Consider the following 115,343-nt stretch of genomic DNA (forward strand, 5'->3'; position numbering starts at 1 on the left):
AAAACGCTCGGCTGGAAAACCCCAGCCGAGCGCCTGCGTGATCTACTGACGACCACGTAAGCCATCAGGTGTTGCGAGGACCCCAAGAATCCGCCCTTCGCTCACAGGGGTCTCCTTCGTGGCCGGGAGTCCGCGCCCGGGCGGACGCGCGTCCGGTGTGACCGTGCGTGTCCGGACGGCCGCGTGACCGGACGGCCGCCCGATCACGCCGCCTGACCGCGTGCCCGTCTGACCGCGTGCCCGTCTTCCGGGCTCCCGCACCCGGACTCCCGGCGCGGAGCGGGTCCTGCGGCGGAGACGGCGGTGCGGCTCCGTCAGCCGGTGACCACCGACACCTCGCCGATGCCCAGGGCCCGTACCGGTTCCTCGATCCGGGACGCGTCGCCGACCAGGATCGTCACCAGCCGGTCCTCCGGGAAGGCGTTGACCACCGCGGCGGTCGCCTCGACCGTGCCGGTCTCGGCGAGCCGGGCGTACAGATGCGCCTGGAAATCGTCCGGGAGGTGCTGCTCGACCTGGTCGGCGAGGGTGCCGGCGACGGAGGCCGCCGTCTCGAACTTCAGCGGTGCGACGCCGACGAGGTTCTGCACCGCCGTCTCGCGCTCCTCGTCGGTCAGCCCTTCGGCCGCCAGGGTGCGGAGAACCGTCCACAGGTCCTCCAGCGCCGGTCCGGTCGACTCGGTGTCCACCGAACCGCTGATGGCGAGCATCGCGGCGCCGGTCGCGCCCGTGACCGAATCCGGCGCCGACGACCGCAGCACCTGGGCGAAGGCCCGCACACCGTAGGTGTAGCCCTTCTCCTCCCGCAGCACCCGGTCCAGTCGGGACGTGAGCGTGCCGCCCAGGCAGTACGTGCCGAGCACCTGGGCCGGCCACACACTGTCGTGCCGGTCGGCTCCGATCCGGCCGATCAGAAGCTGCGTCTGCACCGCGCCCGGACGGTCGACGACGACCACGCGCCCGGTGTCGTCGGCCGTGATCGGCGGTACCGGACGCGGCTCGGCGGTGTTCCCGGACCAGTCGCCGAGGGTGTCGGCGAGCAGGGTCTCCAGGTCGATGCCGGTCAGGTCGCCGACGATCACCGCGGTCGCCGCGGACGGCCGGACGTGGGCGTCGAAGAAGGCCCGCACCGCCGCCGCGTCGATCCGCTCCACCGTCTCCTCGGTGCCCTGGCGCGGTCGCGACATCCGCGACGTGACCGGGAAGAGCTCCTTGGAGAGCTGCTTGGCCGCACGCCGGGCCGGGTTGGCCTGCTCGTGCGGGATCTCGTCGAGCCGGTTGCGCACCAGCCGCTCGATCTCGCTGTCGGCGAAGGCGGGCGCGCGCAGCGCCTCGGCCACCAGCCCGAGGGCCTTGCCCAGCCGGGACGCCGGAACCTCCAGGGAGACCCGGACGCCGGGGTGGTCGGCGTGCGCGTCGAGCGTGGCACCGCAGCGCTCCAGCTCGGCGGCGAACTCCTCGGCGGTGTGCTTGTCGGTGCCCTCGGACAGGGCCCTCGACATGATCGTGGCCACGCCGTCGAGGCCCTCGGGCTCGGCGTCCAACGGTGCGTCGAGGAAGATCTCGACCGCCACCACCTGCTGGCCGGGACGGTGGCAGCGCAGCACCGTGAGGCCGTTGGGCAGCGAACCCCGGTCCGGCGCGGGGAAGGCCCAGGGACGGGCGACGCCGGGGGTCGGCTGCGGGTGGTACTGCATCGAAACTCCGGTCGCGGCAGCCTCGGTCACTTGTCCGCTCCTTCGTGCGCGTCGGTGTCGGCGGCGTCGGCCGCATCGGTGTCCGCCGCGTCCGCGGACTCGGCAGGTTCGACCGGTTCGTAGACCAGCACCGCCCGGTTGTCGGGCCGGAGCTGGGCCCGGGCGACCGACTGGACCTCCTCCGCCGTGACATCGAGAACCCGCTGCACGGCGGTCAGGGCGAGCTGGGGGTCGCCGAACAGCACGGCGTACCGGCAGAGTTCGTCGGCACGGCCCGCGACCGTACCGAGCCGGTCCAGCCACTCGCGTTCCAACTGGGCCTGGGCGCGTTCCATTTCCTCGGGCGTGGGCCCCTCGGCGGCGAACCGGGCAAGCTCCTCGTCGACCGCGGCCTCGATCTGCGGGACCTCCACCCCGCCGGACGTCTTGACGTCCAGCCAGCCGAGCGACGGGGCGCCGGCCAGCCTCAGCAGACCGAACCCCGCCGCCACGGCCGTGCGGTCGCGGCGCACCAGCCGGTTGTGCAGCCGCGACGACTCGCCGCCACCGAGCACGGTCAGCGCGAGGTCCGCCGCGTCGCACTCACGGGTGCCGTCGTGCGGCAGCCGGTAGGCGGCCATCAGCGCCCGCGCCGGGACCTCCTCGCGCACCTCCTCCCGCAGCTGCTCGCCGATGGTCTCGGGCAGCGCGCCGTCGCGCGGCGGCTGCTTCCCGTCGTGGGAGGGGATGGAGCCGAAGTACTTCTCGATCCAGGCGAGCGTCTGCTCGGGGTCGATGTCGCCGACCACGGAGAGCACCGCGTTGTTGGGCGCGTAGTACGTGCGGAAGAACGTGCGCGCGTCATCGAGGGTGGCGGCGTCCAGATCCGCCATCGAGCCGATCGGCGTGTGGTGGTAGGGGTGCCCCTCGGGGTAGGCGAGCGCCGTCAGCTTCTCGAACGCCGTGCCGTAGGGGACGTTGTCGTAGCGCTGACGCCGCTCGTTCTTGACGACATCGCGCTGGTTCTCCATGGACTCCTCGTCGAGCGCGGCGAGCAGCGAACCCATCCGGTCCGCCTCCAGCCAGAGCGCCAGCTCCAACTGGTGCGCGGGCATCGTCTCGAAGTAGTTGGTGCGCTCGAAGCTGGTGGTCCCGTTGAGCGAACCGCCGGCCCCCTGCACCAGCTCGAAGTGTCCGTTCCCCTTCACCTGACCGGAGCCCTGGAACATCAGGTGCTCGAAGAGGTGAGCCAGCCCGGTGCGTCCCTTGACCTCGTGGCGCGATCCGACGTCGTACCAGAGGCAGACCGCGGCGACCGGGGTCAGATGGTCCTCGGAGAGCACCACGCGCAGGCCGTTGGCCAGACGGTGCTCGGTCGCTGTCAAGCCGCCGGAGCCGGCCTGGGCTGTGGCCGTGTGACCCATGGGCATGTACGTCCCTTCGATCGCGTTTCTGGTTTTCGTGCGAGACCTGCCACTGTAAGCAAGCGCACGTACACCTGGCGAAGTTCCCATACCGCGGAAGTTTCGCGTGAAAGAGGGGCGCGCACCCGGCGCGTCCTCTTCGGAGCACGTCTGCAACCCTGGCACGTCCCCCTCGGAACGCCGCCTCGGAGCTTCCCGGAACGGCGCCGCCGGCCTCCTCCGCACGGGCGGGAACGACGCTTGGGACGGGTCGAGGTCGGCGTTGTCAGTACGGCGGTCCACAATGGTCCGCGTCAGAACCTGAGGTTGCCCGAACAGAATCCGTGAAGGAGTCGCAGCAGCGATGGCCCGCCGCAGCACGAAGACCCCGCCGCCGGACGACTTCGAGGAGAAGATCCTCGACATCGACGTCGTCGACGAAATGCAGGGCTCCTTCCTTGAGTACGCGTACTCGGTGATCTACTCACGGGCCCTGCCGGACGCCCGTGACGGCATGAAGCCGGTGCACCGCCGCATCGTGTACCAGATGAACGAGATGGGCCTGCGCCCCGACCGCGGCTTCGTGAAGTGCGCGCGTGTCGTCGGCGAGGTCATGGGCAAGCTGCACCCGCACGGCGACGCCTCGATCTACGACGCGCTGGTCCGTCTGGCTCAGCCGTTCTCCATGCGGCTCCCCCTGGTCGACGGCCACGGGAACTTCGGCTCGCTCGGGAACGACGACCCGCCGGCCGCCATGCGGTACACCGAGTGCCGGATGGCCGACGCGACGTCCCTGATGACGGAGTCGATCGAAGAGGACACCGTCGCCTTCCAGTCGAACTACGACGGCCAGGAGAAGGAACCCACCGTTCTCCCGGCCGCTTACCCGAACCTCCTGGTCAACGGCTCGTCCGGGATCGCCGTCGGCATGGCGACGAACATGCCGCCGCACAACCTGGGCGAGGTCATCGCCGCCGCCCGCCACCTGATCAGGCATCCGGGCGCGGACCTGGAGACCCTGATGCGGTTCGTGCCCGGTCCCGACCTGCCGACCGGCGGCCGGATCGTGGGCCTGGGCGGCATCAAGGACGCGTACGCCAAGGGACGCGGAACGTTCAAGATCCGCGCGACCGTCGCCGTGGAGGACGTGACGGCGCGCCGCAAGGGCCTGGTCGTCACCGAACTGCCCTTCGCGGTCGGCCCGGAGAAGGTGATCGCCAAGATCAAGGACCTGGTCGGGTCGAAGAAGCTCCAGGGCATCGCGGACGTGAAGGACCTGACCGACCGCGAACACGGCCTGCGCCTGGTCATCGAGGTGAAGAACGGCTTCGTTCCGGAAGCCGTTCTGGAGCAGCTCTACAAGCTGACCCCGATGGAGGACTCCTTCGGGATCAACAACGTGGCACTGGTCGACGGGCAGCCGCTCACGCTCGGCCTCAAGGAGCTGCTGGAGGTCTATCTCGACCACCGCTTCGACGTGGTGCGCCGGCGCAGCGAGTTCCGCCGGGGCAAGCGCCGGGACCGGCTGCACCTGGTCGAGGGGCTGCTCGTCGCGCTGCTCGACATCGACGAGGTCATCCGGCTCATCCGGTCCAGCGACAACTCGGCGCAGGCGAAGGAGCGGCTCATCGGCCGCTTCTCCCTGAGCGAGATCCAGACGCAGTACATTCTGGACACCCCGCTGCGCCGGCTTACCAAGTTCGACCGGATCGAGCTGGAGAGCGAGCGGGACCGGCTCAACAGCGAGATCGACGAGCTGACCACGATCCTCGAATCGGACACCGCGCTGCGCAAGCTCGTCTCGTCCGAACTGGCCTCGGTCGCCAAGAAGTTCGGCACCGAGCGGCGTACGGTGTTGCTGGAATCGGCCGGTACGCAGGTCGCGTCGGTACCGCTGGAGGTCGCTGACGACCCGTGCCGGGTCCTGCTCTCGTCCACCGGTCTGCTGGCCCGTACCGCCAACGACGACCCGATCGTCTTCGCCGAGGACGCCAAGCGCGCCAAGCACGATGTGATCGTGTCCGCCGTGCCCGCGACGGCCCGCGGCGACATCGGTGCGGTGACGTCGGCGGGACGGCTGCTGCGGCTCGCGGTCATCGATCTGCCCCAGTTGCCGGACACCCACGCGGCTCCCAATCTCTCGGGCGGGGCGATGGTCTCGGAATTCCTCACGCTGGAGAGCGACGAGGAGGTCATCTGCCTGACCACCCTGGACGAGGCATCCCCCGGTCTGGCGATCGGCACCCTTCAGGGGATCGTCAAGAGAGTGGTGCCGGACTACCCGGCCAACAAGGACGAGCTGGAAGTCATCACGCTCAAGGAGGGCGACCGCATCGTCGGTGCGGCGGAGTTGCGCACGGGCGAGGAGGATCTGGTCTTCATCACGTCCGACGCGCAGCTGCTGCGCTACCCGGCGGCGCAGGTGAGACCGCAGGGCAGGCCCGCCGGCGGCATGGCGGGGGTCAAGCTGACGGGGGACGCCTCGGTGATCTCGTTCACCGCGGTGGATCCCGCGGTGGACGCGGTGGTGTTCACGGTGGCGGGTTCGCACGGCACGCTGGACGACTCGGTGCTGACATCCAAACTCACCCCGTTCGACCAGTACCCGCGCAAGGGCCGGGCCACGGGCGGGGTGCGCTGTCAGCGTTTCCTCAAGGGTGAGGACGTCCTGGTGTTCGGCTGGGCGGGCGCCACGCCCGCGAGGGCCGCGCAGAAGAACGGCACCCCCTCCGAGCTGCCCGCGCCGGACCCGCGGCGCGACGGCTCGGGGGCGCCGCTGGCCAAGCCGGTCGCGGTGGTCGCGGGCCCGGTGTAGGCGTCGTGCCCGGCGGCGGACGGACCGGCGGCCCGGCCGCTACCCGTCGTCGCCGGGCCCGCGCACGTACCTCAGGACGCCCCACATGCTCCGTTCATGTGCGGCGTCCTGTGCCGTCCGCGCCACCGAAGGGGTGGTCGCGCGGCAGGCGGTCAGCTCCTTGTTCAGGGCTTCCGGGTCGATGCCCGAGCCGATCAGCACCAACTGGGTGAGCCGCGGTTCGTCGCGGGCCCACGGCCGCGGCTCGAACCGCAGGAACCGGCCGACCGCGTGCAGAACGTACGTGTTGGCGCGGTCGCCCGGCCCGAAGTCGACGAACCCCTTGATCCGGTACAGCCCCTGGGGCCGGGAGTCGAGAAACTCCATCAGCCGCCGGGGGTCCATGGGCACGTCCGCGGTGAAGGACAGGCTCTCGTACGCGGCGTGCGGGTGGTGCTCGTGGCCCGTACCGTCCTCTCCCCCGGCCCGTTCCGCCAGCAGCAGGTCCTCGAACGTGAGCTGGAGCGCCTTCTGCTCGCCGTCCGGGCGCAGCGACGGGTCGAAGAGCAACTCGGGGTCGATGCGCCCGTAGGTGGTGTCGATGACGGCGGCCGTACCGCGGGCCGCCGTACCGTCGGTGCCCGGTGCGCCGGGCACGGCGACGGCGTCGCGGAGGCGTGCCAGTTCCTCCTGCCCGACCCGGTCGGACTTGTTCAGGACGACGAGATCGGCGACGGCGAGGTGGCGGTCGATCTCCGGATGGCGCTGTCGCGTGGCCTCGAACTCCGCCGCGTCGACGACTTCCACCAGCCCGCCGTACACGATGTGCGGATTGTCGCTGGCCAGCAGCATCCGGACGAGTTCCTGCGGCTCCGCCAGCCCACTGGCCTCGATGACGATCACGTCGAGGCGGGCGGACGGGCGGGTGAGCGTCTCCAGGAACGTGTCGAGATCGCTCGCGTCGACCGCGCAGCACAGGCACCCGTTGCCCAGAGAGACCGCTGAGCCGACCTGTCCCGAGACCGTCATGGCGTCGATCTCGATGGCGCCGAAGTCGTTGACGATCACGCCGATCCGGTTCCCCGCGCGGTTGGCCAGGAGGTGATTGAGCAACGTCGTCTTGCCCGATCCCAGGAACCCCGCGAGGACGACGACCGGGATCTGCTTCTTGCGGGGCGGGGGCGACGGGTTCAACGGGAACCTTCCTCGGGGGGCGTCAGGGTGCCGGGACCGGCTGCGGCGGGGGTGTGCCGACGTATCGGGCCGCCGGACGGATGATCTTCGAGTCCTCCGCCTGCTCCAGGATATTGGCGCTCCAGCCGACCACTCGCGCCGCGCAGAACGTCGGCGTGAACATCTCCCGCGGAAGCCCGCACAGCTCCATGACGACGCCCGCGTAGAACTCCACGTTGGTGTGGAGTTCGCGGCCGGGCTTGAGCTCGGCGAGGATCGTCTCGACCTGCCGCTCCACCTCGACGGCGAAGTCGACGAGCGGGCCGCCGAAGCTCCGGGCGATGTCCCGGAGCATGTGTGACCGGGGGTCCTCGGTGCGGTAGACGGGGTGGCCGAAGCCCATGATCCGTTCCCCCGCGAGCACGTGTTCGCGGATCCAGCCGTCGATGCGGTCGGGGGTGCCGATGGCGTCCAGGGTGTCGAGGGCCCGGCTGGGTGCCCCGCCGTGCAGCGGCCCGGAGAGGGCTCCGACGGCCGCCACCAGGCAGGCCGCGACATCGGCACCGGTGGAGGCGACGACCCGGCCGGTGAACGTCGAGGCGTTGAAGCCGTGGTCGATCGTGGAGATCAGGTATTGCTCCACGGCCCTGGCGCGTGCCTCGTCCGGCACGGACCCGGTGAGCATGTAGAGGTAGTTGGCCGCGTAGGGCAGATCGTCGCGCGGCTCGACCGGTTCGAGCCCCCGGCCGAGCCGGTGCAGCGCGGTGAGCACGGTGGGAACGGCGGCGCAGGCGATGAGGGCGTCATCCCGCCGCCGGTCGGCGTCGATGTCGTACACCGGCCGGAAGCCCGCCGAGGCGCCGAGGAGCGAGAGGGCGGTGCGCAGACCGGCCAGCGGGCCTGAGGCGGCCCCCGCACGGGCTATGGCGGGCAGGGCGTCACGCACCTCCGCGGGCAGCCGTCGCAGCGAGGCGGTCCGGGCGGCGAACTTCGCACGGGCGTCGGCGTCGGGCAGTACGCCCTCGGACATCAGGTGCCAGACATCCTCGAAACCGCGGGTCCGCGCGAGTTCGATCGCCGAGTACTGCCGGTAGTGGTAGAAGCCCTCGCGGCCGCGAACGTCACCGAGGGCGGTCTCCGTGACGACGACACCGGCGAGGCCCCGGGGTACGTCGAGCGCGTTCGGACCGGTCGTGGTCGGCATGTCTTCCTCCATGAGCAGGTGTACCGGGCATCGAAGTTGATTCGACCATCCATGCTTGACTTACTTGTTGTCAATATTGATTGAATCAACATAGGTACGGTTGACGACATGAAGGATCAAGCACCTCCCGGCGATATCCCCGAGGCGACGGCCCCCCGCCGGCTCAGCACCCAGGAGACGGCCGAGCGTCTCGGGGTGAAACCCGAGACGGTGTACGCCTATGTCAGCCGGGGCCAGTTGGACAGCCGGCGTGCTCCCGGCGGGCGCGGCAGTACGTTCGATGCCGCGGAGGTCGACGCGTTGGCCCGGCGCACGGGCCGCCGGGCCCCCTCCCCCGCCTCCGGTGAACTGGTCTTCCGTACCGGCATCACCTTGATCGAGGACGACCGCTGCTACTACCGCGGGGTCGATGCCACCGAACTGGCCGGGCGGTACACCTACGAGGAGGTCGCCGAATGGCTCTGGACCGGTGAACTGCGGCCAGGAATGCGGTTCGCGGCACCTGCGGAGGCTCTGGCCGCGGCGCGTCGGGCGGTCGACGCGCTGCCCTCGCACAGCGGTTCCACGGATCGGCTGAGGGGGGCCGTGGTCGCCGCGGCGACAGCCGACCCGCTCCGGTTCGACCTCTCGCGCGAGGCGGTGCTCGCGAGTACCCGGAGCCTGATCCCGACCCTGGTCGGCGCGCTTCCCCGGGTCGGAGGTGCTGCGGCGGCGGACGGCCCGTCGGACGACGCGGACGACGCGGACGAGGGGCGGGACGCTGACGGCGGGGCCGCACTGGCCCGACGCCTCTGGCCGAAGCTCACCGCCCGCCCGGCCGACGGGCCGTCGATCGCCGTGCTGAACACCGCGCTCGTCCTGCTGATCGACCACGACCTCGCGGCCTCGACCCTGGCCGCCAGGGTCGCCGCGTCCGCGCATGCCCACCCGTACGCGGTGGTCTCGGCGGGCCTCGGTGTTCTGGAGGGCCCCCTGCACGGGGCCGCCAGCGGCCTGGCGCACCGGATGCTGGCCGAGGTCCTGGACCGGGGAAGCGCCGTCCCGGTGGTCGCGGACCACCTCCGCGCCGGACGGCGGGTGCCCGGACTCGGTCACCGGCTCTACGTCTCCGAGGACCCGCGGGCGCGTGCCCTCTTCGCCCTGCTGGCCGACGTGCCTCAGGCGGCTCCCGCGCTCGCCGCCGCACGGGACGTGGTCACCACGACCGCCCGCCACGCCCCCCTGCACGCCAATGTCGACCTGGCGCTCGCGGTCCTCTCGGTCTCCTCCGGCATGGCGGCGGAGGCGGGCGAGACGGTGTTCGCGGTGTCACGCACGGCGGGCTGGATCGCGCACGCACTGGAGGAGTACGGCGAGCGTCCGCTGCGCATGCGCCCCAGCGGCCGGTACGAGGGACCCCGCCCCCCGCGTCCGCTCCCCACGGTCATGGACGAACCGCCTCGATGACGCCCCGGCTCTCGGAGGACCCCCTTGTCACACCGCCCCGGCACCGGTGAGCGCACGGACCTCGGTCTCCGCGTGCTTGGCGGCGTCGGGCGGCTCCGCCGAGGTGACCGTTCCGACCCAGCCGGCCAGAAAGCCCAGCGGAATCGAGATCAGGCCGGGGTTCTCCAGGGGTACGAGCTGGAAATCGACGCCCGGGAACAGCGAGTCGGGACTGCCCGACACGACCGGCGAGAACACCACGAGCAGCACGGCGGGGATCAGGCCGCCGTAGACCGACCAGACCGCTCCCCGGGTAGTGAAACGTCGCCAGAACAGGGAGTAGAGCAGCACCGGAAGGTTGGCCGAAGCGGCGACGGCGAAGGCGAGCCCCACCAGGAACGCCACGTTCAGGTCCTGGGCGATCAGGCTGAGTCCGATGGCGATCGCCCCGATCCCCGCCGCGGCCACCCGGGCCACGGTGACCTCGCTGTACCGCCTGGAGCCCGAGCGCCGGAGCGAGGCGTAGAGGTCGTGGGCCACCGAGGCCGACGAGGCGAGAGTGACCCCAGCGACAACGGCGAGAATGGTCGCGAAGGCGACCGCGGCGACCACCGCGAACAGAATCGTCCCTGCGGTGGACCCCTCGCCTCCCCCGATGACCAGGGCCAGCAGCGGAACCGCCGTGTTGCCCGCCGGATTCGACTCCCTCACCTCGGCCGAGCCGACGAGTGCCGCCGCCCCGAACCCCAGCACGATCGTCATCAGGTAGAAACTGCCGATGAGTCCGATCGACCAGACGACCGACTGACGGGCCGCACGGGCGGTGGGCACGGTGTAGAAGCGCGACAGGATGTGCGGCAGCCCCGCCGTACCGAGTACCAGGGCCAGCCCCAGGCTGATGAAGTCGATGCGGGCCGTCCAGGTTCCCCCGTAACGGAGCCCCGGCGAGAGGAACCTGCTCCCGTGTCCGCTCCGTTCGGCCGCGGAATCGAGCAGGGCGTTGAAGTTGCCGTGGAAATGGACAAGGACGAGCACGGTGAGCACGACCGCGCCGACCGTCAGGAGCACGGCCTTGACGATCTGGATCCAGGTGGTGGCGCGCATGCCCCCGAGCGACACGTAGATCACCATGAGTGCCCCTACCCCGATGACGGTCCAGGAGCGGGCGGCACCGCTCGTACCGCCGAGCAGCAGGGCGACCAGGCTGCCCGCGCCCACCATCTGCGCCACCAGATAGAGCACGGAGACGGTGACGGACGACGCACCCGCGGCGATCCTGACCGGGCGCTCCGCCATCCGCGCCGCCACCACGTCGGCCAGTGTGAATCTGCCGCAGTTCCGGACGAGTTCGGCGACCAGCAGGAGAACCACGAGCCAGGCGACGAGGAATCCGACCGAGTACAGCATGCCGTCGTAGCCGAAGAGGGCGATCAGTCCGGAGATGCCGAGGAAGGAGGCGGCCGACATGTAGTCGCCCGCGATGGCGAAACCGTTCTCCATCGGAGAGAAGAGCCTGCCGCCCGCGTAGAACTCCTCGGCCGATCCATGCCGACTCCGGCTCACCCAGGTGGTGATGGCGAGTGTCACCGCGACGAAGACGCTGAACAGCACGAGGGCCAGCGTCTGGTGGTTCCCGTTCAACGTCCCACTCCCCGCGTCATCTCCTGGGTCTCCCAGCGCAGTTCGAGTGCGGCCCGGTCTCGGCGCAGGCGCGCGTGCCGCGCGTAGGCCCAGGTGAGGAGGAACGTCGTGAGGAACTGCGCGAGCCCGGCGATCATCGCCACATTGACCGATCCGGCCACCGGCCGGGCCATCAGCCCGGGTTCGGTGATCGCCACGACGACGTAGGCGAGATACCAGGCGAGAAAGGCGAAGGTTGCCGGAATGACGAATCGCCGGTACCGGCGGCGCACCTCCTGGAAGGCCCCGCTGCGCTGCACCTCCAGATAGATTTCGGCCGCGCTGTGACCGTACCGCGGCTCCGCGGGACCCGACGGTCCGGCAGGAGCCGGAATCCACGCACCGTCCGGCTCGCCCCGGCCGGAGGCGAGTGTGTCGTACCACGGGTCGTCGCGCCGCACCGTTGCGGCATCGCGCCCTGCTTCCTTCTCCACCGAACAACTCCCCTTGTCCACGGACCACTTCGGCCGCGTACCCAAGAATGGGCAGATCGGGAAGTTCTCGGGCAGTTCATTCGTCGGTGTTCACCTCATCAGGTGACAGCCCGTCCGGGCGGCTGTGCGATGCCCCGAACGTACGCGTAGCGAACTGCCTGTGCCCGGTCACGCACTCCGGCCTTCGCGAAGAGGTTGTTGATGTGGCTCTTCACCGTGGCCTGCGAGATGTGCAGCCTGCGCGCGATCTCCGGGTTGGACAGCCCTTCAGCGATCAGCTCCAGCACCTCCAGCTCACGTGGCGTCAGGCCGTCGGGCAGCTCCGGATCGAAGGGTGGGGCGGACGGCGTTGACGACGTCGTGACGCGTTCCAGGAGCCGACGCTGCACGGAAGGCGCGAAACCGGCCTCGCCCGACAGCACCGCCTGAATGGCCCGCACGATTTCCTCCCCTCCCGCGTCCTTGGTGAGATAGCCCCGCGCACCGGCCTGCAGCGCGGTGAAGAGCGAATCGTCGTCGGCGAACGTCGTGAGCACGACCACCTGGGTCCCCGGATGATCGCGACGAATCCGCCGTGTCGCCTCCGCCCCGTCGCAACGGGGCATCCGCAGGTCCATCAGGACCACATCGGGCGCCAGTTCGGCCACGAGCGCCACTGCCTCCTCGCCGTCCTTCGCCGATCCGATCACCTCGACTCCGGGCAACAGCCCCAGCAGCATCACGATCCCTTCGCGCACCACCGACTGGTCATCGGCGACCACCACCCGCGCGTTCACGTGGGCACCCGCAGACTCACCACGAAACCCTCCTCTCCGGAACCGGCCTCCAGCGTCCCGCCCAGAAGTTCGGCCCGCTCCCTCATCCCCAGCAGACCGTATCCGGAGCCACTGCGCGCGAGCTCTCCCTCCGGCCTGTGCCCGCCCGAGTCCCGTACCTCCAGGGCGACTTCATCCGGCAGATATTCCAGCCGCACGATGACCTCGGCCCCCGGTGCGTGCTTGCGCACGTTGGTCAGTGCCTCCTGCGCCACCCTACGGACCGTCTGCGACACCTCGGCGGTCAAGGGCCTCCGTTCACCCATCATGCTGATCTTCGCGGGCTCGGACGCCACCAGTTGTCGCAGGAAGTCCTCCATCGGGGACATCTCCCCCCTGAGCGCCGAGAGTGCCTGGCGGGTCTCCGCAAGCCCGTCGCGCGCCATGGAACGTGCAGCCACCACCCGCTCCAGCACCCGGTCGCGGAACTCCCCCGCGGGCTCGCGCTCGATCAGTATCCGCGCCGCCTCCAGATGGACCAGTTGCGCGGAGAGGCTGTGGGCGAGCACATCGTGGATCTCCCTGGCGATTCTGGCCCGTTCGTCAAGGGCGGCTGTCCGGGCCTCCGCGGCGTGCGCCGCTCGTTCCTGGGCGAGGAGCCGCTGCGCGTTGCCACGGGCCTCGGCGTCCAGTCGGATCACATAGCCGGTCAGACAGAGGCCTGTCGTGGTCATGGCCGTGGCCAGCCAGCCGTCGGTGTTGACAGCCGCGTAGGCGCCGAGCGCGACGGCCGTGGCGGGGACACCCGCCATGAGCGGCAGTCGCTCCAGAGCGGCGACCGCGCACCCGCACCACAGAATCATCGCGGGTAGACCGGCACCCGCGTGCTGCGCGCCGAACGCCGCAGCCATCAACAGAGCCAACAGTCCCAGTGAAGGCCATAGCAGGTGCTCCAGACTGGTTCGGAAGAACGCTCTCACGGCGACCACACAGGCCGGCACGCCCATCAGCCCGACCACGATCTGCCAGGGGCCGAACCGTCCGTCGGCGAAGGTGCCCCAGAGCATGGCGAGAAGCAGCGCCAACCGCACGGACCAGGTGAGCACCTTGCGCGGGCGGGTGCGGACCTCCGCCGAGAGCGCTTCCCGGGAAGGCCAGCTCGTCCACGTCGTGCGCGTCATGCCCGGCCCTTCCCCGCCCCCTGCGACGACAACGCCCCGGTGGGTCCGCCGCCGTACGCCGGACGCAACTGCCCGGCCCTCCACATCAGCACGCCACTGTGCACCGCCAGTGTCACCGCGAGCGTCGCCATCAGCACCGTGGTGCCCTGATGTATGCCGAGCGCCGCGGCGGCCCCGTACAAGGACGCCCGCAGCGCCAGTCCTCCGGTCCAGACGAAGAGGCTCGCCCTGGTTCCCCGGCTCCAGAGCGAGCCGTCCGCCTCGTGCCAGAGCCGGGAGGTCCACGCCCAGGCCGCGCCGGTCACCAGGCCCACGGCCAGCTCCGCCCCCAGGAACAGCACGGAAAGCATCCCGTGATGTGGATCGACCGGCCCGGGCCCGCGGAGCGAGACGACGAGAAGAACACCCGGCAGGACCCACCGCCGTCGGTCGTCGGAGATCCGCCGTGCCGTGCACTGGCGGACCAGGACGACGGCGACGACAGCGACGATCACCAGGATGCTGACGAACCCCGACATGGCTGCCTCCGTGATGCGGGAAGGTGGGACGCCTTCGACGCTACGGAACCGACCGGGACGGTGGATCGGCCCAGGGGTTGATCACGGGTGGAGACGCCGCCTCCACCCACGGGTGGAGACGGGCCGACGGCGAGGGTGGGGCGGCATCGCTCAGGCGTCGATGCGCGAGCGGTCGAGCGTGGCGGCCGAGCTGGTGATGAACTCCTTGCGCGGGGCCACTTCGTTGCCCATCAACAGGTCGAAGACCTGCTCGGCCGCTTCCAGATCGCCGATGTTGATCCGCCGCAGGGTGCGGTGACGGGGGTCCATCGTGGTCTCCGCCAGCTGATCGGCGTCCATCTCGCCCAGGCCCTTGTAGCGCTGGATCGAGTCCTTGTACCGGATGTTCTTGCGCTGCAGCTCCAGCAGCCGCTGGCGCAGTTCGTTGTCGGAGTACGTGTAGATGTACTTGTCCTGGCCCTTCTTGGGCTGGACGAGCTCGATCCTGTGCAACGGGGGCACGGCCGCGAAGACCCGGCCCGCCTCGACCATGGGCCGCATGTAGCGCTGGAACAGCGTCAGCAGCAGAATGCGGATGTGCGCGCCGTCGACATCGGCATCCACCAGCAGAACGATCTTCCCGTAGCGAGCGGCGTCGATGTCGAAGGTCCGCCCGGAACCGGCTCCTATGACCTGGATGATCGCACCGCACTCGGCGTTCTTCAGCATGTCCGACACGGACGCCTTCTGCACATTGAGGATCTTGCCCCGAATCGGCAGCAGGGCCTGGAACTCACTGTTCCGTGCGAGCTTGGCCGTACCGAGCGCGGAGTCGCCCTCGACGATGAAGAGCTCGCTGCGATCGACGTCGTCGCTGCGGCAGTCCGCCAGCTTCGCCGGCAGCGAGGAGGACTCCAGCGCCGTCTTCCGGCGCTGTGCGTCCTTGTGCTGGCGAGCCGCGATGCGGGTGCGCGCGGCCGCCACGGCCTTGTCCAGGATCGCTCGCGCCTGCGCCTTGGCATCACGCTTCGTCGAGGTCAGGAACGCCTTGAGCTCCTTGGCCACGACGTTGGCGACGATCCGGTTCGCCGCCGAGGTGCCGAGCACCTCCTTCGTCTGCCCCTCGAACTGCGGCTCGGCAAGCCGGACGGTGACGACCGCAGTGAGGCCCTCCAGTGCGTCGTCCTTGACGATGTCGTCCTCGGCCACGCGGAGAAGCTTCGCGGAACGCAGCGCTTCATTGATGGTCTTGGTCACGGAACGTTCAAATCCGGTCACATGCGTGCCGCCCTTGGGCGTGGCGATGATGTTGACGAAGGACTTGATGTTGCTGTCGTACCCGGTACCCCAGCGCAGCGCGATGTCGACCCCGAGCTCTCGGGTGACCTCGGTCGCCGTCATGTGCCCGCGCTCGTCCAGGACCGGCACGGTTTCCTTGAACGTGCCCTGCCCCGACAGGCGCAGCACGTCGCAGACCGCCTTGTCCTGGGCGAGGTACTCGCAGAATTCGCTGATCCCGCCGTCGAAGTGGAAGGTCTCCTCGGTCCTGTCCTCGCCGTCGAGACCGCGCTCGTCACGGACGACGATCGTGAGGCCGGGGACGAGGAAGGCCGTCTGCCGCGCCCGCTGGTAAAGCGTCTCCAGGCTGAGCTTGGCGTCCTTGAGGAAGATCTGCCGGTCCGCCCAGTAACGCACCCTGGTGCCGGTACGGGCCTTCGGCACCCGCTTGCCCTTGACCAGGCCGTTGCCCGGATCGAACGGGCTCTCCGAACCCTGCTCGGTGAAGATTCCCGGCACTCCGCGCCGGAAGCTGATCGAGTGTGTCGCGCCGTTGCGGTCGACCTCGACGTCGAGCCGGGCCGAGAGCGCGTTGACCACGGAAGCGCCCACACCGTGCAGTCCGCCCGACGCGGCGTAGGAACCACCGCCGAACTTTCCGCCGGCGTGCAGCTTCGTCATCACGACCTCGACGCCGGACAGGCCCGTCTTCGGCTCGACATCGACCGGGATGCCGCGCCCGTTGTCGCGGACCTCCACGGAGTTGTCGTCGTGGAGAACGACCTCGATGCGGTCGCAGTAGCCTCCGAGCGCCTCGTCGACGGAGTTGTCGATGATCTCCCAGAGGCAGTGCATGAGGCCGCGGCTGTCGGTGGACCCGATGTACATCCCGGGGCGCTTGCGGACCGCTTCGAGCCCTTCGAGTACGAGGAGGTGCCGCGCAGTGTAGTTGGAACCGTCTCGGTCTGCTCCGGTCAGCAGCGCAGTGGACGGCACGGACGTATCGGCGGTCACGCGGTTCGCTCCTCGCTGAATTTCATTTGGGGCCCGGATGGGTAACGGGCTTGGCTACGGTCGCCGCTGAGAGGGTACCGAGGCCAGGTAGAGCGGTTGTAACGCCACCCTCGGAGAACCCTCACAGTAGTCCAGCTTCGCATACACGTTCGATCCGTTGCGGCAGTGACGTGCACATCACGTTCCCTTCCGCGCATGAACCATTTAGGCTCCGGGCACGTCCTCATGAACAAACCGGCAAGCCGGCCGGGAGGATCGATCCACCAAAGACAAGCAACGCGAACCCGTAGCGCTACGCAATACGGCACATTCGCCGCCAACCGGCAACAGACAGCCATCTTGAGAAGAAGTTTCGAAGAAAAGCCACGAGCGGGAACGTTTTCGGCCTGGTTGGATGTTGACCCTGGTACGACAGCTCGTCGAGCTAGAGAAGAGGCGACGTGACTACTGTTCTGACCCCCGCGAGCCCGCTGACCGCAGCAGACCGCTGTGACCGTTGCGGCGCCCAGGCATATCTGCGCGTCGTCCTGATCAGCGGCGGTGAACTGCTCTTCTGCGCCCACCATGGGCGCAAGTTCGAGCCGGAACTCAAGAAGATCGCCGCGGAAATACAGGATGAGACGGACCGGCTGACGGCTGCGCAGGCCCACGCCGCCGAAGAGGAACAACGCTGACGCCTCACATCCACGACGAGCCAGGGCCAGGTCCCGGACCTGCCGACGGGCGGCTTCCCGAGAGGAGCCGCCCGTTCTCGCGTTCGTGTCCGGGCCGCTCAGACAGCCCCCGGAATCCAGCCGATGGCGGCCGAGACGCGGGTGTACACACCGGGGCTTCCCGGTCGGCCGCAGCCATTCCCCCAGGACACCAGCCCGATGAGCCGCCCACGGGCCACCAGCGGCCCGCCGCTGTCGCCCTGGCATGCGTCGTACCCGCCCTGCGGTTCACCCGCGCAGAGCATCGCCGAGGCGGCGTAGGCGCCGTTCCTGCCGCCCGGGTAGGCCAGCTCGCACATGCGGTCCGACAACACGCTCACCTTCGCGGAGCGGAGTGACGACGCGTAATCGCTGTAGCCGGTCGTGTCACCCCATCCGTAGACCACTGCCGCCGTACCGGGCTCGTACACGGCGTCCCCGGATGCGGCCATCGGAATCACGCTCTTCGCGGGAAGCGGTTCGGCCAGGGTGAGCACCGCCACGTCTCCCGCGTTCGTCGCGGGGTCGAATCCGGGATTGCTCCACGCGGCCTGCACCGGGATCTCCTTGCCGCCGCTTCCACGCAGGCTGTCCCGCCCCACGATGACCTTCAGGTCCCGCACTTTGCCGACATCGACTCCGAGTGCCGCACGACTGAGGCAGTGCGCGGCGGTGAGCACCTTCTTCGGAGCCACCACGGCACCCCCGCAGAACTGACCGGCGCGCGTCTCCCCGAAGCGTTCCCGGCTGGACAGCGCCACAACCCAGGGGCTGTCCTCGACATGCGCCGGCTGGCCGCCGATGACGATGCTGTCCGCGGTGGCGGATTCGAACGGTATGGCGGTCGCTGCGGCGGTCAGGGCGAGCGCCCCGATCATGGCGCGGAAGACGGTACGGGACATGCGCACTCCTGACTCTGTGGTGAACCTCTCCCACCCAGAGTCATCCGAGCCGCCACCGACCGCACCCTCAGATAGGCCGAGGGCCCGGCCCCCACGGGGTCCGGGCCCTCGGCCGGAAATTCCTGCGACTCAGTCGAGGTAGTCGCGCAGCACCTGCGAACGCGACGGGTGGCGCAGCTTCGACATGGTCTTCGACTCGATCTGACGGATGCGCTCACGCGTCACGCCGTAGACCTTGCCGATCTCGTCCAGTGTCTTCGGCTGACCGTCGGTGAGCCCGAAGCGCATCGAGACCACGCCCGCCTCACGCTCGGAGAGCGTGTCGAGGACCGAGTGCAACTGCTCCTGGAGGAGTGTGAAGCTGACCGCGTCGGCCGGGACGACCGCCTCGGAGTCCTCGATCAGGTCACCGAACTCACTGTCCCCGTCCTCACCCAGCGGGGTGTGGAGGGAGATCGGTTCACGACCGTACTTCTGGACCTCGATGACCTTCTCGGGGGTCATGTCGAGTTCCTTGGCCAGCTCCTCCGGCGTGGGCTCACGGCCCAGGTCCTGGAGCATCTGGCGCTGCACACGGGCGAGCTTGTTGATGACCTCGACCATGTGCACCGGGATACGGATGGTGCGGGCCTGGTCGGCCATGGCGCGCGTGATCGCCTGACGAATCCACCAGGTGGCGTACGTGGAGAACTTGTAGCCCTTGGTGTAGTCGAACTTCTCGACCGCGCGGATCAGGCCGAGGTTGCCCTCCTGGATCAGGTCGAGGAAGAGCATGCCGCGGCCGGTGTAGCGCTTGGCCAGCGACACCACGAGACGGAGGTTGGCCTCCAGCAGGTGGTTCTTGGCCCGGCGGCCGTCCTCGGCGATGATCTCCAGCTCACGCTTGAGTTTCGGCGCGAGCTTGTCGGAGTTCGCCAGCTTGTCCTCGGCGAAGAGACCTGCCTCGATGCGCTTGGCGAGCTCGACCTCCTGCTCGGCGTTGAGGAGGGGAACCTTGCCGATCTGCTTCAGGTAGTCCTTGACCGGGTCCGCGGTGGCACCGGCGACGGCGACCTGCTGCGCGGGCGCGTCGTCCTCGTCGTCGTCGGAGAGGACGAAGCCCTTGTTCTCGCCCTCGCCCTCCTCTTCCTCGCCCTTGCCGATCTTGACGTCCTCGACCACCTCGTCGCCGTCGAGGAGTTCGTCGTCCTGCTTTCCGGACTTCTTCGTCGCTGTCTTCTTCGCCGCCGTCTTCTTCGCGGCGGTCTTCTTTGCTGTCGTCTTCTTGGCCGCCGCCTTCTTCGCGGGCCCGGCCGGGGCGGCGTCGTCCGCCACCGCGTCCACGGTCCCTGTCGACGGGGCGGCAGTGGCCGCGACGGTCCTGGTCACGGTCGTCTTGGCCGCGACGGTCTTGGTGGCGGTGCGCTTGACCGGGCTCTTCGCTGCGACGCTCTTGCGGGCACGTTTGGACGGCTCCGCGGCACTGACCATCAGCGTCACACCCTCTTCCTCGAGGATCTGGTTGAGGCTGCGCAGAACATTCTTCCACTGGGTTGGCGGAATCTGGTCAGCCTCGAAGGCCCGACGCACGTCATCGCCGGCGATCTGCCCATCAGCCTTTCCCCGCTCGATGAGCGCCATCACAGACTCGGACTCGGCGATCTCCGGCGGGAGCGTACGGGATGTGCTGGCCGACACGAACAACCTCTCGGAACGATGGAAACGGCTTCCGACCCGGCCCATGGGAGGGCTCGAGCCGACGACCGTCGGGCTGGGAATGTACCGACGGCGCGGGTTTGGCCTCAGAACTGCACAGCGCACTGAACGGCTGCTGTATTCCTTCCGTGGCGGTCACCTCTTAGGTCATCGCGCTGTTTCGAGGAGTGTTACGCCCAATCCGCGTGGCCCGAGTCACACCTCATTTGCGACGAAAGGGATCAAGGGTGCCATAACGTCACAATCGCGCCGCCGGGCCGCTCAGGGCCCGGCGACATCCGGCTCGCGCACCCGACCGCGCCGCGTTCAGTGCTCGCGGGGAGCGGGCACGACCCGTTCCACCTCGGGGTGGACGACGAGCAGTTGGCGCATGGCGGCCTCGGCGCCCGCCGCGTCACCGGACGCAAGGGCGTCGACGATCCGGGCGTGGTGACCGAGGGACGCCTCGGTGGGGCGGTCACAGCCGGTGACGGGGCCGCCGGAGACCTGCAGGGCCGCCGCGACGATGCCGGACAGGTGCTCCAGCATGCGATTGCCCGCGGCCTGGATGAGCAGCGAGTGGAACTCCGCGTCGGCCCGGGAGCAGGTGATCATGTCGCTCTGGCCGAGCGCGTGCCCCATGATCTCGACCATGTCGGCGAGGCGCTGCTGGAGGTCCTCACGGCCGTGGCCCGCCGCAAGACGGGCCGCGAGCGGCTCGATGGTCCATCGGAGCTCCCCCAGCTCGCGCCGCTGGTCCTCGCGCTGCGGCCCGAAGGCACGCCATTCGATGATGTCGGGATCCAGCAGATTCCAGTCGCTGACGGGGCGGACCCGGGTACCCACATTGGGGCGGGCACTGACCAGGCCCTTCGCCTCCAGGACGCGCAGCGATTCGCGCACGACGGTGCGGGAGACCTCGAAACGCTGCCCGATCTCCTCCGGCACGAGGGGGCGGTCGGCACCCAGGTCACCCGAAACGATCATCTGGCCCAGCTGCTGAACGAGTTGGCCGTGGAGGCCGCGCCCCCGGCTGGCCGAGCCCCGTCGGCCGGCCCGGCCGAGCTCGACGTCGGACCCCTCCCAGGAACGCAGAGCGGCACGCTCGCCGGCCGGCGCCTCCGTGTACGAGTAGCGGTCGAGTTCACCCGGGCCGGCGAGGCCGGAGTCGGCGGAACGGGCGGCGGTCATCATGGTGTGCGCAAGGGTACTCACGCATCCTTTGTCGGCGCCGGTCCGCCACCCCTTGAGGTCTTTGGTGAAAAGCACACGAAAGGGTGATCGGCACCCGCCCCCCAATTGACGCCTTATCGCTGCAATTCAGGCATTTTCAAGGAAGTTGCCAGGACTTCAGCAGATCAGCACCCTCGCCCGGTCACCAACGGAGCCTGCCGCGAAGGCCGGTGAACACGTACGCGCAGACCAGAACCGACAAGGACAGCGACAGGGCGGCCCCGACGGGATGCCCCAGCACGCGCACGACCACCGCGAGCAAGCGGTCCGCCTCGTGCGGCCAGTACGGCCACAACAGCCTGCGCAGCCGGTCCGGCAGCCCGGCGACCGCACCGACCCCCTCTCCCGCCGCGACCACGCGAACCAGCGGGACGACGAGCACGGGCACGGCGAGGACGGCGGCGACACCGGCCGTCGCCACCCTGAAGACTCCGGCACCCAGCAGACCCGCCCACGCACTGCCCACGGCCAGCCCCACCCAACTGACGCCCAGGAAAATAGAATTGGGTGGAATTCTAATCAAATCACCACCATGTACCAGATGAAGGGCCGCAGCGGAGGCCAGCACCGAGGCCGTGGCGAGCACCAGCGCACCCCCCGCCGACACCGTCAGCTTGGCCATGAGCAGCCCGAGGCGGCACGGAACGGCGCCGCGGGCCGACGCGAGTGCCGGGTAGCGGAACTCGTCACCGAACGAGAGCGCACCGAGCAGGCCGGCCCCCATCGCCGCGGGCGGCAGCGGCAACAACGACGGCCAGGCCGCCAGAGTCCTGGGCAACTGGGCGTGCCCCGAGCGGGCGAGGAGAAGGGAGAGTCCGGCCGAGACGACCAGAACGGCAGCCATGACCACGGTCGCCGTTCCGACGCCGAGAAGGCGGCGCAGTTCATAGCGCACGGGCTGGAGCGGGCCTCGGGCCGGGCGGCGCCGGATCGGCGCCGGAGGTGGCGCATCGGCCGCCCGGCCGACCGGAGGTCGCTCACCTCTCTCGGATCCGGCAGCGGCTCCCTCGGGGCCGACGGAGCCCACGAGGCCGGTGTCGGCAACCTCGTCGGCAAGTCGGTGTACCGGGAGTCCGTGCCGGAAGGCCGTGTCGCCGATCTCGGCGCAGGTGGCTCCGTACACGGAGAGCCGACCGCCCCGCTCGGCGATCACCTCGACCGCCCGCCTCGTCTCCCGCGCCTCACGGCTGACGGCGACGGCGAGGCGGGCGGCATGCGGGCTCCGGACCGCGACCCGGGGGCGGAGGCGGGTCCGGGAGAAGTCGCCGACGCTCTGGTCGGCGACGAGGCGACCGCCGTCGATGGTGACCACCCGGTCGGCGATCCGTGCAGCCGCCCTGGGATCGTCCGTGGTGCAGAGAACGGTCCCACCCCGTGCGGCCCGCTCCCGGAGCAGCCCGTGCAGCCACTCCCTCTCGCGCGGTGCGAGCCCCTCCGCGGGATCGTCGAGGACGAGAGTGTGCGGGTCGCCGAGCAACGCCGAAGCGAGTGCGAGCATGCGATCCATACCGGGGGAGAGCGCACCGATGCGACGGTCCCGCAGCCCGGAGAGGCCGACGGTTTCCAGAAGCTCGTCGGCCCTGGACACCGGCACCCCCGCGGCGGCGCAGAGCATGCGGAGCTGACCGCGGGCGGTACGGGCGGGGTGGCCCGGAACGTCCCCGAGAAGTACGCCCACCTCGCGCGCGGGGTTCGGAATGCGGTGCAGCGGCCTGCCCCGGAAGTAGGTGATTCCCCGTCCGGCATCGAGTTCGAGCATCAGACGGAGAGCCGCGGTCTTGCCCGCGCCCGGCACACCCAGAAGTGCGGTGACATGGCCGGGCGGGGCCTCGAAGGTGAGATCGTCCACAGCGGCCGTGTGGCCGCGTCGAGGGGCACTGGTGAGTCCGATGGCCTGGAGCATCGCTTCTCTCGCGAAGGGCGGCGGCAGGGCGAGTACCCCAGCAAGATAACTCGACATATCCGACTTTTTGCGCAGCCTGCCCACCGGGTGTTCCGCCGGGTCAGACCTCCGGTCTCAGCATCGGCGGGTTGAGCACCGTCGCCGCGCCGGCCCGGAAGAGCTGGGCAGGACGACCGCCCTGCCGAGTGGTCGTTCCTCCGGCAGGCACCAGAAATCCTGGAGTTCCTGTGACCTTCCGATGAAAGTTCCGGGGATCGAGAACCACGCCCCACACCGCCTCGTACACCCTCCGGAGCTCACCCACCGTGAACTCGGGCGGGCAGAAAGCGGTGGCGAGGGAGGAGTACTCGATCTTGGACCGCGCGCGTTCGACACCGTCGGCGAGGATCCGCGCGTGATCGAAGGCGAGCGATGTCTGGCTCTGGTTCTCGCGCCCGACCCCGCCCTCCGGCCCGAGCAGATCCTCGACCGGCGCCCAGCGGGCGCTGTTCGCGTCGCCGCCCGCACGAGGAGCCGGCAGGTCGGGGGCCAACGCCAGGTGGGCGACGCTGACCACCCTCATGCGGGGGTCGCGTCCCGGGGCGCCATAGGTGGCGAGCTGTTCCAGATGCGCGCCGTTGCCGACCGCCGGGGCCACCGGGTCCTGTGCGCACAGACCGGTCTCCTCGACCAGTTCGCGCGCTGCGGCGGCGCCGAGGTCCTCGTCTTCCTTGACGAACCCGCCGGGCAGCGCCCACCGGCCCTGGAAGGGCTGCTCACCACGGCGTACCACGAGCGCGCAGAGCGCGTGACGACGCACCGTGAGCACAACCAGGTCGACGGTGACTGCGAAGGGCGGGAAGGTCGACGGGTCGTAGGGCGGCATGCGGTGATCATAGTCGTCTTCCTGACGATAAACACTCCGTTCGCCGCGTCCCGAGGGACTGAATGCCCTTGGCTCACTGTTCGTTGTCACCCATCGCTCCGCTCCGCGTCCGTCCCGGGCCGGACCGCCCGCGCACCGGGTCTGCCGATCCCCGTTCCCGTCCGGAGGCCGAGGAACCGGGCAGGAACCCGACCGCCGCGCGTACGGCCTCGGTCACGCCCGCCCCGAACGCTCGACGACAGCGAACTCCCGGTCACCGGCCGCCGATTCCCCGGAGGCAGCTTCCCCTGCTCATCACGCGGGCTCCCGGCGCCCATCCCGTCGACACGGCCGAGGGCTTCGTCCGTCTCCGGTCGCGTCCTCACGCCGTCGTCGGACCGGCCGGCACCGCGGCCGGCAGGCTCTGCCGCTCACGACACCTGCCGGGAAACCCGCGTCCGCTCGCGTCCCGGGGCCGGGCCGAGTGACGGACACGTGCCGGATGCGGGCCGCACCGTCGTGTCCGCTCTCCCGGCCCGGACATCTCTCTCGACCCATCGTCCGGTGCCGATCACGGCTCCGGGGCTGAACCGACGACGAACAAGGAGACGGACAAGGAGACGGAGCCGCAGCACAGGCACGTCATCGGCCGCTCCTGGCTCCGCGACGGCTGGGCGGAGTCTGCCCGGAACGACGCCGGAAGGGCTGCTTCGCTCCGGGGCGGACGGAACCCTGTGGAGCCCTCCTCCGCCGGACAGTGGCCTGACGTACATTGCGGTGGCGCGTGGCCCGTGCCGTGTGATGTCGTGGGCCGCGCTCCACGTGATCGCCCGCGGTCCGCGTCGTCGCACGGTCCGCCCCGCCCTCCCTGGCGCTGCGCTCCCCACGGAGGCAGCGGCGCAACGTCTCCGGGTCGAGCCCTTGATTGCACGCCTCGTGGAGGAGCTGGGCAAAGGTGTACTCGGGATCCGCCCTCAGCGCGAGGCCGAGCGCGACCCGCGCGCCCGGCTCGTCCCCCGTCGACCAGGAAACCCACCCGGCCAAGGTCAGAGGCGCGGCGGCGTGTTCCTCGTACGGCGCGACGCAACGACGGGACAGTGCGCGCCAGAGCCGTAGCGCGGAATGCGCTTCGGGCCCCTCCATCCACTCCGCGGCCCTGTCACGCGTCTCCCGGTCCTGAAGGCCGAGAATCACCGCGGCGGCCTCGTCATGGCCGATCAAGCGGTCGTCGTTGATGTCCGACAGGGCGGGTGTCGCCGCCGTTGCCTCCGCAAGGCGTGCCATGAGCCTCCGGACGAGATCGAGGGTCTCCCGGGCCACGTCCTCGCGTCCCGTCGCGTCAAGGATCTTCGGGACCAACTCGGCACCGGCCGAGTCGAGTGCGCGTTGCTGTTCGGCCGCCGCCGAGGTGTTGAGCGGTGCCAGCCTCGTTTCCATCTCCCTCAGCGTGCCGCGCACTTGGATTCCCGCATAGGCCGCTGCGGCCGCCATCACGGAAGTGCCGGGCATCACCATCCGGTTCCCCTCGGCCGGGCAGCATCGCGGGTCGGGGCAGCAGTACGACCAGTACCGGCCGTCGGAGATGCAGAGCGCTTCGAGCACCGGCACGTCGTGCTCGCCGCAGGCCGTACGCAGGCGCTGCGCGAGCGGACGAAGCCGCTCCATGACCTGATTGCCGCTCTCGTCCTCGGCAGGGTCCTGGCAGAGGAAGACGACGATCGCGTCGGGTCGCTCCCCACGGCGCTCGCTCCCCTTGATCAGGCACTCGGCGAGTTGCCCGGCGACGGACGGCCATTCACGGGGCGACTGTGGGATGCCGAGCCTCAGCCGCCCGCCGAAGCGACCGCGGCCACCGTGCAGGGCGACCATGACGACGCTGTCGTTCGGGTGGAAGCCCATGAGATAGGGGAGGGCGTCGGCGAGTTCGGCAGGCCCTCGAAGGGTGATCTGCTGCTCGTCGACCGGGCCGGTGGATTCGTGGTGCTGATTCATGTCACGACCGTCCCGCGAGCGGCCGGATTCCGCGACCCCTGTGGATAACTTTATCCACAGGGGCCTCGGGTCGTTGGCGCAGTGTGCGGGGCATCGGGTTGCATGGGGGCATGACCGGGACGAATCACGCAGCACCCGGGGCTCCGGCCCCTTCCGTGGGACGGCCGACGGCCCGCCGAGGCCGCAGATCGTCCACGCACGGCGAGCGGCACCGAACAGCCCGTGGGAGCCGACGGGGAGAAGGCCGGATCCGTACAGGCAGAAGCGCACGGCCGAGGGGAGCGGGCCCCCGCTCCGCTGTCGCCGCCATCCTTCTCGGATCGCGTGGCATCGACGTTCCGCCGGAGTGTGTCCGTGTCCTTCACACCGTCGGACCGGCCACATCGTGAAGGAGGCGGTCACGGTCTGGACGGCCACATGATCACCATGTAGCCGAGGTGATTCGGGCGTTCCGCGGCCTTCCGCTCCCGGCCCGCCCGGTCGTGCCGGCGTGAAGGGGCCTCACGCCCGCACCGGGCCTCCGGCCACGGCTCAGCCTGCCGCCGCGAGGACCAGCGGAAGAACCTGCCCGGCGCCCGCCTGACGAAGAAGGCGCGCAGCGACCGCAAGCGTCCAGCCGGAGTCGGTGCGGTCGTCCACGAGCAGCACGGGACCGGCGGAACGGGCCAGCTCACCGGCCAGGTCCTCGGGGACGGCAAAGGCACCGGACAGCGTCCTGAGGCGTTGGGCCGAGTTGCTGCGGCGCGCCGCGTGGGCGCCGTCCGGCCCGGTGTACGTCAGGGTGCCCAGATACGGGAGACGACCGATGGACGCGATTCCCCGGGCGAGGGACTCGACCAGTTGTGGGCGGGTCAGGGACGGTACGGCGACGACGCCCACCGGTCGGGCAGAGGCCTCCGGCACATCGGGCGCCCAGCCGCCCGGGGAACGCGCCCAGTCCGCCAGGACCGCCACGGCGGCCCGCAGGACGTCGTCGGGCACCGGCCCGTCGGGCGTGTTCTCGGCCAGCAGGGGGCGCAGCCGGTTGCCCCAGCCGATGTCCGAGAGACGTCCCAGGGCCCGTCCGGTGGAGCACTGTTCCCCGGTCGGAATACGCCCCTTCAGGTTGATGCCCAGCGCGGGCATCCCTGTCGGCCACATCCGGCGCGGCTCGACCTCCACCCCCGGGCGGTCCAGTTCCTTCTCGGCACCCGTCAGCGCGTCCACCGAGACGGAGGCGTCGACCCAGGCTCCCGCGCAGTTGTCGCAACGGCCGCACGGCATCGCGCCCTCGTCGTCCAACTGCCTGCGCAAGAAGTCCATCCGGCACACGGACGTGCTCACGTAGTCGCGCATGGCCTGCTGCTCGGCAGACCGCTGCCGTGCGACCCGTGCGTACCGCTCGGCGTCGTACACCCAGTCGGCGCCGGTGGCTGCCCAGCCGCCCTTCACGCGTTTGACCGCACCATCGACATCGAGCACCTTCAGCATGGTCTCCAGTCGGCTGCGCCGGAGATCCACCGACGCCTCCAGAGCGGGCACGGACAGCGGCCGTCCGGCCTGGGCGAGAGCCGAAAGCGTCTGGCGGACCTGTGACTCGGGCGGGAAGGCGGTATCGGCGAAGTAGCGCCAGATGGCCTCGTCCTCCTTGCCGGGCAGCATCAGTACGTCGGCGTGTTCCACGCCGCGGCCGGCGCGGCCGACCTGCTGGTAGTAGGCGATCGGCGAGGACGGCGAGCCGAGATGGACCACGAAGCCCAGGTCGGGCTTGTCGAAACCCATGCCGAGCGCGGAGGTCGCCACGAGGGCCTTGACCCGGTTCTGCTGGAGGTCGGTCTCGGCCTGCAGACGGTCGGCGTTCTCGGTGCGGCCCGTGTAGGAGGCCACCTCGAAGCCGCGCTGCCGCAGGAAGGCGGTGGCCTCCTCGGCCGCGGCGACGGTGAGCGTGTAGATGATGCCGGAGCCCGGCAGTTCGTCCAGGTGCTCGGCCAGCCAGGCGAGACGGTGCGCGGCGTCCGGCAGCCGGACGACTCCGAGTCGGAGGCTCTCCCGCTCCAGCGATCCGCGCAGCACCAGGGCCTCACCGGCACCGGTGCCCAGTTGCTCGGCCACGTCCGCCGTCACCCGCGCGTTGGCGGTCGCGGTGGTGGCGAGCACGGGCACGCCGGGCGCGAGGTCGCCGAGCATGGCTCGCAGTCGACGGTAGTCGGGGCGGAAATCATGTCCCCAGTCCGAGATGCAGTGCGCCTCGTCGACCACCAGCAGACCGGTCGTGGCGGCCAGCCTGGGAAGCACCTGCTCGCGGAAATCCACCGAGTTGAGACGTTCCGGGCTCACCAGGAGAACATCGATCCCGCCGTGCTCGACCTCCTCGTAGATGGAGTCCCACTCCTCCGGGTTGGCCGAATTGATCGTGCGTGCCCGGATGCCCGCCCGTTCCGCCGCCTCGACCTGGTTGCGCATCAGCGCCAGCAGCGGCGAAACGATCACCGTCGGGCCGGAGCCGCGCCGCCGCAGCAGGGCGGTGGCCACGAAGTAGACCGCCGACTTGCCCCAGCCGGTGCGCTGCACCACCAGCGCCCGTCGACGCTCCTCCACCAGGGCCGCCACCGCCTGCCACTGGTCCTCCCGCAGCCGCGCGGAGCCCCCCGGGTCGCCGACGAGCTCGGCGAGAATGGCGTCGGCTTCGGTGCGGAGCTCCAGGTTGTCCATGCCCCCATGCAACCCGATGGCACGGACAATCGGCCAGCTCACCCGGCGTGACACGGAGCTCACGAACGGTCCGCCGGCCGCGGGGCGATCCGGTCGGCGGCCGGGGCCGGAAGAACAGGGCCGCGACCGGGCCCGGACAGGCACCGGCCGGGTGGCACGGCCGGCCTGCCGGGTGGATGCGCGATCGGTGTTCTCGCTGGTCCTCATCTGCCGGACGGAACGGAAGGCGTCGTCCGAGCATGCCGCGACCAGGGATATCGGGGATATTCCCGCACATTCCCGCCAGCTGCACCGATTGCTCGTTGCCGCCCGCCGATACGCCAGGAAGAATCGGACTCGCATCCCGCACGATCGTTCCCCAATGGAACAGCCGTGCCCGCCCCCCTGCTCGTCCCTGCCCGCGCTGTGGGCACGTATGCGAAGGGAGGATCGTGACCTTCGGATTCGCCCCGTCCGCAGCCACTTCGATGTCGATACCGTCCGCGTCCGTCGACTCCGCCAACCGCCTGGCCCGAATGCTCGAACCGGCGGAATGGGCAGAGGCGGGCATACCGTTGCTGCGCAATCCCCGCGAGGTCGTCCGCGGTCTGCACGCCCGGCACCGTCCGACACCCGCGACCGCGGTCCTCGCCGTACTGGATCACGGGGAACGCCTCGTTGCCAGCGCCTCCTTCACCCGCGACTCCGCCACCGCGGACGGCTGGAACTTCCGCAACGCGCTGCTGGCGCATCTGCGCCGGATCATTCCGCACGACCTGCGCCGCCGTACCCCCGCCCGTACCGCCGTGCTGCTCTACTGCCGGGAGGGCGAAGCCGGGTGGACGGAGGAGGACGGGGCGTGGATGTGGGGGCTGCGGGACGCCTGCACACTGCACGGCCTGCGATGTGGCGCGTACATCACACTGACCCGCAGTGGCTGGCAGGTGCTGGGCGAGGGCCGGGGCGGCCGTCGGCCGCACGCCGCGTCCGGGCCGTCCTCCGTTGCCGAGAACGGGTTCGTCCCCGGAGCGACGCCGACGCGCGCCGGTGGTGGAACGGCCGGAGTCCGGCGCCACACCGCGGCGCGCTGATCGGTCGCCGTGGTGAACCGTCCCGTCGGACGATCCACCACGGCCTGCGTACCGCGGCTCAGACGCCGGCGCCGAGCACCGCGTTGATCCGCTCCGGGTCGCCGCACACGATCATCAGGGCACCCGCCCGCTCGCGGGCGCCGGACAGTGCGGCGGCGACACCGTCACCACCGTCGTCGTTGACCGCGACGACGACCACGGGACGGGCCTTCAGCCGATCGGTGGTCCCGGCACGGGCGAAGAAGACATCCTCACCGGCTTCGTGCTGAGCCCAGTAGGCGGCTTCGCCGAAGGACAGCTCGTGCGCGGCCCACGGATGGTCGTCACCGGTGGTGAGCACCAGGATGTCGCCCGGTGCACGCCCGGAGTCGAGCAGCAGGTCCACCGCCTCGTCCGCGGCGTCGAGCGCGCCGACCGGCGAGGCCGGAATCAGCTGGACCTGTGGTGCGGAACGATTCTCCGGATGGGCCGCCTGCACGGCGCCGGAGACGGGTTGCGGGCGCGGCGCCGGAGGCGCGGGCTTCGCGGGGCCGGGACCCGGACGACCGGGGCGCGGCATGGCCGCTGAACGCGGACCAGGTACAGGACGGAGGGTCGACGCGGTGCGGCCTGCGGCCGGAGTGGCGCGGGGACCCTGGGCGCTCTCGTGAATCTGAGGCTCCTCGGGGATGAGAGGACATGAGTGGTTGTCGGTGCGTACGCCGTCCGTGAGACATCGGCGCACGGGTATGTGTGCGTGGTCAGAAATCGAAGCCGAGTTGGCCCCCGCTTTCCAGTGCGGCCGCCTCGGCGGAGAAACGGACCTTCTTGAGGTGCTGCCACCTGGGCAGCGCGTCGAGGTAGGACCACGAGAGACGGTGGTGAGGTGTAGGACCCCACTCCGCCAGAGCGGCCCTGTGCACGGGCGACGGGTAGCCGGCATTGGCATCGAAGCCGAATGCGGTGTACTCGCCGGAATCCGCGCCCAGTTCGGCCATCAACGCATCCCGTCGGACCTTCGCGATCACCGAAGCGGCCGCGACCGCGATACAGGACTGGTCGCCCTTGATCACGGTACGGACCTGCCAGGGCTGTCCCAGGTAGTCATGCTTGCCGTCGAGTATCACCGCGTCGGGCCGCACCGGCAGACCTTCGAGGGCGCGCACCGCGGCGAGACGCAGTGCCGCTGTCATTCCCAGGTCGTCGATCTCCTGCGGAGAGGCATCCCCCACCGCGAACGCGGTGACCCAGCTCTCCAGCAACGGGGCCAGTTGCGCGCGGCGCCTGGGACTGAGGAGCTTGGAGTCGGTGAGCCCGGCGGGAGGTCGGCGAAGGCCGGTGACGGCCGCACACACGGTGACCGGTCCCGCCCATGCTCCGCGCCCGACCTCGTCGACACCGGCAACGATCTTGGCACCGGTCGTGGCGCGCAATGAGCGCTCGACGGTATGCGTGGGTGGTTCGTACGGCATGGCGCCTGTCAGCGTACGCCGATGGGAACGGCGACAACACCCCGGGGGCGTCTGATGACCGCCGCGCACCGGGACGGCGCCGGAGAGCGAACTTCCGTACGGCGTCGGGCCGCCGCGTTCCGTTCGCCGCAGTGCACGGGCCGACGGTGGGCGACGCGGGGGGTGGTGCTCGCGAACGGTTGTGACGACGTCGGTGAAAGTCGGCAAAGGGGCACCGGCGGAAGGCACCCGCGGCGTAATCGCGTCACCTCCGCGACCTCTCGGAACGCGGTACGGAGCAGCGCGTCGGCAAAACCGCCGCGAGGTCGGGACGAGGCACGGCCGCGTGCCCCGGCGTCCCGGCCCAGTGCCACGGCGCGATGCCGCACGGCCCCGTGCCGGCTCCCGGTGCCGCCGTCCGACGCAGCGGTGTGCCCGCCGTGCGTCCGCGCCGCCGGGCCCGTGGCGCACGTGTGTCGGCGCGCCGCATAGCGGGCGCGGTGACCGCTCTCCTCCCTCGGGTCCCCCGGACCGCGAGCACGCCCGCCGTGGCGCTCGCGGCGACGGCGCGGGGCATCGGGCGCGGGCCCGTCACACCGGTCCCGCGGGGCCGGTACGGCGAGAAGTGCCGGGCCTCCGGCCGCCTTGACCTCTTTACCTCTTGACCGATTGACCACGGTCCGGGGACGCGGGCGGCGTCCGGCCGTCCGACCACGGTCCGCCGTCCGAACGGCGAAGAAGGTCGTGAGTGCTTCGGTACGGGACCGTGGAAGTCCCGCAGGACGCCGCGAGGCACATTCGTGAAGGTGCCGGTGGCATCGCTCGCCCCCGACCCACCGCCCCTGGAACCGGTCCGGACTATCGCGGGAGCCAGTCCGGAAGTTGCTCCGTCCGCGCCGACCAGTCGGTCGGCGGTGTGCCCGCCGCGTGCGAGGCGACGATCCCGCCGACGATCGCGCAGGTGGTGTCGACGTCCCCGCCCGCTGCGGCGGTGTTCCAGAACGCCTGCTCGAAATCGCCCAGGTTTCGCGCCGCGGACCAGAGGGCGAAGGGGACGGTGTCGTGCGCGCTGGTGCGCCGTCCATTACCGAGGACCGCGGCTACCGTTCCCGTGTCGTCGTAGTCGAGCATGTCGCGGGCCCTGCGCAGCCCGGCACCGACCGCGCTTCGCGGCACGAGGGCGATCACGCCGTCGAGAAACGCCTCCGGGGCGGGTGGTCCGGTACTCGCCGCCGCGAGCGAGGCCGCGGCGGCGACGGCCATCGCGCCCACGACCGCCTCCCGGTGCTGGTGCGTGGTGTACGAGGAGATCTCGGCCTGGTGCGTGGCCTGCTCCGGGTCGTCCGCGTACCAGGCTCCGAGCGGCGCGATGCGCATCGCCGAGCCGTTGCCCCAGGAGCCCTGCCCTCTGAACAGCGCGGAGGCCAGTTCCCGCCAGTCGCCGCCTTCACGGACCAGCCTGAGCAGCCGGTTCACGGCGGGACCGTAGCCCCGGTCGAAATCGTGGTGCTCGGCGAAGGAACGGGCGAGTGCGTCCTGGTCGATCCGACCGTGACCCGCCAGCACGACCAGTACCGAAGAGGCCATCTCGGTGTCGTCGGTCCACTGCCAGGGGCCGGGCGGAAGCCCGCGCGACTTCAGGAGGGGATAGTTGGCGGGCACGAAGAACTGGGATCCCAGCGCGTCCCCCACTGCCAGTCCCCGCAGGCTGGCCAAGGCACGTTCGAGGCGTCGGTCGAGAGCAGCGTCGGCAGTCGTCATCGCCCTTCCACTCTATCCGGTGATGCCGTACGGCTCCGGTGTGCGCCAGCGCTCGAACGGCCGGTCCAGGGTGTAGCGCCCGTCCTCCCCGAGTATCAGTGTCCGGATCTCGCCGTTGCCCGGATTGGACAGCGACTCGAACTCGGCGACCGACCAGTGGAACCAGCGCATGCAGAACAAACGCATGGTCAGTCCGTGCGTGACCAGGAGAACGTTCGACGGGTGGTCGGGTGCTTCGAAGCTCCGGTACAGGCTCTCCAGGAAGGCTCCGACCCGGTCGTACACATCGGCCCCGGACTCCCCCTGCGCGAACCGGTAGAAGAAATGCCCATACGCGTCCCGGTACGCCTTCTGCAGCCGCACGTCGTCCCGGTCCTGCCAGTTTCCCCAGTCCTGCTCCCGCAGCCGTGGCTCCTCCCTGACCCGTACCCGCTCCAGGTCCAGCCCGAGCGAGCGGAACGTCTCGTGTGTACGGCGGTAGGGCGATACGTAGACACTGACGCGTTCCGTGCCGAACAGTTCGCGCAGTCGTACACCCGCCTCCCTGGCCTGCCGGAGCCCGGTCGACGTGAGCCTCAGTGCGTGGTCCGGCTCACGCTCGTACACCGTGTCGTCTGCGTTGCCCTCGGACTCCCCGTGCCGGACGAGGACGATGCGTTGCGGTCGTGCCATGGACCGACCCTAGAAGACTCGTGAAGATCTTGTTCAGGGCCGGTCGTCAAAGTGCTGTCCTCCGGCCGGAGGCCGGGCCGTGCGGCGTCCGGTGCGTACGGTCGCGAGGTGGAGGGACGCCCTCGTCCGTCCCGGACGAGAGCGAGCCCGACAACGCGAGCAGGGCGTCTTCCCTCTTGAGCGAAGCCGAGAGCCCAGGGCTGTCGGACGCGCACAGCGGGCGGCAGTCCGACGACAGGGCCCTGTGGCCTCGGCTCATTCGACCAGCCGCCCGGACTCCATCCGCCGGACGGCACCGGTGAAACGGTGGCGCAACGAACGGTCGTGGGAAACCACCACCAGTGCGCCCGACCAGTGGTCCAGTGCTTCCTCCAGCTCCCGCACGAGTCCGAGAGCCAGGTGGTTCGCCGGCTCGTCGAGCAACAGCAGGTCGGCGGGGTGCGCCAGCAGGCGGGCGAGAGCGAGCCGTCTGCGCTGTCCGGCGGAGAGCGATCCGACCGGCACGTGCAGGTCCCGGGGGCGGAACAGCCCGAACGAGAGCAGCAGTTCCTCCCGCTCGTCGTCGGTGGCCACGAGACCCCGCCCGAACGCAGCGAGCACCCGCTCATCCGGCGCACGCACGGGTATCTCCTGCGCGAGATAGCCGATTGCGCCGCGCCGGGCCACATGCCCCTCGTCGGGTTCGAGCACACCCGCCATGACACGGAGGAGTGTGGACTTTCCCGCGCCATTGCCGCCGTGGACGAGCAGTCTGTCACCCGACGCGACGGAGAGCCGTTCGACCGCGAGCCGGTCACCGACCCTGACGTCCGTGAGAGAGATCAGTTCTCCCCGGGTCGATCCGGGGCCGGGACGACCCGCGAAGCGGAGCGGGTCCGGCGGCCGGGGGACGGGATCCTCCCTCAGGCGCTCCAGACGTTTGCGGGCGTTGCGGACCCGCACGGACACGGATGCCTGGACCCGACCGCCTGCCCGGTCGTACGCCATCTTGTTGTTGTCCTTGATGGCACGGCCCACCGCGACCGTGTGGGCCGTGGTGGAGGCATGGATCTCCAACCGCGCCGTCTCCTCGCACCACTGCGCGTAGGACTGTTCCCAGCGCTGCCGTGCGGCACTCTGCTCGCGCAGGAATCCCGCGTACCCACCGCCGTGTCGCACGATCGTCCGGCGGTCGGAGTCGACCTCCAGCACCGCCGTGGCCACGCGCTCCAGGAAGATCCGATCGTGCGACACGGCGATCACCGTGCCGCCGTGGGACAGCAGGGCGTTCTCCAGCCAGTCGAGCGCCGATGCGTCCAGATGATTGGTGGGTTCGTCGAGCAGCATCACCTCGGGAGACGCCGCGATCAGGCAGGCGAGGGCGAGGCGGGCCTGTTCGCCGCCGGAGAGGCTGCCCAGTCTCCTGGCGGGACCGATGTGCGCCAGCCCGAGACCGTGCAGCGCCTTGTCCACGCGCGCGTCCGCCTCGTAGCCCCCGCGCAGCTCGAACGCCGTGAGCAGTTCCCCGTACGCGGTCAGCGTGTCGGCATCCGCCACGGCCAGCCCCGCCTCGCACTCCCGCAGCCTTCTCTCCATGGCACGGAGTTCCGCGAGGGCCTCGTCGATCGTGTCCTGGACCGTGCTGGAGGACGGCAGCCCCGGGGTCTGCTCCAGGAGCGCCGCGCCGCCGGGCGCGCCCGTGAACGCGTCACCCGCATCGGGCCGTTCGAGACCGGCGAACAGACGGAGCAGGGTGGTCTTGCCCGCACCGTTCTCCCCCACGACGCAGATCCGCTCGCCGGGGCGCACGGTCAGCGAGACATCGTCGAACAGCACCCTGTCACCGCGGGCCACGGTCACCTCGCGCAGCGAGATCTGTGTGGGCACAGGCACCTCCCCTCGTACAGCCGACGGACATCGCGACACGAACGTGCGGACGCCTCAACGGCACGGACACCGGTGGTGGCCGACTCGGACAGCCGGGAAGTCCCGGGCGGCCCGACAGCCACACGCAAACGCAACCCTTGTCGCATTAAAATGAGCGTGCCATAGTGGAGGCCACTAACGCAACAGGAGTAGCGGTTGATTGATCAGGAGAAGGTTCCGGGCACCGGACGGGACGGTGCCGCGTCGGTCTCCGGACCGACGAGCGCGTCGAAGGCAACCGCGTCGTCGGCCCCGGTCGCCCCGGGTACGCGTCGGCCCGGAGGCCGCACCGCTCGCACCCGCGCGGCGGTCCGCGACGCCGTACTGAGCGGTCTGGTCGAGCTGGGGTACCCGGGCTTGTCCGTGGAGTACGTCGCGGAGCGGTCCGGGATCCACCGGACGACGCTCTACCGCCGCTGGGGCAATCTCGAAGGCCTGGTCGTGGACGCCCTGGACCTGGCGGGCGAGGACGACTGGACACCACCGGACACCGGAAGCGCGGAAGGCGATCTGCGCGCCCTGGCCCGCACGACGGCCGCGGCGTTCGCCGACGCCTCCGCGGCCGCGGCACCGACCGCGTTCATCGCGGCGGCCTTCCAGTCCGAGCGCGCCGCCGAAGCGTTGCGCGCGTTCTACGAAGAACGGTTCAGCCGGTGCGAGGTCATCGTGGCCCGGGCCGTCGCCCGCCGGGAACTGCGCCGGGACACGGACGCGGGGGCACTGATCAGAGCGGTGGTCTCGCCCGTGTTCCTGGGATTGTTCATCACCCGCGAACCCGTCGACGAGGGACAGGCCGACCGGGCCGCGGACGCGGCGCTGGCCGCCGCCCGGGCCGGCGTCTTCGACGCCCCGTCACCGACCGGGCCAACCGGGCCCGACGTGCCATGACCGGTACCGCGCCGTCCCGGCCGCGTACGGTCCGGTCAGACCGTCCAGGAGGGTTCGAGCTGCACGACGTCTCCCGCCACCGCCGCCACGTCGTCCTCGATCCCGGTCCGTTCGGTCAACCGATCGATGCTGCCCGCCCGGTACTTGCCGCGCTCGGCGCTCGACTGCCACATCGACAGCACGAGAAACTCGTGTCCCGGCGCCTCACCGAACACACCCCGCAGCATGCCGGGCGATCCGGCCATCGCCGGATTCCACACCCGCTCCTGCATCAGCGCGAAGTGCTCGACCCGGTCCTCGTGCACCTTGCTGTGGGCCACCCTGACGACGTCCGCGTCCGTGAAACGCGGTTCGAAACCGGTCTTCACATCGAAGCGGTGCTCGAACAGCTTGACCTGGACACTGCCGTAGGTGCCGGACTGAGCGGCCGCCAGCCGATCGTGGCCGCGCGCCATGAACGAGTCGTAGAAGACACGGTTCTCCCAGAACGCGAAGACATGCGCCACGTCCGGGCGCCCTCGGCTCCATCCACCGCCCTGCCCCCTGAATCCCTGTTCACCCAGCAGCCCCGCCCACTCTCGCTGTCCCCGTTCAAAGCCTCGACGGTCCACCACGGTGCAACGAATCCACTTGACCAGCACCGCGCCATCGTACGGTGCCCGTCGCCGCCCAGGTCACCCTCCGGTCCTGTCGAGCTCGAACCGATCTCCTCCGGAACGGAGTTACGGCCTCGGGAGCGAGGGAGGGGCGGATCGGCGAGCGGCGTCATGCGGCCGCGTATCGGCGGCGGAGGAGGGAAGGTGGACGGGGTCTCCCCCTGTTCCGACGGAGCCGGGAACGCGGGGAACATCGCGAACGACGGCAACGTCGAAGTCGCGGGACGGCGGGAGTCCGTCCCCCCTCCTGCTCCCCGGGCCGCCGGCCCTGCCACGACGTCCATTCGCACCGACCACGGTTCACACGGCCCTTCCCAGGGAAAACGCCGGATACCCGGGGCACGGCATCGCCTTCGAGCCGGATCAAGCGGCGGAGGTGGCCCGATTCCACCGCTCCCGGCCAACCCGATTGGTTCCACGGCCGGTTGCCGACATGATCGAGTGGTATGAACGGCCGAGCGGCCCCGCGGCGAACAAGGAGGGAAGTCCGATGAGCACACCCAACAAGGACATCGAGAAGGTCGAGGTCAGGCTCAAATGGGATCCCAGCCCGCCCGGCGCCCCGGACCACGACCTCGACATCATCGCGGCGACCTACACCACGGACGCGCCGCACGGAAGTCCCGCGTACCTCGTGCACTTCGACAGCCGTTCGCCGGACGGCACCATCAATCTCAACCGCGACAGCAAGACCGGCCAGGGCTTCGGCTACGACGAGGTGATGACGCTGGAACTGGCACGGCTGTCGGACGCATACGGACGGGTCGTCGTCGGCGTGGCGATCCAACAGCGCGACGGCCGCAAGACGTTCGACGAGATAGCCGGCACCGGTGTACAGGTCCGTGAGGGCTACACCAACCTGTCGGAGGACGACTTCTCCTCGGTGGGCGGTGCCACGGCGGCGACCGTCGCGGAGTTCGTTCGGGACACGTCCGGCGTATGGGAGTTCCGCGACATGGTCAGGGGCTTCGACGGCGACCCGGAGTCGTTCGCCGCGGCGATGGGACATCGCACCCCCGGAACCTGACATCCCGCTCGTCCCGCTCCGGCACGCGCATGGAGCCGGGCCGGGCAGAGCGGAGCCGGACCGGATGGGGAGCGTCCGCGTCACCGCGAGGACCGAGGCCGCCCGTTCCCGGGCGGTCCACCGCGCAGCCGCCGCTCGTGCGGAAGCCCTCCCGCCCACCACCCGGCGCGTACGCACGGCGGGGGTACCGGCCAACGGTCGGCACCCCCGCCAAAGCCCTCGGCGCCCTCGGCGGAAGACAGTCGCAGGGGCGCGGCGAGTGCGATCCCACTCGCCGCCGGGTGTACCGCCACAGGGCGGACCTTCCTGGTGCGCGCTATTCCCCGCCGGGTTCCGGCCGGTCGGCGAACGCTCGCAGGCGACGGCCCGCAGCCGTCTCCGCGAGCCGGACGATCCCGGGCTCCTCGGCCGCGAGGGCGTCCCTCGCAACCTCGCACCAGTCGTCACGGTCGAGAAGAGCCAGGTAGTCGTCCCGGTAGGGCTGCCATCGCTGAACGGGCCCGATCGAACCCGAGTCACCGGATTCCCCCAGGCTGCTCACCAGCCATGCGGCGCCGCAGTAGCGGCCCGCGGAAGGCTCCACACGCGCGAGGTGGCGCAGATGCGCGGCCAGGACAGCTTCCGCATGGGGATAGAGCGAGAGGGTCATGCCCATGCCTACGCTGTAGGTCATCACCAGGAGCAGCCGTCCGGTGTGGTCGATGATCTCGTCATCCACGCAGGGCCCGACAATGACTTCGTGAAGGCCGGCAGCCCGGGCGGCGGCACCGACGAAGTACGCGTTGAGGAAGTCGCCATCGCATGCCCGGCGGAGGAGCCAGGTCCGAGCAACGGGATCGCCGAGCCGGCAGAGGGCTCGGAAGGGCAGAGGCGCTGGCGAAATGGGCGTCCAGGACGAGCGCGGCATCGATACCGGCCGGGCGCCGATTCTCCGGCATTCCCGACCGAGGCCGACGACGGTGCGCCGTGTCGTCGGGGTAGGGCTCCCCGTCCCGGGGCAGTGGCTCACCGGGAGCCAGCCGGTGCAGTTGCAGCGCGTGCTCGAACAGGGATCTCTGGGATCCGGGCAGTTGCGTCCCGGCCGTCTCGCTCATCGGCGGACGGAGGACTCGATTCTTGTGATCATGGTCCGGAGCATGTCACGACAACCGTCACCACTACACCCCCTCGACACGACTCGTTGCCTCAGACAGAACAGCCGGACGTCACGCACACCGGAAACCGGTGGAGCCGCGGGACGGGCTCCACCACCCCGAAACAGGTGAGTACTGAGGCTGGACTCGTGGTGTCGTGCCACTGCCACTGCCACGGGTACGCGTCGGCGAGAGGCGGGATGCGTCGTGCCGGGCCGGTCGCGGACCGGATCGTCCGCGCCTTCCCCGGACCGGGTCGTCCGGGCCTTCAGAAAGCGGGGCCGACATCGCACGGCCCGGTGGCCGTCCCGCGCGCGTCCGGCCGTCCCGGCGGATCCGAGACGCCGGAGAGGGCCCCGACCATTGGCCGGGGCCCTCTCCTCCGTGCGGATCAGCGTCCTGGGCAGCAGGTACTCACTGGTGCGTCAGACGCGATTCCGCTCGCTCTCAGCTGCAACCGCTCGTCGAACCGCAGCCCTCGCAGATGTAGCAGGACCCGGCACGCTGCATCTTCGTGCCGCAGGAGAAGCAGAGCGGCGCGTCCGCGCTGATCCCCAGCTGCATCTCGACGAGCTCCGCCGAGGTGTGCGCCGTCTTCGCCGGCTTCTCGGGCTCCTGCACGGCGGCGACCGCCTTCAGCGGCTCCGTCCGGACCGGGGCGGACTGGGCCAGGCTCTCGACGTCCAGCTCGTCATCCTCCAGGGAGGGCTCGTACGAACCGGTGTCGAGGTGGCGCTGACGCTCCTCGGCCGAGTGGATGCCCAGCGCCGAGCGCGTCTCGAAGGGCAGGAAGTCCAGCGCGAGGCGACGGAAGATGTAGTCGACGATCGACTGCGCCATCCGCACGTCCGGGTCGTCCGTCATACCGGCCGGTTCGAAGCGCATGTTGGTGAACTTCGAGACGTACGTCTCCAGCGGAACGCCGTACTGCAGACCGACCGAGACGGCGATGGAGAAGGCGTCCATCATGCCCGCGAGGGTGGAGCCCTGCTTGGACATCTTCAGGAAGACCTCGCCGAGACCGTCGTCCGGGTAGGAATTGGCGGTCATGTAGCCCTCGGCACCGCCCACCGTGAAGGAGGTGGTGATGCCCGGACGGCCCTTGGGGAGGCGCTTGCGGACCGGGCGGTACTCCACGACCTTCTCGACCGCGGTGCGGATGGTCTCCTCGGCCTTGGCCGTGACCTCCGCCTTCTCCTTCTCCTTGGTCTTCGCGGAGAGAGGCTGGCCGACCTTGCAGTTGTCGCGGTAGATGGCGAGCGCCTTGACGCCCATCTTCCACGCCTCGAAGTAGACCTCTTCGACGTCCTCGACCGTCGCCGTCTCCGGCAGGTTCACCGTCTTGGAGAGCGCGCCGGAGATCCACGGCTGGATCGCGGCCATCATGCGCACGTGGCCCATCGCGGAGATGGAACGCTCCCCCATCGCGCAGTCGAACACCTCGTAGTGCTCGGTCTTCAGGCCGGGGGCGTCGATCACGTTGCCGTGCTCGGCGATGTGGGCGACGATCGCCTCGATCTGCTCCTCCGGGTACCCCAGACGACGCAGGGCCTGCGGAACGGTGCCGTTGACGATCTGCATCGAGCCGCCGCCGACCAGCTTCTTGAACTTGACCAGGGCCAGGTCGGGCTCCAGGCCGGTGGTGTCGCAGGACATCGCGAGGCCGATGGTGCCGGTGGGGGCGATGACGGAGGCCTGCGCGTTGCGGAAACCGTTCTTCGCTCCGAGGCGGATCACGTCCTGCCAGGCCTCCGTCGCGGCGGCCCAGATCGGGTTGTCCAGGTCGTCCATGTGGACGGCTGCCGCGTTGGCGTCGGCGTGCTGCTTCATGACGCGCTGGTGCGGCTCGGCGTTACGGGAGTAGCCGTCGTACGGGCCGACGATCGCGGCGAGCTCGGCGGAGCGCTTGTAGGAGGTGCCGGTCATCAGCGAGGTGATGGCACCGGCGAGGGCGCGGCCGCCGTCGCTGTCGTAGGCGTGACCGGTCGCCATCAGCAGGGCACCGAGGTTGGCGTAGCCGATGCCCAGCTGGCGGAAGGCGCGGGTGTTCTCACCGATCTTCTGGGTGGGGAAGTCGGCGAAGCAGATGGAGATGTCCATCGCGGTGATGACCAGCTCGACGACCTTCGCGAAGCGCTCGGACTCGAAGGACTGGCTGCCCTTGCCGTCGTCCTTGAGGAACTTCATGAGGTTCAGCGAGGCAAGGTTGCACGAGGTGTTGTCCAGGTGCATGTACTCGCTGCACGGGTTCGAGCCGTTGATCCGGCCGGACTCCGGGCAGGTGTGCCAGTGGTTGATCGTGTCGTCGTACTGAATGCCCGGGTCGGCGCAGGCCCAGGCCGCCTCGGCCATCTTGCGGAAGAGGGACTTGGCCTCGACCTCTTCGATGACCTCGCCGGTCATCCGGGCGCGCAGCCCGAACTTGCCGCCGGACTCGACGGCCTTCATGAACTCGTCGTTCACGCGGACCGAGTTGTTGGCGTTCTGGTACTGGACGGACGTGATGTCATCGCCGCCCAGGTCCATGTCGAAGCCCGCGTCGCGCAGGGCGCGGATCTTCTCCTCCTCCTTCACCTTGGTCTCGATGAAGTTCTCGATGTCGGGGTGGTCGACGTCGAGAATGACCATCTTCGCCGCACGTCGGGTGGCGCCACCGGACTTGATCGTTCCGGCGGAGGCGTCGGCGCCGCGCATGAAGGAGACCGGTCCGGAGGCGTTGCCACCGGACGACAGCAGTTCCTTGGAGGAGCGGATGCGGGACAGGTTCAGGCCGGCCCCGGAGCCGCCCTTGAAGATCATGCCCTCTTCCTTGTACCAGTCGAGGATCGACTCCATGGAGTCGTCGACGGACAGGATGAAGCAGGCCGAGACCTGCTGCGGCTGCGGCGTGCCGACGTTGAACCACACCGGCGAGTTGAAGCTGAAGATCTGGTGCAGGAGGGCGTACGCCAGCTCGTGCTCGAAGATCTCGGCGTCCGCGGGAGAGGCGAAGTAGCCGTGGTCCTCGCCGGCCTTGCGGTACGTCTTCACGATCCGGTCGATCAGCTGCCGCAGACCGGTCTCGCGCTGCGGGGTGCCGACGGCCCCGCGGAAGTACTTGCTGGTGACGATGTTGACCGCGTTCACCGACCAGAAGTCGGGGAACTCGACGCCACGCTGCTCGAAGTTGATCGAGCCGTCGCGCCAGTTGGTCATGACGACGTCACGGCGCTCCCAGGCCACCTCGTCGTACGGATGCACGCCGGGGTTGGTGTGGATGCGCTCGATGCGCAGACCCTTGCTCGCCTTGGAACCCTTGGTGCGGGAACCTCGTGCCGGGCCGCTCGCCGTCTCTGTCATGCCGCCTCCCATATGTGGGCAAAAACGCCCTGAAGTGCCCAGAACTTCCCGGGGCACAGTCTGTCTCTGCTGCTCCGGACGCCACGCAGAACGCCCGGAGCGGGTTCATGAAAACCGCCTGCCGCCGTTCCGTGGCCGTGCCCCGGATCCGGCGGGCGCCGCTCAGTCGGCGACGGCGGGAACGGGGACCTCGACGGCCGCGCCGGTCCCGCACTCCTCCGCGGGAGGCCGCTGCTCGCGGAGTTCCGCGATGGCCGCCTCGAAGTCCTCAAGTGTGTCGAACGCCCGGTACACGGACGCGAAACGCAGGTACGCGACGAGGTCGAGTTCCCGCAGGGGGCCGAGGATCGCCAGGCCCACGTCATGGGTGGTCAGCTCGGCACTGCCGGTCGCACGCACCGCCTCCTCGACCCGCTGGCCGAGCTTGGCGAGGGCGTCCTCGGTGACCGGTCGCCCCTGGCACGCCTTGCGCACCCCGGAGATGACCTTGGTCCGACTGAAGGGTTCGGTCACGCCGCTGCGCTTGACCACCATCAGCGAGCAGGTCTCCACCGTCGTGAAACGGCGGGAACAGTCGGGGCACTGGCGGCGGCGGCGGATCGACGTGCCGTCATCGGTGGTGCGACTGTCGACGACCCGGCTGTCGGGGTGCCTGCAGAAGGGGCAGTGCATGGCTCCCAACCCTCCTTCACAGCACGACTGAACAGCCTCTTCGGGGCCCTCAGGGGCCCCTCGAAGCATTCACAAGCATAGGCGATGGCCGTACCCCCGATGGACCAGGGGACCACTACTTCTGGGCGGCCGGGACAATCCAACCACTAGATCTTGGGTTTGGTCGCGCATTCGGCCCTGGAGCGTGTCGCGGGCCGAGGGCGGCCGGCAGGCAGCCTACGGCCGAGCACGAGGGTACGGGAACCACCCCGCCGCCGGGATTGCGGGGCCCGCCACGGGACCCGCACGGCGAACCGGGAGATCGCCCGCATGGCGGCTCCGGACCCCCGGACGCTACCGTGATGATCCGACAGCCCGGCCGATGCGGCCGCCCCCGCACGCGCACCGGCACACCACATCGCCACCGACCCCCGAGGAGGCCGCGGGAGGGCCGCTCACCGACGCGGATCCCGGAGGACGACGAGCGGGCACCGACTGCCGCCCTCGATCGCACATACACCCAGCGATATACCCGCGACAGGCTTTTATTCGTTTTTCACTCGAACGTGTGTTTGGCGCAACCTTTCGAAAGCTACTACCGTTGTCCAGCCAGGGAGACCATTCGAGAGGGGCTGACGTGACCACCACCGCAGACAGTGCCACCATCACTGCGCAGGACCGCTCCCAGAGCCGTCTTGAGCCGGTACATGCCATGAATGACCACGTCACGAGCACGGAAGGGCCGGAGCCCATGCGCCCAGGACGCTCGTTGCCCGGTCGACCTCCAGGAATCCGGGCGGACAGCTCGGGGCTCACGGACCGGCAGCGGCGGGTGATCGAGGTGATCCGGGACTCCGTGCAGCGGCGTGGCTACCCGCCCTCGATGCGGGAGATCGGCCAGGCGGTGGGGCTGTCCAGCACGTCCTCCGTGGCCCATCAGTTGATGGCGCTGGAACGCAAGGGCTTCCTCCGTCGTGACCCGCACCGCCCGCGGGCGTACGAAGTCCGCGGTTCGGACCAGCCCAGCACGCAGCCCACGGATACGACCGGCAAGCCCGCGGCGTCCTACGTACCGCTCGTCGGCCGGATCGCCGCCGGCGGTCCGATCCTCGCCGAGGAGTCGGTCGAGGACGTCTTCCCGCTCCCCCGGCAGCTCGTCGGTGACGGCGAACTCTTCGTCCTCAAGGTCGTCGGTGACTCGATGGTCGAGGCGGCGATCTGTGACGGCGACTGGGTCACCGTGCGCCGCCAGCCCGTGGCGGAGAACGGCGACATCGTGGCAGCCATGCTGGACGGCGAGGCCACGGTCAAGCGCTTCAAGCGGGAGGACGGTCATGTGTGGCTGCTTCCCCACAACGCCGCGTACCAGCCCATCCCTGGTGACGAGGCGACGATCCTCGGCAAGGTGGTGGCGGTGCTGCGGCGCGTCTGATCACGCGTCCTTCCTGGCAGGGCCCCGGAGTCCATCGCAGCGATGCGCTGGTCCCGGGGTCCTTGGTATGTGCGCGGTCCGGCACCCGCCGGGCACCCCGCCCGGCGGACGTGCGTCTGGTGCTGTGAGCGGGAGGGTTTGCCGGGAATCCGCGCCGTCCGGTGCGGTGCATCGCAGGGCGGAGCATCGTCGGCGTACTGGATTGCTGGACGTACCCGGATGAGGTGACAACGCGGCGAGGTGTCGTACCGGACGCCGCGAGCCGGTGAACCTTCCCGGTCACCGCACCAGGGAGCCCTGCCGTGCTCCGCCGTCCGGTCGCCCGCGCGATGTCCGCGGGCCCGGCTGCCCGGCATGCGGGCGGCCGGGCAGCGCCCCTGCCGTTCGCCCGGCCCGGGCGCTACCGCCCGTCGCTCTTGGCCGCGGCATCGATCGCCGCGAGTGAGCGGCGTGCCTGGTTCCGGTCGGTCGTGTACCAGAAATCCGGCAACGAGGCGCGCAGGTAGCTGCCGTACCGGGCATTGGCCAGTCGTGGGTCCAGGACCGCGACCACGCCCTTGTCGCCCGTGGCCCGCACGAGCCGGCCGGCACCCTGGGCCATCAGCAGCGCCGCGTGCGTCGCCGCGACGGCCATGAAGCCGTTGCCGCCCCCCTCCTCCACCGCCTTCTGGCGCGCGCTCATCAGCGGGTCGTCGGGGCGCGGGAAGGGAATCCGGTCCATGACCACCAACTGACAGCTGGCCCCGGGGACGTCCACGCCCTGCCAGAGCGACAGTGTGCCGAAGAGGCAGGTCTCGGGATCGGCCGCGAAGTTCTTGATCAGCTCGCCCAGCGTCTCCTCGCCCTGGAGCAGAATCGGCTTCTCCAGTCGGCCCCGCAGTTCCTCGGCGGCCGCCTGGGCGGCCCGCATCGAGGAGAACAGCCCGAGCGTGCGCCCGCCTGCGGCCTCCACCAGCTCGGCGAGCTCGTCCAGCATGTCGGTTCGGGACGCCTCGCGCCCGGGTGTGGCCAGGTGCCGGGCGACGTACAGGATGCCCTGCTTCGGGTAGTCGAACGGCGACCCGACGTCGAGCCCCTTCCACTGCGGGAGGTCGTCGCCCTCGGTGCCCTCGGGTGCGAGCCCGAGCGACGCCCCCACCCCGTTGAAGTCGCCGCCGAGCTTGAGGGTGGCCGAGGTGAGAACGACGGACCGCTCGGCGAAGAGCTTCTCGCGCAACAGCCCGGAGACCGAGAGCGGGGCCACTCTCAGAGAGGCGCCGAAGCGGTCGTGGCGCTCGTACCAGACCACGTCGTACTCCGAGCCCTGGGTGATGCGCTCGGCGACTCCGTGGATCGTCTCCAACGACGCGAGCGCCTGCTTGCGCACGGCGTCCTCGTCCGGGACCGACTTGTCCCGCGTGGCCCCCATGGCCGAGATCACCGTACGCGCGGCGTCGCGGAGCGCCAGCAGGGCGTAGCCGAGGTCCTCGGGGATCTCTTCCAGACGGCCGGGAAGCGCCAGCTCCATCACCCGCTCGAAGCCCTCCGACGCCGTCTGCAGGGCGTCGGCCGCCTTCTCGTTCACCAGCTTCGCCGCCCGGCGCACGGCCCGGTTGACCTGGCCGGGGGTGAGCTCACCGGTGGCCACCCCGGTGACCCGGGAGACCAGCTCATGGGCCTCGTCGATGATCAGCACCTCGTGCTGCGGGAGCACCGGGGCACCCTCGATGGCGTCGATGGCGAGAAGGGCGTGATTGGTGACGACGACATCGGCGAGCTTGGCCCGCTCACGAGCCGCCTCCGCGAAGCACTCGGCCCCGTAGGCGCACTTGGTGGCGCCCAGACACTCGCGCGAGGAGACGGAGACCTGCGCCCAGGCGCGATCGGAGACGCCCGGGGTGAGGTCGTCGCGGTCACCGCTCTCCGTATCGTCCGACCAGTCCCGCAGCCGCAGCAGGTCCTGGCCAAGCTTGCTCGACGGGGCCGCCGCCTCGAACTGGTCGAACAGGCCCTCCTCCTCGTCCTGCGGCACCCCTTCGTGGAGCCGGTGCAGGCACAGGTAGTTCGAGCGGCCCTTGAGCATGGCGAACTGCGGACGTCTGCGCAGCAGTGGGTGCAGGGCGTCGACCGTGCGCGGAAGGTCTCGTTCCACGAGCTGCCGCTGCAACGCAAGGGTCGCCGTGGCCACCACGACACGTTCCCCGTGCGCCAGCGCGGGCACCAGGTAGCCGAGGGACTTGCCCGTGCCGGTCCCGGCCTGGACGAGCAGATGGGAGTTGTCGTCGACGGCCTCGGCGACGGCCTCGGCCATGGCGGCCTGGCCTGGGCGTTCCGTACCGCCGACGGCGGTCACGGCGGCGTGGAGGAGCTCGGGGAGGGATGGCTTCGTCATAGCCCGACCACCCTACGGGGCGCCACTGACAACGGCGATCACTCCCGGTCGGAATCGACGGGGTGGAGCGGGTTCGGAACGCTTCCGTGGATGGCGGCGTGCGGGCGCGCCGGGCGGTCACGGTAGCCGTCCACGTGCAGACGGTTGCGGTTGAGACAGAGGCGGTCGATGCGCGGTGTCAGCATGTCGAACATCTCGAACCGTTCCTTGAGCTCCGGGAAACGGGCGTGGTACCTCCGGATCTCGGCCCGCACGAGTGACCAGAAATCGTCCTCGGGCACCCCCAGCTGTTCCTCGCACAGTGGGGAGAGGAAGCGGAAGACTCCGATGAACAGTCCGGCGTGGATGAACTGCGTGAGGAAGGAGGGCTCCTCGCTGAGCAGGACGCGGCGTACGTCCTGCGGCATGGAGGCGTGCTCCGGCAGCGGCTCGGCACTGACGTTCACATCGTCCACGAAGTCCTTGATCGCCAACCGCACCGGTACGTCCCGGTCGTCGAAGACGACGATGGCGTTCTCGCCGTGGGGGGAGAACACCGTGCCGTAGCGGTAGAGGAAATGCAGCAGCGGCGGAAGCAGCGCGGCGAACAACCGGGTCAGCCACGCGGTGGGGGCGAGCCCGGAGCGGGCGACGAGTTCGGCCGTGAAGGCGCGCCCCCGCGGATCGGTGTGCAGCAGCGAGGCGAGGGTCCGGGCCCGTTCGCCGCCCGCGAGCCGGGGCTGCAGGGGTTCTCGCCAGATGGCGCCGAGGATCTCCTTGAACTGGTACGGCGTCTCCGGCAGGTGGTCGTAGAGCGGGTGCTCCACCGTCACGGAGGCGACCTCGCCGAGCAGGATGACCCCGCAGGTGTCGCGCAGATAGGCGTCCTGGTCGCAAAGCCCCTGGACCCAGGCGGTGACGGCGGGGGCCGCGAGGGTCCGTTCCGTCGGCAGTCCCCGCCACACCAGGGTGTTGAGGATCGACAGCGGCAGCTTCACGGTGTGCCGGTCGGGGCGGGCGACGTTGGCGAAGGTGCGGATGGACTGCTGCGGCAGCCGGAGGTCGCCGTCGGCGTGGAGGGGCACGACGTCGCCCGAGGCGATGGCCGGGGCGAAGACCGGAACGATCCATTCGTCCCACTGCCAGGGGTGCACGGGCAGCCAGAGGTAGTGCTCGGGATCGAGGCCGCGGGCGCGGAGCGCGGCGGCGAAGGAGTCGCGGACGGCCGGGTCGAGTTCCCGGGCGTACAACTGCTCCGGCGCGGTCAGGCCGTTCACCCCCCGGTAGGCGGCGATCCGGGTGGAGACCGCGATCCACGGCAGTCGTACGGGGGTGCGGGCCTCGGGTGTGTAGCGGGCGGCGTCGGCGGCCGAGAATCCGAGGCGGCCCTTGTTGGCGACGAGCCAGGGGTGACCGGTCTGGTGGCCCTCCAGCTCGGCGTAGTCGAGTTCGGCCAGCCGGGCGGCGGGGAGTGCGGTGTGGTCGAGCCGGGCGTCGGCGGCGAGGGTCGTGGTGATCTCACGGATGAGGTGGCCGAGAGTGGCCCCGTCGATCCCGAGGAGACGGCGGGCGCGGGCGAGGAACCGCAGCGGATCACGGAACGGAACGGCGCCGGCGTCCCGGTCCCGGAGCGATTCGTCGGACGCGTCCCGGTCCCGGACCGGTTCGGCGGAGGTGGTCCGCTCGTCATCGCGCGGCGATCCGGCCGGAGTGTCCCGGGTGCTGTCGCGGGCCCGGTCCGCCGCCTCGAACCGCCCGCCGTCACGGGCGGTTCCGGCCGGAGCGCCCGGGGTGCCGCCGCGGAGCTCCCGCATCGAGTCGGGGACGACGAGCCAGCCCCCGTAGACGCCGCGCCTCGCCTCGAACACCAGAGTCCCGCCGTCGTCCAGGCCGAGGGCGTACGTATCGCCGTCCGCGGCCCGGCGCACCGGCTCGACGACTTCCTCGTAGGCGAATTGTCCGAGCATCTTCGCGAGCAGTCGGGCGGCGGCTCCCTCCCAGACACTCCGGTTCAGTTCTGGTGTGCGGAGCAGCGCGGCGGACTCCGTCGAATCATTGCGCGCGGGATATGTCGGCACGGGGACTCCTCGGGGTGGAACCGATGGGGTTCGAGCGGTGTATGTATCGCAGTGGTTCGTTCACAGCTGGTCACGGTGGGTTCGGTCGCGAACCATCAGGGCGGCTCGTTTGTCGGGGAGTTCGACCTCCGCGAAGAAGCGGAAGCCTGCGCTCAGGAAGGCGGAGACGGACGGGGTGTTCCGCAGGTCGGGTTCCGCGACCACCCGCGCGCACAGGGGGCGGTGGTCGAGCACGAGGTCGGAGACGGCCCTGAGCAGGGTGGTGCCCAGACCGCGTCCGCGGTGGTCGACACCACCGATGAGCAGGTGGATCCCGGTGTCGTGGGGGCGTGCGGGGTAATGGCGGGCCAGTGGATCGAGATCCGCGCGGTAGACCTCCCAGTAGCTCATGGGGACTCCCGCCAGCACGCCCAGGCACGGGACGCTGCGTCCGTCTCCTTCGAGTTGGGGACGCAGGTGCTCGGCGGTGACCGCTTCGGGTCCGGCGAGTTCCCAGAACGCGGCGACCGCGGGGTCGTTCATCCAGCGGCTGATGAGGGCGAGGTCGCGTTCGGGTCGGACGGGGACGAGTTGGAGGACTCCGGCCGGGGTGGTGACGGGCCCCCACTCCGCGAGCCGGTCGAGCAGGCGGGAGGAGACCGGCCTGCCCCCGGTCGTCCGCGCGCCCCCCAACGGGGCCGTACCGCCCGATGCCGACGGCATGGACGGTACGGACCACGGAGATGACGCGGACACGCTCGGTGACGGGTGGTCCGTCCGGGTCCTCGCGTCGGGGCCCGTCCCCTCCGCGTCCCCGAGAAGGCCGAGGAGTTCTTCGGAGAGCGGCAGGTCCAGGGTGTCCTCGGCGCTGGTGTCGGTCTGTGGGACGGGTCCGGTGCCGGCGCCGGTGGGTGCATCGGCGGGTGTCACGGTGACGCTCTCCTCTCGGTCGTTCAGGCGGTGGTCATGGCCTTTCAGGCGTGCAGCGGGTTGGCGATGGTGACATAGACGGACTGGGTGTCGACGGGACCGACGAGTTCGTCGAGGCCGTGCAAGCGGGTCAGCAGGTTGGCCTTGCACCGCAGGTGGGTGTGGTCCAGCAGGTGCCCGGGCAGGGGGGAGCCGAGTGCGGTGGCCGAGACGAGGAACCGCCGGAACGCCGCGAGGAGCACCTGCTCGTCGACGAGGCGCTGGGCGCCGAAGGCCCCGATCAGCCCGAAGACGTTGTTGATGCCGAGGTAGTAGGCGAAGCGTTCGTCGGTGACGGCGTCGGAGACGAAGGTGTCGCTGACCGTGCCGATGCCGGGGAGTCGGCGCTCCAGCGCGGCACGGTGGGACTCGCGGAAGTAGTAGCCCTGGTTGTCGCGGTACCGGCCGCCGACGGGCCAGCCGTGGCGGTCGAGCAGGACCAGGGTGTTCTGCTGATGCGCCTCAAGCGCCACGCCCGCGTGGGCGTCGAGCCAGAGCACCGGGCGTACGACGCGGTCGAGGTAACGCAGAAACCATTCGGTGGCCACGGCTCCAACGGACCTCCTGGTGACGGCCGCCAGGGTGAGCACGGCCGCGGCGAGGCGCGAGTGCATGCCCGTCCGGCCCGCCCAGGGGCGCGGCGCGGTGAGCGCGGCGACGCAGACGGCGTCGTCCTGCGGACCGAACGGGTTGTGCCGGAGCATCACGTCGAGTCCCGTGACGGGTTCGCCGTCCTGGCCGTCGACGGCGAGCCAGGCGGGATCACGGACGATGTCGAAGCCGGGGTGGACGGCGTGCCACCGCGCGGCGAGTCCGGTCCTGAGCAGCCGGTGCACCTCCACTCCGCGGTGGAGTTCCTTGCGGAGGTTCTCGCGGCGGGAGTTGGTGATGCGCAGGCCGAGGGACAGCTTGAGCATGACTTCGGCACCGGGGCGGTGCACGGTGCGGACGGACGAGGTGGGGTACCAGGGGCCGCCGTGCGGTCCGAGGTCGTGGAGGAGGCCGGCGTCGAACAGCGCGGCGGCTTCGGGGCGGTGCACCAGGTCGCGGGCCTGCCAGGGGTGGAGCGGCAGCGGCGCGGTGTTCGCCGGGAGCCGCAGTCCGCCGGCCCTGGCGATGAGCAGTTCCTCGGCGGGTACGGGGCGGCCCCGGTCGGTCCAGGCGGAGTCGGTGGCCAGGACCGACCGGTCGACGGCCAGCCAGTGCAGGGGGAAGGAGCCGTACGACTCGGGCGAATAGCGGTGGGATTCGGAATCGGAGAGACCCTCACGGCTCTTGGGCGTGGGGTGGAGCGGATGGCCCAGGACCAGGGACTGCTCGGCCGCGAGGAAGGGGTCGGCCACGGCGGGGGCCTCGGGGGCGCGGCGCCGCTCCGTGATGAACCCGGCGGTGCGTCGTACCGAGTCGGCGACGCGGGCGACCATGTCCGCGCCCGCGTCGCGGTCGGCCTCGCGACCGAGCAGGGCGGCGACGGTGACGGCGTCGACGGAGGGTGCCCCTTCGGGTGCCCCCTCCAGGGCGGGAGCGCCGAATCGGTGCCACCCGGTGGCGGACCAGTGCACGACCGGAACGAGCAGTGCCGTCCCGCTCGCGGGAAGGGGGATGCGCAGCGTGTGCGCCTCCGGACGGGGCCGGCCGCTCTCGCGGACCCAGCAGCGGAGCAGGTTCTCGACACCCGCCAGGTCGGCGGCGCGCAGCGGGTCCGGGTGGTCGAGCGGGTCCGGGGGGCCCAGCGGGTCCAGGAGCTCCAGCGGGTCCGGGGGGTCGAGTGGATCGACAGGTGCCGCACCGGTGTTCACGGTCGGTGCGACGGTGTACCGCTCGTCGTGCGGAGCGGCCTTCTGGCGCGGCACGGTGTGCTCGGCGACGAGGTTTCCGGTGTGTCCGGCCTGTGCCGACTGCGGCATGGGGGGAGGGCCGTCGGCCTCGGGCGCGGGAGTGGGGTTCACTGCGGTCTTCCTTGTGATGGTGGCCGGGTCAGCGGATCGACCCGGTCGCGATCCGGCGGTGCGGCAGCCGCTCGGCGGCCGCCAGGGCATCGGCGAGGCGGTCCACGACCGCTGTCGCCTGTTCGTCGGTGAGGGTCAGGGGCGGGAGGAGGCGTACGACGGTGGAGTGGCGTCCGCCGAGTTCGACGATGAGTCCGCGGCTCAGGCATTCCTGCTGGACCGCGGCGGCGAGGGCGGGGGCGGGCGGTGGTTCGGGGCTGCCGTCCGGCGCGGAGCCCCCTGGATCGACGAGTTCCACTCCGATCATCAGTCCGCGACCCCGGACATCCCCGATGCAGGGGTGGTCCGTCGCCAGCCCCTGGAGGCGCGCGAGCATCCGGGCGCCGAGGGTCGCGGCCCGTTCGGCGAGCCCGTTCTCACGGACGAAGGAGAGGGTGGCGGTACCGGCCGCCATCGCGAGTTGGTTGCCCCGGAAGGTCCCGGCGTGGGCTCCGGGCTGCCAGGTGTCGAGATCGGAGCGGTAGACGATCACGGCGAGCGGGAGGGACCCGCCGATGGCCTTGGACAGCACCATCACGTCGGGCGTGATGCCACTGTGCTCGACGGCCCAGAAAGTGCCGGTGCGGCCGACGCCGGTCTGCACCTCGTCGGCGATCAGGGGGACGGAGCGGGAGCGCGTGATCTCGCGCATGCGGCGCATCCAGGCGTCGGGGGCGGGGTTCACCCCGCCCTCCCCCTGCACGGGTTCCAGGATCATTCCGGCAGGTGCCGGGACGCCGCCCTTGGGGTCGTCCAGGAGGTTCTCGGTCCACCGGGCGGCGGTCTCGGCGCCGCGCTCGCCGCCGATGCCGAAGGGGCAGCGGTAGTCGCGCGGGAAGGGCAGCCGCGTCACCCGCACGTCCTCGGCCCCGCCCGAGGCGGCCAGGGCGCCCGCGGTCATCCCGTGGTAGGCGCCGGTGAAGGCGAGGAGTCCGTCGCGGCCGGTGGCGGCGCGGACCAGCTTGAAGGCCGCCTCGACGGCGTCCGTTCCGGCGGGTCCGCAGAACTGGATCCGGGCGTTGTCGGCGAACTCCCGCGGCAGGGTGGCGAACAGCTCCGTGGTGAAGGCGTCCTTGACCGGTGTGGCGAGGTCGAGGACGTGCAGGGGCGCGCCCGAGTCGAGCACCTTCTTGATGGCTTCCAGGACCACCGGGTGGTTGTGGCCGAGCGCCAGCGTGCCCGCTCCGGAGAGGCAGTCCAGATACCGCCGCCCGTCCGCGCCCTCGATGGTCATCCCCCGGGCCCGGACCGGAACGATCGGCAGGGAGCGCGCGTAGGTGCGGGCGGCGGACTCGCGCATCGACTGGCGACGCAGGATCCCCTCGTGCCCCGCCGGTGCTGCCACCGGAGCTGGTTCGGTCACGGCCACGGCTGTCGGTCCTCCCGCTGTAACGGTTGCGTCGCGCGTCCGGCGCATGGGCGTACGGACGGACCGCGGGAACGAACACCGTCCCGCGGTACCTCGTACGTACCAACGACGCCGGGCGCCGAGGATCACGGGCATATCCGAAGATCCTTGCGGGGGTGGAACCGCGGACCTGCCGCATGCCGTCCCCATCGGCACCGGCATAGTGGGGGCCGCACGGAACACTCGGGCAGTTCTTCGAACCTCCATAGAACGTTCGGATCGAACGGCTCGGAGCCGTGCCGAAGCGCAGTACCGAAGTGTTGAGTTACGAAGTCCCAGGGGGATCACCACATGCGACTCATTCGACCGGCACGCGCCGCACGTCAGGGGGGCGCGCGCCGCGTACGCCCCTCGGCGCTCGCCGTGGCCGCGGTCACCGCCGCCCTCACGCTCACCGCCACCGCCTGCGGGCCGGAGGAGGACGACGCAGGTGCCGGGCCGGGCGGTACCGCGAGCCAGGCGTCGGACGGCAAGATCACCATTCCGGACGACCTGAAGGACAGGCTCAAGGAGCACGGGATCGACGTCGACCGCTGGCGGAACGGCGAGTGGAAGAACTGGGACAAGGACAAATGGCTGCGTGAGGCCAAGGACTTCGTCAATCCGATCATCGAGGACCTCTGGGACCCGGACCGGATGCGGGACGCCGACAAGTCGCCCGAGAAGCCTGTCGACAACGACATCTCCGGCGACACCGGGGTGACCGACCCGACGCCCGCGCCGGTTCAGGCCGCCGGTGTCGCGACTCCGTACCACGCCAACGCCGCCGAGTCCGGGAAGCTGCTCTTCGACAGCCCCGAGGGCTCCATGGTGTGCTCCGCGACCGTCGTGAAGGACCCGGCGCACCCCGGAAAGTCCAACCTGGTGTGGACGGCGGGGCATTGCGTGCACGCCGGGAAGAAGGGCGGCTGGTACCGCAACATCGCCTTCGTCCCCTCCTACAACGACAAGGGCCTGTCGTCCGCCGGGCTCAAGACGGCGACGAAGGAGCAGATCGCTCCCTACGGCGTGTGGTGGGGCCAGTGGGCCCAGACCTCCGACCAGTGGATCTCGCAGGGGTCCTCGGTCGGCGGCCAGGGCGCGCCGTACGACTTCGCGGTGCTGCACGTCGCACCGGAGAAGGGGTCGACGGGCAAGTCCCTGGAGGAGACGGTCGGTTCCGCGCTGCCCGTCGATTTCGACGCGCCGGCCGTACCGAAGATCGACACCATGACCGCCACCGGCTTCCCGGCCGCTCCGCCGTACGACGGCCAGAAGGCCTTCCAGTGCGCGGACCGGCCGGGCAGGCTCTCGCTGGCCGCCGACGACCCGACGATGTACCGCATCGGCTGCACCATGACCGGTGGCTCCTCCGGCGGCGGCTGGGTCGCGACCGGGCAGGACGGCAAGCGGGCCCTGGTGTCGAACACCTCCATCGGGCCGGTGACGGCCGGATGGCTGGCCGGGCCGCGACTCGGCAAGGAGGCCAAGGGCGTCTACGAGGCGGTCAGCAAGAAGTACGCGGGACAGTGAGGGACGACCGTCCGTCCCGGCCACGGGGACGGTGACATCGGTGCGGCACCCGTGATGACGGTGCGACAGGGCCCCCGTGCGGCACTCCCGCGCACGGGGGCCTCGCCGTCCGGCCGCGGGCACCGGGCCTCGGCCGGACGGGCACCCGGTCCGCGCCGTCACGGAGTGGGCCCGCACCTGCGGCGGCCTCGGATCCGGCCGCCGGTTCGCATGACAAGCTCACGGCAATCCTGGGCATTCGGGGCAGCGGCGGTGACCGCACAAGGCCGGAGGCCCGTTCCCCGGGTGGGAAACGGGCCTCCGGTCCGTGCGGGACAGGCCGTCGGTGCGGGATCGGCCGTCAGTGCGCCACGGGGACGAACGCGGAGAGTTCCGCGGCAAGTTCCTCGTGGACCCGGGCCTTGAGCAGGGTGCCCTCCGACGTGTGCTCCTCGGAGATCACCTCGCCCTCGGCGTGTGTCCGGGAGACGAGACCGCCCCGGGTGTAGGGCACGAGCGCCTCGATCTCGACCGACGGCCTTGGCAGTTCGGTGTCGATCAGGGCGAGCAGTTCCTCGATGCCGTCACCGCTGCGGGCCGAGACCGCGATCGCGTGCTTCTCGACGCGCAGCAGGCGCTGCAGCACCAGCGGGTCGGCGGCGTCCGCCTTGTTCACCACCACGATCTCGGGCACGTTCACCGCGCCGACGTCGCGGATCACCTCGCGCACCGCGGCGAGCTGCTCCTCCGGTGCCGGGTGGGAGCCGTCCACCACGTGCAGGATCAGGTCGGACTCGCCGACCTCCTCCATGGTGGAGCGGAACGCCTCGACGAGGTGGTGCGGCAGGTGTCGCACGAACCCGACGGTGTCGGCGAGGGTGTAGACCCGGCCGCTCGGCGTCTCGGCCCGGCGCACGGTCGGGTCCAGGGTGGCGAACAGCGCGTTCTCCACCAGGACGCCCGCGCCGGTGAGGCGGTTGAGCAGTGAGGACTTGCCCGCGTTGGTGTAGCCGGCGATGGCGACCGACGGCACCTTGTTGCGCTTGCGCTCCTGGCGCTTGATCTCGCGGCCGGTCTTCATCTCCGCGATCTCCCGGCGCATCTTGGCCATCTTCTCGCGGATCCGTCGCCGGTCGGTCTCGATCTTGGTCTCACCGGGACCACGGGTCGCCATGCCGCCGCCCCCGCTGGAACCGCCGCCGCCCATCTGGCGGGAGAGCGACTGACCCCAGCCGCGCAGTCGCGGCAGCATGTACTGCATCTGTGCCAGCGAGACCTGCGCCTTGCCCTCGCGGGACTTGGCGTGCTGGGCGAAGATGTCGAGGATCAGGGCGGTCCGGTCGACCACCTTGACCTTGACGACGTCTTCGAGGTGGATCAGCTGACCGGGGCTGAGTTCACCGTCGCAGACGACCGTGTCGGCCCCTGATTCGAGGACGATGTCGCGCAGTTCGAGCGCCTTGCCCGAGCCGATGTAGGTGGCCGGGTCGGGCTTGTCACGGCGCTGGTACACCGCGTCGAGCACCATGGCACCGGCCGTTTCGGCGAGCGCGGCGAGCTCCGCGAGGGAATTCTCCGCGTCGCGAATGGTCCCCGAGGTCCAGACGCCGACCAGCACCACACGCTCCAGGCGCAGCTGTCGGTACTCGACCTCGGTGACGTCCTCCAGCTCGGTGGAGAGTCCCGCGACGCGCCGCAGGGCGGCGCGCTCGGAGCGGTCGAACTGGGCGCCGTCCCGCTCCGTGTCGATCTCGTGGCTCCAGGCGACGTCCTCTTCCATCAGGGCGTCGGCCCGGAGGCCCTCGGTGAGGCTCTCGGTCACGTTCTCCGTGGCACTCCGCGCGTCCCGCGCGTCCTGGGGAAGGGAAGAAGAGGAGGTCATTGGATCCTTACGTCGATGGAAATCCGTTACATCAGTCACAACGTGTGACCTCTCGCGATGATTCCCCGCCCGGTGAATCGGGCGGAATCATCGGTCCGGCCGCCGTGGCGACTCGTCGATAGTGGCACGGGCCGTCGGGCCCGTCATCCGGGTTTATCGCCGACCGCCCGGTGCGGCGCTGTGCCAGTCCGGGTGCCCCGGCATCGGCGGGGTCTTCGCGGCGTACAGCCAGCCGTCGAGGAACGACGTCAGATCGCGGCCCGCCACCCGCGACGCCAGCCGGACGAAGTCCGCGGTCGCCGCGTTGGAGTCCCGGTGCTTCCTCACCCAGCTCCGCTCCAGCCGGTCGAAGGCGCTGGCGCCGATCTCCTGACGCAGCGCGTACAGGACCAGCGCACTGCCGTCGTACACCACCGGCCGGAACAGGCTGAGCTTCTGTCCGGGCGCGGGTGTGTCGGGGCGGGCCGGCGGGCCGCCGGCCGACCGCCAGCCGTCGGACCTGACGTAGGCGTCGCGCATCCGGCTCTCCAGAGACTCGCCGGCGTGCTCCTCCGCGTAGCGGGCCTCGTACCAGGTGGCGTGTCCCTCGTTGAGCCACAGATCGGACCAGCCGAGCGGGGAGACGCTGTCGCCGAACCACTGGTGGGCGAGCTCGTGCACCATGATCGATTCGACGAACCACGCGGGGTGGTCGTTCCCCGCGAACAGGGACCGCTCGAACAGCGAGAGCGTCTGGGTCTCCAGTTCGAAGCCGGTCTCGGTGTCGGCGACCAGCAGTCCGTACCTGCCGAAGGGGTAGCGGCCGACCTGCTTCTCCATCCAGGCCAGTTGGGCGGGGGTCCGGTCGAGCCAGGGTTCCAGCAGCGTGCGGTCGACGGTCGGGACCACGTCGCGCACCGGCAGTCCGTGCGGTCCGGTGCGGTGGAGGACGGTGGAACGGCCGATGCTGACCTGGGCCAGCTCGGTGGCCATGGGGTGTTCGGTCCGGTAGGTCCAGGTCGTGTCGGCACCGTGCCGGGCGGTGCCGGCGGGCAGGCCGTTGGCGACCACGGTGAGGTCCTTGGGCGCGGTGACCCGAAAGGTGAAGTACGCCTTGTCGGCGGGGTGGTCGTTGCTCGGGAAGACCCGGTGCGCGGCGTCGGCCTGATTGGCCATGGCCAGGCCGTCGGCGGTGCGCACCCAGCCCCCGCCGTCCCGGTCGCCGCGTGGATCGCTGGTGTGGTGGACGGTGATGCGCAGCGGCACTCCGGACGGCAGGCGACCGGCCGGACGGACGACCAGGTCCTCGTCCGCCGTGGCGAAGTCGGCGCGCAGACCGTTGACTTCGACGGCGCGGACGGTGCCGTGGGTGAAGTCCAGGTTGATCCGGTCCAGCGGTTCGGTGGTCCGGGCGTCGATCGTGGTGACGGCGTCCAGCGGTTCGCTGTTGCTGCCGTGGTAGGTGAGTCCGATGTCGTACGCGAGGACGTCGTATCCGGGGTTGCCGAGGTGCGGGAAGAGCGGGTCGCCGATGCCGAGCGGCACGGGTGTCGGGACGGCGGCGGCTGCGACGAGGGCGGCCGATGCGGTGGCCAGCAGGGCGGCCCGCAGACGGCGGGAGATGAACGGCATGAACTACCGCTACCAGCGACCCCGGTCCGGACGGTCGCGGCACGCGCCGCACCACTCGAACGAGTTCGCTGCGGCAGATGGCGTTCCGCTGCCGGGATCAGTGGGCGGCCGCGGGGTGGCGGGCCCGGCTCACGTCGTACACCCCGGGTACGTCGCGCATGGCGCGCATCAGTGCCGGCAGTTCGGCGGCGTCGGGGAGTTGAAGGGTGTAGGTGTGCCGGACGCGTTGTTCGCTGGGTGGTTCGACGGTGGCGGAGACAACTGCCGCGCCCGCGGTCGCGATGGCCTCGGTGAGGTCGGCGAGCAGCCGGGGGCGTCCGAACGATTCGGCGACGAGGGTGACCCGGCATCCGGCCGCCGCTCCCCAGCTCACCCCGACCGGTGCCCGGCCGGTGGACCGCATCCGGACCGCCGCCGGGCACTTCAGCCGGTGCACGGTGACGACGCCGCCGCGGACGACGAATCCGGTGACGTCGTCGGGCGGCACGGGGGTGCAGCAGCCCGCCAGGCGCACGAGGGCGTCCGGCCGGTCCACCACGGCGGTCGTGGTGCCGGTCCCGGCCCGGCGGTCCTCCGCGGTTCCGGTGTCGGCCTGGGGCTGCGGCTCGGGCCGGGCCCCGGCGGGACCGCCGCCGTGCGGCCCCTGGGGGGCCTCCGGGTGGGCGTCCAGCCAGCCGGTGATGGCGATGCGGGCGGCGGGGGTCCTGGCGTGGTCGAGCCAGGCGGGCGAGGGACCGGATCCGGCGTCCTCGGCCAGCAGCGACTGCACCGTGTCGCCGTCGTTCAGCACCGTGCCGAGGGTGGCCAGCCTGCCGTTGACCCGGGCGCCGATGCAGTCGTGCGCCCGGTCCCCGTACTGCGCGTAGGCGGCATCGACGCAACTGGCCCCGGCGGGCAGTCCGAGCGTGCCGCCGTCGGTGCGGAAGACGGTGATCTCCCGGTCCTCGGCGAGGTCGGCGCGGAGTGTGGTCCAGAAGGTGTCGGAGTCCGGGGCCGACTGCTGCCACTGGAGGAGTCTGGAGAGCCAGCCGGGCCGGGTCGGGTCGGCGCGTTCGCCGTCCGCGGGTTCGGCGGCCTGGCCGGCGGAGCCGTGGTCCGCCGCGTACGGATTGCCGAGGGCGACGACGCCCGCCTCGGCGACCCGGTGCATCCGGTGCGTGCGGATGAGAACCTCGGCAACGGCACCCTCGGGGCCGACGACCGCGGTGTGCAGCGACTGGTAGAGGTTGAACTTGGGGGCGGCGACGAAGTCCTTGAACTCGGAGATCACCGGGGTGAAACAGGTGTGGAGTTCGCCGAGGACCGCATAGCAGTCGGCGTCCTCGCCGACGAGGACCAGCAGTCGGCCGAAGTCGGTGCCGCGCAGTTCACCGCGTTTGATCCGGACCCGGTGCACCGAGAGGTGGTGGCGCGGCCTGATGAGCACGTCGGCCGGGATGCCGGCCTCGCGCAGCACCGCCGCGACGTTCTCGGCGATGGGGGCGAGCGGGTCGGGGCCGGCTGCGGCGATCAGCGCGCGGGTCCGCTCGTACTCCTCGGGGTGCAGGATCGCGAAGACGAGGTCCTCAAGTTCGGTCTTGAGGGCCTGGACCCCGAGCCGTTCGGCCAGCGGGATCAGCACGTCGCGGGTGACCTTGGCGATCCTTGCCTGCTTCTCCGGGCGCATCACGCTGAGGGTCCGCATGTTGTGCAGCCGGTCGGCGAGTTTGATCGACATCACCCGGACGTCGTCCCCGGTGGCCACCAGCATCTTGCGGAAGGTCTCGGGTTCGGCCGCCGCCCCGTAGTCGACCTTCTCCAGTTTGGTGACGCCGTCGACGAGGTAGCCGACCTCCTCGCCGAACTGTTCGCGTACCTGATTGAGCGTCACTTCGGTGTCCTCGACGGTGTCGTGGAGCAGTGAGGCGGTCAGTGTCGTGGTCTCGGCGCCGAGTTCGGCGAGGATCAGGGTGACGGCGAGCGGGTGGGTGATGTAGGGCTCGCCGCTCTTGCGCGTCTGTCCGCGGTGCGAGGTCTCCGCGAGCACGTAGGCGCGGTGCAGGAGGGACAGATCGGCGTCCGGGTGGTGCGCCCGATGTGCCTCGGCGACATGCCCGATCGCGGCGGGCAGCCGGTCGCGCGGGACGGGTCCGAGCAGGGCGACGCGGCCGAGTCTGCGGAGGTCGATCCGGGGGCGGCCCCGCCTGCGGGCGGGAACACCTGGTTGGGCGGCCTCTGCGCTCATGGGGCACCTCCGGCGACGTCGACCGGCGGGGGAAAGGTGCGGTCGCGCCTCCGGGCCGGTGCTTGATGCTACCGAGCCCACCACGTGGCGGAGTCCCCCTCTTGCCCAGCGTGAAACGGATCACCCATTCGAGCGAAGCCGTGACACCTTCCGTTTCGCCGCGCCGGGGAGCCGGCCGGGCGCTCCGCACGGACGCCCTGGGGGGACTTCCTGAGGGCCTGTCGGGTGACCTCCGACCGGGGCCGGACCGGTCCGGTCCGAGGAAGCCCGACAGGCCCTCAGGCGCGGCGGCCCGACAGGTCCGGGTCGACGACTCCCTCGGCGACGATCACCGCGGCACCCGTCATCTCGATCTCGCCGTCCGGCCGTTCGGTGATGACGAGGGTGCCGCCGGGGAGATCGACGGTGTACGTGACCGGGGTGCCGGTCAGCGCCGGGTCCACGCCGTCCCTGCGGGCCGCCGCGACGGCAACGGCGCAGGCGCCCGTGCCGCAGGAACGCGTCTCGCCCGAGCCGCGTTCGTGGACACGCATGGCCACATGGCGCGGCCCGCGGTCGACGACGAACTCGATGTTGACGCCGTCGGGGTAGACGGACACGGGGCTGTACGGCGGTACGGACAGCAGGTCCCCGGCATCCGCCAGGTCGTCGACGAAGACGACGGCGTGCGGATTGCCCATGTTGACGTTGCGGGCGGGCCTGCCGCGGCCGGCCAGCTCGACCGTGACGCCGTCCCCGGGCAGGATCGCGCGCCCCATGGAGACGGTGATGTCGCCGTCCTTGGCGAGGTGCACCCGCTTCACGCCGCCCCGGGTCGCGACGGCGAGGTCGCCCTCCTCGACGTACCCGGCACGCTGGAGGTAACGGGCGAAGACGCGCACGCCGTTGCCGCACATCTCGGCGATCGAGCCGTCGGCGTTGCGGTAGTCCATGAACCACTCGGCCTCGTCCGCCATGGTCCGTGCCTCGGGATGCGCGGCGGACCGCACGACGTGCAGCAGCCCGTCCCCACCGATGCCGGCCCGGCGGTCGCACAGGCGGGCGACGAGGGCGGGGGGCAGGTCCAGGGCGTCGTCCGGGTCGGGGACGATCACGAAATCGTTCTCGGTGCCGTGGCCCTTGAGGAAGGCGATCTGCGAGGTGCTCACAGGGCAACTGTACGAGGCGGGACCGACAACCGCCGAAACCGGTCCGGCGGACGGCCGCGGAGGTCACGAGGCGGAGGGGGCGACCGGGGCGGGGCACGGTGCCGGACGTTTCCGCGGGGGCCCGGGGAGGCCGCCGGTCCGGTCAGTGGCGCAGCCGGTCCACCCGCCAGACGGCCAGCGCGACCAGCGCCAGGCACACGGCGACGTACAGGGCGATCACGCGCCAGTCGGGCCGCTCGTCCGTGCCCCGCTGCGGCAGCCCGGGCCAGGTGTGGCCGACCCGCCGGGCGGCCATCATGCCCCAGCCCGCGGCACAGCCGCTGATGAGCAGCCCCAGCATGGCGACCACGGCGCCGCCGTCCCCGAACTCGAAGGCGAGGGGGAAGGCGAACATCAGCGAGCCGACGGCCGCCAGCGCGACGATCGGTGCCAACTGCCAGATGCGCAGACGCCGCGCGGGCCGCAGCTCGACCTCGACCTCCGGGGCCACATCGAGCTCATCGGGTCCGTCGGGGCTCAAGCGCCCCGTCTCGTGCCCCGTGTCCGGTGCGTCGTCTTCCGTGTCGCGAGGGCCGGCCTCCATCGCCACGCGCCCTCCCCACTCGGAATCCACTGATCGATCGATGCTCGATGATGGCACGCTCCGGGGCACCGAAATGACGGGCGGAGCTTCCCGATGCCATCACGTGATCAGGCTGTAACCGCTCGTTCGACCAACGTCAGCGCCTGCCCCGGGAGTTCCCCGCGGTGCTCCGCGGCGCCGCTCAGCCAGTGGACCCGCGGGTCACGGCGGAACCACGAGTCCTGACGGCGCGCGAACCGCTTGGTGGCGCGGACCGTCTCGGCGCGCGCCTCGTCCTCGGTGCACTCCCCGGCCAGCGCTGCCAGCACTTGTTGGTAGCCGAGTGCTCTGGACGCGGTGCGTCCGTCGCGCAGACCGATCCCCTCCAACGCGCGCACCTCCGCGACGAGTCCGGCCTCCCACATCCGGTCGACCCTCCGGGCGATGCGTTCGTCGAGCTCCGGACGCGCCACGTCGACGCCGATCTGCACGGTGTCGTACACCGCATCGTTACCCGGGAGGTTGGCGGTGAAGGGCTTTCCGGTGATCTCGATGACTTCGAGGGCCCGGACGATCCGGCGGCCGTTGCTCGGCAGGATGGCCCGGCCCGCTCCGGGGTCGGCGGCGGCGAGACGGGCGTGCAGGACCCCGGAACCGCGCTCGGTCAGCTCCTCCTCCAGCCGGGCCCGCACTCCGGGGTCCGTACCGGGGAATTCCAGGGCGTCGATGGCGCCCTTCACGTAGAGCCCGGACCCGCCGACCAGGACGGGGGTACGGCCCGCGGCCAGCAGCCGGTCGATCTCCGCGCGGGCCAGCCGCTGGTATCCGGCGACGCTGGCGGTCTCGGTGACGTCCCAGACGTCCAGGAGGTGGTGGGGAACGTCGCCGCGCTCGCCGAGCGTCAGTTTGGCGGTGCCGATGTCCATCCCGCGGTAGAGCTGCATGGAGTCGGCGTTGATCACCTCGCCGTCGAGCTGCTGCGCCAGGAATACTCCCAGATCGGACTTTCCGGCGGCAGTGGGACCGACGACGGTGATGACCCGCGGTGCGGGAGCTGAGCTTCTCACCGCCCCAGTCTCGCAAACCTCCCGCCTGTTCCCGAACGAGCGAGGCAGCCCGGCCCGCGGCGCCGGGCCGGACCGCTCCTCGTCCGCCCCCGCGGCCCTTCCGCCCGTGGCCCGAAGGGCCGCTGGTCCCGCATCGGCGCATCCCTGCCCACAACAGTAGAATTCGTAGGAGAACGCGGGCGTTTGTCATGGTTCGTGGTTCGGCGGCGTGGCCGGTCGGTGACGCCGCCGGTGGCACGGCCGAACGGGCGCCCGGCCACGGTTCCTCAGCAGAGAAGGTGCCCGATGGGCTTCCTGGACAATGTGAAGGCCAAGCTGAGTCCCGCGAGGGAGAAGGTCGGCAAACTCGCGCATGAGCACGGGGGCAAGATCGACCAGGGTCTCGACAAGGCGGCGCGGACGGTCGACGAAAAGACCAAGCACAAGTACAGCGACAAGATCGAGTCCGGCACGAGGAAGGCCAAGGAGGCGGTCGAGCGCCTGTCCCACAAGCACGAGGACGATGGGCCCGGTCAGGAGGGCGGTACGCCGCCGACCACCCCGCCCGCGCCGTGACCCCCGGGCGACCGGGTCGCCGGACGGCCGTGGAACGGCGGCCCGGCACGATCACGGACGCACGCGGGTGCGGCTCCCCGGAGTCCGCGTGCCACGGGTACGGCTCCCGGCCGGGCGCGCTCAGGACCAGGCGGCCACGAAGTAGCCGACGCCGTACGGGGCGTCCTCGTGGAGCAGCCGACCGCGCAGGCCCGCGCCCTCGGCCGCCCCCGCGAGCACCTGCCAGGGTGCCCGGCCCGCCGCCTTGAGCCGGTACGCCAGTGACGCGTCCAGCGCGATCAGCGCGGCCGGATCGGCGTCGGCGAGCGCGCGGGCGGCGTCGGCGTCGAAGGCCTCGGCGCGTTCGTCCAGGTAGCCGGGGGCCTTGAGGGTGCGACAGGCGCTTCCGTCGCCCATCACCAGCAGCGCGACCCGGTCCGCGCGCGCGGCAAGGTCCTGTCCGGCGCTCACGCAGCGCTCCGTTTCGAGCGGCTCGCCCACGCCGAGGCCCTCGACCGCCGTGTCCGTCGTCTCCGTCCACCGTGCCCGGCCGAGCAGCCAGGCCCCGACGGCCAGGGACGGCGGAAGCGGGCGGTCCGCCGGTGCGGCCCGCTCGCGCCCGAGCCGTACTGCGAGGTCGACGCCGAATCCGGAGAAGGTGGCGGTGGCCCCCTCGGGGTGCGGTCCGCGGCCCGCGTGGGCGGCGGGCCCGACGACGATCAGCAGGTCGGGCCGGGCGGCGGCGAGCTCGTCCAGAGCCGTGGCACAGGCGTCACGCAGCCGGTCGAGTTCGGGCGCGGCGCCCGCGGCGACCTCGGGCACCAGCAGAGGCGGACAGGGACAGACTGCGGCGGCGACAAGCATGGTGGGAAGCGTACTGCGTACGCGCACGGTGCCCGACGGCCGCGACCCGACGGACCGGCGCCCCGGAGGCCGTCGGCCGGCCGGTCGGAGGCCGGCCGACAGGCTCTCAGTCGCAGCCGCAGCCGGGGGCAGCGGCCGCGGGCAGCGGCGCGGGGGCGCCGATGCCGGGCAGTCCCAGCATCACCCCGGCCGGCTTGGCCGCCTCGGCGGCGTTGCGCTTCTCCCAGGCGTCCCCGGCCCGGGTCCGCCGCACGCCCGCGGCGGGGCCCTCGGCGAGCAGGTGGTGCGGGGCCGCGTACGTGATCTCCACGGTCACCACGTCCCCCGGGCGCACCTCCTCGTCCGGCTTGGTGAAGTGGACCAGGCGGTTGTCGGGGGCGCGGCCGGAGAGGCGGTGGGTGGCGCCGTCCTTGCGGCCCTCGCCCTCCGCGACCATGATCTCCAGCGTCCGGCCAACCTGCTTCTTGTTCTCCTCCCAGGAGATCTCCTCCTGGAGGGCGGACAGCCGCATGTACCGCTCCTGGACGACCTCCTTGGGGATCTGCCCCTCCATCTCGGCGGCCGGGGTTCCGGGGCGCTTGGAGTACTGGAAGGTGAAGGCGTTGGCGAAGCGCGCCTCGCGGACCGTGTGCAGGGTCTGCGCGAAGTCCTCCTCGGTCTCGCCGGGGAAGCCCACGATGATGTCGGTGGAGATGGCGGCGTCCGGCATCGCGGCGCGCACCTTCTCGATGATGCCGAGGAACCGCTCCTGACGGTACGAGCGCCGCATGGCCCTGAGGACCGTGTCCGAGCCGGACTGCAGGGGCATGTGCAGCTGCGGCATCACGTTGGGCGTCTCGGCCATGGCCGCGATCACGTCGTCCGTGAAGTCGCGGGGGTGCGGCGAGGTGAAGCGGACCCGCTCCAGGCCGTCGATCGTCCCGCAGGCGCGCAGCAGCTTGGAGAACGCCTCCCGGTCACCGATGTCGGAACCGTAGGCGTTCACGTTCTGGCCGAGCAGGGTGATCTCCGAGACGCCCTCGGCGACCAGTGCCTCGATCTCGGCGAGGATGTCGCCGGTGCGGCGGTCCTTCTCCTTGCCTCGCAGCGCCGGGACGATGCAGAAAGTGCAGGTGTTGTTGCAGCCGACGGAGATGGAGACCCAGGCCGCGTAGGCAGACTCGCGTCGCGTGGGGAGGGTGGAGGGGAACGCCTCCAGGGACTCGGCGATCTCGATCTGGGCCTCCTCCTGGACGCGGGCGCGCTCCAGCAGCACCGGCAGCTTGCCGATGTTGTGCGTGCCGAAGACGACGTCCACCCAGGGGGCCCGCTCGACGATGGTGGCGCGGTCCTTCTGGGCCAGGCAGCCGCCGACGGCGATCTGCATGCCCGGGCGCCTCGTCTTCATCGGGGCGAGCCTGCCGAGGTTGCCGTAGAGCTTGTTGTCGGCGTTCTCCCGCACCGCGCAGGTGTTGAAGACGACGACGTCGGCGTCGCCGTCGGAGCCCTCCGCGGCCCGCACGTACCCCGCACCCTCCAGCAGACCGGACAGCCGCTCGGAGTCGTGGACGTTCATCTGGCACCCGTAGGTGCGGATTTCATAGCTTTTGGTTCCCTGAACGTCCACTGCGAGGCTCCGGTCGCTGCTGCTGGTCATCCCTCAAGGGTAGGCGGTCGCGGGAGTGACTCCGGCGCCGGAGGTTTCGGCCCTGGTCATCGCCGGGACGGGCTGGCAGGATCGCCGCCATGCTCCAGGCACTGTCCCGTATCGGCCGCCGGCGTTCCTTCCAGGTGTGCGCCGTGCTCGTCGTCGTGCTCGGGCTGCTGCTGTGGTGGCTGCTCCCGCTCGGGAAGCAGGCGCCGAGCGGCACGCTGACGTTCAGCACCGGGGTGCGCAGCGGGGTGTACCAGCGATACGGGGAGCGGCTGAGGGGCGATCTTGCCAAGGACCTGCCGCAGGTGTCGATCAGGCTCCGGACCAGCGAGGGTTCCCAGCAGAACATCGCGCGGGTGGCGACCGGTGAGGCCGACTTCACCATCGCCACCGCCGACGCTCTCGCCACCTATCTGCGCGACGGCGGTCCGGGGGCCGACCGGTTGCGGGGCTGCGTCCGGTTGTACGACGACTACATCCAGCTGGTGGTGCCCCGGGACTCGCCGGTCCGACGGGTCTCGGACCTGCGCGGCAAGCGCGTGGGGGTGGGGCAGCCGGGCTCGGGCGTACGGCTGGTCGCCGACCGGCTCCTGACGGCGGCCGGCCTCGATCCGACGAACGGCATCAGGGCGGTTCCCGACGGCATCGACACCATGCCGCAGCAGTTGGAGGGCGACCTGCTCGACGCGTTCTTCTGGTCGGGCGGGCTGCCCACCTCGGCCGTGCAGGAACTGTCGGACCGGTTCCCGGTCCGGCTGGTGCCGCTGGAGGCCTCGCTGATCAAGGAGCTCCAGGCGGCGGGCGGGTCCGCCCGTCACTACCGGTCCGCGGTGATGCCTGCGGACGCCTACCGGACCGTGCAGCAGGGGCAGGCGGTGCCGACGGTGGCGATCGCCAATGTGCTGGTGACCACCGACCGTACGGATCCGGCATTGACCGAGGCGTTCACCCGGACCGTGATCGACAGCCGGGACCGGATCGGGCGGGAGGTGCACGCGGCCCAGCTGGTGGACCTGCGCACGGCCATCTACACCGATCCGCTGCCCCTGCACGAGGGTGCCAAGCGCTACTACCGCTCGGTCAAGCCGTGATCCGCCCCGTGCTCCTTCCTTCCGCCCCGGCTGCTCAGCCCTGCGAACCGTCGCGCGGCACCCTCACCGTGACCCGGAGTCCGTGCGGCTCGTTGGCGGCGTAGCCGAGGGAGCCCCCGCCCGCGGCCAGGAGGGCCTGGGAGATCGACAGTCCGAGACCGGAGCCCTTCACGTTCTGGTGCTGGTTGCTGCGCCAGAACCGGTCCCCGACGCGCTCCCTCTCCTGCGCGGTGAGGCCGGGTCCGCGGTCGGCGACGACGACCGTGACGTCGTCCGGTCCGGAACCGACCGTGACCAGGACCTCTTCGCCGGCCGGGGTGAATTTCAGGGCGTTGTCGATGACGGCGTCCAGGACGCTGGACAACGCGATGGGATCCGCCCAGGCCGTCACGGCGGACGCGCCGTCCGCGACGAGTCGTACCCCCTTCTCCTCGGCGACCGGGCGCCAGGAGGCGACGCGTTCCGCGGTGAGGGCACCGATGTCCGTGAAGCGCAGGTCGGCCGCGGCGTGTTCGGCGAGGGCCAGGTCGAGCAGGTCGTCCAGGACCTGCGCGAGGCGCTTGCCCTCCGTGCGCACGGAGGCGATCTCCTCGTTGTTCTCTGGGAGTTCGAGGGCGAGCAGCTCGATCCGCAGCAGCAGCGCGGCCAGCGGGTTGCGCAGTTGGTGCGAGGCGTCCGCGACGAAGGCGCGCTGCTGCTCCAGCACGTTCTCCACGTTGTCGGCCATCTCGTTGAACGACCGGGCCAGGCGCCTGAGTTCCGGCGGCCCGCCGGAGGCTGCCACTCGCGAGCGCATCCGGCCGCTGGCGATGTCGTGGGTGGCCGCGTCCAGGGTCCGCACCGGCAGCAGGACCCAGCCGGTGAGCCTGATCGCGGCACCGACCGCCACCAGCATCGCGACCGCCTCGCCCGCGGCGATCAGCAGCCAGCCGTTCAGGGTGCGCGAGCGCATCTGGGAGGTGGGCGAGTCCATGACCACGACGGCGATGACGTCGCCGTCCCGTACGACGGGCGAGGCGATGACGATCCTCCCCCGCTGCCAGGGCCAGACCTGGGGCGGGTCGTGGCTGCGGCGGCCGAGGAGCGCCTCCTTGAACGCCTCCCGCCCCTCCCCGTCCAGGGGCAGCTGCCAGCCCGCCGGCGCCTTGGCCATGGTGCTGTCGTCGCGGTAGAAGACACCGGCCCGGATGCCGTACACCGAGGCGTAGGTGTCGAGTTCGCCGCGCAGGGTGCGCCGCCGCTCGTCGTATCCCAGGCCGCGCTCGGCGACGAACTGGGCAAGCGCGGCGAACCGTGCCGCGTCGTCGATGCGGTCGATGACGACGCGCTGCTGCTGGGCGTTGGCCACGCTCACGGCCAGCGGGAAGCCGAGGGCGAGCAGCACGCCCGCCATGAGCATGATGAGCAGGGGAAGCAGCCGGGTGCGCACCTGGGACGTACGTCTCTACGCGGTCGGGGCGACGAGGCGGTAGCCGACGCCGCGCACCGTCTCGATCAGCGCGGGCAACCGCAGTTTGGAACGCAGCGACGCGACGTGCACTTCGAGGGTCCGCCCGGTGCCCTCCCAGCTCGTGCGCCACACCTCGCTGATGATCTGTTCCCTGCGGAAGACCACGCCCGGCCGCTGGGCCAGCAGCGCGAGCAGGTCGAACTCCTTGCGGGTGAGCTGGATCTCGGCACCGTCGACGCTGACCCGGCGGGTCGGCAGCTCGATCCGGACGTGTCCGAGGCGCAGCGCGGCGACCGGTGTGGACACGGTGTCCTCCCCGGTGGAGTTGCGTCGGCTGACGGCGTGGATGCGGGCCAGGAGTTCGCCGGTGTCGTAGGGCTTGACGACGTAGTCGTCGGCGCCGAGGTTGAGGCCGTGGATCCGCGACCGGACGTCGGCGCGCGCGGTCACCATGATCACCGGCGTGGAGGTGCGCTTGCGGATCTTGCCGCACACCTCGTAACCGTCCTGGTCGGGCAGCCCGAGGTCGAGGAGCACGACGCCGAAGGGTTCCGTGTCCGCGGGCAGCAGCGCGTGGAGCGCCTCCTCGCCGGTCCGTGCGTGCACGACCCGGAAGCCGTGCCGGGCGAGGATCGCGGAGAGGGCGGCCGCGACGTGGTTGTCGTCCTCGACGAGCAGCAGTCTCATGCGCCTCCCTTCCGTCGTCGGTGCGGTGCCGCGTGCCGCGCGAAGGATGCCGCGCGGCGTGCGTGCCGTGTGTCGGTGCCGATTCCGTACGCCTCTCGTCACTTCCCCGTACGGAGGTGTTTCACGTCATGGCGTACCAGGGCATCCACTCCGATGACGGGTGTGTCCGTCAAGGGTTCGCCTGTCGCTTCCGGCCATCTGTTATCCACCCGGTACGCCCGGGATGCCACACCCGCATCCCTGCTCACAGGGTGTGTCCGGGTACCGCCGGATCGTTATCCTCAATTCTCGCTCAGATGTGATGACGCTGGTCGCACCGGCCCCTATGGTCCTTCCCAACCGAGGAGGACGGAGCAAGAAGCCGATGAGCGGAGTTTCAGTGACCAAGGGCGCCGAGGACGCCGCAGCCGCGGCGAACGACCTTGTCGTACTGAGCAACGTCAACAAGCACTTCGGCGCGCTGCATGTGCTCCAGGACATCGACCTGACCATCGCCCGCGGCGAGGTCGTGGTCGTCATCGGGCCTTCCGGGTCCGGGAAGTCCACGCTGTGCCGCACGATCAACCGCTTGGAGACGATCGACTCGGGCGACATCTCGATCGACGGCAAGCCGCTGCCGCAGGAGGGCCGGGAGCTGGCACGGCTGCGCGCCGATGTCGGGATGGTTTTCCAGTCGTTCAATCTCTTCGCGCACAAAACGGTGCTCGAAAATGTGATGCTGGGTCAGATCAAGGTCCGCAAGGCGGACAAGAAGGCCGCCGAGGACAAGGCCCGTTCGCTGCTGGAGCGGGTGGGAGTCGCGACGCAGGCCGACAAGTACCCGGCCCAGCTCTCCGGCGGTCAGCAGCAACGCGTGGCCATCGCCCGGGCGTTGGCGATGGACCCCAAGGTGATCCTCTTCGACGAGCCGACCTCCGCGCTCGACCCGGAGATGATCAACGAGGTGCTGGACGTCATGCAGCAGCTCGCCCGGGAGGGCATGACGATGGTCGTGGTCACGCACGAGATGGGCTTCGCGCGTTCGGCCGCGAACCGGGTCGTCTTCATGGCGGACGGAAAGATCGTCGAAGAGGCCGCGCCCGACCAGTTCTTCAGCAACCCGCGCAGCGACCGGGCCAAGGACTTCCTCTCGAAGATCCTTCACCACTGATGACAACGACCAACGGCATAAGGACAGTTCACATGAATCTCCGCAAGTCGGCCGCCGTCGCGGCCATCGCCGTGCTCGCCCTGACCGCGACCGCCTGCGGCGGCAAGGAGGGCTCGGCCGGTGACAAGCCCGCCGGGGCCGAGCCCGGTGCCTCGGGTGCCCCCGAGTTGCCGAAGTACACCGTGGCGACGGGCGTCGACCTGGACTCGCCGACCTTCAAGGAGGCGAAGAAGCGCGGCAAGCTGGTCATCGGCGCCAAGGCCGACCAGCCCTTCCTCGGGTTCGAGGACCAGTCGACGAAGGAGCGCTCCGGCTTCGACATCGAGATCGCCACGATGATCGCCGCCGACCTGGGCTTCTCGAAGGACCAGATCGAGTGGAAGACCGTGGACTCGGGCATCCGCGAGACCGCGATCTCCAAGGGGCAGGTCGACTACTTCGTCGGCACCTACACGATCAACGACGAGCGCAAGAAGCAGGTCGGTTTCGCCGGCCCGTACTACAAGGCGGGCGCCGACCTCCTCGTGCGCCAGGACGACACCTCCATCACCGGCAAGGACGCCGTGAAGGACAAGAAGGTGTGTTCCATCGTCGGCTCCACGCCGCTCCAGGAGATCAAGAAGCCCGAGTACGGCGCGAAGGTCGTCGAGCTCGCCAAGTACTCCGACTGCGTGCAGCAGTTGCTGACCAAGCAGGTCGACGCGGTCACCACCGACGACTCGATCCTCAAGGGCTACGCCGCGCAGAACCCCAAGAAGCTGAGGGTCGTCGGCAAGCCGTTCACGGAGGAGCCGTACGGCGTGGGCCTCAACAAGGACGACAAGGTCCTGCGCGACGCCATCGACGACTCCCTGAAGAAGCACGTCGACGACGGCACGTACCAGAAGATCTACGACGCGACCCTCGGGCTGTCCGGCTCGAAGTACGTGGCCCCGCCGGCCATCGAGCGCTACTGACCGAGAAGTCGACTGACGTGTCCCGTACGCGGTTCCTCCTTCCGGAACGCGTACGGGGCCCCTTCCCCCCTGCCCCGATGCCGCTGACAGCCGACGCGGAGATCTCATGAATGTACTGCTCGACAATTTCCCGGAATTCCGCGACGGCTTCATAGGAACCGTGTCGATCACCGCCATCAGCTCGGTCATCGCGCTGGTCCTCGGTGTCCTCATCGCCGGACTCAGGGTCTCTCCGGTGCCGCCGCTGCGGATCTTCGGGACCGCCTGGGTGACGCTGCTGCGCAACACCCCGCTGACCCTCCTCTTCCTGGTCTCCTTCTTCGTCGTACCCGAAATCCTCTTCCCCGGGATGAGCCCGTTCCTGCTCGGCTCGCTGGCGCTCGGTTTCTACACCTCGTCGTTCGTGTGCGAAGCGGTCCGCTCGGGTATCGGCACCGTTCCGCTGGGCCAGGCCGAGGCCGCCCGCTCGATCGGCATGACGTTCTCCCAGACGCTGAGGATCGTGGTGCTGCCGCAGGCCACGCGGACCGTCATTCCGCCGCTGAGCAGCATTTTCATCGCACTCACCAAGAACTCGGCGATCGCCGGTGCCTTCAGCGTCACGGAACTGTTCGGCTGGCAGAAGCTCATGAGTGACCGGGGCTACGCCATCACTCCCGTCTTCATCTGGGTGGCCCTCGGCTACCTGGTCGTCACCTTTGCCATCAGCGGCCTGTTCTGGATGGTCGAACGTCGCATGGAGGTCGCCCGATGAGTGCCAGCGTGCTCTACGACGCACCGGGCCCGAAGGCCGTCGTACGCAACCGGGCCTACGCGGTCGTCGGATCCCTCGCCATCCTGGCCCTGCTCGCGGTCAGCTTCGTGCGACTGTCCGACAAGGGGCATCTGGCCCCCGAGATGTGGGACATCTTCAACTACTCCGGTATCCGGCAGAACATCGCCGACGCCGTACTCGCCACGCTGAAGGCCTTCGGTCTCGCCGCGATCGGCTCGCTGATCCTTGGTGTGGTCCTCGCCGTGGGCCGCCTGTCGGACCACAAGCCGGTCCGCTGGTTCGCCACCGCGTTCATCGAACTCTTCCGCTCGATCCCGCTGCTGATCACCATCTACGCGATCTGGGTGGGCTTCCTCACCGACTACTCGATGTGGGCACTTGCACTCGGGCTGTCCGTCTACAACGGCTGTGTCCAGGCCGAGGTGCTGCGCGCCGGCATCAACTCCGTGCCCAGGGGCCAGCGCGAGGCCGCGTACGCCCTGGGCATGAGCAAGACCCAGGTGATGGTCACCGTCCTGATGCCGCAGGCGGTACGGGCCATGCTGCCGACCATCATCAGCCAGCTCGTGGTCACCCTCAAAGACACCTCGCTGGGATTCATCATCCTGTACCCGGAACTGCTTCAGACCGCCCGTCTGATCGCGTCCAACACGCAGGTGAACGGTCAGTACCCGTACGTCTCGACCATCATCGTCATCGGCGCCATCTACGTCGGCATGTGCCTCCTGCTCTCGGCGCTCGCCACGTGGATCGAGAAGCGCGGGCGGCGGGCCAGGACCGGTGGCGGTGTCGCGGTGGCGACGGCCACCGGGCCGGACGGGGCCCCGCTCGTTCCGGCCGGCTCCGGTCCGGCGGGCCCGCACACCGACGGCGGCACCCAGGATTCCGGCGGCCGCTGAGAACGGCGGCGCCCCCTGACGGGGCGTCTTCGGCACACCGACGGGGGGCGCACCCGGGCACACCGGTGAGCACCGGTGCGCAGGGCGCTCGCCGCGGTGGCGGGCGGTGCCGGTCCGACGGCTCTCTCCAGGGGCGGTGGCGGATGCGCCACCGCCCCTCACCGCCCTTCGGTGTCGCTTGACGCGGGCACCGGCAGTAGGTTGCATACGTTCTGTGATCGCGCCCGCTGCCCCTTCCGCCGCCACGCCTCCTCCACGCCTCGTCCCGATGCCGGGCCGCGCCTTCGTGCCGTCCGTGTCCGCGCCGTGCGCACCGGTCCGAGGAGCTGCCCCGTGGACCCGGTGATCGTCGTCGGCGCGGGACCGGTCGGTCTGGCGCTGTCGCTCGCCCTCGCCGCGCAGGGCGTCCCCTCCGTGCTGCTCGACGAGGATCCGGCGAAGGACGAGACGCGCCCCGCCCGCACCGTGGTGCTGCGCGAGGACACCGCCGACCTGGTGGAACGCCTCGGCTGCAAGACGCTGGAGCACGAGGGAACCCGGTGGTCGGGATGGCGGTCCATGCGGCGCAGGCAGGTCGTCCGCGAACTGCCGCTCGGCGTGCTCGACGAGGGCTCCTGCGACGAGGATCCACCGGCGCCCTCCCCCGTCCATCTGCCGCAGCACGCCCTGACCCGCGGTCTGTGGGACGCGGTGACGGCGCAGGATCTGGTGCGGGTGGCTCCGTTCAGCCGGATCGACACGCTGGAGCAGGACGCCACCGGGGTCACGGTGCACACCCGGGAGCCGAACGCGACCTGGTGGCGCGGGAGTTACCTGGTGGGTTGCGACGGTGCCCGGTCCACGGTGCGCAAGCTGCTCGACATCCGCTTCCCCGGGCGGACGGCGGTGGAACGGCATGCCGTCGCGGCCCTGCGCACCGAGCTGCCGTGGCCGGGGCAGGCGGTGCTGCACCGGCTTCCGCCGTGGCGCGGCGGCGGTGACGAGGTGACCGCCCGGCCGCTGCCGGACGGCGCCTGGCGGCTGGACTGGCTGCTTCCGCCACGTGGCGAACTCGTCACCCCGGACGCGCTGATCAACCGGATCCGGGACACCCTGGCGGGCTGGTGCGGGGAGACACCGCCCTACGAACTGCTGGACACGGGCGTGTACACGCTGCACCACCGGCTCGCCCTGCGCTGGCGGGCCGACCGGGCCCTGCTGGCCGGGGACGCCGCCCACCTGCTGGGCGCGCTGGGCACCCAGGGGGTCGACGAGGGACTGCGGGACGCGGAGAACCTTGCCTGGAAGCTGGCCCGGGTCTGGCACCACGACGCGCCGGAGGTGCTGCTCGACAGCTACCAGGCGGAGCGGCGGGCCGCGGTGGCCGCGCGGCTGCGCGCCGCGGACCAGTCGCTGCCGATACTGCGGGGCGGAGGCGGCCTGCGGACCCTGCTCCCGGGGAGCGCACGGGGGCACGACTCGCTGCTCGCCGACGGCCATCTGGGCCATGGCCCACTCGGTGCGCCCCCCTCGTACGCGTACTCGCCCCTTGCGCCCCCACGCGCCGAGGCGCACACGTCCGTCGGTACGCCCCCTGGTGCGCCGGTCGCCGATGTACGGGTCACCGCCCCCGACGGCACCACGGTCCGGCTGCGTGAACGGCTGGGGCTGGGGCACCTCCTGGTGGTTCTGGTGGCGCCGGGAACGGGGGTGTGGGACCGGCGTCACTGGATGACCGCCGGCGTCATGCCACGTCTTGCCGAGGCCGTCGAGGCGCTGCCGGTGAACAGCGAGCTGCTGGTGACGGAGAGCTATCCGGGAGCCTCGGCCCACACCGTGCTGCTGATCAGGCCGGACGGTCATCTCGTGGCGGCGTTCGCCGGGGTCCGGCCCCAGGAACTCCACGCGGCGGCGAACACGGTGCGTGGCGGCGACCTGCGCGCTTCCGCGCGCTCCGACCGGACAGCGGACATCAATTGACCGCCGCGGGTCCGCGTGGTGTACTCCCGAACATGACCGGCACCGATGTGCGCCTGTGGCGGAGGGTCCATATGGACCTCGTCCGCTACGCGGGCTGCGTGTGTCGCCCGTCCTGCTGACTCGCCCTTCCACGCCGTGCCGTGCGCTCCGCCGTGCGGCCGTGCCTCCGTGCGAAACCCAGGACGGTTCCTGTGTCTGCCTCCTCCCCCTCTGTCCGTGTGTCCCCCACCACCGGGCGTGATTCCGGTCCCGCCGCCGCGGAACTGCTCGACTTCGTCCGCCGTGTCGCCGCCGACGCCGCGGTCGTCGCCTCGCTCCCCCTCGATCCCGAGGGACGTACCTGGATCTCTCTCGACGGGCCCGGCGACAGCGAGGCATGGCTGATCGGCTGGCCGCCGGGCTCCGGCACCGGCTGGCACGACCACGCCGACTCGATCGGCGCCTTCACTGTCGCGGCCGGCGCTCTCCGGGAGTTCTCGCTCGCCGCCCGGCTGCCCACCGACGGCTGGAGGACCCTCGAACTCACCGACGGCATCGACCGTTCCCGCGAGTTGGCCACCGGCCGCGGCCGGGCATTCGGCCGCCACCATGTCCACGAGGTACTGAACGAGTCGGCCACGGAGCACGCCGTCTCCGTCCACGCGTACTATCCGCCGCTGCCGCGGATCCGGCGCTACAGCCGGACCGGCTCCGTGCTCCGGCTGGAACAGATCGAGAGTCCGGAGGACTGGCAGTGAGCGGTGGGCGTGCGGGCGGACGGGAGCCGGTCGGGATCGACGAGCTGCTGGAACGGGTCCGGGCCGGATTCGTCAGACTCGGCCCGGCGGAGGCCGCCGCCGCACGCACGGCCGGGGCCCTGCTCGTCGACATCCGCTACGCGGAACTCCGGAACCGGGACGGGCTGATTCCGGGGGCACTGGTCGTCGAGCGCAACGAACTGGAGTGGCGGCTCGACCCGCGGGGAAGCCATCGGGCCCCGGAGGCGGTGAGCCACGATCTCAGGATCGTGGTGGTCTGCGACGAGGGGTACGCGTCGAGCCTCGCCGTCGCGTCCCTGCGGCAGTTGGGGCTGCACCGGGCGACGGACCTGATCGGCGGCTTCCAGGCATGGCGCACGGCGGGGCTCCCGGTCCAGACGTGACGGCGGGACGACGGGACCCCCGGCCCAGACGTGACGGCCGGGACGGCAGGACCCCCGATCCGAGCGCGACGACCGGGACGGCGCAGCCGCGCGTCCCGTACCGGTGCGACGACCGGGACGGCACAGGTGTCCATCCTGGTGCGACGGCCGGGACGGCACAGGCGCCCGTCCCGGTCCGACGGCCCGGCTCCGCACCAGCGCCGGGCCGCGAACGCCGGGCGTTCCCCGCCCGCGTTGGGGGCGGCCGGGGAGGCGAGAGAAGCACCGGCCTCGCTCGCCGATCCCCCGAATCCGCGACGACACACCCGAACGCCGCACCCCGGTGGAGCGATCTCCGGTCACGACCGACATTCGGCTCAACGCCGAACACGTGACGGAGGCTGCGCCCCCATGCCGAGCCCCACCCCCACCCCCGCTCCCATTCCTGTCCGCCACCGCGCCACCATCCCCCTCCCGACCCCCGACCAACTCGACGCGCAGGCCGCTCGTCTCCACGACACCGAGGTCTGGTACCGGATCGTCTCCGGCTGGGACCTCACCGCCGTCGAACCGGTGCGTCCGATCCCCTTCCCCGTCAGCACCGATCCGTCTCCGGACCGTCGGCCGGAGGGCTGGCGCGACCTGTTGTCCGTGCCGGTCGACCAGCTCATCGCCGATTCCGTGCGCGCCCTGCCGACGGCCGCGCCGCGCGAACGGCCCCTCCCCGGAAGACTGGGGGCGATGCTCCCCGACCGGCTCCACACCTGGCGCCGCATCGGGCAGCCCGATATCCGGCCGTCCACGCATCTCGCCCATGCACGGCGCGTCCTGACGGAGTGGGGGTGGCAGAACACTCCGTACCGGCTCCGCAACGCCCGCGGCGCCCGGTGCGTCTGCGGTGCGCTCCTCACCGCGCACCGACTGGGCTACGGCTCCCTGGACACCGTTGACCGGGCGGGCGCCTGGATCGTCACCGAACTCCGCTCCCGTGGCTGGACCGGCCTGATCGGGCCGTGGAACCGCTGCCCCGGCCGCACCGCCGAAGAGGCTCTCGCCCTGATCGACGCCACCATCGACCGGGCCGCTCTGGCAGGGCAGTGACCGACACCGCGTTCACCGACGTGGCCCGGCCGTCCCGTCCCCCGCGGCGGCCGTGGCGTCGGCCCGGCCGTGCCTCGCACCCCGGCCCGCCCACGGATTCTCTCGGCCCCGCCCGGTGAGCAGGGCGTCGACCAGGTCGCTCAGCGGCCCGGCGAGGTCCTGCTCGGTGGCCGACGCGAGCGGTTCCAGGCTGCGGGAGGCGCGCAGCACCGTGACACCGAAGGCCACGGACAGCACGAGTTGGGCGCGCAGGAGAAGCTCATCGTCGGCGGGCTCCCCGGATCCTTGACCGGCGGGCTCCCCGGATCCTTGACCGGCGGGCTCCCCGGATCCTTGACCGACGGGCTCCTCGGAGCCGTGGCCGACGGCCGAGGCGAGCCGCTCGCTGAACGTGCGCAGCAGGCCGCTTCGCATCCGTTCGGTCCGTTCGTCGCCGGAGGAACGCAGCAGCAGGAGCAGTGCGTCGCTGTGACCGTCCGAGGCGAGGAGCCCGGCCGTGTAGGTGCCGATCCGTTCCGGGGCCCGCCCCAGGTCCGCCACCGCGGCCGCGGTGTGGACGAGTTCGTCGATGACCGCCTTCAGACAGACCTCGAAGAGACCTTCCTTGGACTGGAAGTAACGGTTGATGAGGGCGACGTTGACGCCGGCGTCGTCGGCGATGTCGCGCACCGTGGTGGCCGCGTATCCGTCATGCGCGAAACGGCGACGGGCCGCATCGAGCAGAAGCCCACGAGTCCTGGCGCCGCTCCCCCGCCGGGACGCCGACGGGGCGCCGGCCGTCGTCGCCGGTGGCGTGGGACCGGCCTGGGAACTGCTGGCTTTCATGGCTGCCCTCTCTCCGCCCGAACGGTACGTCCGATCGCGCCGTCATGTAAACAAATGTTGACCACGGACCCGGGCCTGCCCTAGCTTCCATGTAAGCAAATGTTTACTTATGGCTCCGGGTCAGTGGGTACACCCCGGCAGCCCCCTTCACCTTATGGAGTCCCGAATGGACGCCCCCCAGCCCACGGCCCGCACCGGCGGTGTGGTCGCCACGCTGGCCCTCGCCGGAATCACCGCCGCGATCATGCAGACGCTGGTCACGCCGCTCATCGCGGAATTGCCCGGCATCCTGCACACCACGCCGTCGAACGCGGCGTGGGTGATCACCGTCACCCTGCTGGCGGGCGCGATCTGCGTACCGATCTCCGGACGTCTCGGCGACCTGCTCGGCAAGCGCCGCATGCTCCTCGCCTGCTCCGTTCCGCTCGTGGCAGGTTCGCTCGTCTGCGCACTCGCCTCCTCCGTCATACCCATGATCATCGGACGCGGGCTCCAGGGCATGGGCATGGGCATGGTGCCGCTCGGCATCGCCCTGCTGCGCGACGTGGTCCCGGCGGAGAAGCTCAGCTCCTCCATCGCGCTGGTGAGTGCCTCCATGGGCATCGGCGGCGGGCTCGGTCTGCCGATCGCCGCGGCGGTCGCCCAGTACGCCGACTGGCGCGCGCTGTTCTGGGGCTCCGCCGTCCTGGCCATGGCGATCGCCGTGGCGATCTGGTTCTTCATTCCCGAGGTCCCGGCCGCCGCCAAGGGCCAGCGCTTCGACGGCCTCGGCGCGGCAGGCCTCGGCGCCGGGCTGATCTGTCTGCTGCTTGCCGTGTCGAAGGGAGCCAACTGGGGCTGGGGTTCCGCCACCACCCTCGGGCTGTTCGTCGCCGCCCTGGTGATCCTGCTGGCCTGGGGCGCCTGGGAGCTGCGTACCCGCGATCCGCTGATCGACCTGCGCACCACGGCCCGTCCGCGGGTGCTGCTCACCAACATCGCCTCGATCTTCGTCGGCTTCGGCATGTACGCGAGCATGCTGGTGGTGCCGCAGCTGCTCCAGTTCCCCGAGGCCACCGGCTACGGACTGGGCCAGTCGATGCTGGCCGCCGGGCTGTGGATGGCGCCGGGCGGCATCATGATGATGATCGTCTCGCCGCTGGGCGGGAAGCTCACCGACGCACGCGGCCCGAAGTTCACCCTGATCTGCGGTGTCCTGGTGCTGGCCGCCGGGTACGGACTGTCGCTCGTGCTCATGGGTTCCGCGCCGGGCTTCATGGTGGCGCTCATGGTCATCAACAGCGGTGTCGGCCTCGCCTACGGTTCGATGCCCGCGCTGATCATGAGTTCGGTGCCGCTCTCCGAGACCGCGGCCGCCAATGGCTTCAACACCCTCATGCGTTCGCTGGGCACCTCGGTCGGCGCCGCCGTGATGGGTGTGGTCCTCTCCCAGATGACCGTCACCATGGGCGGTCACACCTTCACCTCCGAGAGCGGCTTCCGCACCGGCCTGATCATCGGCGGCGGTGTCGCACTCGTCGCGGCGCTCATCGCGAGCGTCATCCCCGCCGCCCGGGCCGCCTCGATCGGGGACGGCAAGAAGGCCGGCGCCTCGCCCGAACAGGTCACGGCCGAGGTCTGACCGCGCTTCGCCACGGGACGGGCGGATGCCACGGAGTCGGGGCCCCTCCCCGACCCCGTCCGCCGTCCACAACCGGCAGTGCCTACCCGGTATCGCCCCCGGCGGGGCTCCGCCACCGCCCTCCTTGATGTGGACAGGACGACAGAGCAATCCGCCATCGTGTCCACATCAAGCCACCCGGTACATTCACCGGTCGAAGCATCTTCCGGCCAGGACGAGGGGGACCGGCGTGACAACGGCCGAAACAGCGGGAGCGAACGGAACGGGCAGAGCGGAGGGGACCTCCTGGGGAGCACCCCTTCCCCAGCCGACGTCCGCACGCCCCCGAGTGCTGGACTCCCTGCTGTGGGCGGTGCTGATTCCGCTGGTCACCGTGGTGAGCACGGTCCTCGGCCTGTACCTCTGGTTCTGGGCCGGTGTCGTCCTCATGATGGTCGCGGCGGCGACCGCGGCCATCATGGCCGGCGGCATCTGGCACCGCGCGGGGGCCGCGGTCGTCGCCACGGCCACCACCATGGCCCTCGGCTTCTTCGCGGGGCCCACCCTGCACGAGGCGTACCTCAAGCGGTTCGGCGACAGGGCCGATGCCCTGGTGGTCGACACCTCCAGGACGGTCAATCCCAAGGGCACGGAAACCGATCTCTGTCGCGTCGTCGACACCTCGGGAACGGTCCAGGACCTGGACGAGACGCAGAACTGCTACGGCCAGTTCGAGCCCGGGCAGCACGTCGTCCTGTTCAAGGACCCGGTCGGCGGCCTCAAGCCGTGGATCGAGGCCTCGAACGACCGCAGTCCCGACGTCGTCAGTCTGTCGGCCACCGGTGGCCTGTTCGCCACCACCGTCGCGACGCTTCTCCACGCGGGCATACGGCGACGCTCGGGCCGGGAACAGGACGCGAGGAAACTCCGCGCGTACGGGCCTCCACGACGATCGGAGCCGTAGCCACCGACGTGTCCGGACGGCACCACCACACCCCGATCCCGCGACACCCGTCCGCTACGCCGCCCGTGCGCACCAGCACGGAGCCTCCCGATCAGAACGGCTCGTCCAGCCCCTCCGTGTCCTCTCCCTCTTCCTCCAACGCCTGACGCACCACACGCAGGGCCATCCCCTCCCCATACCCCTTGCGGGCGAGCATGCCCGCGAGACGGCGCAGTCGCCTGTCACGGTCCAGGCCGCGGGTGGAACGCAGTTTGCGCGCCACCAGGTCGCGGGCGGTCGCCTCCTCCTGCTCCGAGTCGAGCTGTCCCACCGCCTCGTCGATCACGGCGGGGTCCACCCCCTTGGTGCGCAACTCGCGGACGAGCGCCCGACGGGCGAGCCCGCGGCCATGGTGCCGGGACTCCACCCAGGCGTCCGCGAAGGCGGCATCGTCGATCAGGCCGACGCCCTCGAAGCGCGACAGCACCTCTTCTGCCGCCTCTTCCGGGATCTCCCGCTTGCGCAGGGCGTCCGCGAGTTGCTTCCGGGTACGCGGGGTCCCGGTGAGCAACCGCAGGCAGATGTTGCGGGCCTGCTCGACCGGGTCTCGCGACTCCCCCCGCTCGGCCCTCGACGAGGAGGGGGAGCCGCTGCTTCTGGAACGGGTGCGGGCACGGCGGCCCGCTCCCTCGCCGGTACTGCGGCCGGCCCCGGTTTCCGGCCCGTACTCCTCCCCGGTCCCGGCCGTATGCCCGGCGGCGGGTTCCGAACCGGGACGGGCGCTCGGGTCCGCGGCATCGACCGGCCATTCCGTTCGACGTGTCACGGCCTAGCTCTTGGCCGCCGCAGCCTTGGCAGCCTTGGTCTTGCCGGCCGGAGCAGGGGTCGACTTCGCGCTGTCGGCCGGCTTCGCGCCGTCGGCCGATGCCACGGCGCCGCCCGCCGCGCCGGCGGCGGTTTCGGTGGCGCTGTCGTCCGGCCGCACCCCGACACCGAGCTTCTCAAGGATCTTCTTCTCGATCTCGTTGGCGAGATCGGGGTTGTCCTTGAGGAAGTTGCGGGCGTTCTCCTTGCCCTGGCCGAGCTGATCGCCCTCGTAGGTGTACCAGGCGCCCGCCTTGCGGACGAAGCCGTGCTCCACGCCCATGTCGATCAGGCCGCCCTCGCGGCTGATCCCCTGACCGTAAAGGATGTCGAACTCGGCCTGCTTGAAGGGCGGCGAGACCTTGTTCTTCACGACCTTGACCCGTGTGCGGTTGCCGACCGCTTCGGTGCCGTCCTTCAGCGTCTCGATCCGGCGGATGTCGAGACGCACCGAGGCGTAGAACTTGAGCGCCCGGCCACCCGTCGTGGTCTCGGGCGAACCGAACATCACGCCGATCTTCTCGCGCAGCTGGTTGATGAAGATCGCCGTGGTCTTGGACTGGTTGAGCGCACTGGTGATCTTGCGGAGCGCCTGGCTCATCAGCCGGGCCTGCAGACCGACGTGCGAGTCGCCCATCTCGCCCTCGATCTCGGCACGCGGCACGAGCGCGGCGACGGAGTCGATGACGATCAGGTCGAGCGCGCCGGAGCGGACCAGCATGTCCACGATTTCGAGGGCCTGCTCGCCGTTGTCCGGCTGGGACAGGATGAGGTTGTCGATGTCGACACCGAGCTTCTTCGCGTACTCGGGGTCGAGAGCGTGCTCCGCGTCGATGAAGGCCACCGAACCGCCGAGCCTCTGCGCGTTCGCCACGGCGTGCAGCGTCAGCGTCGTCTTGCCGGAGGACTCCGGCCCGTACACCTCCACCACACGGCCGCGCGGCAGGCCGCCGACCCCGAGGGCCACGTCGAGCGCGGTCGATCCGGTGGGAATCACCTCGACGGGCTCGTTCGGCCGCTCGCCGAGGCGCATCACCGCGCCCTTGCCGAATTGCCGTTCAATCTGTGCGAGTGCGGCGTCCAGCGCCTTCTCGCGGTCGGTTCCTGCCATGGGTTCCACCCGATTTGCTTGAGTCGATCGCTTCACGTCAAAGACGCTAACCCCTGCCACTGACAATGGGCCTCGACGTCCTCCCGTCCTGTGGATAACTCCGCGGCCGGGACCCGGGAGACCCCGGCCGGAATCCCATAAGAATGGATGTTCGATTTTAGTGTCAAGCGCACCGCGCCGGACCGCCCCGTCCCCGTTCCGCCGCCGTCACGCCCCGCCGGGGAGGCCGCGGCCTTCCCGGCGGGCCGGGCCCGACGCAGCCCGGCCCGACACGGCCCGGCGCGGTCAGGCGCGCTCCGGGCCGCTTTCCTCCCCGGCCCGGCCGTCGCGGGCCCCGTCGTCATCGCCGCCCGCCCACAACGACCGGCGCACCCGTGTGAGCAGCGCCTCACCGCGTTGCCGACGGCCGTGGACCCGCGGGTCGTCCGTCACGTCGTACCGCTTCACATAGGCCCCGAGGAAGGCCTGGAGGGTGGCGACGGCGGGGATCGCGATCAGCGCACCCACGGCCCCCATGAGTGCCGTGCCCGCGATGACGGACCCGAAGGCCACCGCCGGGTGGATGTCGACGGTCCTGGCGGTGAGTTTGGGCTGCAACGCGTAGTTCTCGAACTGCTGGTAGACCACGACGAAGCCGAGCACCCACAGCGCGTACCAGGGGTCGACGGTGAACGCGATCAGCATCGGCAGGGCACCCGCCAGATACGTTCCGATCGTGGGGATGAACTGGGAGACGAGTCCGACCCAGATGGCGAGCGCGGGGGCGTACGGAACGCCGAGGATCACCAGCACGATGTAGTGCGCGACGCCGGAGATGAGCGCCATCAGGCTGCGCGAGTAGAGGTAGCCGCCGGTCTTGTCGACCGCGATCTCCCAGGCCCTGAGGACCTCCGCCTGCCTGGCGGGCGGCAGCACCGAGCACAGGGCGCGCCGCAGCCTGGGGCCGTCGGCGGCGAAGTAGAACGAGAACAGGAAGATCGTCAGGAGACGGAACAGCCCGCCGAGCACGGTGGCGGATATGTCGAGGACCCCGCTCGCACTGTTCTGGACGTATTTCTGCAGCCAGTCCGAGTGCAGCAGGCTGTCCTGGACCTCGACCCGGGAGAGCTCGGTACGGAAGTTCTGGTTGACCCAGTTGATCACCGAGTCCAGGTACTTCGGGAAGTCCTCGACCATGTCGACGATCTGGCCGGCGAGCATCGAACCGAGCAGGACCACGAAACCGGTGGCGGCTATCAGCACGACGAGGAAGACCAGGAAGGTGGCGAAACCGCGCCGCATCCCGCGTGCCGACATCCGGCTCACGGCCGGTTCGATGGCGAGCGCCAGGAAGAACGCGATCAGCACGTTGATCAGCAGCCCGATCAGCTGGTCGAACGCCCAGCTGCCGAGCCGGAAGCAGGCGTAGAGAGCCAGGGCGAGCACCATGGCACGCGGCAGCCACACGGGCATGCGGGCCGGGCGGGTACCGGACGGCGCGGTCGGCGGTTCGGGCGGAGCGGGCTGAGTGGGAGGTGGCTGGATCTGGGCTGTCTCGTCTGCAGGTGACACCGCTCCAGTCTCGCCTACCTCCGCGGCAGGCAATGGCCCGCCCCGGACGACATCACGGGTCCGGCCGTTGACGGAACGGAGTCAGCGCTGGTCGGAGGGGATGCCGACCGCCGAGCAGACGCCGCGCCAGACGTCCTTCGTCTCCCAGCCCGCGGCAAGTGCCTGGTGCACCGTCCGTCCGCCGAGTTCGGCCATCACATGGTCGCGCGCGAAGGAATCGGCGTACGCCGCGCCGAAGTGGTCCGCCATCCGTTCCCAGAAAATCGTCAACCGCATGCCCTCAGTATCCCGCTCCTGAGGGTGCAGCCCGGCCGCTACGGCTCGCCGAGAGCGCTTACCGTCCTACGGTCGGTCCATGGCTGGAACCGGAACAAGTCCCCTCAATCGTGCCGAGCAGTTCATCTGGCTCACGGCCCGTGTCCTGGAACAGCGGCGGTTCGCCCACCACTTCCTGAACGGGAGCGCCGACGCCGTGGAGACCGCGCTCGCCGCCTACCTCAACGAGGACGGCGGATACGGGCACGCGCTCGAACCCGATCTGCGTGGCCCCGTCAGTCAGCCGCTGCACACCGCGCACGCCCTGAGTGTCCTCGACTCCATCGACCGCTGCGGCGGACTGCGGGTGGAGCGGATCTGCCGCTTCCTGACCGATGTGTCGACCAAGGAGGGGGCGCTGCCCGCGTTGTTGACGACGCAGCGCGGCTATCCGGCCGCACCGTTCATCCCGATCGTCGACGACCCGCCCGCGGAGCTGCTGGCCACCGGCCCCGTCGTCGGCCTCCTGCACCGCAACGCGGTGTGGCACGCCTGGCTGTTCCGGGCCACCGACTTCTGCTGGGCCGCGGTCGACGCCCTGGACCGGTCGCATCCCTACGAGATCGAGGCGGCGATCGCGTTTCTGGACGGCGCTCCGGACCGGGCCCGTGCGGAGGCGGCTGCCGATCGGCTCGGGCGGCTGGTCCGGGAACAGCGGCTCGTCGTGCTGCATCCCGGACGGCGCGCGGAGTATCCGGTGGCTGCGGGTTATGCGCCGGGGGAACAGCACTTTCCGTACGACTACGCCCGCACGCCCGAATCACTCGCGCGCGCCTGGTTCACCGACGAGGAACTGGAGCGCTCGCTCGACCATCTCCGGGCCGAGCAGCAGCCGGACGGCGGCTGGCCGGTGAACTGGCGCCAGTGGGCACCGGGGACGGCTCTGGAGGGCCGCCCCCTCGTGACCCTCAAGGCGCTCCTGACCCTCCGGGCCCACGGACGCGACATCGGCTGAGCCCGCGGGGCCCTCGCGGTGGGCGCCGAACCGCGGCGGGCCGCGGCGGGCCGCGGGCGCCCGCGGGAAGCGAGTACCGGCACGGAACGGGTACCGGTGGGAAACGGGTGCCGGTGCCCTCCGGACCGTTGCCGCCCCGGCCCGGAGGGCACCGGCACCTGCCGAGAGCGGGCGTCGGGCGCCCGGGCCGGTCGCGGACGAGCGGGAGGCCCGGCCCGGAACCGGAGCGTCCGGGCCGGGCCCCATGAATGGCCGCGCCTCACCAGAGGGCCGGCCCGAGAGCGCGCACCACAGCCGTGACGAGCACGGCGGCTCCCACCACCACGAGGAAGGGCGCGCGCAGGACGAGTGCGAGCGCCGCGGCGGCGAGCCCCGCGGCCCTGGCGTCCAGGGTCAGATGCTGCCCGTCGCCAAACGTCTGCTGTGCGGTGAGCGCGGCGAGGAGCGCCACCGGCAGGAGCACGGCGAGCCGCCGCGCGAGCGGGCGTTCCAGCGCGCCCGCGGGCACCAGCAGCCCGAGCAGCTTGGCGAGGTAGCAGCCGGCGGCGGTCAGTGCGATGGCGATCCATACGTTCATCGGTCCGCCTCCGTCGAGGTCGTCGAGGCCGTCGAGGCCGCAGCCGCGGCCGGACCGGAGGATGTCTCCCTTCCGCGCCCCTTCAGGAAGAGGACGACGGGTGCGGCGAGCGCGGACACCAGGACGGGGAGGCCCGCGGGCAGAACCGGCAGCAGCCCGAGGACGAGCAGGACCGCGACGGCGGCGGTGACGCGTTCCGTCGTGCTCGCCAGCATCGGTGCGAGCAGGGCGAGGAAGACCGCGGGAGACGCCGCGTCCAGGCCCCAGGCATCGGTGTCGCCGAGCGCGTCGGCACCGAGCGCGCCCAGCAGGGTCGTCAGGTTCCACAGCACGTAGAGGGTCGCTCCGGTGACGGCGAAGCCGATCCGCGCGGCCCGCCGGGTGGGCTGCGGCAACGTCACGGCCGTCGTCTCGTCGATGACCCACTGGGCGGCGAGCGGACGCAGCGCGCGCGGGAGCGCGAGGAGCTGCGAGAGCCGCAGGCCGTAGAACGCGTTGCGCACGCCGAGGAAGAAGGCCCCGGCGGCCGCGGTGTACGGATTGCCGCCCGCCGCGAGGGCGCCCACGAGGGCGAACTGCGAGGCGCCGGTGAAGACGGCGAGACTGAGCACACAGGTCTGCAGCAGACTCAGGCCGGATCCGGCCGCGGTCACGCCGAAGGCGAAACCGGAGAGTCCGACGGCCGTCCCCACCCCGAGCGCGTCGCGTACGACGGCAGCGTCCGTCTTCGCTCCTGCCACGTCCGTCTTCGCTCCGGCCGTGGTCTCCTCCGCTCCGGCCACAGCCTTCTTCCCGCGGGTCGTGCGCCCCGTCGCGGCGGCCGTGTCCCGCTTCTCCCCGGGCGCGTCCGGCCGGTTCGGTGCGATCAGGGCTCCGTCGGCGCACGTTCCCGCCGCCTCGCCGCGGCACTCCGCGGGCGATATCTCTTCTGTCACATCCGGGACGCTACGTGTCGAGGTCGGGACCGGTCTTGTACGTTCTTGCACGTTCGCGCTGGTATGCGCCCGGCGGTACCCCCACGATCCGGGTGAAGTGACGGTTGAGGTGCGGCTGATCGGTGAAGCCCACCTCGGCGGCCGTCTCCGCGGGCGACCTCCCCGCGTCGAGCATCCGGCGCGCGGCGCGCACCCGGGCGTCGGTGAGCCAGGCGTGCGGGGGCATCCCGTACTGCTTCTTGAAGGCCCTCAGCAGCGCGAACGGGCTGGTGCCGAGTTCCGTCGCCAGTGCTTCCAGGGTGGGTGGCCGCACCATTCTGCCCTCCAGCACGTCCCGGGCGCGTGCCGCGTCACGGGCACCGGCCGAATGGGTCGCGCGGGCGGGCAGCACACCGCCGTGCCGGCCGAGCAGGCGGGCGACCAGGACCCTCAGGACGGTGTCCGCGGCGAGCGCGTTGCCCTCCTCGGCGGCCCGGTGGACCTCACCGATCAGCCGGGCCGCGTGCGGGTCCACGACACCGGTCTCGGTGAAGCCGACGGTGCCGCGCAGACTCGTCGTCTCGGCCGCGATGTCATTGATCACCTGCGCGGAGGGGTACAGCGTGGCGTACACCCAGCCCTCCGGGACACCTGCCCGGGCGGTGTGCGGCACCTCGGGGTTGATCATGACGACGACGCCGGGGCCCGCGTGGACGGTGCCACCCGGCAGCCCGACGTCCTCCACCCCCCGGGTGATGGTGCCGAGGACGTATCCCTCATGGCTGTGGCGCGGAAAGGTGTGGCGCACGTAGCGGGCGCGCAGCAGATCGAGGTCCGGCAGATCCGCGTACTGCCAGTACCTCGCCCACTCCCCGGATCCCGGCTCCGGCACCACCGCCATGGACGCATTCTCCCAGGTGCGGGGTGCTCTCGCCGGTGGCCTTCGGGGCCGTTGTCAGTGGCGGGGTGCACGATGGGGGACATGGCCGGATCGGTGCTCGACTCGTTCTCCCCCGCGACCCGCGGCTGGTTCGCGGGGGCCTTCAGCGCGCCCACCGCCGCGCAGGAGGGTGCCTGGCGCGCCATCGGCGAGGGGGCGGACGTACTGGTCGTCGCGCCGACCGGCTCCGGAAAGACCCTGGCCGCGTTCCTCGCCGCGCTGGACGGGCTGGCGTCCGCCCCGCCCCCGGCCGAGGCGAAGAAGCGCTGCCGTGTGCTCTACGTGTCGCCGCTCAAGGCCCTGGCGGTCGACGTCGAGCGCAATCTGCGCTCACCGCTGACCGGCATCCGCCAGGAGTCGGTACGGCTCGGACTTCCCGAGCCCGAGGTCCGGGTGGGAATCCGCTCCGGCGACACCCCGGCCGCCGAGCGCCGCTCGATGACGACCCGCCCGCCGGACATCCTGATCACCACGCCCGAATCGCTGTTCCTGATGCTGACGTCGTCGGCCCGCGAGGCGCTGTCGGGCGTCGAGACGATCATCCTCGACGAAGTGCACGCCGTGGCCGGCACGAAGCGGGGCGCCCACCTCGCCGTGTCCCTGGAGCGCCTCGACGAGCTGCTTCCCCGGCCGGCCCGGCGGATCGGGCTGTCGGCCACGGTCCGCCCGGTCGACGAGGTGGCGCGCTTCCTCTCGCCGCGGCGGAGGGTGGAGATCGTCCAGCCGCCCTCCACCAAGCGGTTCGACCTGTCGGTGGTCGTGCCGGTCGAGGATCTGGGCGAGCTCGGCGGCTCCCCCGCCACCGACACCGACACCGACACCGATGGGGGCGGCCGGGCGGACAAGCCGTCGATCTGGCCCCATGTCGAGGAACGCATCGTCGATCTCGTCCAGGAGCACCGCTCCACCATCGTCTTCGCCAACTCCCGCCGCCTCGCCGAACGGCTGTGCAACCGGCTCAACGAGATCGCGTACGAGCGCGCCACCGGCACCGTGCCCGGCGATCAGGACCCCGCCCCACGCCTGCCGGAGGCGCACTCCCCGGCCGAGATCATGGCCCAGTCCGGTGCCGCGAAGGGCGCTCCGGCCCTGCTCGCCCGCGCACACCACGGTTCGGTCTCCAAGGAGCAGCGCGCCCAGGTGGAGGAGGACCTCAAGGCGGGTCGGCTGCCGGCCGTGGTGGCCACCTCCAGCCTGGAGCTGGGCATCGACATGGGCGCGGTGGATCTGGTGATCCAGGTGGAGTCGCCGCCCTCGGTCGCCTCCGGTCTGCAACGGGTCGGCCGGGCCGGGCACCAGGTCGGCGCGGTCTCCACCGGCGTGGTCTTCCCGAAGTACCGGGGCGATCTGGTGCAGGCGGCCGTGGTCACCGAGCGGATGCGCGAGGGCTCCATCGAGGCGCTCCGCATCCCGTCCAACCCCCTGGACGTGCTCGCCCAGCAGCTCGTCGCCATGGTCGCCCTGGACACCCTGCGGGTGGACGATCTGCTGGCCGTGATCCGCCGCGCCGCGCCCTTCGCCTCCCTGCCCGAGTCGGCGTTCACCGCGGTGCTGGACATGCTGGCGGGCCGCTATCCGTCCGACGCCTTCGCCGAGCTGCGCCCGCGTGTGGTCTGGGACCGCGTGGCCGGTACGGTCACGGGCCGCCCGGGTGCCCAGCGGCTCGCCGTGACCTCCGGCGGCACCATCCCGGACCGCGGGCTCTTCGGAGTCTTCCTCGCGGGCTCCGACCCCAAGAAGGGCGGCGGCCGGGTCGGTGAGCTGGACGAGGAGATGGTGTACGAGTCCCGGGTCGGCGATGTGTTCACGCTGGGCACCACCTCCTGGCGGATCGAGGACATCACCCGCGACCGGGTCCTGGTCTCGCCCGCTCCCGGCGTTCCCGGCCGGCTGCCCTTCTGGAAGGGCGACCAGCTGGGCCGCCCGCTGGAGCTCGGGCGCGCGCTGGGCGCGTTCCTCCGGGAGATCGGCGGAATGCCGGACGAGGAGGCGCGTCGGCGCCTGCTCGACGCCGGCCTCGACGCCTGGGCGGCGGACAACACCCTGTCGTACATCGACGAGCAGCGCCGCGCCTGCGGTCATGTGCCGGACGACCGGACCGTCCTCGTGGAGCGCTTCCGCGACGAGCTCGGAGACTGGCGGGTCGTGATCCACTCCCCGTTCGGGGCGCAGGTCCACGCCCCGTGGGCGCTGGCGCTGAGCGCCCGACTCGCCGAGCGGTACGGCATGGACGCGCAGGTGATGCATGCCGACGACGGCATCGTGCTGCGGCTGCCCGACGCCGACCTGATGGGCCTGGACCTGCTGGACTTCGATCCCGGGCAGGACCCCGGCCGGCCCCCGTCGCCCGCGCCGAACCTCTCCTCCGACGGCGGTCAACCTCCTGTGGGCGCGGCGGATGTGACGTTCGATCCGGGCGAGATCGGCGGGATCGTCACCGACCAGGTCGGGGGGTCGGCGCTGTTCGCCTCCCGGTTCCGCGAGTGCGCGGCCCGTGCGCTGCTGTTGCCGCGCCGCAGCCCCGGCAGGCGCACCCCGCTCTGGCAGCAGCGCCAGCGCGCCGCGCAACTGCTCCAGGTCGCCTCCGAGTTCGGATCGTTCCCGATCGTCCTGGAGGCGGTCCGCGAATGCCTCCAGGACGTCTTCGACGTTCCCGGGCTGACGGAGCTGATGGGCGACCTCGAAGCACGCCGGGTCCGGCTTGTCGAGGTGACCACCCAGGAACCCTCGCCCTTCGCCCGCTCGCTCCTGTTCGGCTACGTCGCCCAGTTCCTGTACGAGGGCGACTCCCCGCTCGCCGAGCGGCGCGCGGCCGCGCTCTCCCTCGACTCCCATCTGCTGGCGGAGCTGCTCGGACAGGCGGAGCTGCGCGAGTTGCTCGACGCCGACGTCCTGACCGAGCTGGAGCGGGAACTCCAGTGGCTGGCCGAGGACCGTCGGGTCAAGGATGTGGAAGGGGTCGCCGACGCGCTCCGGGTCCTCGGCCCGCTCACCGTCCCCGAGCTGGCCGAACGGGGCGCCCGCCCGGAGTGGGCCACGGAGCTGTCGACCGCCCGCCGGGCCATCCGGGTCCGGATCGGCGGCACGGACCACTGGGCGGCCGTCGAGGACGCGGGACGGCTCCGCGACGCCCTGGGGACCGCCCTCCCGGTCGGTGTCCCCGAGGCCTTCACCGAACCGGTGAAGGACCCCCTCGGCGACCTCCTCGCCCGGTACGCCCGCACCCACGGCCCATTCACCTCCGCGGGAGCCGCCGCCCGCTTCGGTCTCGGCACCGCGGTCACGGACGGCGCGCTCCAACGTCTCGCCGCGACCGGCCGGATCGTCCAGGGCGAGTTCCACCCGGCCGGTATCGGTCAGGAGTGGTGCGACGCCACCGTGCTGCGCCGGTTGCGGCGTCGCTCGCTCGCCGCGCTCCGTCACGAGCTGGAACCGGTCCCGCCCGCCGCGCTCGCCGGTTTCCTCCCGCAGTGGCAGCACCTGGGCGACAACAGTCTGCGCGGAATCGACGGACTGGCCCGTGCCATCGAACAGTTGCAGGGTGCGCCGGTCCCGGCGTCGGCCCTGGAGAAGCTGATTCTTCCGAGCCGGGTGACCGGTTACACCCCGGCGCTGCTGGACGAGTTGACGACCACCGGTGAGGTCGTCTGGGCCGGGGCCGGGGCACTGCCCGGCAAGGACGGATGGCTGTCGCTCCACCCCGCCGACAGCGCGCCGCTGCTCCTCCCGCCCCCGCACCCGCTCGAACTCACCGCGCTGCACGAATCGGTCCTGGCGGCCCTGAGCGGCGGGTACGGCCTGTTCTTCCGGCAGATCGCCGACCGGATCCGTGCCACCACGCATCCGGACTGCACCGATCCACAACTCGCCGACGCCGTCTGGGATCTTGCGTGGTCGGGCCGGCTCACCAACGACACACTGGCCCCGCTGCGGGCGCTCCTCGGATCCGGCAGGACGGCGGGGTCGACCGCCCACCGCGCCCGACGGAACGTCCCCCGCGGGCGTTACGGCTCGCTCACCGCCTCCGCCCGGCCGACGTCCCGCACCGGCCCGCCCACCGTGTCGGGCCGCTGGTCCCTGCTGCCCATGGTCGAGCCCGACCCGACCCGCCGCGCACACGCGCTGGCGCGCACACTCCTCGACCGCCATGGGGTCGTGACGCGCGGCGCGGTGCAGGCCGAGGGCATCGAGGGCGGTTTCTCCGCCGCGTACCGCGTCCTCTCCGTGTTCGAGGACAACGGGCAGGCGCGGCGCGGCTACGTGGTCGAAGGGCTGGGCGCGGCCCAGTTCGCGATGGACGGCGCGGTCGACCGGCTACGCGCCGCGTCCACCGCTCGCGACCGTGCGGAACCGGGTGCCGCGTCCCGCGCCCTGGTGCTCGCGGCGGCGGATCCGGCCAACGCGTACGGAGCGGCGCTGCCCTGGCCGGAGCCGCCGGACGGCGCCGGGCACAAGCCGGGACGCAAGGCGGGAGCCCTGGTGGTGCTGGTCGACGGCGAACTGGCGATGTACATGGAGCGTGGCGGCAAGACACTCTTGATCTGGCCCACCGACCCGGAGGACCCGGCACTCGCCGCGGCGGCCGGGGCGCTGGCGGCGGCCGCCCGCGCGGGTGCGCTCGGCACGGTCACGGTGGAGCGCGCCAACGGGGCCCCGTCCCTGACGTCGCCGCTCGGGCGCGCCCTGGAGGCGGCCGGATTCCTGGCCACGCCGCGGGGACTCCGGCTCCGCGCCTGACCCCTTCCGGGCCCGCCCCGGCGCCTCCCGGTCCCTCCCGTGCCCCGTACAGCCCCGCACGCCCGATGCCCCGCACCGTCCCGTGCCCCGACCGCGGTGTGCACGTCGCATCATGGAGACATGCCCGAAGGAGACACCGTCCTGCAGACCGCGTCCCGTCTGCGCGCCGCGCTCGCCGACCGCGTCCTCACCCACTGCGACCTGCGCGTCCCCCGGTTCGCCACGGCCGACCTGACCGGACGGACGGTGCTGGACGTCACGTCGCGCGGCAAGCATCTCCTCACCCGCCTGGAGGGCGGCCTCACCCTCCACAGCCATCTGCGGATGGACGGTGCCTGGCGGGTCTACGCCCCGGGCGAGCGCTGGCGGGGCGGTCCCGCCCATCAGATCCGCGCCGTGCTCGGCAACACGGCCCACACGGCCGTCGGCTACCGGCTCCCGGTCCTCGAACTCCTCCGCACGCGCGAGGAGGCACGAGCGGTAGGCCATCTCGGCCCCGATCTCCTGGGCCCCGACTGGGATCCCGGCACCGCCCTGCGCAACCTGCTCCGCGACCCTTCCCGACCGCTCGGCGAAGCCCTCCTGGACCAGCGCAATCTGGCCGGAATCGGCAACATTTACAAGGCCGAGCTCTGCTTCCTCGCCCGCGCCACCCCCTGGCTCCCGGTCGGTGACCTGGCCTCCCCCACCGCGGCCCGTCTCGTCACCACGGCCGGACAACTCCTCGATGCCAACCGCGACCGCCCCGTGCGCATGACCACGACGGGCGCGAACCGGCCCGCGCGCCCGGGCGCCGCACCCCTCCGGTACGGCGCGAACGAACGGCTCTGGGTCTACGGCAGGGCCGGTCGCCCCTGTCTGCGTTGCGGCACGCCGATTCGCGCGGCCGACCAGGACGCCCGCCCCACCTACTGGTGTCCGCGATGCCAGACCGGCCCCACGCCCGGGTACGTCGGGTAATCGCCGTCGAGCCACCGTGCCGAGCGGCCGGTGCCCCGGAACACAGCACCCACACTGCCGGCCGCCGCACACGGGCCGCCTGTTCTCCCCGTCACCCACCAATTGACGCTCCGTCAGATCAGGTCGTACCGTCCGTTCATGACCCTCACCGGGTACGACCTCACGGGCCGCTCCGCCTTCGTCACCGGCGCGGCGAGCGGCATCGGCCGGGCGAGCGCCGCCCTCCTCGCGGCAGCGGGCGCCACCGTGCACTGCGCGGACCGTGACGAGCACGGCCTGCTGGAGACCCGGGAACTGATCGCGGGAGCGGGCGGCACGGCCCACGTCCATCCCCTGGACGTCACCGACCGCAGCCAGGTCGGAGCGGCCGTGGCCAACGCGGGCGATATCGACATCCTGGCGGCGGTGGCCGGGATCATGCATACCAGCAGCGTTCTGGAGACCTCGGACGACGACCTCGATCGCGTTCTCTCCGTCAACTTCAAGGGCGTTCTGTACGCATGTCAGGAAGTGGCCCGCAGCATGATCGCGCGCGGCGTGCCGGGTTCGCTGATCACGATGGCCTCGGGAGCCGTCGACGCCGCGAGTCCCGGGCTGCTGTGCTACAGCGCGGCGAAGGCGGCGGTTGTCCAGTTGACGAGAACCCTCGCTACCGAACTGGGGCCACGATCCATCCGGGTCAACGCCGTCGCCCCGGGCTGGATCCGCACCCCCATGACCGCCCGCCACGACGCGGAACGGCAGCACCGGGCGGAGACCGCCATGGCACGGATGTCACCCCTGGGAAGAGTCGGCCGCCCCGAGGACGTCGCCCATACCGTGCTCCACCTCGCCTCCGACGCGTCGGCGTTCATGACCGGTCAGATCCTTCGTCCGAACGGGGGCGCAACCATGCCCTGGTAACACGCCTGACCATGGCGGCACGCCGCCGGAGAGCCCCCGCCCACCCGGCCGCACCACCCGTCCCCAGCGGCCCGGCAGCATCACCCGTCCCGCCCCCCGACCACCAAGCGGCACAACGCGCCCCGATCCCGGACCACCAGTCCACGCACCCCGCCCGAAACCCGGACCACCGGTCCACCGGCATGTGCGATGCGCCCGCTCCCGCCTGCCGTGTCGCCGCGGCGGCATGCACGGGCAGCAGGCTCAATCCCCACCCGCCGGCCGCCACCGCGCCCTCGACGAGCCCCGCATGGGCCGGTTCCAGCACCAGCCGCAGCACGGCCCACCACCAGACCCCGCCGAGAACGAGCGCCGGTACCCATCGCCGTACCATGGCTGCCTCCTCCTCCGGCCGAACGTAGTCCGGCGTGCTCGCCCGCCGGGAGGGCGCACCGGAGCACCACCAGCGCGCGGTACTCGGCCGTGGAGCCTTGTGCGCTCGCGCCCGGAACTCCCCCGAGCGTGTCGTGCGGGCCGGAACGCGCTGTGCGGGATCGTGCCCCCGCGGCGGCCGGCAAGGTCTCGGCCCGGCGGTCTCCGGCGCGAGGTCCGGCCTCATGAGGCCCCCGGGCGACCCGGGTGGCCGTCCCCCGTCCCCCCGCGGTCCGCCGCGCCCACGCCACGACCGCATCCAGGGCGAGCCCCCACCACGACCGCGTCCGGCACGGCGTCCCGGACGCACCGCACCACCCATGAGCCCCCACCGGTGTGGGGTGGGGGCTCGGCGGGCGCGGTCAGGACTCGTCGCGGCGGAGGGAGTCCTTGATTCCCTTCGCACGCTCCCGGGCATCGCCGGCGGCGCCCTTCGTCCGCCCCTTGGCCTGGTCCGTCCTGCCCTCGGCCTCCTTGCGGCGGTCGCCGGTCATCTTGCCCAGGGCCTCCTTGGCCTTGCCCTTCATCTTGTCCTTGGCACCTTCGTCAGCCATTTCGACTCCTTCGGATGAGGTTGAACGACCGCGCCGCGCCCTTCGGGACCGGTCCTACGCGGCTGTCCGACGGGACGAACGGCGAACGGGACACACCCGTGCTTCGAGAGCGTCGGATGTCCGCCGTCACGCCTGCTCCGCCTGGAACATCCAGGCGTGCTTTTCGAGGTCGGCGGTCAGACCGATGAGCAGGTCCTGACTGACCGGATCGGGGGCCTCGGTCTTCTCGATCCGTTCCCGCATGCGGCCGATCACCACACCGAGGGCGCCCACCAGGGCCTCCACCGCGTCCACGTCCGCGATCCAGCCGCCGGGTACGGACTCGATGGCCGTGGCCCTCGCCACCGTCCCCGACCGCCCGTCCGGATTGACGCCGAGGGCGGCGGCCCGTTCCGCGACCTCGTCGGAGTGCCGACGTGCGGTGTCGACGACCTCGTCGAGTTGCAGATGCACGGAGCGGAACCGCGGCCCGACCACGTTCCAGTGCACCTGCTTGGCCACCAGGGACAGATCGACCAAGTCCACCAGAGCACCCTGCAGCGCGTCTCCCACGACCTTCAGGTCGGCCTCGGACAGCGGACTCTTCACCACGGACATGCGCTTCTCCGATCTGATGCCTTCCGCCCAACACCCACCACGATGGCACAGACCAACCGAAATGGTCATTCGGGGAGAAATCATCTCAAGCGATCCGGGTCCGCCCCGGAAGCCCCACGCTCCCGCGCAGATCCCCACCACAGGCCCCCGGACACGGAAAAGCCCCGGCCGCCCCGCGAAAGGGGCCGACCGGGGCTTCCCACCGGACACCGGACCGCACGATCAGGCGGCGACGACATCCACCGCTTCCGCGGGCGCCTTGATGGTCACCCGACCCGTCGGCACACCCGCCACCGACGTCACGGAGACGGAATTGAGCATCGGGCGCACCGGCACGGGTACCGGATCGCCGACTGCCGCCGACTCGGCCAGTTCGGCCAGCGACAGCTCATCGCTCACTTCACGCATGAGCTCGGACATCCGTACGTCAAGCGCGTCGCAAATGGCGGAGAGCAGTTCGGAGGATGCCTCCTTCTGCCCCCGCTCCACCTCGGAGAGATAGCCGAGCGAGACTCGGGCGGACGAGGAGACTTCGCGCAGAGTACGGCCTTGGCGCTGGCGCTGCCGACGCAGCACGTCACCAAGCAGGCGACGGAGCAGAATCATCGGTGGCTCCCTCCTCGGACCGCGTAGCCGCATCCTTCACGCCCCACCGTACCGCCTTGCGCCGCGGCCGTGCGGGGAGCGATGTCGTGTTCACTCAGGGCTGCAAACATCAATTCCCCCCGTTCTGTTCCGTATCCTGTGCGCTTGCATTCTTGCGGAGTTCGTCGGAAAGCAGTGCGAGAACGTTCCGGACGCTCTCTTTACGGATGTCCGTACGTCCGCCGTTCAATCGCAGTGCCGCCGTGCATTCCGCGCCGTCCGGCCCGGCGACCGCCACGAAGACCGTGCCGACGGGGTTCCCGTCCTGGGGATCGGGACCCGCGACACCGGTGGTGGCCACTGCCCAGTCCGCTCCGAGAAGCCGGCGGACGCCTGTCGCCATCTGCCGTACGACCTCCGGGTCGACCGCGCCCCGTTCCGCCAGGAGAGCACCGTCCACACCGAGCAATTCTCGTTTCAGGGGCGTCGCGTAGGCCGTCACGGACCCGAGGAAGGAACGCGAGGCACCCGGCACGGACGTCAGTTCCGCCGCGACCAGACCGCCGGTCAGCGACTCGGCGACGGCGAGGGTCTCGCCACGGGTCACGAGCAGTTCCAGCACCCGGGCCGCGTCGGTCACCGCTCCGCCCCCGCCGACCCCCGCGCGCCCTGCTCGACAGCGGTTCCGGCGCCGGACTCCTCGGCCGCGAGCCCCCCGCGCCGCAGCACGACGGCCTGGCGTACGTAGTCGAGTCCGGTGACGACGGTCAGCACGACGGCCACCGCCATCACCCAGAACCGGAAGGTGGCGAGCGGACCGGTGAGCGCCAGGACGTACATGCCGACGGCCGTTCCCTGCGCCAGGGTCTTCATCTTCCCGCCACGGCTGGCCGGAATGACCCCGTGCCGTATCACCCAGAACCGCATCAGCGTGATGCCGATCTCGCGGAAGAGGATCACGCCGGTGACCCACCAGGGAAGGTCCCCCAGATACGACAGGCAGATGAGCGCCGCGCCCATGATCGCCTTGTCCGCGATCGGGTCGGCGATCTTACCGAAATCGGTGACAAGGTTGTACGTACGTGCGAGATGCCCGTCGAACAGGTCGGTGATCATGGCAATGGCGAACGCCGCCCAGGCAAAGGACCGCCAGGCCGGGTCGTAACCGCCGTTGTGCAGCAGCAACAGCACGAAGCCGGGCACCAGCACCAGCCGCAGCATCGTGAGCAGATTGGCGACGTTCCACAGACTGGCCTGATTGACGGCCGCGCTGCCCAGCTTGCCGCCGCGGACCGGCTTCGCGCCGGAGCCGCCTGCCGCGGATGCCGGGACTCCCGTCATCTGGCCGCCTCCATGAGTTCGGAACACTCGGCCACCAGGTCCACTCCTTCGGTACCCACGACCTTTGCTTCGACCATAAGGCCGGGCACGAGGCCCTCGCGTGCGGTGAAGAGCACCTGGCCATCCGTCTCGGGTGCCTGGTGCGCCGCACGCCCCACCGCGCCGTCCTCGTCGTCCACGGACTCGACAAGCACCTGGAGGGTCTCGCCGAGGCGCTCCTCGGCCCGCTGCGAGGTCAGCTCCTCGGCAAGCCGCGAGATGTGCGCGAGGCGTTCCGCGACGACATCGGCGTCGAGCTTGTCCTCGTAGCCGGCCGCCTCGGTGCCCTCCTCGTCGGAGTAGCCGAACACGCCGATGGCATCGAGCCGGGCACCGGTGAGGAAGCGTTCCAGCTCCGCCACGTCGGCCTCGGTCTCGCCGGGGAAGCCGACGATGAAGTTGGAGCGGGCACCGGCCTGCGGTGCCTTGCCCCGGATGGTTTCCAGCAGTTCCAGGAAGCGGTCGGTGTCACCGAAGCGGCGCATCGCCCGCAGCACCCCGGGGGCCGAGTGCTGGAAGGACAGGTCGAAGTACGGGGCGACCTTCGGGGTCGAGGTCAGCACGTCGATGAGGCCCGGCCGCATCTCCGCGGGCTGCAGATAGCTGACCCGGATCCGCTCGATCCCGTCCACCTCCGCGAGTTCCGGCAGCAGCGTCTCCAGCAGCCGGATGTCGCCGAGGTCCTTGCCGTACGAGGTGTTGTTCTCGGAGACCAGCATGACCTCCTTGACCCCCTGCCCGGCCAGCCAGCGGGTCTCGCCCAGCACGTCCGACGGGCGCCGCGAGATGAAGGAGCCGCGGAAGGACGGGATGGCGCAGAACGAGCAGCGGCGGTCGCAGCCGGAGGCGAGCTTCACCGAGGCGACGGGGCTGGTGCCCAGCCGACGGCGCAGGGGCGCCCGCGGTCCCGAGACCGGGGCGACGCCCTCGGGGAGGTCGTCCGGTGCGGGCACCGGCTCGGTCTGCTGGGCGTGCCCCGGCAGGGCCACCGCGGCGTCCTGCCGCTCGGCGGGGCTGATGGGCAGGAGCTTGCGGCGGTCGCGCGGGGTGTGCGAGGCGTGGACGCCACCGCTGAGGATGGTCTGCAGACGGTCGGAGATGTCGGCGTAGTCGTCGAATCCGAGCACCCCGTCCGCCTCGGGCAGGGCCTCGGCGAGGTCCTTGCCGTAGCGCTCGGCCATGCAGCCGACGGCGACGACCGCCTGGGTCCTGCCGTGGTCCTTCAGGTCATTGGCTTCGAGCAGGGCGTCGACGGAGTCCTTCTTGGCGGCCTCGACGAATCCACAGGTGTTGACAACGGCGACATCCGCGTCGGAGGCGTCCTCGACGAGCTCCCAGCCGTCCGCTGCCAAGCGGCCTGCGAGCTCCTCCGAGTCCACCTCGTTACGGGCGCAGCCGAGAGTGACAAGGGCGACGGTACGGCGTTCGGGCATGGGCTCAAGACTACTTTGTCCCGGCAGCCGCTCTGCCGTGCAGGTTCCCTCGTTACGCCCAGTGACGAAAGCGGCGGGCGCCGGCAGGATTGCCGTGCGCTCGCCGCCTCGCCGTCACCACCGGGGCACGGCTGCCGTCACCTCGCAAAACGTCTGCCGGCCGCCCGGCGCACAGCGCGCCGCGCGGCCGGCTCGTGCCGACGTCAGCCGACCGACGGATCGCCCTTCGTGTACGAGAGCCGCTCGACCTGGCCCGGCTGGAACGTGTCCTCGACCTTCTTGCCATTGACGAACAGCTCGATGGCCCCGGCGTCACCGAGGACGAGGTCGATCCGCTCCTGGTCCTGGAAGGTCTTGGACTGGCCCTGCAGCAGCAGACCGTCGAAGAGCTGTCGCCCGTTGTGGTCCTTGGCGGAGATCCAGCTCTTGCCGTCGTTCGCGCTGAGCTTCACCGTCACCTTGTCCCGGGGGGCCGCGGCGATGGCGCCGTCGGTGGGGTCCGGCTTGGGGTCGGCGGGCTTGGTGGGCTTGGGCTCGGGACTCTGCGTGTTGGCCTTGGGGCCCTCCGCGACCTGTGTGGTGGTGGGTGCGTCGTCGCCGCTCCTGAGGAACGTGAAGCCGACGAAACCGACGACGGCCACGATCGCGGCCACCATGGCGGCCGTCCAGTTGGGGCGACGGGGATCGGAACGGATGCGCTCGGCCTCGAACAGCGGGGCCGCGGACGTGGGCGCGGGACGGCCGCCGTGCTCGGCGTCGTACTGCGCGACCAGCGGTTCCGGATCGATGTGGACGGCGCGTGCCAGCATACGGATGTGCCCGCGCGCGTAGACGTCGCCGCCGCAGCGGGAGAAGTCGTCCTCTTCGATCGCGTGCACGATGGGAATGCGCACCCGCGTGGATGTACTGATCTCTTCGACCGTGAGACCTGCGGCGATACGAGCCTGCTGAAGCACTCGACCGATCAAGGGCCGGTCGTCTTCGGGGGAGTTGCCGATGGACACGGGGGCGCCTTTCGAGCGTGAGCCACCTGCTGGGTGTTCAGTCTAGGGGGGGTACGAAAGGGTGGGGCAACCGGGAGGAAGGACTTTGTACGCCATCGGAATCGAACACTGTCCGATGGGCCGGGCCGCCCCGGGAAGGACCATCCTGCCGCTCCTCCCTTCAACTTGACGTACGACCCGGCGAAACGGTTGCCCGGACTTCACCCGGGACGTGTCCTCGCACCGGCGTCGTACGACCGGGGCCGGGCGGTGGCGCGAAAGCACGGCCCCGGCTATGTCCCAGGGGCGTCTTCCCCGCGGATGACTGCCAACACCCCATCCAGCTCGTCCGGTTTCACCAGGACGTCGCGCGCCTTGGAGCCCTCGCTGGGCCCGACGATGTTCCGCGACTCCATCAGGTCCATCAGCCGGCCCGCCTTGGCGAACCCGACCCGCAGCTTGCGCTGGAGCATCGAGGTGGACCCGAACTGGGTGGAAACGACGAGCTCGGCCGCCTGGCAGAGCAGGTCCAGGTCGTCACCGATGTCCTCGTCGATCTCCTTCTTCTTGGCGGTGCCGACCACCACGTCGTCGCGGAAGACCGGCGCCATCTGATCCTTGCAGTGCTGGACGACGGCCGCGACCTCGTCCTCGGTGACGAAGGCGCCCTGCATACGGGTGGGCTTGTTGGCCCCCATCGGCAGGAACAGCCCGTCACCCTTGCCGATGAGCTTCTCGGCGCCGGGCTGGTCCAGGATGACCCGGCTGTCGGCCAGCGACGAGGTCGCGAAGGCGAGGCGGGAGGGCACGTTGGCCTTGATCAGACCCGTGACGACGTCGACCGAGGGCCGCTGGGTGGCGAGCACCAGGTGGATTCCGGCGGCGCGGGCCAGTTGGGTGATGCGGACGATGGCGTCCTCCACGTCGCGCGGGGCGACCATCATCAGGTCGGCGAGCTCGTCGACGATCACCAGCAGGTACGGGTACGGCGAGAGCTCCCGCTCGCTGCCCGGCGGCGGCTTGACCTTGCCGCTGCGCACTGCCTGGTTGAAGTCGTCGATGTGCCGGTAGCCGAAGGCGGCGAGGTCGTCGTACCGGAGGTCCATCTCCCGCACCACCCACTGGAGGGCCTCGGCGGCGCGCTTGGGGTTGGTGATGATCGGCGTGATCAGGTGCGGGATGCCCTCGTACGCGGTGAGCTCGACCCGTTTCGGGTCGACCAGCACCATCCGCACGTCCTCCGGGGTCGCCCGCACCATGATCGAGGTGATCAGACAGTTGATGCAGGACGACTTGCCGGACCCGGTCGCACCGGCCACCAGCACGTGCGGCATCTTCGCCAGGTTGGCCATCACATAGCCGCCCTCGACGTCCTTGCCGAGCGCGACCAGCATCGGGTGATCGTCCTCGGCGGCGTCCGCGAGGCGCAGCACGTCACCGACGTTCACCATCTCGCGGTCGGTGTTGGGGATCTCGATGCCCACCGCCGACTTCCCCGGGATCGGGGAGATGATCCGGACGTCGGGACTGGCGACGGCGTACGCGATGTTCTTGGCGAGCGCGGTGATCCGCTCGACCTTCACGGCGGGGCCGAGCTCCACCTCGTAGCGGGTGACCGTCGGCCCGCGGGTGAAGCCCGTGACGGCGGCGTCGACCTTGAACTCGGTGAACACGTTGGTCAGGGCTGCCACGATCGTGTCGTTGGCGGCACTGCGGGTCTTGCCGGGTCCGCCGCGTTCCAGCAGGTCGAGCGAGGGCAGCGCGTAGGTGATGTCACCGGACAGCTGCAACTGTTCGGCACGGGCGGGCAGGGGCTCGGACTGCGAACGGTCGGGCGCGGGCTTCGTCAGGTCGGGCACGCCGCCCGTCGGCGCTGCCCCCTTGCCCGGTTTCCGCCCGCCGTCGCCAGCCCTGGCGCCCGGCACCGGTGTGTCCGGGCGTTCGCGTTCGGCGGTGACGCCCTGGGTGAGGTCGGCGACGATCGGCGAGGGGGGCATGCCGTTGAGCACGGCCCCGTCGAGCGCCGCGGCCGCCGCGGCGGCGACGTCCACCGCGTCCATGGCGCGGTTCTGCCCGGCGGGCCTGCGAGACCGTCGGCGCCCGGCGAGCGCCTCGGCCTCCGCCTGTTCGGGGTCGTGGTCCTCCGCCTCGGCGCGTCGCGCCGGGGAGCGACGGGAACGGGCGGGCAGTGCCTCGCGCCACTGTTCCTCGTAGCGCTCGTCGTCGTTCTCCTGGTCCTCCTCCGGATCGTAGGGGGGGTCGAGAATGCCGAGCTTGGTGCCGAGCAGCCGCAGCCGTTGCGGAATGGCGTTGACCGGGGTGGCGGTGACGACGAGCAGTCCGAAGACGGTGAGCAGCAGGAGCAGCGGGACGGCCAGGACCTCGCCCATCGTGTAGATCAGCGGTTTGGAGGCCGCCCAGCCGATCAGGCCGCCCGCGTCCTGCATGGCCGTGGTGCCGTCGCCCCGCCCGGGCGATCCGCACGCGATGTGGACCTGTCCGAGCACGCCGACGACCAGTGCGGAGAGACCGATGACGATGCGGCCGTTGGCCTCGGGACGCTCCGGGTGGCGGATCAGCCGCACCGCGACGGCACCGAGCAGTATCGGTACGAGCAGGTCGAGCCGTCCGAAGGCTCCGGTGACGAGCATCTCGACGAGGTCGCCGACGGGGCCGCGCAGGTTCGACCAGGTGCCCGCGGCGACGATCAGCGCGAGGCCCAGCAGCAGGAGCGCGACGCCGTCCTTGCGGTGTGCGGGATCGAGTCCCTTGGCACCGCGCCCCACGCCGCGGAACACGGCGCCGACGGCGTGGGCGGCGCCGAGCCAGAGCGCGCGCACCAGACGGTAGACACCGCCGGTGGGTGACGGCGCCGGCCGGGGGGCGGCCGCCTTCTTGGCCGGTGCCTTCCTGGACGGCGCGGACTTCTTCGCGGCGGGCTTTCTCGCGGGCGCGGCTTTCTTCGCCGGTGCGCTCTTCTTGGCGGGCCCCGCGGTACGGCCGACGCGCTTCGCGGTGCCCGCCGTGCCCTGGGAACCCTTGCCGGACGTACGTGAGGCCATGGTTCCGAGGTTACCGGTGTCGACAGCCGTGAACACGTGTGCCTGCCGCTTCACCCGACCGTGTCGCTGTGCGTGGGCCGGAAACTGACGCGCTCTCACGCCTCGGCAGGAGCCGACGCCTCGTCACGGGCCATCGAGCGCCCGGTGGCACACGGCAGTTGGGAAGCGTCCCGGGCAACCGCCCGTCGGCAGGCCCGACGTCATCACGCGCACCCGCATCGCGCCGGTGGGTCCTTCCCCGTCACGGCCCGGCGCGGCCGTCGGCCCGCGGCCTCCGGCGTCCGTGCAGCTACGAGGCGTGCAGCTACGAGGGAAGGCTGGTCGCGCCGCTGCCGGTACCGGGCTCCAGCGCGTCGAGCGCCCGGCGCAGACCGGTGAGCTTGCGTTCCAGATGGGCGGCGGTGGCCACCGCGGCGGCATCCGCCGACTCGTCGTCGAGCTGCTTGGAAAGTGCCTCGGCCTGTTCCTCGACGGCGGCGAGCCGCGCCGAGAGCTCGGCAAGCAGCCCGGCCGGTTCGTTCTCGTGGCCCGCGCCGCCGTCGGTGTCGCCCTCCAGCTGGAGGCGCAGCAGGGCCGCTTGTTCCCGCAGCTTGCAGTTCTTCGTGTACAGCTCGACGAAGACCGAGACCTTGGCGCGCAGCACCCACGGGTCGAACGGCTTCGAGATGTAGTCCACCGCGCCCGCCGCATATCCCCGGAAGGTGTGATGCGGTCCGTGGTTGATCGCGGTGAGAAAGATGATCGGGATGTCCCGGGTCCGTTCCCGTCGCTTGATGTGCGCGGCGGTTTCGAAACCGTCCATGCCCGGCATCTGGACGTCCAGCAGAATGACCGCGAAGTCGTCCGTGAGCAGCGCCTTGAGCGCTTCCTCCCCTGACGATGCCCGCACCAGTGTCTGATCGAGCGCAGAGAGGATGGCCTCCAGCGCCAGCAGATTCTCCGGCCGGTCATCGACCAGGAGGATCTTGGCCTTCTGGACCATGGCCCGTCCTCCTCGCCCCGGAATTGCACCGGGCGCCGCCCCAGGGGACGACTCCCTTGCGCCGTCCGTCCTTGTGCCGGTCATGGTAGCCGCACCCCGCCCGTCACCACACCCTGTCACCGTGATGTCACTGTGCACACAAGGGAAACGTCGCAGAGAACGGGAAGGTTCCCCGTACGGGGCCCTCCCACACCCCCGCGAACACAGTCGATCATCAACTCATCGTAATTCTTTCCGTCACCAATCATTCTCCGCGCATCCATTGCTCCATGACGGACAGAAGATGATCAGGGTCAACAGGCTTGGTGACATAGTCGGAAGCACCGGATTCGATCGCCTTCTCCCGGTCGCCCTTCATGGCCTTCGCGGTCAGCGCGACGATGGGCAGTCCGGCGAACTGCGGCATCCGCCGGATCGCCGTCGTCGTGGCGTACCCGTCCATCTCCGGCATCATGATGTCCATCAGTACGACAGCGACGTTGTCGTGCTGCTCCAGGACTTCGATGCCGACGCGGCCGTTCTCGGCGTACAGCACCGACAGACCGTGCTGTTCCAGCACGCTGGTGAGCGCGAAGACGTTGCGGATGTCGTCGTCGACGATCAGCACCTTCTCGCCGTGGAACCTGAACGCCCTGCGGGCCTTCGGCGCCTCCTGGACTCCGGGCGTCCACTGCTCCTGCCCGGTGGCCGGGGCAGTGGTGCGGGAGGGCAGCGCGGGCTGCCGTCCGGCCCCGCCCAGGGCCTTGCGTCGGTGCGGCGTCAGCCCGCCGGCACCCCCGGCGGTGTTGCCGACGTCCGCCGGATCATGGGAGCCGGTCCCCGCGCCGACCCCCGGAGCGGACTCCGGAAGCAGCGCCTCCGCGGCTGCGACGCCGCGCGCCTCGGCACCCTCCGGACCGTTCTGCGGATACCCCTGCGGCGGCAACTCGCTGGGATGCAGGGGCAGGTACAGCGTGAACGTGGAACCGCGACCCGGCTCGCTCGCCGCGTGGATCTCCCCGCCCAGCAGCCGGGCGATCTCCCGGCTGATGGACAGTCCGAGCCCCGTACCGCCGTACTTGCGGCTGGTGGTGCCGTCCGCCTGCTTGAACGCCTCGAAGATCACCAGCATCTTGCTGGCCGCGATGCCGATGCCGGTGTCCGTCACCGAGAAGGCGATCAGGTCGGCGTCGGCCGCGCGCAGCGAACCGGCCTCCAGAAGCTGCTCGCGGATGGCGTTCGGCACGTCCTGGGTGGCGAGCCGGATCACCAACTCGACCGCCCCGCTGTCGGTGAACTTCACGGCGTTGGAAAGGAGGTTGCGCAGCACCTGGAGCAACCGCTGCTCGTCCGTGTTCAACGTGGCGGGCAGCTCCGGCGAGACCCGCACGGAGAAGTCGAGGCCCTTCTCCGCGGTGAGCGGCCGGAAGGTCGCCTCCACGTAGTCGACCAACTGGACCAGGGCGATCCGGGTCGGACTGACATCCATCTTGCCCGCCTCGACCTTCGTCAGATCGAGGATGTCGTTGATCAGCTGGAGCAGGTCGGAACCCGCCCCGTGGATCGTCTCGGCGAACTCCACCTGCTTCGGCGAGAGATTCCCCTCGGCGTTGTCGGCGAGCAACTTGGCGAGGATGAGCAGGGAGTTGAGCGGGGTGCGCAGCTCGTGCGACATGTTCGCCAGGAATTCGGACTTGTAGCGCATCGAGACCGCGAGCTGTTCGGCACGCTCCTCCAGGACCTGCCGGGCGTCCTCGATCTCGGTGTTCTTGACCTCGATGTCGCGGTTCTGCCGCGCCAGCAGCTCGGCCTTCTCCTCCAGTTCGGCGTTGGACTCCTGGAGGGCCTTCTGCCGGTTCTCCAGCTCCTTGGAACGATCCCGCAACTGCTCGGCCAGCTCCTGCGACTGTTCGAGGAGTTTCTCGGTCTTCGTGTTGACGCTGATGGTGTTGACGCTCGTCGCGATCATCTCGGCGAGCTGGTTGAGGAAGTCCCGCTGGATCTGGGTGAACGGCTGGAACGAGGCGAGTTCGATCACGCCGAGGACCTTGCCCTCGAAGAGCACCGGCAGCACGATCACATGCGCGGGCGGTGCCTCGCCCAGTCCGGAGGAGATCTTCAGATACCCCGGCGGAACGTTGTCCACCTGGATGGTCCGCTTCTCCTCCGCCGCCGTCCCGATGAGCGTCTCACCGGGGCGGAAGGACGTCGGCATCGATCCGGCCGAGTACCCGTAACTGCCCCTCATGCGCAGCTCGTACGCGTTGTCCTGGTCCGTGTCCGTCCCGACCGTGTCGGTCTCCCCGATCGGCATGGCCAGGAAGAACGCCCCGTGCTGCGCGGAGACGACCGGCGTCAGCTCGCTCATGATCAGCGAGGCCACGTCGTCGAGATCGCGCCGCCCCTGCATCAGACCGGAGATCCGGGCGAGGTTGCCCTTGAGCCAGTCCTGTTCCTTGTTGGTGGCCGTGGTGTCGCGCAGGTTGGCGATCATCGTGTTGATGTTGTCCTGCAGGGCCTGGATCTCGCCGGCCGCGTCCACGTCGATCTTGAGGTTCAGATCGCCCCGGGTCACCGCCGTGGCGACCGCCGCGATGGCGCGCACCTGGCGGGTCAGGTTCCCCGCCATCTCGTTCACCGACTCGGTGAGGTCGCGCCAGGTGCCGTCGACGTCCCGCACCCGGGCCTGACCGCCCAACTGCCCCTCGGTCCCCACCTCACGGGCGACCCGCGTCACCTGTTCGGCGAACGAGGACAGTTGGTCGACCATCGTGTTGATGGTGTTCTTCAGCTCCAGGATCTCGCCCCGGGCATCGATGTCGATCTTCTTGGTGAGGTCGCCCTTGGCGATGGCGGTCGTGACCGCGGCGATCTGCCGCACCTGACCGGTCAGGTTGGACGCCATCGAGTTCACGGACTCGGTGAGGTCCTTCCACGTCCCCGAGACGCCGGGCACGCGCGCCTGGCCGCCCAGTTCGCCCTCCGTGCCCACTTCACGGGCGACGCGCGTCACCTCGTCGGCGAACGAGGACAGCGTCGTCACCATCGTGTTGACGGTGTCGGCGAGTTCGGCGACCTCGCCGCGCGCCTCGACGGTGACCTTCTTCGTCAGATCGCCGTTGGCGACCGCGGACGACACCCGGGAGATGTTCCGCACCTGGCTGGTGAGGTTGTTCGCCATCAGGTTGACGTTGTCGCTGAGGTCCTTCCAGATGCCGGTCGCGCCGCGCACCCGGGCCTGGCCGCCGAGGATGCCCTCGGTCCCCACCTCACGGGCGACGCGCGTCACCTCGTCGGCGAAGTTGAGCAACTGGTCGACCATGGTGTTGACCGTCGTGACCAGTTCGAGGATCTCGCCCTTGGCGTCGACGGTGATCTTCTTGGAGAGATCGCCGTTGGCGACGGCGGTGGTGACCTCGGCGATGTTGCGGACCTGGAGGGTCAGGTTGTTCGCCATGCCGTTGACGGACTGGGTGAGGTCCTTCCACGTGCCGGACACTCCCTGCACCTCGGCCTGGCCGCCGAGCATGCCCTCCGTGCCCACCTCGCGGGCGACCCTGGTCACCTGCTCGGCGAAGTTCGAGAGCTGGTCCACCATCGTGTTGAGCGTGTTCTTGAGCTCCAGGATCTCGCCCCGGGCGTCCACGTCGATCTTCTGCGACAGGTCGCCCCGCGCGACCGCCGTGGCGACCTGGGCGATGCTGCGGACCTGATCGGTCAGGTTGCCGGCCATGCCGTTCACCGAGTCGGTGAGGTCGCGCCACACACCGGCCACCCCGGGCACCTGGGCCTGGCCGCCGAGCCGCCCGTCGGTACCCACCTCACGGGCCACCCGGGTCACCTGGTCCGCGAAGGCGGAGAGCTGGTCCACCATCGTGTTGATGGTGTTCTTGAGCTCCAGGATCTCGCCGCGCGCGTCCACGTCGATCTTCTGCGACAGGTCGCCCCGCGCGACCGCCGTGGTCACCTGCGCGATCTGACGCACCTGGGACGTCAGGTTCCCGGCCATGAAGTTGACGGAGTCGGTGAGCTCCTTCCAGGTACCGGAGACGCCGTCGACCCGTGCCTGGCCACCGAGACGGCCCTCCGTACCCACGTCCCGCGCCATCCGCGTTACCTGGTCGGCGAAGTTCGAGAGCTGCGCCACCATCGTGTTGACGGTGTTCTTCAGCTCCAGCATCTCGCCCGCGACATCGACCGTGACCTTCTGCGAGAGGTCGCCGTTGGCGACCGCGGTCGTCACCTGCGCGATGTCGCGGACCTGCCCGGTCAGGTTCCGGAACGCCGTGTTCACCGAGTCGGTGAGGTCCTTCCAGGTCCCCGCCGCACCCGGCACCTCGGCCTGGCCACCGAGCCGGCCCTCGACGCCGACCTCCCGGGCCACCCGGGTCACTTCCGAGCCGAAGGACTGGAGCTGGTCCACCATCGTGTTGACGGCGTTCTTCAGCTCCAGCATCTCGCCGGCCACGTCGACCGTGACCTTCTGCGTCATGTCACCGCTGGCCACCGCCGTGGTGACCTGCGCGATGTCACGCACCTGCGTCGTCAGGTTCCGGAAGACCGTGTTCACCGAATCGGTGAGGTCCTTCCACGTCCCGGCGGCCCCCGGCACCTGTGCCTGGCCGCCCAGCAGCCCCTCACCGCCGACCTCGCTGGCCACCCGGGTCACTTCGTCCGCGAAGGTCCGCAGCGTCTCGGTCATCTGGTTGATGGTCTCGGCGAGCTGCGCGACCTCGCCGCGCGCGCTCACCGTGACCTTCTGCGACAGGTCGCCGTTGGCGACGGCCGTGGTCACCTCGGCGATCCCGCGCACCTGCGAGGTGAGGTTCCCGGCCATCGTGTTGACGGAGTCGGTGAGGTCCTTCCACACCCCGGCCACGCCGGGCACCTTCGCCTGTCCGCCGAGCTCGCCCTCGGTGCCCACCTCGCGCGCCACCCGGGTCACCTCGGACGAGAACGAGGAGAGCTGGTCGACCATCGTGTTGACGGTGTTCTTCAGCTGGAGCATCTCGCCGGCCACGTGCACGGTGACCTTCCGCGACAGATCGCCCTTGGCCACCGCCGTCGTGACCAGCGCGATGTCCCGGACCTGGGCCGTCAGCCGGTACGCCATGGTGTTCACGGAGTCCGTGAGGTCCTTCCACGACCCGGACATCCCGCGTACCTGGGCCTGTCCGCCCAGCTTCCCCTCGGTCCCCACCTCGACGGCGACCCTGGTCACCTGTTCCGTGAACGCCGACAACTGGTCGACCAGGTTGTTGACCGTACGGGCGACCTTCAGGAACTCGCCGCGCAACGGGCGTACCGTTCCGTCGGCCGTGTGCGACCGCAGTTCCATCCGCTGTGCGAGATCGCCGTCGGCCACCGCCGACAGCACCCGACCGACCTCCGAGACCGGGCGGGCGAGGTCGTCGACGAGTTCGTTGGAGGCGTCGATGGCGGCGGCCCAGGAGCCCTCGCAGGCCCCCGTCTCCAGCCGCTCGGTGAGTTTCCCCTCACGCCCGACCACACGCCGCACCCGGGCCAGTTCCCCGGTGAGGTGGAGATTCCGGTCGGCGACCTCGTTGAACACCGCCGCGATCTCCGCCATCACACCGTCGCCCGAGACGGTCAGGCGCCTGCGGAAGTTCCCGTCGCGCATCGCCACGAGTCCCGCCAGCAGTCTGTTGAGCGCCGCCGCGTCGACGTCGATGGTTCCATTGCGCTGCTTCTTCACGGACTGTCCGCCTTTTGTGCGCGTGTCTGATCCCCGCGCCGCCACGCCAGACTCCACCGTGTCCCTCCCGCAGGGGTTGACCGTATCGCTCGGGTCCTATCCGGAGCTTGCCCAGATACTCATTGGCTCACCGCCACAGCCCACCGTCGACGGGTGACCATGTGGACGTCAAATCGTTGAAACGTACCAGGCCCGGACCGGTCGGCGTGCGGCCTGCGGCGGTTGGCGCGGATCGCGCTGTCGAGAAGCCCACACTTGTCCGCCCGCTTGCCCGTTCCTGGCCGTTCCTGCTCGAAGTCGGCCCTCGTGTACCCGGCACCCGGACCGAGCGTCTAGCCTGGCAGAGCGAATCGAAGCGGCGATAAACGGGCACAGGACTCGGGGAAGCGACGAGACACCACATGGGGAGTGCTGTGATCACCGCGCGCGCGGCTGCCACCTTCGAACCGGTCGGGCGCTCCGTGGCGACCGCACGCGCCTTCGTCCGGGACACCCTCCAGGGCTGGGGATACACCGATGTCGTCGACGACGCCGTCGTCCTGACCAGCGAGCTCGTGACGAACGCCGTGGTGCACGCCGGCACCGCCGCGGACGTGCTGTGCCTGCGCACGGAGGACGGCGTCCGCATCGAGGTCGCCGACCACTATCCGGAGCGCGAGGTCCCGCTCCAGCGCCCGGGCCCCGGCTTCGTCTCCCCGGACCGCGAGAACGGCCGCGGGCTGATGCTCTGCGCTGCGCTGGCCTCCCGGTGGGGCGTCGAGTACTCCCCCACCCACAAGCACGTCTGGTTCCAGCTCGATCTGCCCGAGCGCCCGGTCGGCATCCGTTCCGCGGGCCCGCAGCTCCCGGTCGGCCTGCTGCCGGTCGCGGACGAGCGCGTGCGCGTGGCGGTCGTCCAGATCGACAGCAGTGGTTCGGTGGCCGCCTGGAACGAGGACGCCGGGTTCCTCTTCGGCCACACCGCTGAGCAGGTCGTCGGGAAGCAGCTCACCGACTTCACCGCCTGGCCGCAGACGCCGGGCACCAACACCGGCATCGCCGAGGCCCTGCGGCTCTCGCGCTGGGAGGGCAGTTACGGGATCCGGGGCGCGGACGGCCGTACCATCCCCGTCTACGCCTCGCACCTGCGGATCCGTGACCCGCACGGCGAGCCGTCCACGGTCTGTCTGCTCGTCCGCGACTACGAACGCGCCGTCCTCCAGTCACCGCCGCGCGCCCCGGTATCCGACGCGAACGCCGAGAGCCGCAAGACGGACCCGTTCGAGATCTTCATCGGCTCCCCCGCCCCCGACGACCTGGACGGCCTGCTCCAGCGCACGGTCGAGCGGGCACGTGACATGCTCGACGCCGATTCGGCCTTCCTGCTGCTGGCCACGGACGACGAGACCGAGCTGGAGGTGCGGGCCACGACCGGGCTCCCCTCCGCCCGGCAGCGCTTCGCCCGGGTGCCGGTGGAGGCCGGAACGGGACGTTACGGCTCCGCCCGGATGCCCGCCGTCCACGAGGACATCGACAGCATGCCCGGCGCCGTGCCCCTGCTGGGCGGCACGGGAATGCGCTCGGTCGTCACCGTGCCGCTGAAGGTCGAGGGCAGGCTCACCGGCTCGCTGGGCGTCGCCGCGGAGGCCGCGGGCCGGTACTCCAACGAGGAGGCGCTGCGTCTCCAGTTCGCCGCGGACCGCATCGCGCTGGCCGTCGAGTCGGCCCGTCTGGGCGAGTTGGAGCGTCTGCGTCGCGGTTCCCTCTCGTTCCTCGTCGAGGCCTCCGACCTGCTCGCGGGCACGCTGGACCGGGATCAGACGCTCGCCCTGATGGCGCAGATGACGGTCCCCACCCTGGCCACCTGGTGCGCCGTCTACACGATCGCGGACCAGTCCTCGGAGCCGGACCTCTCCTACGTGCTGCACGAGGACGAGGAGCGCATCGACGGTCTCAAGGCGCTGCTTTCGAGAATCGCTCCGCCGGACCCGGTGCCGACCCCCGGCGCCCGGGTCTGGGCCGCCCCTTCCGCGGCTGCCCACCAGGCCGCCCTGCGCACCTCGATGCGGACGCTCGGGCTCGGCGAACCGGGCCCCGGCATCGGCACCACGCTCGCCACCGCGGCCGCCGTGGGCGGCGAAACGGTGGTCCTGCCGCTGGTCGCCCGGAACCGCGTCATCGGCATGCTCACACTCGGCAAGCCGTCGGACGACCACTTCCGCCAGGAGATCCTGGAACTCGCCGAGGACCTGTCCCGTCGTGCCGCCCTGGCACTGGACAACGCCCGCCTGTACTCGGAACGCATGGCGATCAGCCAGTCGCTCCAGCGCAGTCTGCTGCCGCCGGGGCTGCCCGAGGTACCCAACGTCGAGATCGAGGTCATCTACCGCGCGGCGGGCGAGGGCAACGAGGTCGGCGGCGATTTCTACGACGTCTTCCCGATCCGCGACGGCGCCTACGGCTTCGCCATCGGTGACGTCTGCGGTACGGGCCCGGAGGCGGCAGCGGTCACCGGTCTCGCCCGCCACGCCCTGCGCCTCCTCGCCCGCGAGGGCTTCGGCGGCCCGGCGGTGCTGGAGCGCCTCAACGCGGCGATCCTCGACGAGGGTGCCCGCAGCCGCTTCCTCACGCTCCTGTACGGCGAGCTGTGGCCCCAGGAGGACGGCAGTGCCCTGCTGAAGGTGGTCTGCGCGGGCCATCCCCTGCCGTTGCGTCTGCGCCAGGACGGCTCGGTCGAGGCCGCGGCCGAGCCGCAACCCCTGCTGGGCGTGATGGAGGACCTCGACCTGTACGAGCAGACCGTGACACTCGCCCCGGGCGATGTCCTGCTGTGCGTGACCGACGGTGTCACGGAACGCCGGGAGGGCACCCGGATGCTCGGCGACGACGGCCTGGCCGATGTCCTGGCGACCTGCACCGGCCTGACGGCCGGTGCGGTGGCCTCGCGCATCCTGCGGGCGGTCGAGCGCTTCGCCGCCGAGCCGGCCTCCGACGACATGGCCATCCTCGCCATGCGCGTGCCCGAACCGCCTGCCGCCTGAACGCACTTCGCCCGGCGCCTCGGTGGGCGGGGGAACGGGCGGCCCCCTTCCGAAGGCGCCGAACCGTCGCGGACGGACCACCGTCACCGGGCGTGCCGGGTGTTGAGGCGGGCGGCCCGGCGTGTCAGGTGGTCGCGCTCGGCAAGGTTGGGGGCCTTGCGGGCCGCCTCGGTGTACAGGCGCGCCGCCGTTTCCAGGTCGTTGTCGCGTTCGTGAAGGTATGCCGCGACCGCCGTGTGGCGGGGTAGTGAGTCGTCAAGGGCTGCGAGCGCCGCGAGACCGGCACGCGGGCTGTCGGCCTCGCCGACGGCCACCGCTCGATTGAGCCGGGCGACCGGGCTGTCGGTCAGGCGTATCAGCTCGTCGTACCACTCGACGATCTGTGCCCAGTCGGTCTCCTCGGCGGTGGGTGCGTCGGCGTGGAGGGCGGCGATGGCGGCCTGGGACTGGAACTCGCCCAGCCGGTCGCGGGCGAGGGCCGCCTGGAGGATCCCGATGCCCTCGCCGATCGCCCCCGTGTCCCACCGGGCCCGGTCCTGCTCGGCGAGCGGCACCAGGCTGCCGTCGGGCGCGGTGCGGGCGGCGCGCCGGGCATGGTGAAGCAGCATGAGGGCGAGCAGCCCCGTCACCTCGGGGTGGTCGATCGCCGTCGCGAGTTGCCGGGTGAGGCGGATGGCCTCGGTGGCGAGGTCGACATCACCGGAGTAGCCCTCGTTGAAGACCAGATACAGAACGCGCAGCACGGTGGCGACGTCGCCGGGCCTGTCGAGCCGCACTCCGGAGACAGTGCGCTTGGCACGGCTGATGCGCTGCGCCATGGTCGCTTCGGGCACGAGGTGGGCGCGGGCGATCTGGCGGGTGGTGAGTCCGCCGACGGCGCGCAGGGTGAGCGCGACGGCGGACGACGGCGAGAGCGAGGGGTGGGCGCAGAGGAAGTAGAGCTGGAGTGTGTCGTCGGCGGCGGACGTGGGCCCGGGTGCCGGTTCCTCGTCGACGCGGTCCTCGCGCCGACGGCGGGCGGCATTCGCCCGGGTCGCGTCGAGGAACCGGCGCCAGGCCACGGTGACCAGCCAGCCCTTCGGGTCACGAGGCGGGTCGGCCGGCCAGGTGCGGACCGCCTCGACCAGCGCGTCCTGGACGGCGTCCTCGGCCGCCGCGAAGTCGGCTCCGCGGCGGACGAGGATGCCGAGCACGCTCGGCGTGAGGCTCCGGAGCAGAGCCTCGTCCATCGGTGAGGTCATTCCGTGATCGTGGGCGGCGCGGCCAGGAAGGGACGCAGCTCCAGCCACTCGTGGATCGGTTCTCCTCCTGCCCCGGGTGCGGCGGACAGTTCCCCGGCCAGTTCGACAGCGCGTTCGTACGTGTCCACGTCGATCACCATCCAGCCGGCGATGAGGTCCTTGGTCTCGGCGAACGGGCCGTCGGTGACCGGGGGACGGCCCGCGCCGTCGTACCGGACGAACGTCCCCTCGGGTGCGAGTGCCTGACCGTCGACGAACTCACCCGTCGCCTCCAGCCGGGACGCGAAGTCCTGCATGTACTGCATGTGGGCCGAGATCTCCTCCGGCGTCCACTGGTCCATGGGAACGTCGTTGACCGCGGCCGGCGCACCGCGGTAGTGCTTGAGCAACAAGTACTTGGCCATCGGGATCTCTCCTCGGTACGGGTACGACCCATTGTGGTCGCGTGCACTGCGAGGACGGAGCAGGCCACCGGATTTCGACATCGGCGCCCGGGATTCTTTTGGCACGCGCGGACGGCCCTCCCCCGTGCCCGGCTCCACCGCGGTGGGGTGCGCGGGGCGAAGTCTTGAGCGGGGAGACCTCGCATGTGCGCCGCCGCTCAGGTGCAGACGGGAGACAGATACAAGAAAGGCCCTCGCCATGATGGCGAGGGCCTTTCCTACTGAGCCCCAATGCGGAATCGAACCGCAGACCTTCTCCTTACCATGGAGACGCTCTACCGACTGAGCTATTGGGGCCTGCTGCGCTGTGGCAACGGTGTAAAGCATACCCCGAAATCAGGAGCACTCAAAACCACGGGGTACCCACGTTCCTGACA

At 70.8% G+C, this 115,343-nt stretch carries 87 protein-coding genes and 1 tRNA gene; 26 read left to right on the top strand and 62 right to left on the bottom strand.

The features are described 5' to 3' along the window. Window positions 1-314: 314 nt before the first annotated feature. Entirely contained in the window at window positions 315-1,697 is a 1,383-nt protein-coding gene (locus ACF1CT_RS31680; protein WP_391787516.1) for a M16 family metallopeptidase, read from the bottom strand. A gap of 26 nt (window positions 1,698-1,723) precedes the next feature. After that, window positions 1,724-3,106 (bottom strand): M16 family metallopeptidase, encoded by a 1,383-nt coding sequence (locus tag ACF1CT_RS31685; RefSeq protein ID WP_391787438.1) that lies wholly within the window; start codon window positions 3,104-3,106, stop codon window positions 1,724-1,726. Window positions 3,107-3,443: 337 nt separating this feature from the next. Between ACF1CT_RS31685 and ACF1CT_RS31690 the strand changes: the two genes are divergently transcribed. Then, window positions 3,444-5,894 (top strand): DNA topoisomerase (ATP-hydrolyzing) subunit A, encoded by a 2,451-nt coding sequence (locus ACF1CT_RS31690; protein WP_391787439.1) that lies wholly within the window; start codon window positions 3,444-3,446, stop codon window positions 5,892-5,894. Between the two features lie 39 nt (window positions 5,895-5,933). On the opposite strand, the gene ACF1CT_RS31695 is transcribed toward ACF1CT_RS31690, so the two are convergent. Next, the gene (locus tag ACF1CT_RS31695) at window positions 5,934-7,067 is read right to left on the bottom strand and encodes a CobW family GTP-binding protein (RefSeq protein WP_391787440.1); all 1,134 of its coding nucleotides are present in this window, start codon (window positions 7,065-7,067) and stop codon (window positions 5,934-5,936) included. 22 nt (window positions 7,068-7,089) lie between these two features. After that, entirely contained in the window at window positions 7,090-8,250 is a 1,161-nt protein-coding gene (locus ACF1CT_RS31700; protein ID WP_391787441.1) for a citrate synthase/methylcitrate synthase, read from the bottom strand. A 108-nt stretch (window positions 8,251-8,358) separates the two neighbouring features. Between ACF1CT_RS31700 and ACF1CT_RS31705 the strand changes: the two genes are divergently transcribed. Next, complete coding sequence (locus ACF1CT_RS31705; protein WP_391787442.1) at window positions 8,359-9,696, top strand: citrate/2-methylcitrate synthase; 1,338 nt, start codon at window positions 8,359-8,361, stop codon at window positions 9,694-9,696. A gap of 27 nt (window positions 9,697-9,723) precedes the next feature. On the opposite strand, the gene ACF1CT_RS31710 is transcribed toward ACF1CT_RS31705, so the two are convergent. From ACF1CT_RS31710 to ACF1CT_RS31735, 6 genes are all read right to left on the bottom strand, one after another. Beyond that, window positions 9,724-11,316 carry a cation acetate symporter gene (locus tag ACF1CT_RS31710; protein WP_391787443.1) on the bottom strand — a complete coding sequence of 531 codons (1,593 nt, stop codon included), beginning with the start codon at window positions 11,314-11,316 and terminating at the stop codon, window positions 9,724-9,726. Next, window positions 11,313-11,756, bottom strand: a complete 444-nt coding sequence (locus tag ACF1CT_RS31715; RefSeq protein ID WP_391787517.1) for a DUF485 domain-containing protein — start codon at window positions 11,754-11,756, stop codon at window positions 11,313-11,315. Before ACF1CT_RS31715 ends, ACF1CT_RS31710 begins: the two co-directional genes overlap by 4 nt. 131 nt (window positions 11,757-11,887) lie before the next feature. After that, on the bottom strand, window positions 11,888-12,565 hold the full coding sequence (locus ACF1CT_RS31720; RefSeq protein ID WP_391787444.1) for a response regulator: 678 nt from the start codon (window positions 12,563-12,565) through the stop codon (window positions 11,888-11,890). Then, entirely contained in the window at window positions 12,562-13,725 is a 1,164-nt protein-coding gene (locus ACF1CT_RS31725; RefSeq protein ID WP_391787445.1) for a sensor histidine kinase, read from the bottom strand. The genes ACF1CT_RS31720 and ACF1CT_RS31725 overlap by 4 nt, the downstream gene beginning before the upstream one ends. Next, window positions 13,722-14,243, bottom strand: coding sequence for a DUF1453 domain-containing protein (locus ACF1CT_RS31730; RefSeq protein ID WP_391787446.1), 522 nt, complete (start codon window positions 14,241-14,243; stop codon window positions 13,722-13,724). The genes ACF1CT_RS31725 and ACF1CT_RS31730 overlap by 4 nt, the downstream gene beginning before the upstream one ends. A gap of 150 nt (window positions 14,244-14,393) precedes the next feature. Continuing rightward, window positions 14,394-16,514 carry a type IIA DNA topoisomerase subunit B gene (locus ACF1CT_RS31735; RefSeq protein ID WP_391787447.1) on the bottom strand — a complete coding sequence of 707 codons (2,121 nt, stop codon included), beginning with the start codon at window positions 16,512-16,514 and terminating at the stop codon, window positions 14,394-14,396. A gap of 440 nt (window positions 16,515-16,954) precedes the next feature. Between ACF1CT_RS31735 and ACF1CT_RS31740 the strand changes: the two genes are divergently transcribed. Continuing rightward, the gene (locus tag ACF1CT_RS31740) at window positions 16,955-17,188 is read left to right on the top strand and encodes a hypothetical protein (RefSeq protein ID WP_391787448.1); all 234 of its coding nucleotides are present in this window, start codon (window positions 16,955-16,957) and stop codon (window positions 17,186-17,188) included. A gap of 98 nt (window positions 17,189-17,286) precedes the next feature. Here the strand turns inward: ACF1CT_RS31740 and ACF1CT_RS31745 are convergent, their stop codons facing one another. The 7 genes from ACF1CT_RS31745 to ACF1CT_RS31775 all read right to left on the bottom strand — a co-directional run bounded on the left by ACF1CT_RS31745 (window position 17,287) and on the right by ACF1CT_RS31775 (window position 28,445). Next, entirely contained in the window at window positions 17,287-18,108 is an 822-nt protein-coding gene (locus ACF1CT_RS31745; RefSeq protein WP_391787449.1) for a S1 family peptidase, read from the bottom strand. Between the two features lie 129 nt (window positions 18,109-18,237). After that, complete coding sequence (locus ACF1CT_RS31750) at window positions 18,238-19,785, bottom strand: RNA polymerase sigma factor (RefSeq protein ID WP_391787450.1); 1,548 nt, start codon at window positions 19,783-19,785, stop codon at window positions 18,238-18,240. Window positions 19,786-20,109: 324 nt separating this feature from the next. Continuing rightward, complete coding sequence (locus ACF1CT_RS31755; RefSeq protein ID WP_391787451.1) at window positions 20,110-20,997, bottom strand: FadR/GntR family transcriptional regulator; 888 nt, start codon at window positions 20,995-20,997, stop codon at window positions 20,110-20,112. Between the two features lie 160 nt (window positions 20,998-21,157). Continuing rightward, window positions 21,158-22,918 carry an ATP-binding cassette domain-containing protein gene (locus ACF1CT_RS31760; protein ID WP_391787518.1) on the bottom strand — a complete coding sequence of 587 codons (1,761 nt, stop codon included), beginning with the start codon at window positions 22,916-22,918 and terminating at the stop codon, window positions 21,158-21,160. A 100-nt stretch (window positions 22,919-23,018) separates the two neighbouring features. Then, a complete protein-coding gene (locus ACF1CT_RS31765) occupies window positions 23,019-23,783 on the bottom strand; it encodes an NUDIX domain-containing protein (protein ID WP_391787452.1) in 765 nt (254 codons plus the stop codon). Between the two features lie 621 nt (window positions 23,784-24,404). After that, window positions 24,405-25,754, bottom strand: a complete 1,350-nt coding sequence (locus ACF1CT_RS31770) for a DUF4192 domain-containing protein (protein ID WP_391787453.1) — start codon at window positions 25,752-25,754, stop codon at window positions 24,405-24,407. A 531-nt stretch (window positions 25,755-26,285) separates the two neighbouring features. Further along, window positions 26,286-28,445 (bottom strand): RecQ family ATP-dependent DNA helicase, encoded by a 2,160-nt coding sequence (locus tag ACF1CT_RS31775; RefSeq protein ID WP_391787454.1) that lies wholly within the window; start codon window positions 28,443-28,445, stop codon window positions 26,286-26,288. Window positions 28,446-28,876: 431 nt separating this feature from the next. Between ACF1CT_RS31775 and ACF1CT_RS31780 the strand changes: the two genes are divergently transcribed. Beyond that, the gene (locus tag ACF1CT_RS31780) at window positions 28,877-29,515 is read left to right on the top strand and encodes a hypothetical protein (RefSeq protein WP_391787455.1); all 639 of its coding nucleotides are present in this window, start codon (window positions 28,877-28,879) and stop codon (window positions 29,513-29,515) included. A gap of 58 nt (window positions 29,516-29,573) precedes the next feature. Here the strand turns inward: ACF1CT_RS31780 and ACF1CT_RS31785 are convergent, their stop codons facing one another. The 5 genes from ACF1CT_RS31785 to ACF1CT_RS31805 all read right to left on the bottom strand — a co-directional run bounded on the left by ACF1CT_RS31785 (window position 29,574) and on the right by ACF1CT_RS31805 (window position 35,244). Beyond that, entirely contained in the window at window positions 29,574-30,239 is a 666-nt protein-coding gene (locus ACF1CT_RS31785; protein ID WP_391787456.1) for a hypothetical protein, read from the bottom strand. 16 nt (window positions 30,240-30,255) lie between these two features. Next, window positions 30,256-30,966 (bottom strand): ribonuclease HII, encoded by a 711-nt coding sequence (locus ACF1CT_RS31790; RefSeq protein WP_391787457.1) that lies wholly within the window; start codon window positions 30,964-30,966, stop codon window positions 30,256-30,258. Window positions 30,967-31,803: 837 nt separating this feature from the next. Then, window positions 31,804-32,706, bottom strand: a complete 903-nt coding sequence (locus ACF1CT_RS31795) for an ADP-ribosylglycohydrolase family protein (protein WP_391787458.1) — start codon at window positions 32,704-32,706, stop codon at window positions 31,804-31,806. A gap of 12 nt (window positions 32,707-32,718) precedes the next feature. Continuing rightward, a complete protein-coding gene (locus tag ACF1CT_RS31800; RefSeq protein ID WP_391787459.1) occupies window positions 32,719-33,378 on the bottom strand; it encodes a histidine phosphatase family protein in 660 nt (219 codons plus the stop codon). Window positions 33,379-33,633: 255 nt separating this feature from the next. Beyond that, on the bottom strand, window positions 33,634-35,244 hold the full coding sequence (locus ACF1CT_RS31805; RefSeq protein ID WP_391787460.1) for an ABC-F family ATP-binding cassette domain-containing protein: 1,611 nt from the start codon (window positions 35,242-35,244) through the stop codon (window positions 33,634-33,636). A 195-nt stretch (window positions 35,245-35,439) separates the two neighbouring features. Here ACF1CT_RS31805 and ACF1CT_RS31810 point away from each other — a divergent pair, with 195 nt between their 5' ends. Then, a complete protein-coding gene (locus tag ACF1CT_RS31810) occupies window positions 35,440-36,171 on the top strand; it encodes a TetR/AcrR family transcriptional regulator (protein ID WP_391787461.1) in 732 nt (243 codons plus the stop codon). Window positions 36,172-36,206: 35 nt separating this feature from the next. Here ACF1CT_RS31810 and ACF1CT_RS31815 read toward each other — a convergent pair whose 3' ends face one another. Next, on the bottom strand, window positions 36,207-36,812 hold the full coding sequence (locus tag ACF1CT_RS31815; protein ID WP_391787462.1) for a YdbC family protein: 606 nt from the start codon (window positions 36,810-36,812) through the stop codon (window positions 36,207-36,209). 505 nt (window positions 36,813-37,317) lie between these two features. Between ACF1CT_RS31815 and ACF1CT_RS31820 the strand changes: the two genes are divergently transcribed. Continuing rightward, the gene (locus ACF1CT_RS31820) at window positions 37,318-37,854 is read left to right on the top strand and encodes a TerD family protein (protein WP_391787463.1); all 537 of its coding nucleotides are present in this window, start codon (window positions 37,318-37,320) and stop codon (window positions 37,852-37,854) included. Between the two features lie 316 nt (window positions 37,855-38,170). Here the strand turns inward: ACF1CT_RS31820 and ACF1CT_RS31825 are convergent, their stop codons facing one another. The 3 genes from ACF1CT_RS31825 to nrdR form a co-directional block, all read right to left on the bottom strand. Then, entirely contained in the window at window positions 38,171-38,572 is a 402-nt protein-coding gene (locus tag ACF1CT_RS31825) for a hypothetical protein (RefSeq protein ID WP_391787464.1), read from the bottom strand. An 862-nt stretch (window positions 38,573-39,434) separates the two neighbouring features. Next, the gene (locus ACF1CT_RS31830) at window positions 39,435-42,326 is read right to left on the bottom strand and encodes a vitamin B12-dependent ribonucleotide reductase (RefSeq protein WP_391787465.1); all 2,892 of its coding nucleotides are present in this window, start codon (window positions 42,324-42,326) and stop codon (window positions 39,435-39,437) included. A 162-nt stretch (window positions 42,327-42,488) separates the two neighbouring features. Further along, entirely contained in the window at window positions 42,489-42,998 is a 510-nt protein-coding gene (gene nrdR / locus ACF1CT_RS31835; protein WP_391787466.1) for a transcriptional regulator NrdR, read from the bottom strand. A gap of 616 nt (window positions 42,999-43,614) precedes the next feature. On the opposite strand from nrdR, the gene lexA reads away from it, so the two are divergent. Next, window positions 43,615-44,409, top strand: coding sequence for a transcriptional repressor LexA (gene lexA / locus ACF1CT_RS31840; RefSeq protein ID WP_391787467.1), 795 nt, complete (start codon window positions 43,615-43,617; stop codon window positions 44,407-44,409). Between the two features lie 400 nt (window positions 44,410-44,809). Here lexA and ACF1CT_RS31845 read toward each other — a convergent pair whose 3' ends face one another. The 5 genes from ACF1CT_RS31845 to ACF1CT_RS31865 are packed head-to-tail and all read right to left on the bottom strand — an operon-like array spanning window position 44,810 to window position 53,142. Further along, window positions 44,810-46,780, bottom strand: a complete 1,971-nt coding sequence (locus ACF1CT_RS31845; protein ID WP_391787468.1) for an ATP-dependent DNA helicase — start codon at window positions 46,778-46,780, stop codon at window positions 44,810-44,812. A 38-nt stretch (window positions 46,781-46,818) separates the two neighbouring features. After that, entirely contained in the window at window positions 46,819-48,837 is a 2,019-nt protein-coding gene (locus ACF1CT_RS31850; RefSeq protein ID WP_391787469.1) for an IucA/IucC family protein, read from the bottom strand. Between the two features lie 60 nt (window positions 48,838-48,897). Continuing rightward, window positions 48,898-49,746, bottom strand: coding sequence for a GNAT family N-acetyltransferase (locus ACF1CT_RS31855; protein WP_391787470.1), 849 nt, complete (start codon window positions 49,744-49,746; stop codon window positions 48,898-48,900). 44 nt (window positions 49,747-49,790) lie between these two features. Further along, a complete protein-coding gene (locus tag ACF1CT_RS31860; RefSeq protein ID WP_391787471.1) occupies window positions 49,791-51,734 on the bottom strand; it encodes an IucA/IucC family protein in 1,944 nt (647 codons plus the stop codon). A gap of 28 nt (window positions 51,735-51,762) precedes the next feature. Beyond that, a complete protein-coding gene (locus tag ACF1CT_RS31865; RefSeq protein WP_391787472.1) occupies window positions 51,763-53,142 on the bottom strand; it encodes a diaminobutyrate--2-oxoglutarate transaminase family protein in 1,380 nt (459 codons plus the stop codon). 330 nt (window positions 53,143-53,472) lie between these two features. On the opposite strand from ACF1CT_RS31865, the gene ACF1CT_RS31870 reads away from it, so the two are divergent. Further along, on the top strand, window positions 53,473-54,693 hold the full coding sequence (locus tag ACF1CT_RS31870) for a trypsin-like serine peptidase (RefSeq protein ID WP_391787473.1): 1,221 nt from the start codon (window positions 53,473-53,475) through the stop codon (window positions 54,691-54,693). A 340-nt stretch (window positions 54,694-55,033) separates the two neighbouring features. Here ACF1CT_RS31870 and hflX read toward each other — a convergent pair whose 3' ends face one another. The 6 genes from hflX to miaA form a co-directional block, all read right to left on the bottom strand. Beyond that, window positions 55,034-56,554 (bottom strand): GTPase HflX, encoded by a 1,521-nt coding sequence (gene hflX / locus ACF1CT_RS31875; RefSeq protein ID WP_391787474.1) that lies wholly within the window; start codon window positions 56,552-56,554, stop codon window positions 55,034-55,036. A 153-nt stretch (window positions 56,555-56,707) separates the two neighbouring features. Then, window positions 56,708-58,165, bottom strand: a complete 1,458-nt coding sequence (locus ACF1CT_RS31880) for a M1 family metallopeptidase (RefSeq protein ID WP_391787475.1) — start codon at window positions 58,163-58,165, stop codon at window positions 56,708-56,710. A gap of 97 nt (window positions 58,166-58,262) precedes the next feature. Further along, window positions 58,263-60,389, bottom strand: a complete 2,127-nt coding sequence (locus ACF1CT_RS31885) for a RelA/SpoT family protein (protein ID WP_391787476.1) — start codon at window positions 60,387-60,389, stop codon at window positions 58,263-58,265. Window positions 60,390-60,667: 278 nt separating this feature from the next. Then, window positions 60,668-61,537, bottom strand: coding sequence for a diaminopimelate epimerase (gene dapF / locus ACF1CT_RS31890; RefSeq protein WP_391787477.1), 870 nt, complete (start codon window positions 61,535-61,537; stop codon window positions 60,668-60,670). 142 nt (window positions 61,538-61,679) lie between these two features. Continuing rightward, window positions 61,680-62,120, bottom strand: coding sequence for a hypothetical protein (locus ACF1CT_RS31895; RefSeq protein WP_391787519.1), 441 nt, complete (start codon window positions 62,118-62,120; stop codon window positions 61,680-61,682). Between the two features lie 107 nt (window positions 62,121-62,227). Beyond that, window positions 62,228-63,166 (bottom strand): tRNA (adenosine(37)-N6)-dimethylallyltransferase MiaA, encoded by a 939-nt coding sequence (miaA, locus tag ACF1CT_RS31900; RefSeq protein ID WP_391787478.1) that lies wholly within the window; start codon window positions 63,164-63,166, stop codon window positions 62,228-62,230. Window positions 63,167-63,451: 285 nt separating this feature from the next. On the opposite strand from miaA, the gene ACF1CT_RS31905 reads away from it, so the two are divergent. Further along, on the top strand, window positions 63,452-63,721 hold the full coding sequence (locus tag ACF1CT_RS31905) for an antitoxin (protein ID WP_391787479.1): 270 nt from the start codon (window positions 63,452-63,454) through the stop codon (window positions 63,719-63,721). A 120-nt stretch (window positions 63,722-63,841) separates the two neighbouring features. On the opposite strand, the gene ACF1CT_RS31910 is transcribed toward ACF1CT_RS31905, so the two are convergent. Further along, on the bottom strand, window positions 63,842-64,564 hold the full coding sequence (locus ACF1CT_RS31910) for a class III extradiol dioxygenase subunit B-like domain-containing protein (protein ID WP_391787480.1): 723 nt from the start codon (window positions 64,562-64,564) through the stop codon (window positions 63,842-63,844). Between the two features lie 106 nt (window positions 64,565-64,670). Further along, window positions 64,671-66,200, bottom strand: a complete 1,530-nt coding sequence (gene miaB, locus ACF1CT_RS31915) for a tRNA (N6-isopentenyl adenosine(37)-C2)-methylthiotransferase MiaB (protein ID WP_391787481.1) — start codon at window positions 66,198-66,200, stop codon at window positions 64,671-64,673. 89 nt (window positions 66,201-66,289) lie between these two features. On the opposite strand from miaB, the gene ACF1CT_RS31920 reads away from it, so the two are divergent. Then, window positions 66,290-67,288, top strand: coding sequence for a TAXI family TRAP transporter solute-binding subunit (locus ACF1CT_RS31920; protein ID WP_391787482.1), 999 nt, complete (start codon window positions 66,290-66,292; stop codon window positions 67,286-67,288). Window positions 67,289-67,322: 34 nt separating this feature from the next. Here the strand turns inward: ACF1CT_RS31920 and ACF1CT_RS31925 are convergent, their stop codons facing one another. Then, window positions 67,323-68,717 (bottom strand): sensor histidine kinase, encoded by a 1,395-nt coding sequence (locus ACF1CT_RS31925; protein WP_391787483.1) that lies wholly within the window; start codon window positions 68,715-68,717, stop codon window positions 67,323-67,325. A 15-nt stretch (window positions 68,718-68,732) separates the two neighbouring features. Next, complete coding sequence (locus ACF1CT_RS31930) at window positions 68,733-69,425, bottom strand: response regulator transcription factor (RefSeq protein ID WP_391787484.1); 693 nt, start codon at window positions 69,423-69,425, stop codon at window positions 68,733-68,735. Between the two features lie 364 nt (window positions 69,426-69,789). Here ACF1CT_RS31930 and ACF1CT_RS31935 point away from each other — a divergent pair, with 364 nt between their 5' ends. The 9 genes from ACF1CT_RS31935 (at window position 69,790) to ACF1CT_RS31975 (ending at window position 77,385) form a co-directional block, all read left to right on the top strand. Next, on the top strand, window positions 69,790-70,575 hold the full coding sequence (locus ACF1CT_RS31935; protein ID WP_391787485.1) for an amino acid ABC transporter ATP-binding protein: 786 nt from the start codon (window positions 69,790-69,792) through the stop codon (window positions 70,573-70,575). A 32-nt stretch (window positions 70,576-70,607) separates the two neighbouring features. After that, window positions 70,608-71,531: a glutamate ABC transporter substrate-binding protein gene (locus ACF1CT_RS31940; protein ID WP_391787486.1), complete on the top strand. Its 924-nt coding sequence runs from the start codon at window positions 70,608-70,610 to the stop codon at window positions 71,529-71,531. Window positions 71,532-71,637: 106 nt separating this feature from the next. Then, on the top strand, window positions 71,638-72,285 hold the full coding sequence (locus tag ACF1CT_RS31945; protein ID WP_391787487.1) for an amino acid ABC transporter permease: 648 nt from the start codon (window positions 71,638-71,640) through the stop codon (window positions 72,283-72,285). Further along, complete coding sequence (locus ACF1CT_RS31950; protein ID WP_391787488.1) at window positions 72,282-73,205, top strand: amino acid ABC transporter permease; 924 nt, start codon at window positions 72,282-72,284, stop codon at window positions 73,203-73,205. The genes ACF1CT_RS31945 and ACF1CT_RS31950 overlap by 4 nt, the downstream gene beginning before the upstream one ends. A gap of 333 nt (window positions 73,206-73,538) precedes the next feature. Beyond that, entirely contained in the window at window positions 73,539-75,164 is a 1,626-nt protein-coding gene (locus ACF1CT_RS31955) for an FAD-dependent monooxygenase (RefSeq protein ID WP_391787489.1), read from the top strand. 32 nt (window positions 75,165-75,196) lie between these two features. Beyond that, window positions 75,197-75,283 (top strand): putative leader peptide, encoded by an 87-nt coding sequence (locus ACF1CT_RS31960; protein WP_360027292.1) that lies wholly within the window; start codon window positions 75,197-75,199, stop codon window positions 75,281-75,283. A gap of 99 nt (window positions 75,284-75,382) precedes the next feature. After that, complete coding sequence (locus ACF1CT_RS31965) at window positions 75,383-75,901, top strand: cysteine dioxygenase (RefSeq protein WP_391787490.1); 519 nt, start codon at window positions 75,383-75,385, stop codon at window positions 75,899-75,901. Continuing rightward, window positions 75,898-76,305 (top strand): rhodanese-like domain-containing protein, encoded by a 408-nt coding sequence (locus tag ACF1CT_RS31970; RefSeq protein WP_391787491.1) that lies wholly within the window; start codon window positions 75,898-75,900, stop codon window positions 76,303-76,305. Before ACF1CT_RS31965 ends, ACF1CT_RS31970 begins: the two co-directional genes overlap by 4 nt. Window positions 76,306-76,695: 390 nt before the next feature. Continuing rightward, window positions 76,696-77,385: a hypothetical protein gene (locus ACF1CT_RS31975; protein ID WP_391787492.1), complete on the top strand. Its 690-nt coding sequence runs from the start codon at window positions 76,696-76,698 to the stop codon at window positions 77,383-77,385. Between the two features lie 12 nt (window positions 77,386-77,397). On the opposite strand, the gene ACF1CT_RS31980 is transcribed toward ACF1CT_RS31975, so the two are convergent. Continuing rightward, window positions 77,398-78,210: a TetR family transcriptional regulator gene (locus ACF1CT_RS31980; RefSeq protein WP_391787493.1), complete on the bottom strand. Its 813-nt coding sequence runs from the start codon at window positions 78,208-78,210 to the stop codon at window positions 77,398-77,400. A gap of 166 nt (window positions 78,211-78,376) precedes the next feature. Here ACF1CT_RS31980 and ACF1CT_RS31985 point away from each other — a divergent pair, with 166 nt between their 5' ends. Continuing rightward, the gene (locus ACF1CT_RS31985; RefSeq protein ID WP_391787494.1) at window positions 78,377-79,831 is read left to right on the top strand and encodes an MFS transporter; all 1,455 of its coding nucleotides are present in this window, start codon (window positions 78,377-78,379) and stop codon (window positions 79,829-79,831) included. A 229-nt stretch (window positions 79,832-80,060) separates the two neighbouring features. Further along, entirely contained in the window at window positions 80,061-80,774 is a 714-nt protein-coding gene (locus ACF1CT_RS31990; RefSeq protein WP_391787495.1) for a hypothetical protein, read from the top strand. Between the two features lie 91 nt (window positions 80,775-80,865). On the opposite strand, the gene recX is transcribed toward ACF1CT_RS31990, so the two are convergent. The 4 genes from recX to ACF1CT_RS32010 form a co-directional block, all read right to left on the bottom strand. Next, window positions 80,866-81,579 carry a recombination regulator RecX gene (recX, locus tag ACF1CT_RS31995; protein WP_391787496.1) on the bottom strand — a complete coding sequence of 238 codons (714 nt, stop codon included), beginning with the start codon at window positions 81,577-81,579 and terminating at the stop codon, window positions 80,866-80,868. 3 nt (window positions 81,580-81,582) lie between these two features. Continuing rightward, window positions 81,583-82,728 carry a recombinase RecA gene (gene recA / locus ACF1CT_RS32000; RefSeq protein ID WP_391787497.1) on the bottom strand — a complete coding sequence of 382 codons (1,146 nt, stop codon included), beginning with the start codon at window positions 82,726-82,728 and terminating at the stop codon, window positions 81,583-81,585. 285 nt (window positions 82,729-83,013) lie between these two features. Beyond that, window positions 83,014-84,180 carry an AI-2E family transporter gene (locus ACF1CT_RS32005; RefSeq protein ID WP_391787520.1) on the bottom strand — a complete coding sequence of 389 codons (1,167 nt, stop codon included), beginning with the start codon at window positions 84,178-84,180 and terminating at the stop codon, window positions 83,014-83,016. A 180-nt stretch (window positions 84,181-84,360) separates the two neighbouring features. After that, a complete protein-coding gene (locus ACF1CT_RS32010) occupies window positions 84,361-84,555 on the bottom strand; it encodes a DUF3046 domain-containing protein (protein ID WP_391787498.1) in 195 nt (64 codons plus the stop codon). Window positions 84,556-84,634: 79 nt separating this feature from the next. Between ACF1CT_RS32010 and ACF1CT_RS32015 the strand changes: the two genes are divergently transcribed. Next, window positions 84,635-85,549 carry a hypothetical protein gene (locus tag ACF1CT_RS32015; RefSeq protein WP_391787499.1) on the top strand — a complete coding sequence of 305 codons (915 nt, stop codon included), beginning with the start codon at window positions 84,635-84,637 and terminating at the stop codon, window positions 85,547-85,549. Window positions 85,550-85,808: 259 nt separating this feature from the next. Here the strand turns inward: ACF1CT_RS32015 and ACF1CT_RS32020 are convergent, their stop codons facing one another. The 3 genes from ACF1CT_RS32020 to ACF1CT_RS32030 form a co-directional block, all read right to left on the bottom strand. Next, the gene (locus tag ACF1CT_RS32020) at window positions 85,809-86,126 is read right to left on the bottom strand and encodes an AzlD domain-containing protein (RefSeq protein WP_391787500.1); all 318 of its coding nucleotides are present in this window, start codon (window positions 86,124-86,126) and stop codon (window positions 85,809-85,811) included. Beyond that, window positions 86,123-86,908: an AzlC family ABC transporter permease gene (locus tag ACF1CT_RS32025; protein WP_391787521.1), complete on the bottom strand. Its 786-nt coding sequence runs from the start codon at window positions 86,906-86,908 to the stop codon at window positions 86,123-86,125. The genes ACF1CT_RS32020 and ACF1CT_RS32025 overlap by 4 nt, the downstream gene beginning before the upstream one ends. Before the next feature lie 163 nt (window positions 86,909-87,071). Then, window positions 87,072-87,941 carry an AraC family transcriptional regulator gene (locus tag ACF1CT_RS32030; RefSeq protein ID WP_391787501.1) on the bottom strand — a complete coding sequence of 290 codons (870 nt, stop codon included), beginning with the start codon at window positions 87,939-87,941 and terminating at the stop codon, window positions 87,072-87,074. A gap of 81 nt (window positions 87,942-88,022) precedes the next feature. On the opposite strand from ACF1CT_RS32030, the gene ACF1CT_RS32035 reads away from it, so the two are divergent. From ACF1CT_RS32035 to ACF1CT_RS32045, 3 genes are all read left to right on the top strand, one after another. Further along, window positions 88,023-92,717 carry a DEAD/DEAH box helicase gene (locus ACF1CT_RS32035; protein ID WP_391787502.1) on the top strand — a complete coding sequence of 1,565 codons (4,695 nt, stop codon included), beginning with the start codon at window positions 88,023-88,025 and terminating at the stop codon, window positions 92,715-92,717. A 120-nt stretch (window positions 92,718-92,837) separates the two neighbouring features. Continuing rightward, on the top strand, window positions 92,838-93,677 hold the full coding sequence (locus tag ACF1CT_RS32040; RefSeq protein WP_391787503.1) for a DNA-formamidopyrimidine glycosylase family protein: 840 nt from the start codon (window positions 92,838-92,840) through the stop codon (window positions 93,675-93,677). A 138-nt stretch (window positions 93,678-93,815) separates the two neighbouring features. Continuing rightward, window positions 93,816-94,580 (top strand): SDR family NAD(P)-dependent oxidoreductase, encoded by a 765-nt coding sequence (locus ACF1CT_RS32045; RefSeq protein ID WP_391787504.1) that lies wholly within the window; start codon window positions 93,816-93,818, stop codon window positions 94,578-94,580. 773 nt (window positions 94,581-95,353) lie between these two features. On the opposite strand, the gene ACF1CT_RS32050 is transcribed toward ACF1CT_RS32045, so the two are convergent. The 10 genes from ACF1CT_RS32050 to ACF1CT_RS32095 all read right to left on the bottom strand — a co-directional run bounded on the left by ACF1CT_RS32050 (window position 95,354) and on the right by ACF1CT_RS32095 (window position 110,262). Further along, window positions 95,354-95,545, bottom strand: a complete 192-nt coding sequence (locus ACF1CT_RS32050; RefSeq protein ID WP_391787505.1) for a CsbD family protein — start codon at window positions 95,543-95,545, stop codon at window positions 95,354-95,356. A 126-nt stretch (window positions 95,546-95,671) separates the two neighbouring features. Further along, the gene (locus tag ACF1CT_RS32055; RefSeq protein WP_391787506.1) at window positions 95,672-96,142 is read right to left on the bottom strand and encodes a Dps family protein; all 471 of its coding nucleotides are present in this window, start codon (window positions 96,140-96,142) and stop codon (window positions 95,672-95,674) included. A gap of 222 nt (window positions 96,143-96,364) precedes the next feature. Further along, window positions 96,365-96,748 carry a helix-turn-helix transcriptional regulator gene (locus tag ACF1CT_RS32060; protein WP_361450755.1) on the bottom strand — a complete coding sequence of 128 codons (384 nt, stop codon included), beginning with the start codon at window positions 96,746-96,748 and terminating at the stop codon, window positions 96,365-96,367. A 109-nt stretch (window positions 96,749-96,857) separates the two neighbouring features. After that, on the bottom strand, window positions 96,858-97,367 hold the full coding sequence (locus tag ACF1CT_RS32065) for a CinA family protein (RefSeq protein ID WP_391787507.1): 510 nt from the start codon (window positions 97,365-97,367) through the stop codon (window positions 96,858-96,860). Then, window positions 97,364-98,068, bottom strand: coding sequence for a CDP-diacylglycerol--glycerol-3-phosphate 3-phosphatidyltransferase (pgsA, locus tag ACF1CT_RS32070; protein WP_391787508.1), 705 nt, complete (start codon window positions 98,066-98,068; stop codon window positions 97,364-97,366). Before pgsA ends, ACF1CT_RS32065 begins: the two co-directional genes overlap by 4 nt. After that, window positions 98,065-99,540: a 30S ribosomal protein S12 methylthiotransferase RimO gene (rimO, locus tag ACF1CT_RS32075; RefSeq protein WP_391787509.1), complete on the bottom strand. Its 1,476-nt coding sequence runs from the start codon at window positions 99,538-99,540 to the stop codon at window positions 98,065-98,067. Before rimO ends, pgsA begins: the two co-directional genes overlap by 4 nt. Window positions 99,541-99,743: 203 nt before the next feature. Next, entirely contained in the window at window positions 99,744-100,544 is an 801-nt protein-coding gene (locus tag ACF1CT_RS32080; protein ID WP_391787510.1) for a helix-turn-helix domain-containing protein, read from the bottom strand. Between the two features lie 272 nt (window positions 100,545-100,816). Continuing rightward, window positions 100,817-103,585, bottom strand: coding sequence for a DNA translocase FtsK (locus ACF1CT_RS32085; protein WP_391787511.1), 2,769 nt, complete (start codon window positions 103,583-103,585; stop codon window positions 100,817-100,819). Between the two features lie 304 nt (window positions 103,586-103,889). Continuing rightward, window positions 103,890-104,567, bottom strand: a complete 678-nt coding sequence (locus tag ACF1CT_RS32090) for a two-component system response regulator (protein ID WP_391787512.1) — start codon at window positions 104,565-104,567, stop codon at window positions 103,890-103,892. Window positions 104,568-104,811: 244 nt separating this feature from the next. Continuing rightward, window positions 104,812-110,262: a HAMP domain-containing protein gene (locus tag ACF1CT_RS32095; protein WP_391787513.1), complete on the bottom strand. Its 5,451-nt coding sequence runs from the start codon at window positions 110,260-110,262 to the stop codon at window positions 104,812-104,814. A gap of 401 nt (window positions 110,263-110,663) precedes the next feature. Here ACF1CT_RS32095 and ACF1CT_RS32100 point away from each other — a divergent pair, with 401 nt between their 5' ends. Further along, window positions 110,664-113,282 (top strand): SpoIIE family protein phosphatase, encoded by a 2,619-nt coding sequence (locus tag ACF1CT_RS32100; protein WP_391787514.1) that lies wholly within the window; start codon window positions 110,664-110,666, stop codon window positions 113,280-113,282. Between the two features lie 83 nt (window positions 113,283-113,365). On the opposite strand, the gene ACF1CT_RS32105 is transcribed toward ACF1CT_RS32100, so the two are convergent. From ACF1CT_RS32105 to ACF1CT_RS32115, 3 genes are all read right to left on the bottom strand, one after another. Then, window positions 113,366-114,511, bottom strand: a complete 1,146-nt coding sequence (locus tag ACF1CT_RS32105; protein WP_391787522.1) for an RNA polymerase sigma factor — start codon at window positions 114,509-114,511, stop codon at window positions 113,366-113,368. An 8-nt stretch (window positions 114,512-114,519) separates the two neighbouring features. After that, entirely contained in the window at window positions 114,520-114,927 is a 408-nt protein-coding gene (locus ACF1CT_RS32110) for a YciI family protein (protein WP_391787515.1), read from the bottom strand. 263 nt (window positions 114,928-115,190) lie between these two features. Continuing rightward, window positions 115,191-115,263 (bottom strand) — tRNA-Thr (locus ACF1CT_RS32115). Between the last annotated feature and the right edge of the window lie 80 nt (window positions 115,264-115,343).

The sequence above is a fragment of the Streptomyces sp. NPDC014734 genome, assembly GCF_043083325.1.
In the GTDB taxonomy this organism is placed as follows: Bacteria; Actinomycetota; Actinomycetes; order Streptomycetales; family Streptomycetaceae; genus Streptomyces.

Bases quoted from the DNA above. Each gene is read 5' to 3' on its own strand.
- ACF1CT_RS31680 (WP_391787516.1), bottom strand. From the start codon at position 1,697: ATGCAGTACCACCCGCAGCCGACCCCCGGCGTCGCCCGTCCCTGGGCC.
- ACF1CT_RS31685 (WP_391787438.1), bottom strand. From the start codon at position 3,106: ATGCCCATGGGTCACACGGCCACAGCCCAGGCCGGCTCCGGCGGCTTG.
- ACF1CT_RS31690 (WP_391787439.1), top strand. From the start codon at position 3,444: ATGGCCCGCCGCAGCACGAAGACCCCGCCGCCGGACGACTTCGAGGAG.
- ACF1CT_RS31700 (WP_391787441.1), bottom strand. From the start codon at position 8,250: ATGCCGACCACGACCGGTCCGAACGCGCTCGACGTACCCCGGGGCCTC.
- ACF1CT_RS31705 (WP_391787442.1), top strand. From the start codon at position 8,359: ATGAAGGATCAAGCACCTCCCGGCGATATCCCCGAGGCGACGGCCCCC.
- ACF1CT_RS31725 (WP_391787445.1), bottom strand. From the start codon at position 13,725: ATGACGCGCACGACGTGGACGAGCTGGCCTTCCCGGGAAGCGCTCTCG.
- ACF1CT_RS31730 (WP_391787446.1), bottom strand. From the start codon at position 14,243: ATGTCGGGGTTCGTCAGCATCCTGGTGATCGTCGCTGTCGTCGCCGTC.
- ACF1CT_RS31745 (WP_391787449.1), bottom strand. From the start codon at position 18,108: ATGTCCCGTACCGTCTTCCGCGCCATGATCGGGGCGCTCGCCCTGACC.
- ACF1CT_RS31760 (WP_391787518.1), bottom strand. From the start codon at position 22,918: ATGCTCCAGGCCATCGGACTCACCAGTGCCCCTCGACGCGGCCACACG.
- ACF1CT_RS31765 (WP_391787452.1), bottom strand. From the start codon at position 23,783: ATGCCGCCCTACGACCCGTCGACCTTCCCGCCCTTCGCAGTCACCGTC.
- ACF1CT_RS31770 (WP_391787453.1), bottom strand. From the start codon at position 25,754: ATGAATCAGCACCACGAATCCACCGGCCCGGTCGACGAGCAGCAGATC.
- ACF1CT_RS31775 (WP_391787454.1), bottom strand. From the start codon at position 28,445: ATGGACAACCTGGAGCTCCGCACCGAAGCCGACGCCATTCTCGCCGAG.
- ACF1CT_RS31790 (WP_391787457.1), bottom strand. From the start codon at position 30,966: ATGCCGTACGAACCACCCACGCATACCGTCGAGCGCTCATTGCGCGCC.
- ACF1CT_RS31795 (WP_391787458.1), bottom strand. From the start codon at position 32,706: ATGACGACTGCCGACGCTGCTCTCGACCGACGCCTCGAACGTGCCTTG.
- ACF1CT_RS31800 (WP_391787459.1), bottom strand. From the start codon at position 33,378: ATGGCACGACCGCAACGCATCGTCCTCGTCCGGCACGGGGAGTCCGAG.
- ACF1CT_RS31820 (WP_391787463.1), top strand. From the start codon at position 37,318: ATGAGCACACCCAACAAGGACATCGAGAAGGTCGAGGTCAGGCTCAAA.
- ACF1CT_RS31830 (WP_391787465.1), bottom strand. From the start codon at position 42,326: ATGACAGAGACGGCGAGCGGCCCGGCACGAGGTTCCCGCACCAAGGGT.
- nrdR (WP_391787466.1), bottom strand. From the start codon at position 42,998: ATGCACTGCCCCTTCTGCAGGCACCCCGACAGCCGGGTCGTCGACAGT.
- ACF1CT_RS31845 (WP_391787468.1), bottom strand. From the start codon at position 46,780: ATGACGAAGCCATCCCTCCCCGAGCTCCTCCACGCCGCCGTGACCGCC.
- ACF1CT_RS31870 (WP_391787473.1), top strand. From the start codon at position 53,473: ATGCGACTCATTCGACCGGCACGCGCCGCACGTCAGGGGGGCGCGCGC.
- hflX (WP_391787474.1), bottom strand. From the start codon at position 56,554: ATGACCTCCTCTTCTTCCCTTCCCCAGGACGCGCGGGACGCGCGGAGT.
- ACF1CT_RS31880 (WP_391787475.1), bottom strand. From the start codon at position 58,165: ATGCCGTTCATCTCCCGCCGTCTGCGGGCCGCCCTGCTGGCCACCGCA.
- ACF1CT_RS31885 (WP_391787476.1), bottom strand. From the start codon at position 60,389: ATGAGCGCAGAGGCCGCCCAACCAGGTGTTCCCGCCCGCAGGCGGGGC.
- ACF1CT_RS31895 (WP_391787519.1), bottom strand. From the start codon at position 62,120: ATGGAGGCCGGCCCTCGCGACACGGAAGACGACGCACCGGACACGGGG.
- ACF1CT_RS31905 (WP_391787479.1), top strand. From the start codon at position 63,452: ATGGGCTTCCTGGACAATGTGAAGGCCAAGCTGAGTCCCGCGAGGGAG.
- ACF1CT_RS31910 (WP_391787480.1), bottom strand. From the start codon at position 64,564: ATGCTTGTCGCCGCCGCAGTCTGTCCCTGTCCGCCTCTGCTGGTGCCC.
- miaB (WP_391787481.1), bottom strand. From the start codon at position 66,200: ATGACCAGCAGCAGCGACCGGAGCCTCGCAGTGGACGTTCAGGGAACC.
- ACF1CT_RS31920 (WP_391787482.1), top strand. From the start codon at position 66,290: ATGCTCCAGGCACTGTCCCGTATCGGCCGCCGGCGTTCCTTCCAGGTG.
- ACF1CT_RS31930 (WP_391787484.1), bottom strand. From the start codon at position 69,425: ATGAGACTGCTGCTCGTCGAGGACGACAACCACGTCGCGGCCGCCCTC.
- ACF1CT_RS31935 (WP_391787485.1), top strand. From the start codon at position 69,790: ATGAGCGGAGTTTCAGTGACCAAGGGCGCCGAGGACGCCGCAGCCGCG.
- ACF1CT_RS31940 (WP_391787486.1), top strand. From the start codon at position 70,608: ATGAATCTCCGCAAGTCGGCCGCCGTCGCGGCCATCGCCGTGCTCGCC.
- ACF1CT_RS31945 (WP_391787487.1), top strand. From the start codon at position 71,638: ATGAATGTACTGCTCGACAATTTCCCGGAATTCCGCGACGGCTTCATA.
- ACF1CT_RS31950 (WP_391787488.1), top strand. From the start codon at position 72,282: ATGAGTGCCAGCGTGCTCTACGACGCACCGGGCCCGAAGGCCGTCGTA.
- ACF1CT_RS31960 (WP_360027292.1), top strand. From the start codon at position 75,197: ATGACCGGCACCGATGTGCGCCTGTGGCGGAGGGTCCATATGGACCTC.
- ACF1CT_RS31975 (WP_391787492.1), top strand. From the start codon at position 76,696: ATGCCGAGCCCCACCCCCACCCCCGCTCCCATTCCTGTCCGCCACCGC.
- ACF1CT_RS31980 (WP_391787493.1), bottom strand. From the start codon at position 78,210: ATGAAAGCCAGCAGTTCCCAGGCCGGTCCCACGCCACCGGCGACGACG.
- ACF1CT_RS31985 (WP_391787494.1), top strand. From the start codon at position 78,377: ATGGACGCCCCCCAGCCCACGGCCCGCACCGGCGGTGTGGTCGCCACG.
- recA (WP_391787497.1), bottom strand. From the start codon at position 82,728: ATGGCAGGAACCGACCGCGAGAAGGCGCTGGACGCCGCACTCGCACAG.
- ACF1CT_RS32005 (WP_391787520.1), bottom strand. From the start codon at position 84,180: ATGCCCGTGTGGCTGCCGCGTGCCATGGTGCTCGCCCTGGCTCTCTAC.
- ACF1CT_RS32010 (WP_391787498.1), bottom strand. From the start codon at position 84,555: ATGCGGTTGACGATTTTCTGGGAACGGATGGCGGACCACTTCGGCGCG.
- ACF1CT_RS32015 (WP_391787499.1), top strand. From the start codon at position 84,635: ATGGCTGGAACCGGAACAAGTCCCCTCAATCGTGCCGAGCAGTTCATC.
- ACF1CT_RS32020 (WP_391787500.1), bottom strand. From the start codon at position 86,126: ATGAACGTATGGATCGCCATCGCACTGACCGCCGCCGGCTGCTACCTC.
- ACF1CT_RS32030 (WP_391787501.1), bottom strand. From the start codon at position 87,941: ATGGCGGTGGTGCCGGAGCCGGGATCCGGGGAGTGGGCGAGGTACTGG.
- ACF1CT_RS32035 (WP_391787502.1), top strand. From the start codon at position 88,023: ATGGCCGGATCGGTGCTCGACTCGTTCTCCCCCGCGACCCGCGGCTGG.
- ACF1CT_RS32040 (WP_391787503.1), top strand. From the start codon at position 92,838: ATGCCCGAAGGAGACACCGTCCTGCAGACCGCGTCCCGTCTGCGCGCC.
- ACF1CT_RS32045 (WP_391787504.1), top strand. From the start codon at position 93,816: ATGACCCTCACCGGGTACGACCTCACGGGCCGCTCCGCCTTCGTCACC.
- ACF1CT_RS32050 (WP_391787505.1), bottom strand. From the start codon at position 95,545: ATGGCTGACGAAGGTGCCAAGGACAAGATGAAGGGCAAGGCCAAGGAG.
- ACF1CT_RS32055 (WP_391787506.1), bottom strand. From the start codon at position 96,142: ATGTCCGTGGTGAAGAGTCCGCTGTCCGAGGCCGACCTGAAGGTCGTG.
- ACF1CT_RS32060 (WP_361450755.1), bottom strand. From the start codon at position 96,748: ATGATTCTGCTCCGTCGCCTGCTTGGTGACGTGCTGCGTCGGCAGCGC.
- pgsA (WP_391787508.1), bottom strand. From the start codon at position 98,068: ATGACGGGAGTCCCGGCATCCGCGGCAGGCGGCTCCGGCGCGAAGCCG.
- rimO (WP_391787509.1), bottom strand. From the start codon at position 99,540: ATGCCCGAACGCCGTACCGTCGCCCTTGTCACTCTCGGCTGCGCCCGT.
- ACF1CT_RS32085 (WP_391787511.1), bottom strand. From the start codon at position 103,585: ATGGCCTCACGTACGTCCGGCAAGGGTTCCCAGGGCACGGCGGGCACC.
- ACF1CT_RS32090 (WP_391787512.1), bottom strand. From the start codon at position 104,567: ATGGTCCAGAAGGCCAAGATCCTCCTGGTCGATGACCGGCCGGAGAAT.
- ACF1CT_RS32100 (WP_391787514.1), top strand. From the start codon at position 110,664: ATGGGGAGTGCTGTGATCACCGCGCGCGCGGCTGCCACCTTCGAACCG.
- ACF1CT_RS32105 (WP_391787522.1), bottom strand. From the start codon at position 114,511: ATGGACGAGGCTCTGCTCCGGAGCCTCACGCCGAGCGTGCTCGGCATC.
- ACF1CT_RS32110 (WP_391787515.1), bottom strand. From the start codon at position 114,927: ATGGCCAAGTACTTGTTGCTCAAGCACTACCGCGGTGCGCCGGCCGCG.